This window comes from Streptomyces sp. SD15, assembly GCF_054462255.1.
The window spans coordinates 56,193-168,860 of sequence record NZ_JBTLMO010000014.1 but is presented as its reverse complement, the minus strand read 5'-3'; the positions used below and the strand labels follow the sequence as shown (position 1 = coordinate 168,860).

105 protein-coding genes and 5 pseudogenes (2 of these 110 running past the window's edge) are annotated in these 112,668 nt (G+C 69.6%); 37 read left to right on the top strand and 73 right to left on the bottom strand.

What is annotated here, in order from left to right:
• Positions 1–1,018: the 5' portion of an NCS2 family permease gene (locus ACX28W_RS16665; protein ID WP_458999738.1), read on the bottom strand. The gene continues 431 nt to the left of window position 1, outside the view; the window shows 1,018 of its 1,449 coding nt (coding positions 1–1,018); the start codon lies at positions 1,016–1,018; its stop codon lies beyond the left edge, outside the window.
• Between the two features lie 260 nt (positions 1,019–1,278).
• On the opposite strand from ACX28W_RS16665, the gene ACX28W_RS16660 reads away from it, so the two are divergent.
• The 4 genes and pseudogenes from ACX28W_RS16660 to ACX28W_RS16645 all read left to right on the top strand — a co-directional run.
• The gene (locus ACX28W_RS16660; protein ID WP_458999737.1) at positions 1,279–1,845 is read left to right on the top strand and encodes a SigE family RNA polymerase sigma factor; all 567 of its coding nucleotides are present in this window, start codon (positions 1,279–1,281) and stop codon (positions 1,843–1,845) included.
• On the top strand, positions 1,842–2,711 hold the full coding sequence (locus ACX28W_RS16655) for a hypothetical protein (RefSeq protein WP_458999736.1): 870 nt from the start codon (positions 1,842–1,844) through the stop codon (positions 2,709–2,711). The genes ACX28W_RS16660 and ACX28W_RS16655 overlap by 4 nt, the downstream gene beginning before the upstream one ends.
• Before the next feature lie 102 nt (positions 2,712–2,813).
• Positions 2,814–3,644 (top strand): pectate lyase, encoded by an 831-nt coding sequence (locus ACX28W_RS16650; RefSeq protein WP_458999734.1) that lies wholly within the window; start codon positions 2,814–2,816, stop codon positions 3,642–3,644.
• 11 nt (positions 3,645–3,655) lie between these two features.
• Positions 3,656–3,906, top strand: a pseudogene (locus tag ACX28W_RS16645) (rhamnogalacturonan lyase B N-terminal domain-containing protein); the annotation flags it as partial.
• Positions 3,907–4,130: 224 nt separating this feature from the next.
• Here ACX28W_RS16645 and ACX28W_RS16640 read toward each other — a convergent pair.
• Positions 4,131–5,288 carry a right-handed parallel beta-helix repeat-containing protein gene (locus ACX28W_RS16640; protein WP_458999733.1) on the bottom strand — a complete coding sequence of 386 codons (1,158 nt, stop codon included), beginning with the start codon at positions 5,286–5,288 and terminating at the stop codon, positions 4,131–4,133.
• 245 nt (positions 5,289–5,533) lie between these two features.
• Here ACX28W_RS16640 and ACX28W_RS16635 point away from each other — a divergent pair, with 245 nt between their 5' ends.
• Positions 5,534–7,747 carry a family 43 glycosylhydrolase gene (locus tag ACX28W_RS16635; RefSeq protein WP_458999732.1) on the top strand — a complete coding sequence of 738 codons (2,214 nt, stop codon included), beginning with the start codon at positions 5,534–5,536 and terminating at the stop codon, positions 7,745–7,747.
• Positions 7,748–7,754: 7 nt separating this feature from the next.
• On the opposite strand, the gene ACX28W_RS16630 is transcribed toward ACX28W_RS16635, so the two are convergent.
• From ACX28W_RS16630 to ACX28W_RS16550, 17 genes and pseudogenes are all read right to left on the bottom strand, one after another.
• Positions 7,755–8,867, bottom strand: coding sequence for a right-handed parallel beta-helix repeat-containing protein (locus ACX28W_RS16630; RefSeq protein ID WP_458999731.1), 1,113 nt, complete (start codon positions 8,865–8,867; stop codon positions 7,755–7,757).
• 42 nt (positions 8,868–8,909) lie between these two features.
• Positions 8,910–9,935, bottom strand: coding sequence for a pectinesterase family protein (locus tag ACX28W_RS16625; protein WP_458999730.1), 1,026 nt, complete (start codon positions 9,933–9,935; stop codon positions 8,910–8,912).
• A 1-nt stretch (position 9,936) separates the two neighbouring features.
• Entirely contained in the window at positions 9,937–11,052 is a 1,116-nt protein-coding gene (locus ACX28W_RS16620) for a pectinesterase family protein (RefSeq protein WP_458999729.1), read from the bottom strand.
• A 330-nt stretch (positions 11,053–11,382) separates the two neighbouring features.
• The gene (locus ACX28W_RS16615) at positions 11,383–12,702 is read right to left on the bottom strand and encodes a pectate lyase family protein (RefSeq protein ID WP_458999728.1); all 1,320 of its coding nucleotides are present in this window, start codon (positions 12,700–12,702) and stop codon (positions 11,383–11,385) included.
• A gap of 53 nt (positions 12,703–12,755) precedes the next feature.
• Entirely contained in the window at positions 12,756–13,559 is an 804-nt protein-coding gene (locus tag ACX28W_RS16610) for a rhamnogalacturonan acetylesterase (RefSeq protein ID WP_458999727.1), read from the bottom strand.
• 149 nt (positions 13,560–13,708) lie between these two features.
• A complete protein-coding gene (locus ACX28W_RS16605) occupies positions 13,709–15,067 on the bottom strand; it encodes an ABC transporter substrate-binding protein (RefSeq protein WP_458999726.1) in 1,359 nt (452 codons plus the stop codon).
• Positions 15,068–15,141: 74 nt separating this feature from the next.
• Positions 15,142–15,402, bottom strand: a pseudogene (locus ACX28W_RS16600) (pectinesterase family protein); the annotation flags it as partial.
• 155 nt (positions 15,403–15,557) lie between these two features.
• Positions 15,558–17,129, bottom strand: coding sequence for a glycoside hydrolase family 43 protein (locus ACX28W_RS16595; RefSeq protein ID WP_458999725.1), 1,572 nt, complete (start codon positions 17,127–17,129; stop codon positions 15,558–15,560).
• Positions 17,126–17,980, bottom strand: a complete 855-nt coding sequence (locus ACX28W_RS16590; RefSeq protein ID WP_458999724.1) for a DUF6807 domain-containing protein — start codon at positions 17,978–17,980, stop codon at positions 17,126–17,128. Before ACX28W_RS16590 ends, ACX28W_RS16595 begins: the two co-directional genes overlap by 4 nt.
• A complete protein-coding gene (locus ACX28W_RS16585; RefSeq protein ID WP_458999723.1) occupies positions 17,977–19,155 on the bottom strand; it encodes a Gfo/Idh/MocA family protein in 1,179 nt (392 codons plus the stop codon). The genes ACX28W_RS16590 and ACX28W_RS16585 overlap by 4 nt, the downstream gene beginning before the upstream one ends.
• Positions 19,152–20,444, bottom strand: coding sequence for a pectate lyase family protein (locus ACX28W_RS16580; RefSeq protein ID WP_458999722.1), 1,293 nt, complete (start codon positions 20,442–20,444; stop codon positions 19,152–19,154). The genes ACX28W_RS16585 and ACX28W_RS16580 overlap by 4 nt, the downstream gene beginning before the upstream one ends.
• Entirely contained in the window at positions 20,441–21,295 is an 855-nt protein-coding gene (locus tag ACX28W_RS16575) for a carbohydrate ABC transporter permease (protein WP_458999756.1), read from the bottom strand. Before ACX28W_RS16575 ends, ACX28W_RS16580 begins: the two co-directional genes overlap by 4 nt.
• Positions 21,296–21,339: 44 nt before the next feature.
• Positions 21,340–22,275 carry a carbohydrate ABC transporter permease gene (locus tag ACX28W_RS16570; protein ID WP_458999721.1) on the bottom strand — a complete coding sequence of 312 codons (936 nt, stop codon included), beginning with the start codon at positions 22,273–22,275 and terminating at the stop codon, positions 21,340–21,342.
• Between the two features lie 142 nt (positions 22,276–22,417).
• Positions 22,418–24,172 carry an L-arabinonate dehydratase gene (araD, locus tag ACX28W_RS16565; RefSeq protein WP_458999720.1) on the bottom strand — a complete coding sequence of 585 codons (1,755 nt, stop codon included), beginning with the start codon at positions 24,170–24,172 and terminating at the stop codon, positions 22,418–22,420.
• Positions 24,169–25,077, bottom strand: a complete 909-nt coding sequence (locus ACX28W_RS16560; RefSeq protein ID WP_458999719.1) for a dihydrodipicolinate synthase family protein — start codon at positions 25,075–25,077, stop codon at positions 24,169–24,171. Before ACX28W_RS16560 ends, araD begins: the two co-directional genes overlap by 4 nt.
• Positions 25,074–25,742 carry a GntR family transcriptional regulator gene (locus tag ACX28W_RS16555; RefSeq protein WP_458999718.1) on the bottom strand — a complete coding sequence of 223 codons (669 nt, stop codon included), beginning with the start codon at positions 25,740–25,742 and terminating at the stop codon, positions 25,074–25,076. Before ACX28W_RS16555 ends, ACX28W_RS16560 begins: the two co-directional genes overlap by 4 nt.
• A gap of 324 nt (positions 25,743–26,066) precedes the next feature.
• On the bottom strand, positions 26,067–26,657 hold the full coding sequence (locus ACX28W_RS16550) for a TIGR03086 family metal-binding protein (protein ID WP_458999717.1): 591 nt from the start codon (positions 26,655–26,657) through the stop codon (positions 26,067–26,069).
• A 138-nt stretch (positions 26,658–26,795) separates the two neighbouring features.
• Here ACX28W_RS16550 and ACX28W_RS16545 point away from each other — a divergent pair, with 138 nt between their 5' ends.
• Entirely contained in the window at positions 26,796–27,989 is a 1,194-nt protein-coding gene (locus tag ACX28W_RS16545) for an MFS transporter (RefSeq protein WP_458999716.1), read from the top strand.
• A 422-nt stretch (positions 27,990–28,411) separates the two neighbouring features.
• Here the strand turns inward: ACX28W_RS16545 and ACX28W_RS16540 are convergent, their stop codons facing one another.
• A complete protein-coding gene (locus ACX28W_RS16540) occupies positions 28,412–28,825 on the bottom strand; it encodes a type II toxin-antitoxin system VapC family toxin (RefSeq protein WP_458999715.1) in 414 nt (137 codons plus the stop codon).
• Positions 28,822–29,100: a hypothetical protein gene (locus tag ACX28W_RS16535; protein ID WP_458999714.1), complete on the bottom strand. Its 279-nt coding sequence runs from the start codon at positions 29,098–29,100 to the stop codon at positions 28,822–28,824. The genes ACX28W_RS16540 and ACX28W_RS16535 overlap by 4 nt, the downstream gene beginning before the upstream one ends.
• Positions 29,101–30,267: 1,167 nt before the next feature.
• Between ACX28W_RS16535 and ACX28W_RS16530 the strand changes: the two genes are divergently transcribed.
• The 3 genes and pseudogenes from ACX28W_RS16530 to ACX28W_RS16520 form a co-directional block, all read left to right on the top strand.
• The gene (locus ACX28W_RS16530; protein WP_458999712.1) at positions 30,268–30,606 is read left to right on the top strand and encodes an SCO3933 family regulatory protein; all 339 of its coding nucleotides are present in this window, start codon (positions 30,268–30,270) and stop codon (positions 30,604–30,606) included.
• On the top strand, positions 30,603–30,884 hold the full coding sequence (locus tag ACX28W_RS16525; protein ID WP_458999711.1) for a hypothetical protein: 282 nt from the start codon (positions 30,603–30,605) through the stop codon (positions 30,882–30,884). Before ACX28W_RS16530 ends, ACX28W_RS16525 begins: the two co-directional genes overlap by 4 nt.
• A gap of 53 nt (positions 30,885–30,937) precedes the next feature.
• Positions 30,938–31,477 (top strand): annotated as a pseudogene (locus ACX28W_RS16520) (transcriptional regulator); the annotation flags it as partial.
• Between the two features lie 151 nt (positions 31,478–31,628).
• Here the strand turns inward: ACX28W_RS16520 and ACX28W_RS16515 are convergent.
• Together ACX28W_RS16515 and ACX28W_RS16510 are read right to left on the bottom strand one after the other, a co-directional pair.
• Positions 31,629–32,813: a hypothetical protein gene (locus ACX28W_RS16515; protein WP_458999710.1), complete on the bottom strand. Its 1,185-nt coding sequence runs from the start codon at positions 32,811–32,813 to the stop codon at positions 31,629–31,631.
• A complete protein-coding gene (locus ACX28W_RS16510; RefSeq protein ID WP_458999709.1) occupies positions 32,810–33,775 on the bottom strand; it encodes a 5-dehydro-4-deoxyglucarate dehydratase in 966 nt (321 codons plus the stop codon). The genes ACX28W_RS16515 and ACX28W_RS16510 overlap by 4 nt, the downstream gene beginning before the upstream one ends.
• Positions 33,776–34,040: 265 nt before the next feature.
• Here ACX28W_RS16510 and ACX28W_RS16505 point away from each other — a divergent pair, with 265 nt between their 5' ends.
• The 8 genes from ACX28W_RS16505 (at position 34,041) to ACX28W_RS16470 (ending at position 41,984) form a co-directional block, all read left to right on the top strand.
• Entirely contained in the window at positions 34,041–34,850 is an 810-nt protein-coding gene (locus tag ACX28W_RS16505) for an NAD-dependent epimerase/dehydratase family protein (protein ID WP_458999708.1), read from the top strand.
• Positions 34,851–35,136: 286 nt separating this feature from the next.
• Positions 35,137–35,898, top strand: coding sequence for a DeoR/GlpR family DNA-binding transcription regulator (locus ACX28W_RS16500; RefSeq protein WP_458999707.1), 762 nt, complete (start codon positions 35,137–35,139; stop codon positions 35,896–35,898).
• A 155-nt stretch (positions 35,899–36,053) separates the two neighbouring features.
• A complete protein-coding gene (locus ACX28W_RS16495; protein ID WP_458999706.1) occupies positions 36,054–37,424 on the top strand; it encodes an ABC transporter substrate-binding protein in 1,371 nt (456 codons plus the stop codon).
• Entirely contained in the window at positions 37,421–38,359 is a 939-nt protein-coding gene (locus ACX28W_RS16490) for a carbohydrate ABC transporter permease (RefSeq protein WP_458999705.1), read from the top strand. The genes ACX28W_RS16495 and ACX28W_RS16490 overlap by 4 nt, the downstream gene beginning before the upstream one ends.
• A complete protein-coding gene (locus ACX28W_RS16485; protein ID WP_458999704.1) occupies positions 38,356–39,213 on the top strand; it encodes a carbohydrate ABC transporter permease in 858 nt (285 codons plus the stop codon). Before ACX28W_RS16490 ends, ACX28W_RS16485 begins: the two co-directional genes overlap by 4 nt.
• Positions 39,210–40,199: a zinc-dependent alcohol dehydrogenase family protein gene (locus tag ACX28W_RS16480; RefSeq protein WP_458999703.1), complete on the top strand. Its 990-nt coding sequence runs from the start codon at positions 39,210–39,212 to the stop codon at positions 40,197–40,199. Before ACX28W_RS16485 ends, ACX28W_RS16480 begins: the two co-directional genes overlap by 4 nt.
• Positions 40,200–40,272: 73 nt before the next feature.
• Positions 40,273–41,475, top strand: coding sequence for a TerD family protein (locus ACX28W_RS16475; protein ID WP_458999702.1), 1,203 nt, complete (start codon positions 40,273–40,275; stop codon positions 41,473–41,475).
• A gap of 272 nt (positions 41,476–41,747) precedes the next feature.
• Positions 41,748–41,984 (top strand): helix-turn-helix domain-containing protein, encoded by a 237-nt coding sequence (locus ACX28W_RS16470; RefSeq protein ID WP_458999701.1) that lies wholly within the window; start codon positions 41,748–41,750, stop codon positions 41,982–41,984.
• A gap of 55 nt (positions 41,985–42,039) precedes the next feature.
• Here the strand turns inward: ACX28W_RS16470 and ACX28W_RS16465 are convergent, their stop codons facing one another.
• From ACX28W_RS16465 to ACX28W_RS16440, 6 genes are all read right to left on the bottom strand, one after another.
• Positions 42,040–42,846, bottom strand: a complete 807-nt coding sequence (locus tag ACX28W_RS16465; RefSeq protein WP_458999700.1) for an aminoglycoside phosphotransferase — start codon at positions 42,844–42,846, stop codon at positions 42,040–42,042.
• A gap of 75 nt (positions 42,847–42,921) precedes the next feature.
• Entirely contained in the window at positions 42,922–43,092 is a 171-nt protein-coding gene (locus tag ACX28W_RS16460; protein ID WP_458999699.1) for a hypothetical protein, read from the bottom strand.
• A 4-nt stretch (positions 43,093–43,096) separates the two neighbouring features.
• Entirely contained in the window at positions 43,097–44,236 is a 1,140-nt protein-coding gene (locus ACX28W_RS16455; RefSeq protein ID WP_458999698.1) for a radical SAM protein, read from the bottom strand.
• A 60-nt stretch (positions 44,237–44,296) separates the two neighbouring features.
• On the bottom strand, positions 44,297–44,830 hold the full coding sequence (locus tag ACX28W_RS16450; protein ID WP_458999697.1) for a DUF6415 family natural product biosynthesis protein: 534 nt from the start codon (positions 44,828–44,830) through the stop codon (positions 44,297–44,299).
• A gap of 274 nt (positions 44,831–45,104) precedes the next feature.
• Positions 45,105–46,286: a helix-turn-helix domain-containing protein gene (locus ACX28W_RS16445; protein WP_458999695.1), complete on the bottom strand. Its 1,182-nt coding sequence runs from the start codon at positions 46,284–46,286 to the stop codon at positions 45,105–45,107.
• A gap of 105 nt (positions 46,287–46,391) precedes the next feature.
• On the bottom strand, positions 46,392–47,033 hold the full coding sequence (locus ACX28W_RS16440) for an HAD family hydrolase (RefSeq protein ID WP_458999694.1): 642 nt from the start codon (positions 47,031–47,033) through the stop codon (positions 46,392–46,394).
• 62 nt (positions 47,034–47,095) lie between these two features.
• On the opposite strand from ACX28W_RS16440, the pseudogene ACX28W_RS16435 reads away from it, so the two are divergent.
• Positions 47,096–47,283: pseudogene (locus tag ACX28W_RS16435) on the top strand (hypothetical protein).
• Between the two features lie 80 nt (positions 47,284–47,363).
• Here the strand turns inward: ACX28W_RS16435 and ACX28W_RS16430 are convergent.
• A pseudogene (locus tag ACX28W_RS16430) lies at positions 47,364–47,600 on the bottom strand (haloacid dehalogenase); the annotation flags it as partial.
• Between the two features lie 74 nt (positions 47,601–47,674).
• Here ACX28W_RS16430 and ACX28W_RS16425 point away from each other — a divergent pair.
• Entirely contained in the window at positions 47,675–47,830 is a 156-nt protein-coding gene (locus ACX28W_RS16425) for a hypothetical protein (RefSeq protein ID WP_458999693.1), read from the top strand.
• Positions 47,831–47,921: 91 nt separating this feature from the next.
• Complete coding sequence (locus ACX28W_RS16420; protein WP_458999692.1) at positions 47,922–48,590, top strand: PASTA domain-containing protein; 669 nt, start codon at positions 47,922–47,924, stop codon at positions 48,588–48,590.
• A 120-nt stretch (positions 48,591–48,710) separates the two neighbouring features.
• Here ACX28W_RS16420 and ACX28W_RS16415 read toward each other — a convergent pair whose 3' ends face one another.
• A complete protein-coding gene (locus tag ACX28W_RS16415) occupies positions 48,711–49,277 on the bottom strand; it encodes a TetR/AcrR family transcriptional regulator (RefSeq protein ID WP_458999691.1) in 567 nt (188 codons plus the stop codon).
• A gap of 136 nt (positions 49,278–49,413) precedes the next feature.
• On the opposite strand from ACX28W_RS16415, the gene ACX28W_RS16410 reads away from it, so the two are divergent.
• Entirely contained in the window at positions 49,414–50,880 is a 1,467-nt protein-coding gene (locus ACX28W_RS16410) for an MFS transporter (protein ID WP_458999690.1), read from the top strand.
• On the opposite strand, the gene ACX28W_RS16405 is transcribed toward ACX28W_RS16410, so the two are convergent.
• The 5 genes from ACX28W_RS16405 to ACX28W_RS16385 all read right to left on the bottom strand — a co-directional run bounded on the left by ACX28W_RS16405 (position 50,862) and on the right by ACX28W_RS16385 (position 57,857).
• Positions 50,862–51,878, bottom strand: a complete 1,017-nt coding sequence (locus ACX28W_RS16405) for a 1-aminocyclopropane-1-carboxylate deaminase (RefSeq protein ID WP_458999689.1) — start codon at positions 51,876–51,878, stop codon at positions 50,862–50,864. The two genes, ACX28W_RS16410 and ACX28W_RS16405, sit on opposite strands and share 19 nt — an antisense overlap.
• A gap of 19 nt (positions 51,879–51,897) precedes the next feature.
• Positions 51,898–52,554: a GntR family transcriptional regulator gene (locus ACX28W_RS16400; RefSeq protein ID WP_458999688.1), complete on the bottom strand. Its 657-nt coding sequence runs from the start codon at positions 52,552–52,554 to the stop codon at positions 51,898–51,900.
• 76 nt (positions 52,555–52,630) lie between these two features.
• Positions 52,631–54,214: a TROVE domain-containing protein gene (locus ACX28W_RS16395; RefSeq protein ID WP_458999687.1), complete on the bottom strand. Its 1,584-nt coding sequence runs from the start codon at positions 54,212–54,214 to the stop codon at positions 52,631–52,633.
• 479 nt (positions 54,215–54,693) lie between these two features.
• Positions 54,694–56,142, bottom strand: a complete 1,449-nt coding sequence (locus tag ACX28W_RS16390) for an alkaline phosphatase PhoX (RefSeq protein WP_458999686.1) — start codon at positions 56,140–56,142, stop codon at positions 54,694–54,696.
• A 242-nt stretch (positions 56,143–56,384) separates the two neighbouring features.
• The gene (locus ACX28W_RS16385) at positions 56,385–57,857 is read right to left on the bottom strand and encodes a hypothetical protein (protein ID WP_458999685.1); all 1,473 of its coding nucleotides are present in this window, start codon (positions 57,855–57,857) and stop codon (positions 56,385–56,387) included.
• A 358-nt stretch (positions 57,858–58,215) separates the two neighbouring features.
• On the opposite strand from ACX28W_RS16385, the gene ACX28W_RS16380 reads away from it, so the two are divergent.
• On the top strand, positions 58,216–60,042 hold the full coding sequence (locus ACX28W_RS16380; RefSeq protein ID WP_458999684.1) for an endonuclease/exonuclease/phosphatase family protein: 1,827 nt from the start codon (positions 58,216–58,218) through the stop codon (positions 60,040–60,042).
• Between the two features lie 202 nt (positions 60,043–60,244).
• Here the strand turns inward: ACX28W_RS16380 and ACX28W_RS16375 are convergent, their stop codons facing one another.
• Both ACX28W_RS16375 and ACX28W_RS16370 read right to left on the bottom strand, forming a co-directional pair.
• Positions 60,245–60,907: a hypothetical protein gene (locus ACX28W_RS16375; protein WP_458999683.1), complete on the bottom strand. Its 663-nt coding sequence runs from the start codon at positions 60,905–60,907 to the stop codon at positions 60,245–60,247.
• Entirely contained in the window at positions 60,904–61,038 is a 135-nt protein-coding gene (locus ACX28W_RS16370) for a hypothetical protein (RefSeq protein ID WP_458999682.1), read from the bottom strand. The genes ACX28W_RS16375 and ACX28W_RS16370 overlap by 4 nt, the downstream gene beginning before the upstream one ends.
• Positions 61,039–61,202: 164 nt before the next feature.
• On the opposite strand from ACX28W_RS16370, the gene dapA reads away from it, so the two are divergent.
• Entirely contained in the window at positions 61,203–62,105 is a 903-nt protein-coding gene (gene dapA, locus ACX28W_RS16365; RefSeq protein WP_458999681.1) for a 4-hydroxy-tetrahydrodipicolinate synthase, read from the top strand.
• Here dapA and ACX28W_RS16360 read toward each other — a convergent pair whose 3' ends face one another.
• Complete coding sequence (locus ACX28W_RS16360; RefSeq protein ID WP_458999680.1) at positions 62,106–63,314, bottom strand: WD40 repeat domain-containing protein; 1,209 nt, start codon at positions 63,312–63,314, stop codon at positions 62,106–62,108.
• Positions 63,311–63,871 carry a SigE family RNA polymerase sigma factor gene (locus tag ACX28W_RS16355; protein WP_458999679.1) on the bottom strand — a complete coding sequence of 187 codons (561 nt, stop codon included), beginning with the start codon at positions 63,869–63,871 and terminating at the stop codon, positions 63,311–63,313. Before ACX28W_RS16355 ends, ACX28W_RS16360 begins: the two co-directional genes overlap by 4 nt.
• A gap of 124 nt (positions 63,872–63,995) precedes the next feature.
• On the opposite strand from ACX28W_RS16355, the gene ACX28W_RS16350 reads away from it, so the two are divergent.
• Positions 63,996–64,505, top strand: a complete 510-nt coding sequence (locus ACX28W_RS16350; protein ID WP_458999678.1) for a hypothetical protein — start codon at positions 63,996–63,998, stop codon at positions 64,503–64,505.
• Between the two features lie 56 nt (positions 64,506–64,561).
• On the opposite strand, the gene ACX28W_RS16345 is transcribed toward ACX28W_RS16350, so the two are convergent.
• The 7 genes from ACX28W_RS16345 to ACX28W_RS16315 all read right to left on the bottom strand — a co-directional run bounded on the left by ACX28W_RS16345 (position 64,562) and on the right by ACX28W_RS16315 (position 69,598).
• Positions 64,562–64,786 (bottom strand): hypothetical protein, encoded by a 225-nt coding sequence (locus ACX28W_RS16345; RefSeq protein ID WP_458999677.1) that lies wholly within the window; start codon positions 64,784–64,786, stop codon positions 64,562–64,564.
• A gap of 138 nt (positions 64,787–64,924) precedes the next feature.
• Positions 64,925–65,914 carry a 2,3,4,5-tetrahydropyridine-2,6-dicarboxylate N-succinyltransferase gene (dapD, locus tag ACX28W_RS16340; protein ID WP_458999676.1) on the bottom strand — a complete coding sequence of 330 codons (990 nt, stop codon included), beginning with the start codon at positions 65,912–65,914 and terminating at the stop codon, positions 64,925–64,927.
• A gap of 97 nt (positions 65,915–66,011) precedes the next feature.
• On the bottom strand, positions 66,012–66,923 hold the full coding sequence (locus tag ACX28W_RS16335; protein ID WP_458999675.1) for a CU044_5270 family protein: 912 nt from the start codon (positions 66,921–66,923) through the stop codon (positions 66,012–66,014).
• A gap of 2 nt (positions 66,924–66,925) precedes the next feature.
• Positions 66,926–67,522, bottom strand: a complete 597-nt coding sequence (locus tag ACX28W_RS16330) for an RNA polymerase sigma factor (RefSeq protein ID WP_458999674.1) — start codon at positions 67,520–67,522, stop codon at positions 66,926–66,928.
• 70 nt (positions 67,523–67,592) lie between these two features.
• Positions 67,593–68,138 (bottom strand): TetR/AcrR family transcriptional regulator, encoded by a 546-nt coding sequence (locus tag ACX28W_RS16325; RefSeq protein ID WP_458999673.1) that lies wholly within the window; start codon positions 68,136–68,138, stop codon positions 67,593–67,595.
• Positions 68,138–68,458, bottom strand: coding sequence for a DMT family transporter (locus ACX28W_RS16320; protein WP_458999672.1), 321 nt, complete (start codon positions 68,456–68,458; stop codon positions 68,138–68,140). The genes ACX28W_RS16325 and ACX28W_RS16320 overlap by 1 nt, the downstream gene beginning before the upstream one ends.
• 96 nt (positions 68,459–68,554) lie before the next feature.
• The gene (locus ACX28W_RS16315; protein WP_458999671.1) at positions 68,555–69,598 is read right to left on the bottom strand and encodes a sulfotransferase family protein; all 1,044 of its coding nucleotides are present in this window, start codon (positions 69,596–69,598) and stop codon (positions 68,555–68,557) included.
• A 312-nt stretch (positions 69,599–69,910) separates the two neighbouring features.
• On the opposite strand from ACX28W_RS16315, the gene ACX28W_RS16310 reads away from it, so the two are divergent.
• Positions 69,911–70,942, top strand: a complete 1,032-nt coding sequence (locus ACX28W_RS16310) for an AbfB domain-containing protein (protein WP_458999670.1) — start codon at positions 69,911–69,913, stop codon at positions 70,940–70,942.
• 70 nt (positions 70,943–71,012) lie between these two features.
• On the opposite strand, the gene ACX28W_RS16305 is transcribed toward ACX28W_RS16310, so the two are convergent.
• The 8 genes from ACX28W_RS16305 to ACX28W_RS16270 form a co-directional block, all read right to left on the bottom strand.
• Positions 71,013–71,366, bottom strand: a complete 354-nt coding sequence (locus tag ACX28W_RS16305) for a metal-sulfur cluster assembly factor (protein ID WP_362070620.1) — start codon at positions 71,364–71,366, stop codon at positions 71,013–71,015.
• Entirely contained in the window at positions 71,363–71,827 is a 465-nt protein-coding gene (gene sufU, locus ACX28W_RS16300; RefSeq protein ID WP_458999669.1) for a Fe-S cluster assembly sulfur transfer protein SufU, read from the bottom strand. The genes ACX28W_RS16305 and sufU overlap by 4 nt, the downstream gene beginning before the upstream one ends.
• A 15-nt stretch (positions 71,828–71,842) precedes the next feature.
• Entirely contained in the window at positions 71,843–73,099 is a 1,257-nt protein-coding gene (locus ACX28W_RS16295) for a cysteine desulfurase (protein ID WP_458999668.1), read from the bottom strand.
• Positions 73,096–73,860, bottom strand: coding sequence for a Fe-S cluster assembly ATPase SufC (sufC, locus tag ACX28W_RS16290; RefSeq protein ID WP_458999667.1), 765 nt, complete (start codon positions 73,858–73,860; stop codon positions 73,096–73,098). The genes ACX28W_RS16295 and sufC overlap by 4 nt, the downstream gene beginning before the upstream one ends.
• Before the next feature lie 7 nt (positions 73,861–73,867).
• Entirely contained in the window at positions 73,868–74,188 is a 321-nt protein-coding gene (locus ACX28W_RS16285) for a non-heme iron oxygenase ferredoxin subunit (protein WP_362070612.1), read from the bottom strand.
• On the bottom strand, positions 74,188–75,369 hold the full coding sequence (gene sufD / locus ACX28W_RS16280; RefSeq protein ID WP_458999666.1) for a Fe-S cluster assembly protein SufD: 1,182 nt from the start codon (positions 75,367–75,369) through the stop codon (positions 74,188–74,190). Before sufD ends, ACX28W_RS16285 begins: the two co-directional genes overlap by 1 nt.
• A gap of 62 nt (positions 75,370–75,431) precedes the next feature.
• Positions 75,432–76,856, bottom strand: a complete 1,425-nt coding sequence (gene sufB, locus ACX28W_RS16275; protein ID WP_392878820.1) for a Fe-S cluster assembly protein SufB — start codon at positions 76,854–76,856, stop codon at positions 75,432–75,434.
• A complete protein-coding gene (locus ACX28W_RS16270; RefSeq protein WP_458999665.1) occupies positions 76,853–77,611 on the bottom strand; it encodes a helix-turn-helix transcriptional regulator in 759 nt (252 codons plus the stop codon). Before ACX28W_RS16270 ends, sufB begins: the two co-directional genes overlap by 4 nt.
• A gap of 161 nt (positions 77,612–77,772) precedes the next feature.
• On the opposite strand from ACX28W_RS16270, the gene ACX28W_RS16265 reads away from it, so the two are divergent.
• From ACX28W_RS16265 to ACX28W_RS16250, 4 genes are read left to right on the top strand one after another with little or no spacing between them, the layout of a single operon-like run.
• Entirely contained in the window at positions 77,773–78,609 is an 837-nt protein-coding gene (locus ACX28W_RS16265; RefSeq protein ID WP_458999664.1) for an AAC(3) family N-acetyltransferase, read from the top strand.
• Between the two features lie 11 nt (positions 78,610–78,620).
• Positions 78,621–79,544 carry an ABC transporter ATP-binding protein gene (locus ACX28W_RS16260; protein ID WP_458999663.1) on the top strand — a complete coding sequence of 308 codons (924 nt, stop codon included), beginning with the start codon at positions 78,621–78,623 and terminating at the stop codon, positions 79,542–79,544.
• A gap of 50 nt (positions 79,545–79,594) precedes the next feature.
• The gene (locus tag ACX28W_RS16255; protein WP_458999755.1) at positions 79,595–80,311 is read left to right on the top strand and encodes an ABC transporter permease; all 717 of its coding nucleotides are present in this window, start codon (positions 79,595–79,597) and stop codon (positions 80,309–80,311) included.
• Between the two features lie 54 nt (positions 80,312–80,365).
• Positions 80,366–81,373, top strand: coding sequence for a COX15/CtaA family protein (locus ACX28W_RS16250; protein ID WP_458999662.1), 1,008 nt, complete (start codon positions 80,366–80,368; stop codon positions 81,371–81,373).
• Here the strand turns inward: ACX28W_RS16250 and ACX28W_RS16245 are convergent.
• The 4 genes from ACX28W_RS16245 to ACX28W_RS16230 form a co-directional block, all read right to left on the bottom strand.
• Positions 81,360–82,142 (bottom strand): nucleotidyltransferase domain-containing protein, encoded by a 783-nt coding sequence (locus ACX28W_RS16245; protein WP_458999661.1) that lies wholly within the window; start codon positions 82,140–82,142, stop codon positions 81,360–81,362. The two genes, ACX28W_RS16250 and ACX28W_RS16245, sit on opposite strands and share 14 nt — an antisense overlap.
• A 20-nt stretch (positions 82,143–82,162) precedes the next feature.
• Positions 82,163–83,269: an amidohydrolase family protein gene (locus ACX28W_RS16240; protein ID WP_458999660.1), complete on the bottom strand. Its 1,107-nt coding sequence runs from the start codon at positions 83,267–83,269 to the stop codon at positions 82,163–82,165.
• A gap of 122 nt (positions 83,270–83,391) precedes the next feature.
• Positions 83,392–83,748, bottom strand: a complete 357-nt coding sequence (locus ACX28W_RS16235) for a hypothetical protein (RefSeq protein WP_458999659.1) — start codon at positions 83,746–83,748, stop codon at positions 83,392–83,394.
• Positions 83,749–83,852: 104 nt separating this feature from the next.
• The gene (locus tag ACX28W_RS16230) at positions 83,853–84,806 is read right to left on the bottom strand and encodes a heme o synthase (RefSeq protein WP_458999754.1); all 954 of its coding nucleotides are present in this window, start codon (positions 84,804–84,806) and stop codon (positions 83,853–83,855) included.
• A gap of 378 nt (positions 84,807–85,184) precedes the next feature.
• On the opposite strand from ACX28W_RS16230, the gene tkt reads away from it, so the two are divergent.
• From tkt to pgl, 5 genes are read left to right on the top strand one after another with little or no spacing between them, the layout of a single operon-like run.
• Complete coding sequence (tkt, locus tag ACX28W_RS16225) at positions 85,185–87,272, top strand: transketolase (protein ID WP_458999658.1); 2,088 nt, start codon at positions 85,185–85,187, stop codon at positions 87,270–87,272.
• Positions 87,273–87,306: 34 nt separating this feature from the next.
• Positions 87,307–88,425, top strand: a complete 1,119-nt coding sequence (tal, locus tag ACX28W_RS16220; RefSeq protein WP_458999657.1) for a transaldolase — start codon at positions 87,307–87,309, stop codon at positions 88,423–88,425.
• 1 nt (position 88,426) lies between these two features.
• A complete protein-coding gene (gene zwf, locus ACX28W_RS16215) occupies positions 88,427–89,953 on the top strand; it encodes a glucose-6-phosphate dehydrogenase (RefSeq protein WP_458999753.1) in 1,527 nt (508 codons plus the stop codon).
• Positions 89,950–91,065: a glucose-6-phosphate dehydrogenase assembly protein OpcA gene (gene opcA, locus ACX28W_RS16210; protein WP_458999656.1), complete on the top strand. Its 1,116-nt coding sequence runs from the start codon at positions 89,950–89,952 to the stop codon at positions 91,063–91,065. The genes zwf and opcA overlap by 4 nt, the downstream gene beginning before the upstream one ends.
• Positions 91,062–91,844 (top strand): 6-phosphogluconolactonase, encoded by a 783-nt coding sequence (pgl, locus tag ACX28W_RS16205; RefSeq protein ID WP_458999655.1) that lies wholly within the window; start codon positions 91,062–91,064, stop codon positions 91,842–91,844. Before opcA ends, pgl begins: the two co-directional genes overlap by 4 nt.
• A gap of 309 nt (positions 91,845–92,153) precedes the next feature.
• On the opposite strand, the gene pgi is transcribed toward pgl, so the two are convergent.
• The 12 genes from pgi to uvrC all read right to left on the bottom strand — a co-directional run bounded on the left by pgi (position 92,154) and on the right by uvrC (position 107,811).
• Positions 92,154–93,806: a glucose-6-phosphate isomerase gene (gene pgi, locus ACX28W_RS16200; RefSeq protein ID WP_458999654.1), complete on the bottom strand. Its 1,653-nt coding sequence runs from the start codon at positions 93,804–93,806 to the stop codon at positions 92,154–92,156.
• Positions 93,807–93,887: 81 nt separating this feature from the next.
• A complete protein-coding gene (locus ACX28W_RS16195) occupies positions 93,888–95,156 on the bottom strand; it encodes an MFS transporter (protein ID WP_458999653.1) in 1,269 nt (422 codons plus the stop codon).
• A gap of 121 nt (positions 95,157–95,277) precedes the next feature.
• Positions 95,278–95,613 (bottom strand): RNA polymerase-binding protein RbpA, encoded by a 336-nt coding sequence (locus tag ACX28W_RS16190; RefSeq protein WP_006349936.1) that lies wholly within the window; start codon positions 95,611–95,613, stop codon positions 95,278–95,280.
• A 237-nt stretch (positions 95,614–95,850) separates the two neighbouring features.
• The gene (gene secG / locus ACX28W_RS16185; protein WP_362070579.1) at positions 95,851–96,081 is read right to left on the bottom strand and encodes a preprotein translocase subunit SecG; all 231 of its coding nucleotides are present in this window, start codon (positions 96,079–96,081) and stop codon (positions 95,851–95,853) included.
• 150 nt (positions 96,082–96,231) lie between these two features.
• Positions 96,232–97,008, bottom strand: coding sequence for a triose-phosphate isomerase (gene tpiA / locus ACX28W_RS16180; RefSeq protein ID WP_458999652.1), 777 nt, complete (start codon positions 97,006–97,008; stop codon positions 96,232–96,234).
• A 6-nt stretch (positions 97,009–97,014) separates the two neighbouring features.
• On the bottom strand, positions 97,015–98,226 hold the full coding sequence (locus tag ACX28W_RS16175; RefSeq protein ID WP_458999651.1) for a phosphoglycerate kinase: 1,212 nt from the start codon (positions 98,224–98,226) through the stop codon (positions 97,015–97,017).
• A 128-nt stretch (positions 98,227–98,354) separates the two neighbouring features.
• Positions 98,355–99,365, bottom strand: a complete 1,011-nt coding sequence (gap, locus tag ACX28W_RS16170; protein WP_147962891.1) for a type I glyceraldehyde-3-phosphate dehydrogenase — start codon at positions 99,363–99,365, stop codon at positions 98,355–98,357.
• 190 nt (positions 99,366–99,555) lie between these two features.
• Positions 99,556–102,513 (bottom strand): M14 family metallopeptidase, encoded by a 2,958-nt coding sequence (locus ACX28W_RS16165; protein WP_458999650.1) that lies wholly within the window; start codon positions 102,511–102,513, stop codon positions 99,556–99,558.
• A gap of 162 nt (positions 102,514–102,675) precedes the next feature.
• Positions 102,676–103,665: a DNA-binding protein WhiA gene (gene whiA, locus ACX28W_RS16160; protein WP_266757464.1), complete on the bottom strand. Its 990-nt coding sequence runs from the start codon at positions 103,663–103,665 to the stop codon at positions 102,676–102,678.
• The gene (locus ACX28W_RS16155; protein WP_458999649.1) at positions 103,656–104,726 is read right to left on the bottom strand and encodes a gluconeogenesis factor YvcK family protein; all 1,071 of its coding nucleotides are present in this window, start codon (positions 104,724–104,726) and stop codon (positions 103,656–103,658) included. The genes whiA and ACX28W_RS16155 overlap by 10 nt, the downstream gene beginning before the upstream one ends.
• Positions 104,723–105,778 carry an RNase adapter RapZ gene (rapZ, locus tag ACX28W_RS16150; protein ID WP_458999648.1) on the bottom strand — a complete coding sequence of 352 codons (1,056 nt, stop codon included), beginning with the start codon at positions 105,776–105,778 and terminating at the stop codon, positions 104,723–104,725. The genes ACX28W_RS16155 and rapZ overlap by 4 nt, the downstream gene beginning before the upstream one ends.
• Positions 105,775–107,811: an excinuclease ABC subunit UvrC gene (uvrC, locus tag ACX28W_RS16145; protein WP_458999646.1), complete on the bottom strand. Its 2,037-nt coding sequence runs from the start codon at positions 107,809–107,811 to the stop codon at positions 105,775–105,777. Before uvrC ends, rapZ begins: the two co-directional genes overlap by 4 nt.
• A gap of 270 nt (positions 107,812–108,081) precedes the next feature.
• Here uvrC and ACX28W_RS16140 point away from each other — a divergent pair, with 270 nt between their 5' ends.
• A complete protein-coding gene (locus ACX28W_RS16140; protein ID WP_458999645.1) occupies positions 108,082–109,026 on the top strand; it encodes a hypothetical protein in 945 nt (314 codons plus the stop codon).
• A 44-nt stretch (positions 109,027–109,070) separates the two neighbouring features.
• Here the strand turns inward: ACX28W_RS16140 and ACX28W_RS16135 are convergent, their stop codons facing one another.
• On the bottom strand, positions 109,071–109,481 hold the full coding sequence (locus ACX28W_RS16135; RefSeq protein WP_458999643.1) for a Rieske (2Fe-2S) protein: 411 nt from the start codon (positions 109,479–109,481) through the stop codon (positions 109,071–109,073).
• A gap of 227 nt (positions 109,482–109,708) precedes the next feature.
• Between ACX28W_RS16135 and ACX28W_RS16130 the strand changes: the two genes are divergently transcribed.
• Positions 109,709–110,803: a LacI family DNA-binding transcriptional regulator gene (locus ACX28W_RS16130; RefSeq protein ID WP_458999642.1), complete on the top strand. Its 1,095-nt coding sequence runs from the start codon at positions 109,709–109,711 to the stop codon at positions 110,801–110,803.
• Positions 110,800–111,711 (top strand): carbohydrate kinase family protein, encoded by a 912-nt coding sequence (locus tag ACX28W_RS16125; RefSeq protein ID WP_458999641.1) that lies wholly within the window; start codon positions 110,800–110,802, stop codon positions 111,709–111,711. The genes ACX28W_RS16130 and ACX28W_RS16125 overlap by 4 nt, the downstream gene beginning before the upstream one ends.
• 305 nt (positions 111,712–112,016) lie before the next feature.
• On the opposite strand, the gene uvrA is transcribed toward ACX28W_RS16125, so the two are convergent.
• Positions 112,017–112,668: the 3' end of an excinuclease ABC subunit UvrA gene (uvrA, locus tag ACX28W_RS16120; protein ID WP_458999640.1), read on the bottom strand. 2,405 nt of this gene lie beyond the right edge of the window; 652 of the gene's 3,057 nt are visible here — the last part of the coding sequence; the start codon falls outside the window, past its right edge; its stop codon occupies positions 112,017–112,019.

Here is a 112,668-nt window from a genome sequence, read left to right as displayed (position 1 = left end):
CCGCGCCGCCGGCCACCGCCGCCGCGCCGTCGATGAGCAGCACGCGGCCGAGGTGGGGGACCTTGCCCTCCTCGTCCAGCAGCCCCGCCTCGGCGCTGATGCCGACGACCGTGCCCATGGTGTCGAAGAAGTCCGACAGGATCAGCGTGAAGATCAGCAGGACGACCGTGATCGCGCCGGCCTCGCCGAACGCGCCGAACAGACTGAAGTGACCGAGCAGTCCGAAGTCCGGCGAGGCCACGAGGTCGTCGGGGATCTTCGGCGTGGTCAGGCCCCAGCTCTTGATGTCGGCGATGGAGTTGATGACGATCGCCACGATCGTCATGATCACGATGCTGATCAGGATCGCGCCCTTGACCTTGCGCGCGAGCAGCCCGATGGTCAGCAGCACGCCGAGACAGAAGACGAGCACCGGCCAGCCCGCCAGCGCTCCCGTTCCACCGAGTTGTACCGGTACGGTCGTGTTCGCGATGTCCGGGATGCGGGTGACGAACCCGGCGTCGACGAAGCCGATGAAGGCGATGAACAGGCCGATGCCGACGCTGATCGCCTGCTTCAGCGGCTGCGGTATCGCGTGCATCACCGCTTCCCGCAGGCCCGTCACCACCAACACGCAGATGAGCAGGCCCTCCAGGACGATCAGGCCCATCGCGTCGTCCCAGCTCATCAGCGGGGCGATCTGGAAGGCCACGACCGCGTTGAGGCCGAGGCCCGCGGCGAGGGCGAGCGGGAGGTTGCCGCCGACGCCCATGATGATCGTCATGACCGCGGCCACCAGGGCGGTGGCGGTGGTCAGTTGGACGGCGTCGAGCTGCTGGCCGAACTTGTCCTTGGCGCTGCCGAGAATGATGGGATTCAGGACAAGGATGTAGGCCATCGTGAAGAACGTGGCGAATCCGCCGCGTATCTCCCGGCCGAAGGTGGAGCCCCGTTCGGAGATCTTGAAGAACCGGTCGACGCTGTTCACCGCTGGTGGTGCGGCACTTGGCCGGTCGGCCACCTTCTGGGTTTCGGACATGGCGATACTCCTCGTAACCTGCGTGCAGGGGTGTGCGGATGCTGGCTGGATTGTTCCCGCGTTGAACCGCGTGCAGGTTTTCCCCGTGTTACGGAATCGAGTTCGGCCTGCCATACGTCGTTCGAAGGCCTGTACGGAACGCTGGTACGCTCTCGCATCGCGCCCCACCGGAACACCATTTCTTCACAGGTGACGCATGGGGCCGTATACGCACACATCCGCACCGGTTGCTCAAGAGCCGCAGCAAGGAGAGGTAGCCCGTGGGCACTGTCGTCGACGACGCAGCCTCCGTGGAGTTCCACGCCTTCTTCGAGCGGCACTACGCCGAACTCTCGCGTCTGGCCCACCTGTTGACGGGCGAGGCGGACGCCGCCGACGATCTGGCGGCCGACGCGCTGCTCGCCTTGTGGCACCGCTGGGACCGGGTGCGCGCAGCCGACCACCCGGTGGCGTACGCCCGTGGGGTCGTCGCCAACTTGGCCAAAACCCGGATCCGCAGCGCGGTGCGCGAGCGCCGGCGGATCACGCTGTTCTGGTCGCAGCGCGAGGACAAGATCGAGAACCCCGACATACCGGGCAAGGTCGATGTTCAGGAAGCGCTGCGCAGACTGCCGTTCCGTAAGCGTGCGTGTGTCGTGCTGCGGCATGCTTTCGATCTCTCGGAGAAGGACACGGCTCTCGCCCTCGGTGTGTCCGTGGGTACGGTTAAGTCTCAGACGTCGAAGGGCATGGCCGAACTGAAGCGGCTCCTCGGCACCGAAGAGGCCCCGATGCGGGTGCACGCAGAAGTGCTGCCCACGGGTGGAGCCGGAGGAAGGGACCGATGAGGAAGGCGCAGGACGTGCACGACGAGCTGCGCGCCAGGCTGCACGAGGCGGCCGAGGCGCACGAGCCCGACCGCGCGCGCATCCTGGCCCGGGTCGAGCGCGGGATGTCCGGCGCCACCGAGCGTCGCCCCCGACGTGCGGCGCGTCCGCCGATGCTCGGCTGGGCGCGGGTCGTGGGCGCCACGGCCGCGGTCGCGGGTGTCCTCGCGGTGGGCGGCTACGCGGTCGCCTCGGCGGTCAAGGAGGACCAGCGGCCGCAGCAGACGGTCACGGTGCCGCCGACCCCGCTCGACTCGCCGGACGCGACGAGCCGTGCGCCCGTCCAGCCGCAGCCGACCCGCCCAACGGGTGGGTCGAAGTCGCCGTCCGGGAAGCCGAGTTCGTCCCCCTCGAACACCCCGAATGCCCCCAGTTCCGCGCCCGCCGCACCCCCCCAGGCACCTGCCTCGGGCCATCAGGACGGCTCGCTGTGGTCCGACGGCTCGATCGATCCGCACAGCAACGACTTCTGGGCGCAGTCCAATGTGACCCTCAGGAACACCGAGCAAGTCACCTCGCTCACCGTCGAGTTGAAGATCAAGCAGACCGGTGGGGTCAGCGACACGGGTGCCTGGCGCTCGGCGCCCGAGAGCGACTTCACGACGACGGTCGTCGAGCGGGACGGCTTCCTCGTCTACACCTGGGTGCTCAAGGACGGCCGCACCCTCGCGGCCGGCGAGTGGGTGTTCGCGGGCCAGTACGACCACACGCGCGGCGGCCGGGACGCCAAGGACGACAGCTACTCGGCGAACGCGAGGACGGCGGACGAGCAGCCGAGCGTGGCGGGCAACTTCGCGACCGACACCAGCGACGACGGCGATTCGTAACCACCGGTCACCTCTGTAAAAAATCTTCGGACGCGGCAACCCTTTCCTCACCTGCGGCAACCAACAGACGCACACGTCTCCTCCACGCAAGGAAACCGCGTCATGACTGCACGAGTTGAACAGCGCGTCCGACACCGCCGCCGGGTCACCAAGCGGCGTGCCGTGATCGGCGGCGTCACCGCCCTCGGCCTCACCGGAGCGGCGCTGGTCACCACGTCGATGCTGACCACGGCGGGCGCGAGCTCCGTCTGGCCCACGGCCAAGGGCAGCAAGGCCGTCTCGAAGACGATCTCGGTGTCGGGCACGTACGACGGCAAGCTGACGAAGTTCTACGGCAGCGGCGACCTCGGCACCTCCGGCCAGGACGAGAGCCAGGACCCGGTCTTCGAGCTCGCCGACGGCGCCACCCTCAAGAACGTCATCATCGGAACCCCCGCCGCCGACGGCGTCCACTGCCTGGGCAGTTGCACGCTGCAGAACGTGTGGTGGCTGGACGTCGGCGAGGACGCGGCCAGCTTCAAGGGCAAGTCGTCGTCGGCCGTGTACACGGTCTACGGCGGCGGCGCCAAGGGAGCCGACGACAAGGTGCTCCAGTTCAACGGCGCGGGCAAGCTCGTCGTCAGCAAGTTCCAGGTCGAGAACTCCGGCAAGCTGGTGCGCTCGTGCGGCAACTGCAAGACGCAGTACAAGCGCACGATCATCATCAACGACGTGGATGTGACCGCGCCGATGAAGGCGATCGTCGGCGTCAACGCCAACTACGGCGACACGGCCGCGCTGCGCAACGTCCGCATCCACGGGGACACCAAGAAGAAGATCAAGACGTGCGTCAGCTTCCAGGGCAACAACACCGGTAAGGAGCCGACCGAACTCAGCACCGGCCCGGACGGCAAGACCTGCAAGTTCACGACGTCCGACATCAGCTACGAGTGACGGCGGGCCCAGTCAACGACGGCGTCCTCGTCTGCTTCAAGCTGACCGCGGCGCAGGCCGCCGCCGCGCACACCCTGCGCGTCGGGGTGACGGACGCGTTCGCGGAAACAACCGCACGTTCACTTTCCACGTCCCTACCAGTGCGTGGAAGACGGACGTGAGTCAGTACAACGTGCTGAAGCTCAACATCGTCAGTGGTTCGACCGGCTCGGCCTACCTCAGCCCGGGCACGTCGTTCGACTGCATGGACCTGCTGGCCTGAGCCCCCCTCGGCCGGCAGAGAAACGCCCCGCCGGTGACGACCGGCGGGGCGTTGCGCTCTTTTTTAGGGCTCGGTTCGCCTCCGGGGCGCGGCGAGTGAGCCGAAGGGGCGCGCCGGTGTCGAGGGGTCGAACGCGCGGAGGCCCGAAGGGTCGAGCACGATCGGCCCCTCGACACCGGCACAAGCGCCCCGGAGGCGAACCGAGCCCTATAAAGGGGAGGGCGTCAGTTCATCGTCGAACCGATGGTCGTCGAGCCCGTCGTCAGGAACGTCGTCGCCGGCAGTGAACCGCTCGACGAGCGGACCCCGTACGCCGTCGTCGCGTCCGTCGACTTGAAGGACGGAGTCGAGACGCCGCTGTCCCAGTTGTTGGCCGCGGAGACGGTGGCCGAGCCGAGCTTGTCCAGGCCGCCCTTGTTGCTCACGGCGAGGTTCCGCGCGAGGCGCGCCTTGCCGGTGGCGAAGTAGAAGCCGGCCTCGGCGTTGGCGTACGCGGTGTTGCGGTTGAGCACGATGGCACCGGGGTTGGAGTTCTCGGTGAAGCCGTTGAGGGTGTTGTCCCAGGCCGCGTTGTTGTTGACGACGTGCGCGACCGTGACGCCTCCGCCGCCGAGTTTGTAGCCGTTGCCGTTGCCCTCGAAGGCGCTGTCGTTCCAGCGGTTCTTGCCGTTGCCGTAGGACCAGGAGTGCTCGATGGTCACGGGCGAGGAGAACTGCCAGAGGTCGAGGCCGTCGTCCGAGTTGTTGTACAGGCGGGCGCCGGTGATCTTGTTGCCGGTGCCGGAGCCGAACTTGACGGCGATGCCGTCGGCGTTCTGGCCGTGGCCCGCGGCGTCGTAGTTGCCGTAACTGTCCAGGTTCTGCACGAGGTTGTTCGTCGTGCCGTCGCCGCGCAGGGTGAAGCCGGAGTCGCCGTTGTTCGCGGTGACCAGGTTCTTGAAGACGCCGCCGACGGACGAGGTGACGACGAAGCCCTGGGCCGGAGAGTTCTGCCAGGTGATGTTCTGGACGGTCCAGTAGTCGCCGTAGATCCCGGCCAGCCAGGAGCCGGCGGCCAGCTTGGAGCCGTCGATCTTCACCTTCTCGCTGCCGTATGCGGCGAGCGTGATCCGGGCCGCGCTCGTGCCGTTCGCCGTGGACTTGAGGGTGGCCGTCGGGTAGTACGTGCCGCCGCGCACCTGGATGGTCGTACCGGCGGCGGCGCCCGCCACGGCCGTCTGGAGCTGGGCGGTGGTGGAGACGGTCACCGTGGTGGAGGCGGCCTGCGCCGATCCGTTGTCCGAGAGGCCGAGAAAGACGCCACCCGCCCCCGCGGCGACGGCCACCGCGGCGGCGATCGAAAGCGTGCGGGTCCTGCGGTGGCGTCCGATGCTCTGACGCACGGGGCGTTCCTTTCCTAGGCAAATGGGGTGCTGCTGCAGCGAAGCGGGCCGGAGGGGCCGCCCCGGCCCGCTTCTGCTTCCTGGTCGCCGCCTCGGACGGAAAGGTTGCCGAGGCCCGCACGAAAACGATCGAAATTTTCGATCGCCCGCACCCCGCCCGCAGCAATTGACGCACGGTCCCCCATTGACAACACTCCGGAGGCAGTTCATCCCACAGAATCCACCAGACTCCCACAGGATGTGTCATGCGACCCCGCACCGCCCGCACGCTCCTGATCCCCCTGGTCCCCCTCCTCGCCCTGCTGCTGGGCCTGCTCGCGGCGCCGCCCAGCCCCGCACACTCCGGAGCACCACCCGTGAACAAGCAGAAGTACGCCGGCTATCTCTTCGCCTACTTCACCGGCGAGGGCACCGCCGACGGCGAGCAGATCCGCTACGCCCTCAGCCGCGGCAACGACGCGCTGCACTGGCGTGAGCTGAACGCCGGGCAGCCGGTGCTCACCTCCACCATCGGCGAGAAGGGGCTGCGCGACCCGTTCGTGATCCGCTCCCCCGAAGGAGACAAGTTCTATCTGATCGCCACCGACCTGAAGATGTACCAGAGCTCCAGTGGCAGCTGGGACCACGTCCAGCGGCACGGCAGCAAGTCGATCATGATCTGGGAGTCCACCGACCTGGTCAACTGGACCGACCAGCGCCTGGTGAAGGTCGCTCCCGACACGGCGGGCAACACCTGGGCGCCCGAGGCGTACTGGGACGACACGCTCGGTGAGTACGTCGTCTTCTGGGCCTCCAAGCTCTACGCCGACGACGACCCGGACCACACCGGATCGACGTACAACAAGATGCTGTACGCCACCACGAAGGACTTCCGCACCTTCAGCGAGCCGAAGGTCTGGGACGACCCGGGCTACTCGGTGATCGACTCGACGGTCATCAAGAACAAGGGCAGCTACTACCGCTACACCAAGGACGAACGCGACCCCAGCTCGTCCAGCCCCTGCTCTAAGTTCATCACCGGGGAGAAGTCGACCAGTCTCACCGACACGTCGTACGACTTCGTCTCCGACTGCATCGGCAGCGGCTCGATCGACCGCGGTGAGGGCCCGACGGTCTTCAAGTCCAACACCGAGAACAAGTGGTACCTGTTCATCGACGAGTACGGCGGCCGCGGTTACGTCCCCTTCGAGACGACCGACCTCGACTCCGGCGAGTGGACGATGTCGACCGACTACCAACTGCCGGCCAGCCCGCGGCACGGCACCGTGATGCCGGTGACGCAGGCGGAGTACGACCGCTTGCTCGCCGCGTACCCGGTGAGCGGAACGTCGGTCGTGGACGCGACGGCGAAGGGACAGAAGGGGTACGCGGTCGTCACCGAGTCCGCGTCGAAGGTCGTCCTGCCGATGAAGCCGGACGCGGACCTCAAGCGCCTCGCCCCCGCCCTGGCGGTCGGTGCGGGCGCGACCATCAGCCCGGCCTCGGGCACCCGCCGGGACTTCCGCCGACCGCAGACGTACACGGTGACGGCGGCCGACGGAACCACCCGCACCTGGACGGTCGAGGCGGTGCCCACCCGTAGCCCGGTCCTCCCCGGGCTCAACGCGGACCCCGACATCCAGTACCTCGACGGCCGCTACTGGATCTACCCCACGACGGACGGCTACCCGGGCTGGAGCGGGACGAGCTTCAAGGCGTACTCGTCGAAGGACCTGGTCCACTGGAAGGACCACGGTGTGATCCTGGACCTGGGCCCCGATGTGTCCTGGGCGGACAAGAACGCCTGGGCCCCGGCGATCGCCACCCGGGGCGGCAAGTACTACTTCTACTTCTGCGCCGAGCAGCAGATCGGCGTGGCGGTGGCCGACTCCCCGGCCGGTCCCTTCACGGACGCGCTGGGCGAATCCCTGGTCAGCAAAGGCCAGTTCACGGGCCAGATGATCGACCCGGCGGTCTTCACGGACGACGACGGCCAGTCGTATCTCTACTGGGGCAACGGACGCGGATACGTCGTCCCGCTGAACGACGACATGGTGTCGTTCGACGCGACGAAGGTGAAGGACATCACCCAGGCGGACTTCCGCGAGGGATCCTTCGTGGTCAAGCGGCAGGGCACGTACTACTTCATGTGGTCCGAGGACGACACCCGCAGCGAGAACTACCACGTCGCGTACGCCACGGGACCGTCCCCGCTCGGCCCGTGGACCAAGCGGGGCACGATCCTGTCCAAGCGCCCGGAGTACGGCATCAAGGGCACCGGCCACCACTCCGTGGTGAACGTCCCCGGCACCGACGACTGGTACATCGTCTACCACCGGTTCGCCCTGAACGGCCCCGGAACGGCGGGCGGCGACGGCACCCACCGCGAGACGACCATCGACCGGATGGAGTTCGCGGCCGACGGCTCGATTCTGCCGGTGGTGCCGACGCTGGGGTCGATCAGGCCCGTGCGGGGATAACCTCCGATCAGTTCATCGTGGCGCCGATGGTGCTGCTGCCCGTGGTCAGGAAGGTGGTCACGGGCAGTGCGCCGTTGGACTGGCGGGCGTTGTACGTCGTCGCGGCGTCGGTCGAGACGAAGGACGGGGTGGCAATGCCGGAGTCCCAATTGTTGCCCGCCGAGATGACCGAGGAGCCCTTGCTGACCAGGGCACTGCCGTTGGACACGGCCAGGTTCTTGCCGAGCCGGGCCGCGCCCGTGGCGAAGTAGTAGCCGTACTTGCCGTTGGCGTACGCGGTGGTGCGGTTGATGACGATGGCGCCGGTGTTGCTGTTCTCGGTGAAGCCGTTGCCGGCGTTGTCCCAGGCGGCGGAGTTGTTGACGACGTGCGCGACCACCTCGCCGTCGCCGCCCAGCTTGTAGCCGTTGCCGTCGCCCGCGAAGGCCGAGTCGGACCAGCGGTTCTTGCCGTTGCCGAAGGCCCAGGTGTGCTCGATGGTGACGGGGGACGAGAAGGACCAGAAGTCCAGGCCGTCGTCCGCGTTGTTGTAGAGGCGCGCGCCGGTGATCAGGTTGCCGGTGCCGGAGCCGAACTTCACGGCCACGCCGTCCGCGTTCTCGCCATGAGTGGCGGCGTCGTAGTGGCCGTACGAGTCGATGTTCCTGACCGTGTTGTTGACGGTGCCGTCGCCGGTGAGCGTGAAGCCGGAGTCGCCGCCGTTGATGGTCTTGATGTTGTTCCAGTTCGTGCCGGTGCAGGACTGGCAGACGACGGCGCTGTCCGGGGAGTTCTGGAAGGTGAGGTGGGAGACGTTCCAGTAGTCGGCGGTCAGCTTGAAGATCCAGTCGCCGGCCGGGAGCGACGAGCCGTCGATCTTCACCGTCTCCGAGCCGTACGGCTGGAGGGTGACCGGGCTCGACGAGGTGCCGTTGGCCGTCGACTGGAGCGTGGCCGTCGGGTAGTACGTGCCGCCGCGCACTTGGATGACGGTGCCTGCGGTGGCGTTCCTTAAGGCGCTGGTGAGGTCGGCCGAGGTGCTGACGACGACCGTGGCGGCCTGGGCCTGGGTGGGGAGTGCGGCGAGGCCGGCGCCCAGCGCCAGGGCGGCGCCGAGGGTGAGAGCGGTACGACGAGTCATGGAGTGCGGTCCTTTCGTCGACGGGGAGCTACGGGGGTGGCTTCACGGACACCAGTCGCCGAGGTACGTGGCACGGGTGTGCGACTCGGCCTCCGGGTCCGTGAGTTGGGGACGGTTCTCCGGCACGGTGATCTCCGCGCCGGGGCCCGAGTTGCGGTACTCGCGAAAGCGCATGGTCTGCCAGGGATAGGCCTCCCGCATGTTGATGTACGGCGTCACCGCGTCGATGCCGGGGCCCAGCTCCGTCTCCCGTACGACCAGGGACGGCCAGGCCGTCGTTTCGTACGACGGCACCCACGGCCGCGCGATCTTGTACGCCCCGTTCTCGGCGCCGGAGGTGACCCGGCTCCGGACGGCCAGGAAGCCGTACGGATTCATGCGGGCCGTGGCCGGCGCGAAGACCATCCCCTCGGGCTTGAAGGTGACGTCCCGGTCGAGGGTGTGGAAGTGGCAGCGTTCGAAGACGGCCGTGGCCCGGCCGAAGACGAAGTCGACGTCGCCCTCGATGTAGCAGTCGCGGTAGTACTGGCGGTCGAAGGCCGTGAGCGCCGTCGTGTCCGCGAACAGGGTGTCCTGGTGCGCCAGCAGCCGTACCCGCGAGAAGTGCGAGCGGTCTCCGGTGACGTACGCCGCCACCGCCTGCGTCCCCGTGATCTCCGGGTGGTCCGCGCGCAGCCAGTCGTTGGCGAGCGTCAGCCCGTGGACGGTCAGCCCGGGCGCCGCCGAGGTGAAGGTGGCGGAGCCCGCGGTGCCGTACGTCCCGGAACCGTCCGGCTTCTGCGTGCCGTTGGCACGGTCGTGGACGATGACCGCGTCACGCGGGTCGCGGGTGGCGCCGCGCAGGGTCAAGTCTTCCAAGTCCGCCGGGATGGTGACGACTTCGCGGTACGTGCCCGGGTGCACGACGATCGTCCGGCCCGGGCCGGTCACCGCGTCCACGGCCGCCTGCACGGAGTCGCCGGGGCGGACGTGCGTCACCCGGCGTCCGCCGGCGAAGGCAGGCGTCGCACCGAGAGCCGTCAGTGCGACGCCCGCCGCCCCTGCCGTGAGAAAGGCGCGTCGGCGCATCTCAGCACCCCTTCCACGGAGTCCAGTCCCCGAGGTGGGCCTCGCGGGTGGCCGACCGGGCGTCGGCGTCGGTGAGTTGGGGCCTGTTTTCCGCGACGCTGATCGCCGCTCCCGGTCCGGTGTTGCGGTACTCGGCGAAGCGCTGGGCCTGCCACGGGTAGCTGTCCGACATGTTGGTGTAGGGCGCCACCGCGTCGATCCCTGCGGCGAGGCGGGTGTCGCGGACGGTGAGCATCGGACCGGCGGTGAGGTCCGAGCTGGGCACCCAGGGGCGGGCCAGTTTGTAGTACGCGTCCGGGGCCTCGCTGCTGATCCGGCCGCGGGTGACCAGGTAGCCGCGCGGATTGGCGCCGGCGGTGGACGGCGCGAAGACGAAGCCGTACGGGGCCCCGGCCAGGTCGGTGCGGTTCAGGGTACGGAAGTGGCAGCGCTCGTACACGGCCGTGGCCCGGCCGAAGACGAAGTCCACGTCGCCCTCGACATAGCAGTCGCGGTAGTACTGGCGGGCGAACGTGCCGAGCGCCATCGAGTCGGCGTACAGCGTGTCCTGGTGACCGAGGAACCGGCACTGCACGAAGGCCGAACGGTCGCCCTGGACCTTGATGGCGACGGCCTGGGTGCCGGTGATCTCGGGGTGGTCGGCGCGCAGGAAGTCGTTGGCGAAGGTGATCCAGCGAGCGGTGAAGCCGTCGGCCTGCACGGTCGTGGTGGCCGATCCGGTGGTGCCGTAGGTGCCGCCGCCGGGTTTCGGGGTGCCGTTGGCGTTGTCGTACACGATGACGACGTCACCCGGGTTCTCGGAGGCGCCGATCCAGGTCATCTCGGTGCGGGCGCCGCTGACGGCGACCGTCTCGCGATACGTCCCCGGGGCGATGACCAGCGTGTATCCACTGCCGCTCGCCGCGGTCACGGCGGCCTGGACGGTGGTGTGGTCGCCGAGGCCGTCGGGATGGACGTACAGGCTCTGCTCGTTGAAGCGGGCCGAGGGCGAACCGTAGCGCCCGAAGGGCCTGCGCGCGCCGGCGTGGGCGGGGACGGAGAGCCCGAGCGCAAGGGCGGCTCCCGCGCTCGCGACCAGGAAAGTTCTGCGGTTGGGCGTGGTGGTGCGGGAGAGCATGGCGATACTCCTTCGCTGTGCGGCGGCTCAAGAGCCTCGGGGCTCTGCGGGGCTGGGGGGCTAGGGGGCTTCTGATGGATCTCCGTGGGAGAAGGAGCGGCGTTCGGTGCGTGCTCTCGGCGTGCCGGGCGGAAGCCCTCGTAGCGGAGCTACTAGGGCTTTTGTCCGGTGCGGCGAGAGGGCGTGCCGGGCGTCGCGACGCCGCGGAGATCCATCAGAAGCCCCCTAGGGGCCGGAGCGGCGTGCCCGTGGGTGACGGGCGGGTGCGGAGCCGCTCCGGCCTGACCAGGAAGCGGGCCGGAGGTGGGTCAGAGGCAGGCCGGAGGCGGGTCAGCAGATCTTTCCGGCGCCGGCGCCGCGATCGACGATCCGCGGCACGGCCTTCGGCGAGTCGACCTTCGTCCGCAGGGTCGGCGTCCATCCGGCCCCGGACTGCAGCGTCTCCGCGGGAATGCCCGCGTTGTGGACGGCGATCAGGTCCGTCGGCGCCCCGTTGACGTAGTTGTCGGCGGCGGTGACCGGCGCTTCGTTCCACTTCTTCAGGACCTTCGCGGCGCTGATCCCGTCAGGCAGCGTGAACGCGTTGTGCTCGGCGACGAGTTGGGACTCCTTGCCGATGCCGAAGCTGTAGGCGTAGGTGTCGTCGGCCACGAAGTGGTTGTTGTAGGAGTCGACCTGGCCGAAGCGGACCCGGGGTGCGCGCTCGACGAGGCCCGAGAACAGGTTGTGGTGGAAGGTGACCTTCAGGTGTCCCCGGTCGCCCACGGCCGTCGACTCGCTGTCGCTGTTGCCGATCAGGATCGTCTTGTCGTGCTCGGTGAAGACGTTCCAGGAGGCGGTGACGTAGTCGGCGCCCCGGACGATGTCCAGCTCGCCGTCGTGCTGCTGGTAGAGCATGCCGAAGTAGGTCGGCGCCGCGCTGTCGGGGTGGGTGCCGTCGGTGAACGTGTTGTGGTCCAGCCAGACATGGGTGGAGCCATAGACGACGGCGGTGTCGTACTCGGAGTTCCAGTTGCCGGTGGAGCCGTCGGTGGGGTCCCACTGGGGGAAGCAGTCCACGGGGCTCTCGAAGGTGAGATTGCGGACGATGACGTTGTCGACGCGGGTGATCTGGAGGCTGGCGCCCTTGAACCCGGCGTTCTTGCCGACGCCGATGATGGTGGTGTTGGCGGGGACGTTCGCCTTGATGGACGTGGACTGGTTGGCGGCGGAGACCCGGCGCAGCCCCTCGGGGCTGTCGTCCGGCTCGGCGCTGAGGTCCGTGTCCAGGCCCCAGCTCTCCGGGGAGTACTTGGCCAGGTAGGCGTCGAAGTCGTAGCCGGGCGCCGCCAGGGAGTCGCAGCCCTCGGCGACCGCGTCGATCGTGCCCTTTACCTTGATGATCTTCGGCGCGGTGCCGCCGTCCTCCAACGCGGCCTTGAACTCGGCCCAGGTGGTGACGGTGTAGACGTGCGCGGCGTCGGCGGCCGCACCGCCGGTGGTGCCCGTGCCGTCGGAGGCCCAGCCGTCACCGGCGGCGAGCGTCTGACGGCCGGGGTCGCGGGGCTGTGCCTGAGCGGTGGTACCGGTGACGGCGAGCACGAGCGCGGTGCACCCGATCAGCACCCCCACCTTTTTTATGGCATGCGCATGCCATCTTTGTGTGTCCACTGTGCGGCTCTCCTTCTGCGGAAGCGGGGAAGTGCGGAAGTGCGGAACGGGGGTTACGCGGTGGCGTCCGGCCAGGTGATCCAGGACTCCGGGACCTCCTCGTCGAGCCGGCGCACATCCCGGGGCGCGAGCACCCTCCGGTGCAGCAGCTCGGCCACGACGAGCCGGGCCACGGCGATCGCACCCGGCGGATTGAAGTGCGTGTTGTCCTGCTCGGTCGCCGTCCAGTTGAAGTACGTCTTGGTCTCCTCGACGCCGAGCTTCTGCCACAGCGCGAGCGACAGGGCCTGGATGTCGAGCAGCGCGACGAGCTCGTCCTCGGCCAGGGCGCGCATCGCCGCCGGGTAGTCGCCGTGGGTCGGCAAAGCGTTGCCGACCACGTCGAACTTCCTGCGCTCCACGGCGGTGGCCAGCACCGGCCGCGCGCCCCGGGCCCGCGCCCCGTCGACGTACTGCCGCAGATGGTCCTGGTACGTCGTCCAGGGCTCGGTGTAGCGCGTCGGGTCGGCGGACTTCTCGTCGTTGTGGGCGAACTGGATGAGGAGGAAGTCACCGGGCCGGATCACCTCGAAGATGACGTCGAGGTGCCCCTCGTCGATGAAGCTCTTCGAACTGCGGCCGTTCAGCGCGTGGTTGGAGACCTTCAGGTCCCCCCGGAAGAAGTACGGGAGCGCCATGCCCCAGCCCGTCTCGGGCGCGGCGTCGGCGTACTTCTGGGCGGCGGTGGAGTCACCGGCGATGTAGAGGGTGCGGTGCTTTCCGGGGGCGGGCGCCGCGAACGCGGGAGCCGACGCGGCGACAGCGAGCGGGACGGCGGCAAGCGCCGCCGAGGTGACCTGTCTGCGGGTTAATGACACGACGGTGTGCCTTTCACAAGAGGGGATGGTCCCCCGCGCCCCGTTTTTTAGGGGCGCGGGGCTCTCACATATGCGGCTCCGCCGCGTGGGCGCGACCAGCCACAGCAGGCCCGCAGCCGAATCACAGCCCAACCCCGGACCTACTGCTGCTACTGCTGCTGCTTCCACTCCTCCTGCGCCGTGTTGAGCTGCTCGGCCATCGTGTCCAGGAAGTCCTTCGCGCTCATGTCGCCGAGCAGGACCTTCTGGAAGTTCGGCTCGTTGTCGGTCTTGGAGAGGGTGTTCCAGTCCGGCAGGTAGTACGGCAGCTGGACGATCGTGGTGGAGCCGTCGTTGAGGGCCTCGGCCGCGAGCTTGGTCGGCTCGGCCTTGGTGATCCAGTCGTCCTTGGCGGCCTCGGTGTTGGCCGGGATCTGGCCCGCCGACTCGTTGAACTTGGAGCTCTCCTCGTGCGAGGACGCGAACTCGATGAACTTCCAGGCGGCCTCCTTGTTCTTGGAGCTCTTGAACAGGCCGAGGCCGTCGACCGGGTTGGACACCTGCACGCGCTTGCCGCCGGGGCCGGTGGGCTGCGGAATGCCGCGGAACTTCTCCGGGCCCAGCGCCTTCACGTGGTCCTGGTAGGAGCCCAGGTTGTGGTTGAGCATGCCGATGGTGCCGGAGTCCCACTGGGCGACCATCTTGGTGAAGTCGTTGTTGAGGTCGGCGGACGGAGTGGTCTTCTTGAAGAGGGCCGCGTACTTCTCCAGCGCCGCCACGTTCTTCGGGTCGTTGAGCGTGGTCTTCTCACCGCTCGCGTCCCAGAAGGACGTGATGCCGGACTGCCCGTACGCCGCGTCCAGCGCCTGCGCGATGGAGCCGGCGCCGCCGCGGATCGTGTAGCCGAACTTGTTGTCCCCCGCGTCGGTGAGCTTGTCGGCGGCCTCGTAGAACGCGTCCCAGGTCGTCGGCGCCTCAAGGCCCGCCGCCTCGAACAGGTCGGTGCGGTAGTAGAGGACACCGTTGTTGGCGGAGGTCGGGACCGAGTACATGTGCTCCTCGGAGCCACCGGCCGACTTCACCGACTCGATCATGCTCTCGTTGAGCTTGCCGTTCAGGGAGGACTTGGCGAGGCGGTCCTCCAGCGGCTCCAGCGCGTCCTGGGCGGCGATTCCGGCGAGCATCGCCGCGCCGACGCCGCCGACGTCCGGCAGCCCGCCGCCCTGGATGGACGTGTCGTACTTGGACTGCACCTCGGTGGAGGCGACCCCTACGTACTTCACGTCGATGTCCGGGTTCGCCTTCTCGAAGTCGGCGATGACCTCCTTCCAGATGTCGGTGCGCACACCGCCGTTGTTGTCCCAGAAGACGATCTCTCCCTTGCCGCTGCCCTCGTCGCCCGCGTCACCGCCCGCGCCGCTGCCGTCGTCACCGCAGGCGGTGGCGGTCAGCGCGAGCGCGGCACTCAGGGCGACGGCGACCGGTATGCGGCGCCCGCCTGTGCTGCTCCTGCGAATGCTGATCTTCATTGGTCGGCTCTCTTCTTCTGGATCCAACGAGGTGGTGAAGTTGTGGGGGTCTGTGGACCGCCGAGCGACGGCGCTCAGCGGTGCTGGGCGTGCGGCGCCCAACCGTCCGTACCAGCGAGGTAGTCGGCGACGGTGTACGTGGCCGCGTCCATGTCCGGCAGCTGCGGCCGGTCGACGGTGACGGCGGCGCCGGGCCCGTACGTGCGGTACTCGGCGAAGCGGGCGTCCCGCCACGAGAAGCCGCTCATGTCCGTCCACGGCGAGGACTTGACCGCCGCGGGCAACTCGGTGTCGCGGCACAGGACTTGGGCGATGGCGTCGCTCTCTCCGGCAGGCCACTCTCCTCGCCTCTCCCGCGGCCCCGAGGCACAGGGCGGCGACGAGGCCCACGACGGCGGCCAGGACCCTTCCGTACCCCGGTCTTGGCAAGCGCTTGCTATGGAGGTGCGTCATTGCGGCTCCCAACAGGCGGACGAGTGGATACGGCCCCTCAGCGGGCCGGGTTTGGGGTGATGCGGAACTGCGTGAACGAGGCCGCGCCGGCGTGTCCCCCGCCGACGGGCGCGAGCGCGAAGAGTCCGAGCAGGGCGCCGACCCAGCGCCAGGGGGTGGCGGCGAAGACGGGACCTGAGGGCTGCCGGCCGCCCCCGACGTCGTAGGAGAAGCGGCAGCGCGCCCCAGCGCCGATCTCGATCCACAGCCGCGCCCGCCCGTCGGGTGCCGGCTGCGGATGCGCCGCGTCGCGCTCCTGCTCGGCGACGGACTCGGCGAACCGGTGCACGAGCCGCACCGAGCCGTCGGTCTCGCGCTGGAGCCCGATCCAGCTGAACGCGTCCCCGAGCACGGCGAGCCCCGCCCGTGCGCCCGGCTCCGCGCTGTCGAGTCGCAACTCCACCTCGACGGTGGCGGCGATCCCGGGCAGCCGCTGGGTGAGGACGTGCGGCAGCTTGCGCAGATCGTGCGCGTCCACCGTCCGTACGCAGCTCAGTCGCAGCCCGTCGCCGGAGTGCTGGGTGGCCCAGCCGGCATGGGGGTCCCCCCGCTCGAGCGAAGCCGAGAGTGGGGGAGGGTTGGCGGTCCACTGCCACTGCCGCCCGAACCGGCCGCCGGGGAAGTCGTCGTCGGTGGCCGGTGCCGACAGCGGCTGGCGCGGCAGATCCGGTTTCCCGTGTACGGCGACGGGGGCGCCCTCGTCGCCGAGCACCGGCCAGCCGTCCGGGCCCCAGCGCAGCGGTTGGAGGTGGACGACACGCCCGTACGGGCCGCGCTGCTGGAAGTGCGCGAACCAGTCCTCGCCGGCCGCCGTGCGCACCCAGCCCCCCTGATGCGGGCCGTTCACGTCCGTCTCGCCCTGCTCGAGGACGATCCGCTCCTCGTACGGGCCGAAGAAGCCGCGCGAGCGGAAGGCGCCCTGCCAGCCGGTCTCCACTCCACCGGCGGGCGCGAAGATCCAGAACCAGCCGTCGTGCCGGTAGAGCTTGGGCCCTTCGAGGGTGAACCAGCCGGGAATCCGGTCGGCGTCGACGATGACCTTGCCCTCGTCGAGCAGCCCGGTGCCGTCGGGGCGCATACGGTGCCCGGTGAGCCGGTTCTTCACGCCTGATCGGGACTTGGCCCAGGCGTGCACGAGATAGGCCTCGCCGCTCTCCTCGTCCCACAGCGGGCAGGCGTCGATGAGCCCCTTGCCCTCCTTGACCAGGTGCGGCCGGGTCCAAGGGCCTCTGATCTCGGGGGCGTTGACCTGGAAGATGCCGTGGTCGGGGTCGCCCCAGAAGATCCAGAAGCGGTCGTCGTGGTGGCGCAGGGACGGCGCCCACACCCCGCAGTCGTGCCGGGGCTTCCTGAACTCGCGGGCGGGCTCCAGGCGTTGCAGCGCGTGGCCGACGAGCGTCCAGTTGACCAGGTCGCGGGAGTGCAGCAGCGGCAGGCCGGGGGCGCGGCCGAAGCTGGAGGCGGTGAGGTAGAAGTCGTCGCCCACACGGAGCAGGTCGGGGTCGGACCAGTCGGCGTCGAGGACGGGGTTGCGGTAGGTGCCGTCGCCGAGGTCGGAGGAGGGGATCACGGGCTCACCGCCTTGCGGACCAGGGCCGCGGCTTCGACCCGGTCGAGGCCGCCGTCCGCGACGACGGTGACGACACGGCGTACGACCGTCTCACCGGCCGCGACCGGCAGCCGCTCGTCGTGCGCGAGGGACGAGCCGACGCCCGGGTACTCGGTGGTGCGTACGAACCACGGGTCGCGGCGGGTCGCCTCGGTGGCCCCGGCGAAGACCAGGGTCCAGTTGGCGCCCGCGAGGGCGAGCCAGTCGGCGCGGGTGCCGTGCACCGCCTCCTCCCCCTCGGCGTCGGCGGTGAAGACACGAGGCGCCTCGGCCTCCTTGCGGGCCCGCCAGAAGAAGCCGCCGTAGGCCGCGCCCGGCCTCCCGTTGGTGGCGGGGCTGCCGATGGAGAGCCCGTGGTGTGTGGTGTTGGTGAGGGAGAACGTGAAGTCCAACGCCCATGCGGTGTCGGCCAGTTCGGTCACGGCGACCGTGCGACGCTCACGCAGCAGCTCGCCGCCCGCGGCCACCCAGCGCAGCTCCTCCACGAAGCCGTCCGGGTCGCACAGCTGGAAGCCCGCGTGCCGCTGCGCGCCGTGGTTGACGAGCTCGGTGGGCCCCCGGTCGCGCACATAGGTGCGCCCGCCCCAGAAGTTGTGCCCCTCGACGTCGGGGACGGCGACACCGACGCCGAGGTGGTGTGCGTGGTCGGCGGGGCTGAGCTCGGTGACAGCCGTGCCGGCGAGCGTGGTGACGGGATGGACGTACGGACGCGGCGAGAGCCGGGGCGGCAGTTCGGGCCGGGTGATGTAGCGGCCGACGGGGCGGCCCGCGACCCGCAGGACCAGTGCGTCGTTGCTCATCGTCTGGTTCATCGGGTGCTCACCTCGTTCGAGAGTGCCTCACCGGGTACCGCCCACGAGGCGCCCAGCTCGGAGTAGAGGGCGAGGGTGTCGGCGGCGGCCGCGACGAGTCCGTCGATGCCGTGCACGACGCGGCGGTTCTCCTCGGGGATCAGGTCCCAGGCCTCGGCGGGCAGCGCGACCGGGTCGGGCGCCTGTCGAATCGCTTCCACGACCTTCATGAAGGCGCCCGTCGACTCCGGCGTGACCAGCAGCTCCGCGCCGTCCGTCAGATGCGCGACCAGGTTCTCCAGCAGGTCCGTCCGGCCGTACTCGATCTCCTGCGGGCCGTGCCCGGACCGCTGCACGAGCACGCGGTCCTGCTTGTACCAGAAGGTGATCCGGCCGCTGCTGCCGTGCACCAGGACGTACGGCTCGTCGGGCCGCTCGGCGCAGAGCGTGGCAGCGACGGTGACGCGGCGGCCGTGCGCGGTGGTGACGCGGACGCACGAGGTGTCGTCGGACTCGATGGCGTTGGCGCGCAGCAGTTCGGTCTCGATCGCGGTGATGTCCTCGGCCCGGGTGGCACCGTCCAGCGCGAGGGCGGTGGCGACGGCGTGCGCGAGGGGGTTGGTCAGCGCGCCGTCGACCACGTCCACGCCGTTCAGCCTGCGCTTGCCCGCCCACGGCGCCCGCCGGTAGTACGCCTCGTCGCGCGCCCAGGCCCCTGCCCCGCCGACCCCGACCACCGTGCCGACCACGCCCGCCGTGATCAATTCCCGGATCGCCGGCACGGCGTGCGAGCCGAGCGACTGGAAGCCGATCTGACAGACGATCCCGGCCGCCGCGACCCCGTCGGCCATGCGCCGGAACTCGGCGTACGACGGCGCGGGCGGCTTCTCCAGCAGCAGGTGTACGCCCTGGTCGGCGGCGATCAGCGCCAGGTCGGTGTGGGTCGGGATGGGCGTGCAGATCACGGCGATCGCGGCGCCCGTGGAGTCGAGGAGGGAGGCGAAGTCGGCGGACTGTTCGGGTGACCCCGGTCCGTCGAGTTCCTCGTCCGTGAGCGGCGTCAGCTCGCAGATACCCGCCAGTCGCACCAGTCCTTTGTCCTGGAGTCGGCGGATGTTCTGCAGATGCCAGCGGCCGTGTCCTCGCGCGCCCGCGAGAACGACGGGCAGGGGCAAGTCCAGTGCTCGGGTGCTCATCGGATCCTCCCCGCGCCCGCGCCGCGCGCCACGTCGCGGTCGGCCTGCCGGGCGCTGTCGATGGTCCCGTGCAGCGTGGGCGTCCAGCCCCCATCGGCCGTCAGGTCCCGCTCGCTGCCGGAGTTGTACGCGTTGTAGATGGCCAGTAGATCGACGGGGAAGCCGTTGAAGAGCGTCCCGGTCTGGTGCAGGGCGGTGCCGTTCCAGCTCTTCACGAGGTCGGCGGCCTCGACGTGGCCGGGGGTGGTGAAGGCGTTGTTCTCGGCGTAGAGCGCCGACTCGGTGGAGACACCGAGCGAGTAGCGGTACTCGGCGTCGGCGGGGACCAGGTACCGGTTGTTGTAGGCGTGCACCTGTCCGAAGCGGACGCGCGGCGCGCGCTGGACCACGGAGTCGAACTCGTTGTGGTGCAGGGTGACGCGAAGTCTGCCTCGGTCTCCGGTGGCCGAGTCGCTGTTGCCGATGAGCATCGCCTTGTCGTGGCCGGCGAACCGGCTCCAGGAGACGGTGACCAGGTCGGAGCCGCTCGTGATGTCCAACAGGCCGTCGTGGCGCAGGTAGTTGCGGGCGAAGTAGGTGGGCTCCTTCGCGTCGGGGTGGCCCTCGTCGCTCGCCGTGATGTGGTCGACCCAGACGTGGGTGGCGCCGTTCAGCCAGAGGGTGTCGTACGCCGTCTTCCAGTCGCCCAGGCCGCCGGTGTTGGGCTGCCAGACGGGGAAGCAGTCGTAGGCGTCGAGGAGTTCGAGGTTGCGGACGATGACGTTGTCCGCGTTCTTGACCTGGAGGCTCGCGCCCTTGAGCACGGCGCCGGAGCCGAGGCCGACGAGCGTGGTGTTCGATCCGACGGGAAGCACGATCCGCTCGGCCTGCGCGGCGGCGGAGGCCTGGCGGGCGTCCTCCTGTGCGCCGCTCGGCTTCGCCGCGCCCCAGGTGCGGGGGTTGTACGCGGCGAGGTACCTCTTCAGGTCGTAGCCGTCCCGCTGGTAGTCGTCGCAGTCCAGATGACGGCCGGCGTCGTCGGTGTTGGCGTCGATCGTCCCGGCGACCTTGATGATCTTCGGGGTGGCGCTGCCGCGGTCGAGGGCGCGGGCCAGTTCGGCACGGGTGCGTACGGTGAACACATGGGCGTCGTCCGCGGCGGCGCCGCCCGTGGTACCGCCGTCGGCGGCGGCCCAGCCGTCGTCGGTCGCGAGGGTGTCGCGGCTGATGTCACGGACCTCGGCGTGCGCACCCGGTGCGCCGAGCAGGACCGACAGGACCACCACAGGCACGAATCGACGGATTCTCATCCCTTTACCGCCCCCGCGCTGAAGCCGGTGATCAGCCACTTCTGGATGAAGGCGAAGACGATGACGACGGGGACCGCGGCGATGATGCCACCGGCGGCGAGCGCGCCCAGGTCGACGCTGTCGGAGCTCATCAGGGTGTTGAGGCCGACGGGGATCGTCTGCTTGCTCTGGTCGCTGAGGAACATCAGGGCGAACAGGAAGTGGTTCCAGGCGTGCACGAAGGCGAAGGAGCCGACGGCGATCAGCCCGGGCCGCAGCAGCGGGAGTACGACGATCCTGAAGCCGGTGAAGCGGTTGCAGCCGTCCACCCAGGCGGCCTCTTCGAGGGAGTACGGGACGTTCCTGATGAACCCGCTGATGAGGATCATCGACAGCGGCAGCTGGAAGACCGTCTCGGCGATGATGACGCTGCCCAGCGAGTTGATCATCTGAAGCTCGGCGAAGATCTGGAAGAGCGGGACGAGGAGCAGCGCGCCCGGTACGAACTGCGAGCAGAGCAGCGCCAGCATGAAGCCGCGCTTGATCTTGAAGTCGAAGCGGGCGAGGGCGTAGCCGCCGGCGAGGGCGACGACGGTGGTCATCACCAGCGTGGCGAGGGCGATGAGCACGCTGTTCTGGAAGTAGGTCCCGAAGCTTCGCTCGGTCCACACCTTGTCGAAGTGCTCGAAGGTCATGGGCCACGGCACCAGCGAGGTCGAGCCGGCCGGACGCAGGGCGAAGAGCAGGATCCAGTAGAAGGGGATCAGGGTGAAGAGCAGATAGATGCCGAGCGGGAGGTAGATCTGCCAGCGCGGGACCTCGTCCCAGGCGCGGCGCTTCTTGCGCGGGCGCGGCCGGGGCTCGTCGGCCATCGGGGCGGGCGCCGCCGGGGCGCTGATCGTGGCGTCCTCGGTGATCACTTGTCCCCGCCTCCGAACTTGCTCAGTCGCAGATAGACCATCGAGAAGAACAGCAGAATCACGAAGGCGACCGTGGTCAGTGCGGACGCGTAGCCGAAGTTGTGCGCGTCGACGCTGGTGTTGGCGATGTAGAGCGGGAGTGTCGTCGTCTCGCCCGCGGGACCACCGCCCGTCAACGTGTAGAGCAGGTCGACGTTGTTGAACTCCCACACCGCGCGCAGCAGCGTGGACAGGATGATGGCGTCCTTCAGGTGCGGCAGCGTGATGTGCAGGAACTGCTGGAAGCGGCTGGCGCCGTCGACCTCGGCGGCCTCGTAGAGGTCCTTGGAGACGGACTGGAGGTCGGCGAGGATCAGGATCGCGAAGAAGGGGACACCGCGCCACAGGTCGGCGACCACGGCCGCCGGGAAGACGGTGGAGGTGTCCGACAGCCAGCTGGTGCCGTACTGCCCGATCCCCGCGTCCGCGAGGTAACGGGTGATGCCGGTCTGGGAGTTGTAGAGCAACACCCAGATCGCGGAGGTCAGCACACCGGAGACGGCCCACGGCGAGAAGACCAGCGCGCGGCCGACCGCCCTGCCGACGAAGGTCTGGTTGACGATGAGTGCGAGCGCCAGCCCGAAGAGGAGCTGCAACCCGACTTCCACGACGACCCACTTGGCGCTGAAGGTCAGCGTGTCCCAGAACTGCGGGTCGTCGGTGAAGGCGTGCACGAAGTTGTCGAAGCCCGCGAAGCCGTTGCGCCACGGCTTGGTCGGGTTGTAGTTCTGCAAGCTGTAGTAGAAGACGCTGATGACCGGGTAGGCGATGAAACCCAGCATCAGCAGCCCCGCGGGGGCGATCAGCAGATACGGGAGCCTGCGGGGCGTCGCCGAGCCACGGCGCCGCCGGGGTGGCGCGGGCTGTTTCGCCACGACTGCGGCTTGGGCCATGACAGTTCTCCGTTCTGGCGGGTGCCGTGGAACGCTTGCTGTGGTGCTCCAGAAAGCGCTTGCTCGGTACAGTTGGTTGAAGCGCTTCGCATACGGTGTTCGAAATATCGGCCGACGTAGGCGTGGCCGTACGTACGTGCCGTCAGCCCGCGTACGGGTCCTGCACCTTGCCCGGCCGGGCCAGAAACGCGAAGTCGCAGCCGGTGTCCGCCTGGGTGATCTGCTCGTTGTAGAGCGCTCCGTAGCCGCGCTCGTACCGTTCGGGCGGCGCCGTCCACTCCGCCCTGCGCCGCTCCAACTCCACGTCGTCCACGTTGAGTTGGAGCGACCGCGCCTCGACGTCGAGGGTGATCGTGTCCCCGCCGCGCACCAGGGCGAGCGGTCCGCCGACGTAGGACTCGGGTGCCACGTGCAGCACACAGGCGCCGTAACTCGTCCCGCTCATACGGGCGTCGGAGATCCGCACCATGTCCCGTACACCCTGCTTCAGCAGGTGGTCGGGGATGGGCAGCATCCCGTACTCGGGCATGCCCGGACCGCCCTTGGGTCCGGAGTTCCGCAGCACCAGCACGCTGTCCGCGGTGATGCCGAGGGACGGGTCGTTGATGGTCCGTTGCATGGTCTTGTAGTCGTCGAAGACGACCGCGGACCCGGTGTGCTTGAGCAGCTGCGGTTCGGCGGCGATGTGCTTGATGACCGCGCCGTCGGGGCAGAGGTTGCCGCGCAGGACGGCGACTCCGCCCTCGGCCGCGACGGGGTTCTCCCTGGTCCGGATGACGTCGTCGTCGTGCACCAGGGCGCCCGCCAGCTGCTCGCGCATGCTGTCGTACGACACCGTCGGCCGGTCCAGGTGCAGCAGATCGGTGATCCGCGACAGGAACCCGGGCAGGCCGCCCGCGAAGTGGAAGTCCTCCATGAGGTACTTCCGGCCACCGGGCCGGACGTTGGCGAGCACGGGTACGGTCCGCGCGATCCGGTCGAAGTCGTCGAGCGTGAGCGTGACGCCGACCCGTCCGGCCATGGCGATCAGGTGGATCACGGCGTTGGTGGAGCCGCCGAGTCCGAGCACCGTCGTCACCGCGTCCGCGAAGGCGTCCTCGGTGAGGATGTCGGACAACTTCCGGTCCTGGCGGACGAGTTCGACGATCCTGAGGCCGGCCGCGGCCGCCATCCGGTCATGGCCGGAGTCGACGGCGGGGATGCTGGACGCGCCGGGAACCGTCACCCCGAGCGCCTCGGCGGCGGCCGTGAGCGTGGACGCCGTACCCATGGTCATGCAGTGACCGGGCGAGCGGGCGAGTCCGCTCTCCAGTTCGGTCATCTCGCAGTCACCGATGAGCCCGGCGCGCTTGTCGTCCCAGTACTTCCACATGTCCGTGCCGGAGCCGAGGACCTCATTGCGCCAGTGGCCGGGCAGCATGGGCCCGGCGGGCACGAACACGGCCGGCAGGTCGACGGAGGCGGCGCCCATCAGCAGCGCGGGCGTGGACTTGTCGCACCCGCCCATCAGCACGGCACCGTCCACGGGGTACGACCGGAGCAGCTCCTCGGTCTCCATGGCGAGCAGGTTGCGATACAGCATCGGGGTCGGCTTCTGGAAGGTCTCGCTGAGCGTGGAGACCGGGAACTCCAGCGGGAAGCCCCCCGCCTGCCACACCCCCCGCTTCACGGCCTGCGCGCGGTCCCGCAGGTGCACATGGCACGGGTTGATGTCGGACCAGGTGTTCAGGATGGCGATGACCGGCTTGCCCAGGTGCTCCTCGGGCAGATAGCCGAGCTGGCGCGTGCGGGCCCGGTGGCTGAAGGAGCGCAGACCCGACGAGACGCCGCTGCCGTACCACTGGTGGCTGCGGAGTTCCTCCGGACGTTTCGGCTCACCTCTTCTAGGGGCGCTCATATGGACCACCCCGCGGCGATGGCGGCGACTTCCGCGCGCTCGGACTCGGGCAGTTCCTTGCTCGGGGGCCGTACCTCGCGGCGGCACAGGCCGAGCGAGGCGAGGGCTTCCTTGACCACGGTGACGTTGTTGGCGGAGGCGTCGGCCGCGCGCAGCTCCTCGAAGCGGCGGATCTGCTCCCAGACCTTCATGGCGGCCGGGAAGTCACCGGATCGAAGCGCTTCGATCATGTTCAGCGAAACGGACGGGGCGACGTTCACGAGCCCGGAGGTGAAGCCGGTGGCGCCCGCGGAGAAGTACGAGGGGGCGTACGGCTCGGCGAGCCCCGCGACCCACACGAACCGTTCGAGTCCCGCGTCCCGGGCAAAGGCGGCGAAGCGGGCGGCGTCCGGGACCGCGTACTTCACGCCGACGACGTTCGGGCAGGTGTCGGCGAGCTCGGCGAGGCGCATGCCGGGAAGCAGGGGATTGCGGATGTACGGGACGACGCCCAGCTCGGGCACGGACTCGGCGATCGCCCGGTGGTAGTCGACCCAGCCGCCCTCCGAGACGTACGGGTGCACGGGCTGATGGACCATCACCAACTGTGCCCCGAGCCCACGGGCGTGCCGTGCGGCCGCGACGGCGGTCGGCACGTCGTGTCCGACCCCGACCAGGACGGTGGCCCGCTCGCCCGCCTCGTCGATCGTCAACTCCGTGACGAGCTGCCGCTCTTCGGGGGTCAGGGCGTAGAACTCACCGGTGTTGCCATTGGGGGTCAGGGTGCGGACGCCACCGTCGAGCAGCCGACGCAGCAAAGCCCGGTGAGTGTCGCGATCGATCGTCCCGTCCTCCGCGAAGGGAGTCACGGGAATCGCCACGACCTCGGCGAGCGCCGCCCGCTGGGTCTCGTACGTCGCTGTCATTCCTGTCCATCCTCTTCCTGGGCCTCGTCCCGGGGCTGGGGGAAGGCACGGTGCACGAACGACGCGATGTGGGCGTGCAGCGCGCGGGCCGCGCCGTCGGCATCACCGTCGAGGGCGAGGCGCAGAATCTCCCGGTGCTCGCTCGCCTCCCGCTCCCAGGACGGGTCGGCGGCCCAGGCGACGGCCGACACGAGAGCGGCCTGATCGCGGACCTCGTCGAGCATCCGGCCAAGCAGCGGATTGCCGCAGGGCACGTACAGGGCGCGGTGGAACTCCCGGTTGGCCAGGGAGCGTTCGGCGGTGTCGGAGGCGTCGTCGGCGCGGGTCAGCGCGTCCTGCGCGGCGGTGAGCGAGGCCCCGCGCCGGACGGACCGGCGCAGCGCCTCCGGCTCGAGGAGCAACCGCACGTCGTACACCTCGCGCGCCATGTCCGCGTCCACCATGCGCACCGTGACGCCCTTGTACTGGCTCATCATGACGAGTCCGGTACCGGCCAGGGTCTTGAGCGCCTCGCGCACCGGCGTCTTCGACACCCCGAACTGCGCGGCGAGCTCGGTCTCGACCAGAGCCTGTCCGGGGGTCAACTGCCCGGTGAGGATGCGGTGTTTGATCCCCTCCAGCACGAACTGCGTGCGGGACGGGATCGGAATGGGCACAGAGGTCATGCGCGCCTCTCGGATCTCACGGATCGGATCTCACGTAGGAGATCTCGCGTATCGCGTCTCATATATGACGTACGAAGTACGACGCGATGAAAGTAGGAGCGCGCCTGTGTTTCGTCAACGCTTCTGACAAAAGAAGTTGGGATGACTTGCGGGGCGGGCCCGGTCCGGGGACCTCGAGCGTGCGGTGTTCCCCGCGTTCACCATCGCGATGTTGATCGGTGTACCCGCTGCCCCAGCCGCACCGCAGCCATGTGCCTCCGCAACGCGAAGAGGCCGATGCCGGACCCGGCATCGGCCTCGTTCCCATCCGCCCCCGCGGTCGCGTTACGGCTTCCAGCCGGGGTCGCGGCCACTGAGCCCGATCACCCGATCCAGCAGCGGCGCGCCGTCCGGCACCGCCACGACAGGCCCGAAAATCCCCCCTCCCCGGCTGGGATCCTCGGCCGCGGCGACGAGGAAGCCGTACGCCGCCCGCAGCGCGGCCCCGTCGGGCTCGTACTCCTGGCCGGTGGCCCGGGCCAAGTCCCAGCCGTGCACCACCAGCTCGTCGGCGGCGACGGCCCCGGCGACCGCGCCCGGCAGGGGCACGCCGCCCGCACGGGTCTCCCCGGTCCAGGCGGCCGGATCGCGCCAGGCCTCGTCGAGCTCGTCGAGCACCCTCGGCAGCGTCTCGCGCCAGCCGGGCCCGATGTCCGGCACGGCGGCATTCGGGCTGGTGTCGGTCGTGGCCCCCAGGTCCTTGCGCCCGGCGTCGCGGAAGGCGACGGCCAGCCCGCTCAGATGCCCGAGCAGGTGGTGCACCGCGTACTCGGGACAAGGCGTGGCACCGTCGAGCCGCCCCTCCGTGACCCCCGCCGCGAGGCGCGCCACGATCAGGGCCTGCGGCCCGAGGTCGAGAGTCCGGTCCGTCGTCATGCGCTTCTCCTCAGCTCCTCGAAAACTCCGCTCGAGGGGTAGACCGAGGAGGCGGCCGGAACTCATCGCTCCGCGCGGCGCCGTCTAAGGCACTTGCCCGATCCCACGACCGCCGCCTTAGAACCACGATCACCTCCCATGACAGGGACAGTGGCGCGTGTTCTCCGTGACCGCAACGCGGGTTTGTACCTGGCCGCGGTGATGGTCTCCGGCTTCGGAACGTCGGCGATGTGGCTGGTGTCGGGCATCTGGGTCAAGGACCTGACGGGCTCGAACGGCCTGGCGGCCCTGTGCGTGTTCGCCCTCTGGGCGCCCACGCTCATCGGCCCTCTCCTGGGCACGCTGGCGGACCGCACCCGCCGCCGACCGCTCCTGATCGGCACGAACCTCATGCTGGCCGCGCTCCTGCCGCTCCTCTGCACCGTGAACACCTCGGCCCGCCTCTGGATCCTGTTCACCGTGCTCCTGATCTACGGCGCGGCAGGCGTCGTCCACGACGCGGCCGAGTCCGCCCTGATGGCCACGGCGGTCGACAGGACCCTCCTCGGGGACTTCAACGGCCTGCGCATGACGGCCAACGAGGGCATGAAACTGCTGGCTCCGCTCGCCGGGGCGGGCCTCTACGCGGCGTACGGCGGCGCCCTGGTCGCACTCCTCGACGCGATGACGTTCGCACTGGCGGCCGGGATGTGCGCGCTGCTGCGGGTCCGCGAGGCCCCGCCCGCCCGGGATGCCTCGGACTGGCGGGCCCGGACGGCCGAGGGCGCCCGCTACCTCTGGCGTCACCCGCGGCTCCGGCCGCTCGTCCTGGCCGGCGGCACGACCATGCTCTTCGCGGGCCTCAACGGCGCCACGATCTACGCCGTCGCCGAGGGGCTGGGCCACTCCCCCACGTACGTCGGCCTCCTCTACGTCGTCCAGGGCGCCGGCTCGGTACTGATCGGCCCGGCCTCGGGCCACCTCCTGCGGCGCCTCGGCGAACGCCGCTTCGCCATGTACGGCATCGCCCTCACCGCAGTCGCAGTCGCCCTCCGCGCGATCCCGTCCGACTCGGTGGCCCTGACCTGCAGCGCGGCGATCGGCGTCGGCCTCCCCTGCGTCCTGATCGCCGCCTGCACCGCCGTCCAGCGCGAAACCCCGGCACCGCTCCTCGGCCGCACCACCGCCACCGCGAACACCCTCATGTACGCCCCGAACGCCCTCGGCCTCGCCATCGGCGCGGGCCTGGTGGAACTGGTGGATTATCGGCTGCTGTTGGTCGCCCTGGGCCTGACTCGCCTACTGACCTTGACTCCTCTACGCCACAGCCACCCAGAACCGACGCCACACTAACGAGCGCGAGAGGTACGGAAAGAGGCGTCTCCGCGTACGGCCACTGGGACCGATGGCGACGGGGGCCTTGCCCCAAGGCCCCAGAAATCCTGGCTGCGGTTGGCGCAGCGCAATTCAGCTGGCGAGCGTGCGCTATGAGGCGAGAAGGATCTCGGGAGCCCCAGACGCGCCCACCCACTTCTTGCAGGGTGCCGCCTTCAAGCTTCGGGACGCGACCCTACCGCCAGGATTGGTGCGATCGGTCGCACAATTGCTGTTGTGAATGAGGACCGGTGTCTCGCCCGCCAGCACATAGTACGTGTGGACGCGGGGGCTGCGTCACCTGCAATTACGCTGGTCAGGCTGCGAGTTGACAGCAAATCGGTGTTCGTGCTTGTCCGCCGGAATCCGTGGTTGTCACCGTCAGCGTTGCCGTCAATTCCCTACGGCAAGAGCGTCAGAGCGGGTACGTGCTTCGGTTTGACGACGGTGAAGTGACGGCGGTCGAGGGTGGCGATGTGGTCCACGCCGAGGCGTTCGGCGACAGCGATCACTGAGGCGTCGACCGCACCGAGGGGGAAGTCGGCGTACTGCAGGACCAGTTCGCTCACGCGGCGGAGGTCGTCCTTGGTCAGCTCGACGAGTTCGAATGTGCCCAGGATGACCTCGTTGACGAAGGCAGCTTCGACCTGGGGCCATCGTTCAAGGTTCCAGCTGACCTCGGCGAAGACCGGGCTTGGGAGGATCTTGCGCCCTCGGTGCCGGGTGAAGAAGTCCACGCATCGAGTGTGGTGCTTGTCGTCGGCGTTGAAGGCGGACAGGAGCGGCCCGGTGTCGAGCACGGTCGTTGTGATCACTCGGCGAGGCCCAGGCGTCGTTCCATGCGCTCACGCGTGTAGTGGTCGTGGTTCTCGCCGAAGTCGGACGGTGCGTGGATGCTGCCGAACAGGGCGCGCAGCCCTGGCGAGACCTCGCTGCTCTCCGCCTCTTCGTCCGTCTCGTCCTCTCGGACAGGGAGTGCTTCGGCGAGTTCTTCGTCCTGGCTGATGATCAGGCGCAGGCGTCGGGCCTGCTGCGGGCTGAGGTGCTCCAGCGCATATCGCAGGTCTTCGAAGTCGTGTGCTGCCGTCATGACTCAAGTCTGGCACGCCTGCGGATGCCCTGTCCTGGCTCTTTGACCTCCCGTTCCGGGTCCTGTCAGGTGTGCTCGCGGGGGTTGGGGGGGACCTTGGGTCGGGGTCCTGTCCGGTGTGGGGCCGGTCGTGTTCCGGGGGCCATACGCTCGCCCGCGAACGGGGTGGGGCTTGTCCCCTGACCGTGGTTTCACTCCGTGGCCCCCGGAATGCGGCCGGCGCGGGTCCCGCGCCGGGCGGGTGGCTCGAGGTGCCCTCGGCCCCCGCCCCGGCCCACACGTCGCCCCTTCTCGGGTACGCCGCCGGACTCGGTTTCGGTGATCCACCGGAGGCTTCCGTACGAGGATCAGGGTCATGGCCTGGTCGGTGTGTGGGTGCGGGCGCGTGTGGATGGTCGGGCGGTGGGAGGGACGCTGGTCCGACGCGCGAGGCCCCGGGCAGGCCCCACCAGCATTCACCCAGGGGCCGGGGACCGCGCGCGGCGGATCAGCGGCACCTCACCGCCCGATCAGCCCGCGCCCGCAACCCGGCCCGCCAAGGGCGGGCCGGGCCCTTGATACAAGTAAGGAAACTCTGAGCACGATCACCCGAATCCCAGGACTAACGTCGGTCTCCGCGCCCGGGAAGAGCTGCCGGATCGGGCCTGGTGGCGAGGGCCAGAGGCGCCGTGAGCCAGCCGTCTGGGGTGGGGCCGCGGATCGGTTACGGCGAGGTAACGATCCCGGCCGGGATGTCAATCCAGCCTGGTCAATCCTCCTATTACAGGTGAGAGGACTCCTCTCCCCCGCTCCTCCGCTGCCACCGAGGCGGACCCGGATCGGTCACGTGGTGGTCACGACTCCCGCCGCGATGGCACTCCCAGCATGATCAATTCTCCTTAGATAGTGAGGGGAGTTTTCCCGGCCTCCCGGTCCAGCCCGCTCACCCGGCCACCCTTCGTCTCGCTCGCCGCTCCGGACCGCACCGGACTCGGCCATCGTGTCCACCCCATCGCCCCTACCCGACCAGCACGGACGACGTCCCTGGTCACGAGTTGTACGACTATCCGCGAGCCCCTTGCGGACACCTCCACACGGAGCGAACCTCGACGACCAGCAACCGACCCGGCTCCGGCCGGATCGCGCTTCCCCACCCCAGCCATGCCTTCCGCCAGGAGGTACTCCGTCATGCCCGCAACCATCATCCGCGTCCGCACCGAGGGCGCCGTCTACCTGGTCATCACCCCGCCCGCCCCCAAGGTCCGCAACACAGAGACCGGCGAGATCGCCAAACACCGCGAGTCCGGCCAGCTGCTGTTCACCGTCTCCCTCGCAGAGACCGCCGACGGCCGCGCCCAGATCCTCAAGCTCACGGTCCCCGAGAACGGCCTGTCCAAGAACCTCACCGTCGGCCAGCCCGTCACCCCGGTCAACCTCACCGCCACCCCCTGGGCCCGGATGTTCACCGCCGACCAGCTCTCCGAAGGCGTCGTCTACCGCGCCGACGCCCTGGAGGCTGTGAAATGACCGCCGATGACACCCCTCCCGCATCCGGCGCCAGCGAGCCTGCCGCCAGCTTCGCGGCCGGGCTCGGCCTGCCTGTGACGGACACGGCCGTACAACGGGCCCTGCGAGCCGGCGCCTACCCGCTGCCGGATGAGGGGACTGACTCCCGGCTCTGCTTCGGGTTGATCGCCGACCTCGCCGACGTACTGGTCGAGCACGACTACCCGCCGCCCGAACCAGCCGACTTCGTCCGCCTCATGCAGCTCTGCTTCCGCTTCCTCTACCGGCCCGAAACCTGACCAACTCCCACGCCAGGGCCCGGCAGTCGCCTCCCGCAGCGGTACGGCTGCCGGACCTGGCCGACGCCACTTCCGCCGCCTCGCCACAGGCCGGGCCTCGGATGCGGGCCTTCCTCGCCGGTCAGCAGGCGCATGCCGCCGCGCAGACCGGCGACCGCACTGGCGCCCTGCGCTACATCCGGGAGGCCGAGGCGGCCATGGACCGCGCCGAGTCACGCGGAAAGGCATTTGGCTCGTACGACCCCTCGTCGCTCAACTACCACGTCAGCCAGGTACGTTACGAACTCGGTGACAGGGCCGGAGCCGTCGAAGCTATGCAATAAGCGGACCGGCTCCGCCCCACCATGTACCAGCGCACACGAGTACACCGCCGTGGCCTGTTGGCTGAGCGGCAGCTGGAACTCGGCCACCTGGAAGCGGCGTGCGCCACCTGGCACCAGGCCCTCGACGACTACCCGAAGGTGCAATCCGCCCACGCCGACGACCGTGTGAAGGCGATGTTCGGCCTCTTGCGCCCCCATCTGAAGAACGCGACGGCGCTCGACCTTTACGACCGAGCACGGACGATCGCGCCACCGTCGCTGGCCGCCTGATCCCTGTCGCACCTTCAAGCTCAGTCACAGACAGCCAGCTGCGACGCAGCGTAGAGGGGTATCGCGATGCGGTCCTACCGCTGTGCCGCGATGCAGTCGGCGTCTGCCAAGTTCCCGACGCCGCGTAGACCGCGCCCTACCAAAACGGCGCTCAACTCACCCCCGCCAACACCCCCCGCACCACCTCAAGATCCCCGTCCGAAGCCAACCCCGCGTGATACAGCCGCAGTTCATTCGCCCCCAGGGAAGCCGCCCGAGCCACGTCGTCAGCCAGCGTGCCCGGACTACCCCCCATCCCCGACACAACCGTGAAGTTGGCGGCAAGGACAGCACCGGCGTCAACGCCGGCCCTCACCTGTTCCGCGAACGGCGTCAACACCCCCGCCCCACCCGTACACGGCACCACCACCCCGTCCACCACGGACAGAATGTGCCCGGGATCGACCCCGGCGTTCGCGCCGCAGTGGTACGACACGGGATCGGCGTGCAGCAGCACCTGGAACCCGGCCGGCGCGGCCGCTCGTACCGCCGCGACGGTCGCCTCCTGGAGCGAACGGGCCACGCCCTCACGCCACGCGCGCGTGGCGCCCGCGACCTCGCTTCCGAGCAGCTTCTCGATCTCCGGCCAGCCGCCGTCCGAGGGCACCGCACCCCGCCACACCGGTTCCAGCGCCTCCCGGACCGCCGACGCCAAGTCGTCCGCGTCGAGCCCGTACCCTCCGTACCCGTCCCCGCAGGTCACGCAGAAGCACAACGACATCAGGTACTGCCCGGCATCCCCGAGCCCCACCCCGCCGATCTTGTCGTGGGCGTGCAGATGCGAAACCCCGTACCAGCCGAGCGACTCCAGCTCCGTACCCCGGGCCCCGGGGCGCACCGCCGCCTCCACCGCCAGGTCGATCAGATACGCCCGCGTATCGGCCTGGGCGATGCACGGCGCCCACTCGTACCGGTCCCCGTACGCATTGACGACGGACGTGGCCGGATGCTCCGCCCCCAGCCGGGAGTTGTGCGCGAGGACCACCCAGGTGTGGACGTCCAGCCCGGCTTCGGCGAGCGCGGCGGCGGCCTCCCCGTACGCGTCGCCGGGCGCCCAGTCCCCGGCGGCGTACGGCCGCAGCGCGCGTCCCTCCCACCGCGCGTCGTCCACCGGGTACAGGACGGCCGCGTGCGACGCCGTCACGATCCGGTGCCGGGGGTGGCGAGGGGTCAACGCGCGCGTGGAGTGGTACGCGGACGCGAGCGTCACCTGCTGCACGCCGAGCCCGGCGATCCACTCGGCCGCCCCCGGATCCCCGACGACGTCCCACGGATAGACGAATGCCGACGCCTTCACGCGCCCTCCCCCGCCCCTTCGGCTCCCGCCGACTCCAGCAACGCATACCCGCGCTCGATCAGCTGTGCGAGCTGCTTGACGTGGTCCTCGCTCGGCTCGCGCAGCGGCGGCCGCACCTCGCCCACGTCCAGTCCCCGCATCCGCACCCCCGCCTTGACGAGCGACACGGCGTAGCCGCGCCCCTGCGAGCGCAGATCCACGAACGGCCGGTAGAACCCGTCCAGCAACCGGTTCACGACAGCGTCGTCCCCGTCGTTCAGCGCGCGGTGGAACGCCGACGCGATCTCGGGCGCGAAGCAGAAGACCGCGGACGAGTACAGCGTGATCCCGATCCCCCGATACGCGAGCCCCGTCAGCTCGGCGGTCGGCAGCCCGTTGAAGTACAGGAATTCTCCCGGCACTTCACTGCGCACCGCGCTCACGATCCGCTGCATCAGCTCCAGATCGCCCTGCCCGTCCTTGAGGCCGATGATCCGCTCCGTGCGAGCCAGCTCGACCACGGTCTCGGGCGTGAACACGGCGTTGTCGCGCTGGTACACGATGACGTCCAGCGAGGTGGCGGCGGCGAGCTCCCGGTAGTGCCGCAGCAGCCCCTCCTGATCCGCGACCACCAGGTACGGCGGCATGGCGAGCAGTCCGTCGGCCCCGGCCTCCTCGGCGAGCCGCGCGAACCGTACGGCGAGCGCGGTCCCGTACCCCGCGCCCGCGACGACCGGCACCCGACCGGCCGTCTCCGCCACGGCCGCCCGTACACAGTCCTGGAACTCCTCGGGGGTGAGCGCGTGGAACTCCCCGGTGCCGCAGCAGGCGAACACGGCGGCGGCACCGGCCTCGACCCCGCGCCGGACGTGCGCGCGGTAGACGTCGAGATCGAGGGCGCCGTCGGGGCCGTACGCCGTCACGGGGAAGAACAGTGGCCCGCTGGGAATGCCGAGCCGGGCGGCAAGGGGGGCTGACGTCACGGACTCTCCCTAAAGCAGGTGCTCACGCACACCACAGTGGTGCATGTTTCTGATCCACGTCTATATTTCTGAACGCGCCCACGCTAAAGCGCGACCTTAGGGCCGGTCAAGCGCACAAACCCGCAACACGGCAGCGGATTCACCGCCTCCGCGCGACACTTGACGCGGCAGGTCAACGCTCCCTAGCGTGTCCACAGATGTGAATTCTGTACACGAATATGTCCCGCCGGACGCGGCACGTCGACCCGCACGAGGAGACACCCGCATGCCCGCTCCCCGCACCGTTCTGCTCACCGGCGCCGCCGGCGGACTCGGCACCCTGATGCGCGGGCTGCTGCCGGACTACGGCTATGAGCTGCGCCTCCTCGACCTGCTCCCCGTCGAGGGCGCGCCGGACGCGATCACCGCAGACCTCGCCGACCGGGCGGCGCTGCGCGAGGCGGTACGCGGTGTCGACGCGATCATCCACCTCGCGGGCATCTCCCTGGAAGCCCCGTTCGACAAGATCCTCAAGGCCAACATCGAGGGAACGTACAACCTGTACGAGGCGGCACTGGAGGAGGGCGTACGACGCATCGTCTTCGCCTCCTCCAACCACGCCGTCGGCTTCACGCCACGCCCGCAGGGCGACGACCCCTTGATCCCGATCGACACCCCGCGCCGCCCGGACACCTTCTACGGCCTCTCCAAGTCCTTCGGTGAGGATCTGGCCCAGTTGTACTGGGACAAGCACGGCCTGGAGACGGTCTCGGTCCGCATCGGCTCCTGCTTCGCGGAGCCCACCAGCGTCCGCATGCTCTCCGTCTGGATGAGCCCCGAGGACGGCGCCCGCCTCTTCCACGCGGCTCTGACCGCCGAGGACGTACGGCACACCGTCGTCTACGGCTCGTCCGCCAACACCCGCCTGTGGTGGGACCTGTCCACGGCCAGGGCACTGGGGTACGAGCCCCAGGACGACTCCGAGCCGTACGCCGAGAAGCTCATCGCCGAACAGGGCAACCTCGACCCGGACAACCCGGACCACGCCCACCTGGGCGGCCACTTCACCACGCACCCGCCGATCTGGCCGTACTGACCACCCAGCAGGGGCACAAGAAGAGCGGGCGGGCACCGAACGGGCCCGCCCGCTCCCCTGTTCGGGCACGAACCCTGCCCGATCCCACCTCCCCACCCGCTCCGCCCCAGGTCCGGCACGGGCACCCGCGCCGCCGAACGGGCCCAGCCGGGCATCATCGGGCATGCAACAGGCCTGGTCAGTGCCGCACACCCGCTGTAGAACTTCCTCCAAGGCCCCCAACGAGCCCCATCGGGCCCGAACGGGCAGCGTGTACAGAACGCAGCGCAGGAAGCAGGTGTCGGCCATGACCGCGGAAGAACGTCAGCGGGAGATCGTCCGGGCGGCCCGCCGTACAGGCTCGGTCGACGTGACCGCGCTCGCCGCCGAACTGGGCGTCGCCAAGGAGACCGTACGGCGCGATCTGCGCGCCCTGGAGGATCACGGCCTGGTACGCCGCACCCACGGCGGCGCCTATCCCGTGGAGAGCGCCGGCTTCGAGACGACGCTCGCCTTCCGTGCCACCAGTCACGTGCCCGAGAAGCGCCGGATCGCGAGCGCCGCGGCCGAGCTCCTCGGGGACGCCGAGACCGTCTTCATCGACGAGGGATTCACTCCGCAGCTCATCGCCGAGGCACTGCCCGGGGACCGGCCGCTGACCGTGGTCACCGCCTCGCTGGCCACGGCGGGTGCGCTCGCCGAGGCGGACAACACGAGCGTCCTGCTGCTCGGCGGCCGGGTCCGCCCCGGCACGCTCGCGACCGTGGACCACTGGACGACGAAGATGCTCGCCGGCTTCGTCATCGACCTGGCGTACATCGGCGCCAACGGCATCTCCCGCGAACACGGCCTCACCACCCCCGACCCGGCGGTCAGCGAGGTCAAGGCCCAGGCGATCAGGGCCTCCCGGCGCACGGTCTTCGCGGGCGTGCACACCAAGTTCGGAGCGGTCAGCTTCTGCCGCTTCGCGGAGATCACCGCCCTGGAAACGATCGTCACGAGCACACTGCTCCCGGCGTCCGAGGCGCACCGATACTCCCTGCAGGGCCCTCAGGTCATTCGGGTCTGATCCGCATCTGATCTGAGTCCGATCCGAATCTGTTCCGAATCTGATCCGAATCTGATCCGAATCTGATACGGGTCTGAAAACCAAACTGACCCACTACATGGGCATCGCATTACCCACACCCACCCCATATACACCGATACGTCCAGGAGCGATCCATGCGAACCCAGAGCCGACGGAGGCCGCGAGCCACGCTCGCCATGGCCGCCGCAGGGACGCTGCTCGCCCCGCTGCTCTCCGGCTGTTGGGTCGGAGCGGGCGGGTCCGGTTCCGGCGGCAACTCCATCAACGTCCTCATGGTGAACAACCCGCAGATGGTGGAGCTGCAGAAGCTCACCAAAGCCCACTTCACCAAAGAGACCGGCATCAAGGTGAACTTCACCGTCCTGCCCGAGAACGACGTCCGCGACAAGATCAGCCAGGACTTCGCCAATCAGGCCGGCCAGTACGACGTCGCCACCCTCTCCAACTACGAGATACCGATCTACGCCCGCAACGGCTGGCTGCACGAGATGGACTCGTACGTCGCCCAGGACAGCGCGTACGACGAACAGGACGTCCTCACACCGATGCGCCAGTCCCTCACCGGCGACGACGACAAGCTCTACGGCCAGCCCTTCTACGGCGAGTCGTCCTTCCTGATGTACCGCAAGGACGTGTTCGAGGAGAAGGGCCTCACCATGCCCGAGCACCCGACCTGGACGCAGGTGGCCGACCTCGCCGCCGAGGCCGACGGCGCCGAGTCGGGCATGAAGGGCATCTGTCTGCGCGGCCTGCCCGGCTGGGGCGAGGTCATGGCGCCGCTCACCACGGTCGTGAACACCTTCGGCGGCACCTGGTTCGACAAGGACTGGAAGGCCCGTCTCGACTCCCCCGAGTGGGAGGCGGCGACCAAGTTCTACGTGGACCTGGTCCGCGAGCACGGTGAGTCCGGCGCGGCCCAGTCCGGCTTCGCCGAGTGCCTCAACAACATGACCCAGGGCAAGACGGCCATGTGGTACGACGCCACCTCCGCCGCCGGTTCCCTGGAGTCGGCCAACTCCCCGGTCAAGGGCAAGATCGGCTACGTACCGGCGCCCGTCGAGAAGACCGAATCCGCCGGCTGGCTCTACACCTGGGCCTGGGGCATCCAGGACGCGTCCCGCAACCCGGACAAGGCCTGGAAGTTCGTCTCCTGGGCGTCCGGCAAGCAGTACGAGCAGCTGGTCGGCGACGAGATCGGCTGGTCCGACGTCCCGGCCGGCAAGCGCGCCTCGACCTACACGAACCCCGCGTACGTCAAGAAGGCCGCCGCCTTCCAGGAGATGACGAAGGACGCCATCGAGGGCGCCCGGCCCACCGACCCGGGGGTGCAGCCGCGCCCCGCGCCCGGCATCCAGTTCGTCGGCATCCCCGAGTTCACCGACCTCGGCACCAAGGTCTCCCAGGAGATCAGCGCGGCCATCGCCGGACGCCAGTCCGTCGAGTCGGCCCTGAAGAAGTCCCAGCAACTGGCCGAGGAGATCTCCGAGGAGTACGAGGGACGATGACAGCGACCACGACAGCCCCGATAGCCGCACCATCCGTACGCGCCGAGAAGCCCCCCTCCGGCCGACTGCGCGCCTGGGCCACCCGCGCCCCGCTCCTCCCGGCCCTGATCTTCATGATCGCCGTGACCCAACTCCCGTTCGTGGCCACGCTGGTGATCTCGTTCTTCGACTGGAACTCCCTGTACCCGGACGCCCGCCGTTTCACGGGCTTCGCCAACTACTCGGAGGTCCTGACCGACGCGGACCTGCGCCACTCGGTGTGGACGACCGTCCTGCTGACGGTGGCCGTGGTCCTGGCCAGCCTGGTCCTCGGCCTGGTCCTGGCCCTGCTCCTGGACCGCAGGTTTCGCGGCCGCGGCATCGTCCGCACCCTCCTGATCGCCCCCTTCCTGGTGGTCCCGGTCGCCGCGGCCCTGCTCTGGAAACATGTGCTCTACAACCCTGAATACGGCCTGCTCAATGGGCTGTTGCAGTATGTGGGCGGCCCACAGCCGGACTGGATCTCCAACACCCCGCTGCTCGCGGTCGAGGCATCACTCGTCTGGCAGTGGACGCCCTTCATGATGCTGATCCTGCTGGCGGGCCTGCAGAGCCGTGACCAGCAGCAGATCGAGGCGGCCCGGGTGGACGGCGCGAGCGACTGGCAGATCTTCCGCCACCTCACCCTCCCCCACCTGCGCCGCTACCTCGAACTCGGTGCCCTGCTCGGCTCGATCTACATCGTGCAGAACTTCGACGCGGTCTTCACGATCACGTCCGGCGGCCTCGGCACCGCCAACCTCCCCTACACCGTCTACCAGAGCTTCTACCAGGCCCACGAGAACGGCCTCGCCTCGGCCGCGGGCGTCCTGGTCGTCATCGGTTCGATCATCATCGCGACGTTCGCGCTGCGTGTGGTGTCGTCCCTGTTCCGCGAGGAGGTGTCCCGCGTATGAGTGCCACCGCTGTACGTGTACGTCCCCGCCGCACCCGCGGCCGCGGAGCGGGCCTGGGCCTGGCCGCCTGGCTGCTCGGCATCCTGTTCTTCCTGCCCATCGCCTGGATGGCCCTGACGTCCTTCCACTCGGAGGAGGACGCGGCGACCAACCCGCCGTCCTTCGGCGCCGCCCTCACCCTCGACGGCTACCGCGAGTTCTTCGGCACAGGCGGCGGCGCGAGCCCGTGGCCGGCGCTGCTCAACTCCACGGTGGCGTCGGTGGTCTCCACGCTCTGCGTCCTGCTCCTGGCCTTCCCGGCGGCGTACGCGCTCTCCATCCGCCCGGTGAAGAAGTGGACGGACGTCCTGTTCTTCTTCCTGTCGACGAAGATGCTGCCGGTGGTGGCGGGCCTCCTGCCGATCTACCTCTTCGCGAAGAACACCGGGATGCTGGACAACATCTGGCTGCTGGTCATCCTCTACACCTCCATGAACCTGCCGATCGCGGTGTGGATGATGCAGTCGTTCCTCGCCGAGGTCCCGGTGGCGGTGATCGAGGCGGCACAGATAGACGGCGCGAGGCTGCCGACGATCCTGGCCCGCGTGGTAGCCCCGATAGCCCTCCCCGGCATCGCCGCGACAGCCCTCATCTGCTTCATCTTCAGCTGGAACGAACTGCTGTTCGCCCGAGTCCTCACCGGCGTGGTGGCCGAGACAGCCCCCGTCTTCCTCACCGGCTTCATCACCAGCCAGGGCCTGTTCCTGGCCAAGGTGTGCGCCGCGTCGCTCGTCATCTCCCTGCCGGTGCTCGCCGCGGGGTTCGCCGCCCAGGACAAACTGGTCCAGGGCCTGTCACTGGGAGCCGTGAAATGAAGGCCGCCGTCATCGAGTCCGTGGGCCGCGCCGTCGTCACCGAGGTCCCGGACCCGACGCCAGGCCCCCGCGAGGTCGTCGTCGAGGTCGCGGCGTGCGGCCTGTGCGGCACGGACCTGCACATCCTCCAGGGCGAGTTCGCCCCCAAGCTGCCGATCGTGCCGGGGCACGAGTTCGCGGGCGAGGTGGTCGGGGTGGGCACCCAGGTCACGGAAGTCTCGGTCGGCGACCGAGTGGCGGTGGACCCCTCCCTCTACTGCTACGAGTGCCGGTACTGCCGTACGGGCCACAACAACCTCTGCGAGCGCTGGGCAGCGATCGGTGTGACGACGGCGGGCGGAGCGGCCCAGTACGCGGTGGCTCCGGTGGCCAACTGCGTACGGCTGCCCGAGCACGTCCGCACCCAGGACGCGGCGCTGGTGGAGCCGCTGTCGTGCGCGGTCCGGGGCTACGACGTCCTGCAGTCCCGCCTGGGCGCCCACGTCCTGATCTACGGCTCCGGGACGATGGGCCTGATGATGCTGGAGCTGGCCAAGCGGACGGGTGCCGCGAGCGTGGACATCGTGGACGTGAACCCGGCCCGGCTGGAGACGGCCCGCGGCCTCGGTGTCTCCGCGTCCGCCGCGAACCCCGACGAGCTGGACCGGCCGCAGGGCTGGGACCTGGTCGTCGACGCGACGGGCAACGCGGCGGCGATCCAGGACGGCCTGGACCGGGTGGCGAAGGCGGGGACGTTCCTGCAGTTCGGGGTGGCCGACTACGCGACGCGCGTGACGATCGACCCGTACCGCATCTACAACCAGGAGATCACCATCACCGGCTCCATGGCGGTCCTGCACAGCTTCGAACGCGCGGCTGAACTCTTCGCCGGAGGCGTCCTCGATCCGGAGGTCTTCATCAGCGACCGCATCCCCCTGACCAGCTATCCCCAGGCACTGGACCAGTTTGCTTCCGGGGTCGGCAGGAAGATCGTGGTGGTGCCGTAGCCCTTGCGAGCCAAATGATCCTTGGTAAGGGAACGGTAAAGCGCTCCCGGTCGTTACCTCAGGCATGACAGCTATGACCCCTGGCTCGAACATCCCTCTCCCCGTCACCCGCGTGACGGTGGACGTCGCCGCCCCGGTGCGGCTCGACGTATCGGGCCTGCTGCTCACCGCCGACGGCAAGGTGCGCTCCGACGACGACTTCATCTTCTACAACCAGCCGGCCGGCCCGGGCGTGACGTACCGCTCGGGCGGCGGCACGGCCCCGGACGCGATCACGGTCGACACCACCGCGGTCCCTCCGGGCATCGAGAAGATTGTCGTCACCGCCAGCCCGGACGCGGCGGGCCAGACCTTCCAGGGCATCGAACCCACGGCCACGATCCGCAACGCGGACGACAACTCCGTCCTGGCCTCCTTCACCCCTCCGCAGTTGGGCACGGAGACGGCCCTGGTGATCGTGGAGGTCTACCTGCGCAACGGCGCGTGGAAGGCCCGCGCGGTCGGCCAGGGGTACGCGAACGGCCTGGCGGGCATCGCCACGGACTTCGGCGTCACCGTGGAGGAGCCGGCGCCGGCCGCCCCGCCCGCGGCGCCCCCGATGCAGGCCCCGGTGGCACCGCCGGCCCCGTCGATCGACCCGCGCGTCGCCGCGCCCCCGGCCCCGGCGGCTCCCCCGGCACCCCCCGCCCCGCCCTCCGGGAAGATCAACCTCGACAAGGGCCGGGTAAGCCTCCAGAAGAACCAGACCGTGTCCCTGGTCAAGGGCGGCCGCCCGCTGCTCTCGCAGGTCAAGATGGGCCTCGGCTGGGAGCCGGCGTACCGCGGCAAGGACATCGACCTGGACGCCTCGGTCATCGCCTACGGCCCGCAGCGCAACCACATCGACAGCTGCTACTTCGGCAAGCTCTCCATCGTGAACGGCGCGATCAAGCACTCCGGCGACAACCTCACCGGCGAGGGCGGAGGCGACGACGAGGTGATCGTCGTGGACCTCGGCCGCCTCCCCCAGGACGTCACCGGTCTGGTCTTCACGGTCAACTCCTTCTCCGGCCAGAAGTTCACCGAGGTCGCCAAGGCCTACTGCCGCCTCCTCGACGCCGCCACCGGCGAGGAACTGGTCCGCTTCGACCTCACCAGCGCCGAACCCCAGACCGGCGTCATGATGGCCAAGCTGATCAAGCAGTTCTCCGGCGAGTGGGAGATGACCGCGTTGGGCGACTTCGTCAAGTCCCGCACGGTCCGCGGCATGGTGAAGCCGTCGGCCCAGGCGCTGTAGAAAATCGCTGGTCAGCAACTCAGTGCACCTTCTGTGCGCGCCGGGGGCGTGGTAAATCCCTTGGCGCGCGCCGGAGGTGCTTCTGTCTGCCCTGACGTGGGCTGATGCGGGTCCGGGATGCTGGAGGGGTTCGTTCCGGCCGAAACCGAGGCTTCTGTGATGCCGGTGAGCTCGCAGGTCAGCATGGTGCTGGGGACCGTCCACGGCCTTCAAGATCACACAAATTAGGGTTTCTATAATATATTTGATCACGCGGTCGGGAGCGTGGACACGTGTCCCGCCCCACACCGCCCGACGACCGGGTACTCACCCGACGCCGCGAGGTGGGAGAGCAGATCCGCCGCGTACGCGAGCAGCACAACCTGACCCAGCCCGATGCATGCGGACGATCAGGAATCGACGTCGCCACGTACAGCCGGATCGAGCAAGGCCACTCCTCCCCTAAGCTCGACACCTTGATCCGCATCGCCGACGCGATCGGCGTTCCGCTCGCCGACCTCGTCAGGTGACGCAGACGATCAGGACATGAAGCGGCCCAGACCGGTGGCGTCCACCTCCAGCGCTCTAGGCGCAGGCTCGCCAGTAGATCACCCAGTCGTGGGCGTGGCGGGCCATGTTCTTCTTCCAGTCCTGCCGGTCGTTACGCGCGATCTCGTCCCACGCGGCGGCGTTGGCGTCGGCGAAGACCGCCACCGCGGTGTGCGGCGCGGACACCCAGGACGCGAAGGACGCTCGGGCCCAGGCGTCGGCGCCCGCTGCGCTGTGCCCTGCTTCCATGAGGCGGAGGATGAGCACCGCGGGGTCGATCCATGCCGCGCCGCGAGTGGGCCACGCCCAGTCGATCAGGTGGGCGCGGTCGGTCATGAGCACGTTGTGCGGCGCAAGGTCTGTGTGCAGCAGCGTGTCGCCGACGAGCTGCTCAACGCCAGCGGGGCCTGCGTAGCCGCCCCATCGGTCCTCGGCACACTTGAGCTCGATGTCAGGACATGGGGTGTTCTGAAGCTCGACCACGGCGCGGGCGACGGGTGGCAGATCGGGGGAGCCGGGGGTGTAGTCGGTGTGGCGGCCGACGAGGTGCTCGTATCCGATCAGGTCCCATCCGGCGGCCTGGACGTGCCACAACAGTCGGGGACACGACGGCGGTAGGTGCGGGTTGATCGCGGCCTCGCGCTGTTGTGTCCGGGCCTGGGGGTGGTCGGTGGGTACGCCCTTGACGAACAGGATCGCGCCGGCGGTGCGGACGGTGGCGGCGATCCCGGAGTTCGCTCCGGCCTGCGCGGTCTCCGCGCTGAGGATGGCCCCGGTGTGGGCTTCGACGGCAGCGCGGGCCGCGGGCGGGAGGTCGGTCCAGTGGATGCGGGCGACAGGCATGCGGTTCCTGGGATGGGATGGTGGCCGCCCCCGACCCTACTGCGGGCCGGGGGCGGCGCGTGGCTTGTGTGCGGTCTAGTACGGCTGGTCGTCGTCGGCCTGGCAGGAGCAGCCGAGGCTCTCCGAGAACGTGCCGATCTCCTTCGTGATCCGGAACTCGTCGTCGGCGATCGGCCGGGACGTGATCGCGACCGGGAGCGGGCCTGCGGCCTGCGCGGTGGGACGGGGCGTGATGGCTGTTGCCATTGATTCACCTCACTGGGTCGGGATGCTGGCAGTACATGTTTCGTGGTGCCTTCGCCTCCTGGTAGAGCTTGGCCATGGGGCGGCAGGTGGTGCAGCCGCCCGGGTTGCCGTCGGCATCCTTCTGACCGAACGTGCAACCGGCGCAGCCCCCGGTGCGAAGCTGTAGGCCATCGGCGATGCCGCCGAGGCGTTTGAGTCCCTCGATGCCGTCCTGCATCAGCGGGATGTGCGGGTCGCGGCCGATCTTGCAGATGGACGCGTGGCCGAACGGGTCGGCGTGGAAGAAGGTGTGTCCGGCGTTGCAGCCGGTGAACGGCTTCCGCTTGCGCAGGTACTTGGTGGCCTGCTCGGGGACCGGCGTCGCGGCACCTTGGATGGTCGGCGACATGTTGGTGAACACAAACACCTCGCCGTAGCGCTCGCCGAGCGCTTCCATGGCGGTGAACTCGTCGGCGTTGTCCTTCGTGATGACGACGTTCAACTGCAAGCGCAGGCCGGCCTCGCGGGCCGCGTCGAGTCCACGGATGAAGCGGCCGAACGCGCCTCGGTTGCGAGTGAATCCGTCGTAGGTCTCTTCGGTCGCGCCGTAGACGCTGAGCGACAGGTGGTGGGGCGGGCGTTCGGTGAGAGTCTCCAGGATCCTCGGCTTGTGGAGCTGTGACCCGTTGGTGGAGATCGTCAGCATGATGCCGAGGTCAAAGGCGTACGAGTACGCCTCGGGGAACTCGCGGTCGATCAGCGGCTCACCGCCCGTGACCTGAAGCCACAGCACGCCGGCGTCGCGCATGATGTCGAGCAGCCCGACCTTGTCGGCCCAAGGCATCCCCTCGAACCGCTTCAATCCGAGGTAGCAGTGCGGGCAGTCGTAGTCACAACCCTTGTTGATCTCGTACGACGCTCGGGCCATGCCGTACGTGGAGGGGGCGCGCACGAGGATGGAGTCGCGCAGGGGCCGGTGTTCGGGAAGGTTGAGCCCCCATGCCTGGCGGGCGCCGTCGACGAGCCACTGTGGAGCCTCGGCGCCAGTGCTCGCGGCGTTGCTCAGTTCGAGGTAGCGGGCGAGTGGGATCTGCACCCCGTTGTCGTCGCCGGGGCGTACGACGAGGTACTCGTCGAGGAACGGGCTTGCGATCAGGTCATGCATCGAGCCTCCAGCAGATGGCCGGTCGTCGGCCGGGGGGGGCGGGGGTCTGGGTGGCGCTCGTCAGTGACGGCGCACGGTGTTGGCGCAGCGGGCGTGGATGCGGCCTGCTCTGGCCGTGCCGCTGGACGGGCTGGCGTGGTCGTACTGCCGCGAGTCTTCGCCGTCCCGGATCGGCTGGTCGCAGGCCAGGCACATCGTCACGCCGGTCAGGGCCTCGTAGTGGTCACAGAGGGCGTTCAGTGAACGGGCGAGGCGCCGGGCGTGCGCGATGGCTCCGCCTGGTACGGGACTCGGCTGTGCCCTGAGTCTCCCGCGGGCCTCGCCCACGCAGGCAAGCGCGCAGTAGCGGGGGATGTCGTTCTTGGGCAGCACCGCGGTAGCCGTGTCGATTTCCGGGATGAGCAGTTCCATATGGCCGCGCAACAAGCTGGTCAGCGTGACCAGTTCGGCGCCAGCCAATGCCTCCCCCTCAGGCGGGAGCAGGCGACCGATGCTCTCGCGCATCATCGCGACGTCTACCGGCGCGGTGCCGCTCTCCGTTTCCACGGTGCCGGTCTCTGCAGCAATCACGACGCCACCGCCATGGAGCGGCATCCGCAGGACACGATTGGCCAGACACACCCGTTGCCGACGAGCCTAATGTGCCCGTCCGCGTACATCGTCTTGGTGACCGCGCCGCAGTGGAAGCAGGCCTCACCGTGTAGACGCGCAATGCTCACCGGCCCCTGTATCGGGGTCGACTGTGGTGATGGCTCCTTGCTCATCGCGTTCCCATCTGCTGTTTCCTGCGGACGGGACAGATGATGGGCGCCTGCAAGGGCCGCAAGTGACACAGCTTGTGTCACCTGGTGCCATCTGGGATGGAGGGTCAGAGGGCGCCGATCCACTCGGCGAAGCTGGTGAGAGTCTCCGAATCGGCGCGCTTGAGACGGCGCAGCGTTGCCGTGTCCTCGCGAGCCCACCGGTGTTCTCGCGTGTGCTGGGGCGCGATGTGCCGGGCCACCTTCAGCGATTCGAAGGAGTCGTCGAACAGGCCGGCCCATAGCTGGGCGCGCGCGAGCTCGATGTAGAAGCCGCTGCGCCTCTCGGCTGGCAGATCCGTGGGCGGTTTCCACTCGCTGGCGACGTCGAGGGCGCGCTGCACGTGGTCATGGCCGAGGCTGACCGCGACGGAGACCTCGTGGGCCCGGACGGAATCGGACCCGAATGCGGTCCCTTGATAGGTGGCCTCCGGGACGCGGTCGCCGAATTTGCGGGCTTCGGCGAGGTGGGTGTCGGCTGCGGCTGCGTTCCCTGCGCGCCCGGCAATGACGGCGGCCCGCATGTGGAGAGCGCCCCGGGCTGCCATCGCGTTGGCGTCACGCGGTGGCGGGACGAGGTCGACGGCGCGTTCGAGGGCGGTGAGGCCCGGGCCGTGGGCGCGGGCAGCGAAGAACGTCTCGGTGCGGATGTAGGCCACGGTGGCTTCGAGGCGGGGGCTTTCGGCTGCGGGTGCTGCCCAGCGCATGAGTTCGATGAGGCGGGCGGAGAGGTCAAGGGCGCCGAACTTGTAGGCGACGGCGTCAGCGGACCGGTAGGAGGTGACGAGGAGTTCGGCTACTTCGGCGTGTTCGCGTCCGGTGCTGGCGTGGAATGCGCGGGCGAGTTCTGTCAGCAGGTCGGGGAGCGAGCGGGTGATCTTTACGTACTGGGATGCGAGGCGCCACGTGGTGGCTTCATCAACCGCGGCGCGCAGCTCGACGAGGGGGCGTATGGGGCCGTCGTCCGGGATGTCGTAGGCGGCGATTGCCGCAGAGATCGCGGGCAGTGCGTCACGGACGCGGCCGTCAGCGCGGGCATGGCCGGTGAGGAGCCGTGAGGCGTCGGTGCATAGGGCTTCGGCGATCGCGTCGAGGGTGTCGTCGCCGGGGAACCTGCTGCCTTGCTCGATCTTGCGGAGCATGCTGAGGGAGAGGAAGGCGGCGCGGGCGAGGTCGTCTTGCGTCATGCGGCGGGCACGGCGGGCTGTCGCGATGCGCTTGCCTACCTCCCGCATGGTGTCGGCGGGCATACCGGCTCCGTTCGGGGCGTCACTCCGAACCGTACCCGCGCGGTCACGCGCTGGATGCGCTAACGGCCCCACCTGTAACTCGCAGGTGGGGCCGATTCGTTCCGCTCAGTCCGCGATGATGGAGGTGAGCTGGGTGAGGCTGTCGATCCGCCAGTCCGCGGCGGCCGCCACGTCGGGGTGGTCAGCCCACAGGTGTCCCCACGGTCCGCGCCGGATGTGCGCCACACGGAGCCCGGCGACCTTCGCGGGGAACACGTCGTTGGCGGGGTGGTCGCCGACGTACACCGTCTCGTGAGGCGCTGCCTGCGCCACTTCCAGGACCCGCGTGAAGAATGCGGGCTGCGGCTTGGCGACACCCCACTCCCCTGAGGTGACAACCAGGTCGGCGGGGAGGGCCAGGCCGCGCAGCAGTTCGCCGACGCGGGAGGTCTGGTTCCCGGCGATGATGACGCGGATGCCCAGCTTCCGGAGCCCGGAGAGGGCCGGTCGGACGTCGTCGTACAGGTCGCTCTCGTCGAGGAACTCGCCATGGCCGGCGGCTTCGCGGGCCTGATATTCCGCGGCGACGTCGAGGCCTGGGCGGGCGAGGCGGAGCGAGTCGGCGTTGTCGCGGCCTTGGGCGACAACGGCGCCGACGAGGGCGGAGAGGGTGTGGCGGGGGATGCCGAGCCAGTCGGCCCAGGCGGCCCAGTAGCGGTCGTCTCGGGTGATCGTCTCGCCGACGTCGAACACGATGGTCTCAATCACGCGGGGAGCCTACGGCGTTTCTCCGGTCTCCTCGATGTCGGCCAGGCCCATAGGATTGTGGCATGTCCCCGACCGCTGAGCGCCTTGGTTCTGCGCGGTCTGCTGCCGAGTTGAACGACCAGATCCGCGCCCTGTGGCAGCGGGCTGGCGGGACGCTGTCGGAGGAGCAGCGGCGGGAGTATGAGGTCCCTGCGTCGAGTGGGCGGCCGCTGTACAGGCCGAGCGTGCCGGGATTGCCGAAGCGGCCTGACCCCGGACACGACGAAAGGCCCCCTCCCGCCCCCGTCAGCGCCGTCCAACGGGCAGTCGAGCAGCGAGGAGTACACCGCCCTCGCCGAACGTTTCGGGCTGGCCGGCCGCAGCGCGGGCCTCGCGCTCATCGTGCAGATCGAAGCCGGGACGGAACTCCAGGAACGTCTCACGGTAGTCGCGGCCGTGAGCGACGACGGCACCGAACATGGCATGGAAGGTGTGGCGGGGTACGCCGAGCCAGTCAGCCCATGTGCCGTACTCCCGCGTCTCATCGACCAGGCACTCACCGACGTCGAAGACCACTCCGCGAATCATGACGGCGATCCTATTGGCCACGGTTATTCGGCCGCACGAGGCCCGTTGTCAGTGCCGCCCCCTAGCCTGTTCGTATGTCCCCCGATCCCGAGGTCTCTGGTTCCGTGCGGTCTGCCGAGACGGTGAATGAGCAGATCCGCGCGTTGATGCTGCGCTGTAGCGGGTGGCTGCAACCAGAGGACCGGGCGGAGTACGAGCGGCTGCGCGCCGAGTGGGTCGAGGCTGCCTGAACCACGGTCACGAACGCGTCACCGCGATTACTTCTTCTTCACAAGTGGCCTACCATAATCCGCCTGTACCTGCACCACTCGGGGGGAATCCATGCGTACCCACATCATCAGTGCTGTCCTGCTCTGCGCCGCCACCAGCGTCCTGGTCGGCTGCGACCCGGACACCAGCGCCACGGGCACCAGCACTACGAGCACCAGCAGTTCGGCGACGGTAGAGGTGCCCAAGGCGTCGGCCACGACGGACGACAAGCCCGCCGACGACAAGCCCTCCTCGGCGGAGAAGAAGAAGGTGCCGTCGTTGGTCGGCATGGGACTGCAGTCCGCGCAGGACACCGCCCAGAGCGAGGGCTTCTATTCGCTCAAGTCGCACGACTCCCAGGGCCGGGACCGTATGCAGGCGTTCGACCGGAACTGGAAGGTGTGCAGCCAGAACGTGAAGGCCGGCACGTCCGTGTCCACGGATACGACGCTCGACTTCGGTGCGGTGAAGCTCGAAGAGACGTGCCCCGCGAAGGATGAGGCAGAGCCGTCGGCCGCGGGCGACAAGATGCCGGACTTCACAGGGAAGTCGGTGAAGGCAGCCAGGGCCGCGCTCGACTCCAGCACGTCGATCACCGTCAACGACGCGTCCGGCGACGACCGTTGGGTGCTCGTCGAAAGCAACTGGCAGGTGTGCACCCAGACACCTGCGGCCGGTACGGCGCTGAATGGGCAGCCGGTCACGCTCACCGCGGTCAAGTTCGAAGAGTCCTGCCCGTAAGGAGTCCAGGGGCTTGCATGACGGCGCAAGGGAGCGCCAAAGGCACACAAGAAGCAGACGGCGGTGGGGACTTGAGGTCATCACCGCCCCGCCTCATGTTCCGCGACGTCCCGCGCGACCCTAGGGACGCAACCCCTCGGTCAGCAGCGACAGGTACCGGCGGATGTACTTCCCCTCGCCGTTCGCCAGTTCCGACGCGGTCGCCACGCCGTGCGCCAGCCGCAGCACCTCGATCGGCTCCACGTCCGCCCGCAGCGTCCCCTCCCGCTGAGCCGCCTCGACCAACCGCGTGGCCGCCCCCTTCATCGAGATCCCGCACGCGGTCAGTACAGCGGAGCTGCCGTCCGCGACGGCCGACCCCAGCAGCGCCTTCAGACCGCGGACCTGGATCATCCCCTCGCTCAGCTCGTTGAGCCACTCCACCAGCGCCTCGCCGGGCGGCAACTCCGCCGCGATCTCGTCCGCGCGGGCGGCGATCGCCTCGATGCTGTCGACGTACACGGCCTCCAACAGCGCGTGCCGGGTGGGAAAGTGCCGGTACAGCGTCCCGGAGCCCACCCCGGCGCGCTTGGCGATGTCGTCGAGCGACGCACCCTCCCCGTGCTCGGCGAAGGCGACCGCCGCCTCCTTGAGCAGCCGCTCATAGTTCCGCCGCGCATCCGCCCGCATCGGCTTGGCCTGCGTCATTCAGATACTCCTTGCCAACCGGGGACGCTCTCCGTATCTTATCGAGCACTAAACGGAGACAGTCCCCGCTTATCGTTGCGGGCAGTCGGCGCTGCCCGCACACCGCTCGTCGGGGACACGAGACAGGGAGCATCCCATGTCCACCCCGTCCGCATCGTCCACCAGCACCGGCCCACCCCAAGCCGCGCCCGAGCAGCCGGCCAGGCTCGGCACCGTCCTGTCGGTCATCGTCACCGCCTATCTGATGGTCGGCGTGGACTCCACTGTCGTCAACGTCGCTCTGCCGGACATCCAGCGGGACCTGGACTTCACCCCCACCGGCCTCTCCTGGGTACTCAACTCCTACACGCTCGCCTTCGGCGGCCTACTGCTGCTCGGCGGTCGCGTCGGCGACATCGCGGGGCGCCGCCGCACCCTCACCATCGGCGTCCTTCTCTTCGCCCTCTCCTCGCTCCTCGGCGGTCTGGCCACCGAAAACGGCTGGCTGCTGGCGGCCCGCGCACTCCAGGGCGTGGGAGCCGCGCTCACCGCCCCCAGCACCCTCGCCCTGATCACCACCAACTTCCCGGAGGGCCCGCGCCGCCACCACGCCCTCGGCATCTACACCTCGATGGCGAGCATCGGCGCCTCCATCGGCCTGGTCCTCGGCGGCATGCTCACCTCCTGGGCATCCTGGCGCTGGGCCCTGCTGATCAACGTACCGATCGGTATCGCGGTGGCCCTGGCGCTGTCCCGCTTCGTGACCGAGACCCCACGCCATGCGGGCCGGTTCGACGCGGCGGGCGCGCTCACCGGCACGGCGGGGACGACCTCGCTGGTCTACGCGTTCATCCGGGTCTCGGAGGCGGGCTGGACCGACACCCGGTCCCTGCTCGGCTTCACCACGGCGGCCGCGTTCCTCGCGGGCTTCGCGCTGATCGAGTCCCGCGCCGAGCAGCCGATCATGCCGCTGCGCCTGCTGCGCGACCGCAACCGGGCGGGCGGCTACGCGGGCGTGCTCCTGCTGCCCGCGGGGATGTTCGGCGCCTTCTACTTCCTCACGCTGATCACCCAGCAAGTGCTGGGCTACAGCCCGTTGCGCGCCGGACTCGCTTTCCTCCCGATGACCGTGGCGGTCTTCCTGCCGCTGCGCTTCGTGCCCCGGCTCGTACAGCGCGTCGGCGCCAAGCCGCCCCTGCTCATCGGCATGTCGCTGATCGTCGTGGGAGGCGGCTGGCTCTGGCGACTCGACCCCGGCGACGGCTACGCCACCGGTCTGCTCGGGCCGATGATCCTGATCGGACTCGGCGTCGGCCTGAGCTTCCTGCCGCTCAACGCGACGATCCTGGCGGCCGTCGTACCGCGCGACGCGGGCGCCGCCTCCGGACTGCTGCAGACCCTCCAGTGGCTCGGCGGCACGCTCGGCCTGTCGATCCTCGTCACGGTCTACGGCACGGCGACCCGGCACGCGACCGGCTCCCCGTCCGATGTCCTGACCGAGGGCGCGGCCCGGGCGTTCGGCGTCGGCGCGCTGATCGCGGTGACGGCGCTTTTGGTCGCGGCGCTGGTCATCACCGGGCGCCGGCCGCTGGGGCGGCAGCCGGATCAGAAAAGCGCGCTGTAGGCGTTCAGCGCGGGCTGGCCGCCGAGATGGGCGTAGAGCACGGTCGAGTCGCGCCCGATCTCACCCCGCGCCACCAGATCGACCATCCCGGCCATCGACTTGCCCTCGTAGACGGGGTCGGTGACCATCCCCTCGGTGCGCGCCGCGAGCCGCATCGCGTCCAGCGTGGCCTCGTCCGGAATTCCGTACGTGCCCGCGTGGTACCGCTCGTCCAGCTCCACGTCCGCCTCCGTCAACTCCTTCTGTACGCCGATGAGCTGCCCGGTGCCGTGAGCGATCCGCGCGATCTGCTCACGGGTGCGGGCGGGCGCCGCCGACGCGTCGATGCCGACGACGCGCCGCGGCCGCCCGCCCGCCTCCTCCAGAGCGGCGAACCCGGCGACCATGCCCGCCTGGGTCGACCCGGTCACCGAGCACACCACGACGGTGTCGAAGAAGACTCCCAGCTCCTGCTCCTGATCGGCGACTTCGTACGCCCAACCGGCGAAGCCCAGGCCACCCAGCGGATGGTCGGAGGCGCCGGCCGGAATGGCGTACGGCTTGCCACCGCCCTCCTCCACCTCCCGCAGCGCCTGCTCCCAGCTCTCCTTGAAGCCGATCCCGAACCCGGCCCGCACGAGCCGTACGTCGGCGCCGGCGAGGCGGCTGATGAGGATGTTGCCGACCTTGTCGTACACGGAGTCCGGCCACTCCACCCAACTCTCCTGCACCAGCACACACTTGAGCCCGGCGCGGGCGGCGACGGCCGCGACCTGGCGGGTGTGGTTGGACTGCACTCCGCCGATCGAGACCAGCGTGTCGCAGCCCTGGGCGAGCGCGTCGGCGACGAGGTACTCCAGCTTGCGCGTCTTGTTCCCGCCGTACGCGACACCGGAGTTGCAGTCCTCCCGCTTGGCCCAGAGCGCGGCACCGCCGAGGTGTTCGGTCAGCCGCTCCAGCGGGTGCACGGGCGAGGGCCCGAAGAGCAGCGGGTAACGGGCGTACGAGGAAAGGGACATGGGTTCTCCCGGAGGAACGTCAGTCGGAGTCTGCAAGGTCCGCGAGGTCTTCAAGGGCACGCCAGATCTCCGCGGTGACACGGACGGCGGCGTCCACGTCCCCTTCGGCGCAGGCGTCGATCAACTCGTCGTGCAGCCCGGCCGAACGACAGTTGCCGCCCTCACCGAAGCGGCGCCGCTCCAGGCGGCGGATCAACGGGGTGTAGCGGGCGACGGTCGCGGCGGCCGCGCGATTGCCGCTCACCCGCACCAGTACGTCGTGCAGCTCGTCGTCGGCGCGCAGGGCGGCGTCCACGTCGCCGTCCCGTACGGCGTCCGCGAACCTCGTGTTGGCCTCGCGCATCACCTCGATGTGGGGCGCGTCGAGCCCGGGCACAGCGGCCCGCGTCACCAGCTCGTGCATGGCGCCGACCACGGCCGCGGCGTCCCGCACCTCGGCGGCCACCACGGGCGTCACCCGGGTGTAGCTCTGCGGCTTGGACTCCAGGAGCCCCTCGTCGACCAGCCGGGAGAAGGCCTCGCGCACCGGCGCCCGCGACAGCCCGAGCAGCTCGGCGAGCTCGGCGTCCCGCACCACCGCGCCCGGCGCGATGTCACCGGCCACGATGGCGTCCCGTATCGCGCCGTACGCGCGGTCCCTGAGCAGGGTCCGGCGCACAGGTCGTATCGCCTCCATGAAGTGAAATGTTAGATATCAGTGGCCGACCAGCACAAGAGTGCGACCCGCACGGAAGTGCGGGTCACGTCTCGGCTCAGGCAACCCAGGGCCAGTCGGCGTCCCGTGCCCCCTCCAACAGCGGGACCATCCGGAACGCCGCGTCCGAGAGCCCGCCGAACGTGTGCCGGTCGGCCTTCCCGGACGGGCCGTGGCCCGCCCGGTACCCGGCCAGGTTCCAGGTGTAGACCGGGATCCGCGCCGGGACCTGCTCGGTCGGGTCGCCGTGGTGGCTGTACGTGGCCTGCTCGTCGGTGACGATCAGCACCCGGTCGTGCTTCTTGTAGTGCGCGCGCACCGCCTCGCTCGTGTCGGTGCCGCCGAGGTCGCCGAAGCGCTCGAGGATCTTGAGTACCGACTCGCCGCGGCGGAACTGCACGCGGTTGCTGCTCGTCCCGAACTCGACGAGATCCGCGTCCGCCGCCCGCAGCGCGAGCGCCGTGCCGAAGATCGCCGCCGCGTCCGCCCTGGTGAGCTCGGAGCGGTCGGACAGCCGCGAGTAGAACATCGAGCCGGAACGGTCGACGAGGACCAGCGTCCGTCCGGGCAGCGCGGGCACATTGGCCAGCGAGTGACCGAGCGCCTGCTCCAGCGGGTACGACCAGCGCAGCGAGGGCGCGTGCTGGTACGCGGCGAGATAGCGGAACGGGAACTGGCGCGAGCGCGCCACCTCGGCCGGGTCGCTGATCTTGGCGGCGATCCGCGCCGCCACCTCGTCACTGACCCCCGCCTCGTCAAAATTCCGCAGGTTACGGACCAACGCCATCGCGCTCATGGACGGGATCACGGCCTCCCAGGCCGCCTTGTCCATCGGGCCCTGCAGCCAGCCGGCCAGCGCCTCCCAGGTCATGCCCGCGTCCGCCAGGCGCTGCGCGCCGTGCGCCCCGGTCACGACCTTGCGCCGCTTGGCGGGCCGCAGTGCCATCAGGTCACGGTGAGCGGCGAGCACGGGCAGCGACTTGGGGACCACTGCCGTGTCCGGGTGGTGCCGCCGGTCCAGCGCGTACTGGAACAGGTCTCCCTGCCACGGCTTGTCGGGATCCGGCGCCGCGTGCACCAGATTGAGGATGTCGCCGAAGCGGTACCCCTTGGACGCGGTGTCGTACTTCAGCAGCGACTTGCCGCTGTAGAGACGTCGTACGGCGTCGGCGATGCCCCGCTTGACGGGCTTGGGCACGTTGCGGCCGTACCGGGAGGTCCAGTACGCGAGCAGCTCGCCGGGCTCGTCCGGGCGTCGGAGCACGGAGTCGATGACCTGGCGGTTGGCCGGGCCGTCGGTGGCGCCCGCGTCGAGGCGTGCCTTCACGTACTCGGCGGAGCCCACGATGGAGGCCGTACGCAGATTGCCCTCGCCGCGCAGCCAGCCGAGCAGGCCGGCCGTCCAGGACGGGTCGGCGACGGCGAGCTCGCGCACGAGCGCGGCGAACCGGTCGTCGCGGTCCTGACCGGACTCGTAGAAGGTGTTCTGCGAAACGAAGTTCGCCATCGACAGCAGGAAGAGCTCGGAGCGTGCGTCGCGCTCCTGGCCTCGGCCGCCCTGGTGCGTCCGCAGGACGCGGCCGGTCGAGGTGACGCGCGAAGTGCCCTGCGTCTTCGTGGCCTTGGTGTTGAATCGCGCCATGGTGAATTCCCCCGAATTCATGGGTGTTTCGGAGGGAGGCGCAGCAAATGGAGGGTGCCCGAGTTCAGGGGTCGGCGACGGACTTTGCCAGATGCTCTACCGAATTGAGCTACACCGACCCGAAGTCGATGACGGGACTCGAACCCGCAACCGTCCGATCCAATGAAGTAACCGTTGCCTGCGCACCGGGCACCCACCATGAGCTGCGCCTCCCGAGATCAAGTCGGCGGCGGCGTGGATTCTTTGAGAGAGAAGTAGCCGCAGCCTGCGCACCGGGAGGTGCATGAAGTTGTGGTGTCCAGAGTTCAGGTCGGCGGAACCGACGTAGGTGCTCTAACCCCTGAGCTACACCGGCGCGTTGTACCGGTGGCGGGACTCGAACCCGCGGCCGCCCCATTATCAGTGGAAGTAGGTCCTGCCTTCGCACCTGGACATGCATCACTTTAGGAGGGCGGGCGCGGGTCGAGCCATCGAATTAATCAGCCGCGCTTCTGGCGCTTCCAGGGCCCGGTGATCGCGAGCATGATGCCCGGCACCTGGATGTTGGCGAAGAGGGTTTTTCCGTCGGGCGAGAAGGTGACACCGGTGAACTCGCTGTACTCCGGCTCCGCTTCGGTGCCGATGTTCAGTTCGTTGCGGGCGATCGGGTACGTGCGGCCGCTGTCGGTGGCGCCGAACAGGTGCTGGATGCCCTCGCCGTCCTCGGCGATGACGAGACCGCCGTACGGGGAGACGGTGATGTTGTCGGGGCCGTCGTAAGGGCCGTCGACGGACGGATCGGGGTTCACGCCGATCAGGACCTTCAGCGTCAGGGTGCGGCGCTTGGGGTCGTAGAACCAGACGGCACCGTCGTGCGCCTGCCCGGGGCTCTCCGTTCGGGCGTACGAGGAGACGATGTACGTGCCGCCGTCGCCCCACCACATGCCTTCGAGCTTGCGGGCGCGGGTGACCTCACCGTCGGCGAACTGCTTGCGCACCGGCGTGGTCTTGGCGTCCCGGTCGGGGACGTCCACCCAGTCGACGCCGTACACCGTGCCGATCTTGGTGGCGCGGGAGAGGTCGTCGACGAACTTGCCGCCGGAGTCGAAGCACTTGAAGGCCTGCAACGCGCCCGCGTCGTCGGCGAGGGTGTCGAGCTGACCATGGCCGTGCTCGAAGCCCTGCGGCGGGGTCCAGCGGTACAGCAGCCCGTTCGGGCCCGAAGCGTCCTCGGTGAGGTAAGCCCGGCCGCGCTTGGGGTCGATGACGACGGCCTCGTGGGCGTACCGGCCCAGCGCCTTGATGGGCTTGGGGTTCCTGTTGGCGCGGCGGTCCTTGGGGTCGACCTCGAAGACGTAGCCGTGGTCCTTGGTCATGCCGTTCTGGCCGGCCTTGTCCTCGGTCTCCTCGCAGGTCAGCCAGGTGTCCCAAGGGGTGCTGCCGCCCGCGCAGTTGGTCGACGTGCCCGCGATGCCGACCCATTCCGCGACGTGGCCGTGGCGCACCTCGACGACCGTGCAGCCGCCGGACGCGGCGGGGTCGTAGACGAGGCCCTCGGTGAGCGGCACGGGGTAGGGCCACTTGGAGCGGGCGCCGCTGAGCTCGTGGTTGTTGACGAGCAGCGTCGCGCCGCGCGGGCCGTCGAAGGTGGCCGTGCCGTCGTGGTTGGACGGCGTGAATTCGCCGGACTCCAGCTTGGTCTTGCCGCTGTAGGTGATGACGCGGTAGGAGAATCCGGCGGGCAGCGCGAGCAGGCCCTTCGGGTCGGGGATCAGCGGTCCGTAGCCGACCCCGCCGTGCCGGTCCGCCGACTCGTCGCCCACGCTCTCGGTGTCGGTGGAGGCGAGGGCGTTCGGGGCGGTGGCCAGGGCGCCGACACTTCCGGCCAGGGCGACACCGGCACCGGTGAGCGCGGTTCGACTGGCGAAGTCCCTGCGGGTGAGCGACATGCATGTCTCCCGTGACGGTGGAGGATGACCGTGGAGGGTTGCGGACGGCGTTGCGGCCACACGCTCCCGCCCGCGCCTGAACGAGAGTTGAACGTCGGCCGACTTCGGGAGACAGCGTTCCATGAATCCGCCACGACGGCGCCGAAGCTCCGCCGTTCGCGGTCACGTCGGCGCCCCTACCCCTCCTCCAGATCCGGCCCCGCCCTGACCCCGCAGCTGATGCCTGGGCCCGGGCCCCGGATTCACCCCCCTTGCTGCGAGCGTGCCTTGAACGCCGCCTTACGGGCCTCCTTGGCGACCTTCTTGTCGGGATGCAGTCGCCCCATCGCCTCGAGGACGTCCGGCGTGGCCGGGTGGTCGACCCGCCACGCCCTGGCGAAGAAACCGCTGTGCTGCTGGGCCAGGCCCTCCACGAGCCCCTGCAACTCCTCGGAGTTGCCCTCGGCGGCGAGCTGCGCGGCGAGTGTGTCGATGGTGAGCCAGAAGACCATCGCCTCGGACGGCGGGGGCACGTCGGCGGCACCGTGCTCGGAGAGCCAGACTCGGGCGAGTCCGCCCAGCTCGGCGTCGTCGAGGACGTCGCGGAGCGCGGGCTCGGCCTCCATGCCGACGAGGTTGAGCGCCTGCTGACAGCTGAGGCGCCGAAGGGGTGCCCCGGCGTCGCCACCACGGGCCGCGGCGAGCAACTCCCGTGCTGCGGCGAGGGGTTCGCGCCGGGCGAGCCACTCCTCCGTCTCGGCCCGTGCCGCGGTGGGCGGGTAGGTGAAGGTGCGGTCCAGCAGCGCGTCCGCGCCCTTGTCCGCCAGATCTCCCACCGCGGGAGCGGTAAGGCCGGCTTCCAGCAGCCGCGCCCGCAGCCCGTACTGGCCGAGCGGTGTCAGCCGTACCATCCCGTACCGCGACACGTCCATGTCGTCGGGGGAAGCCGTCGGCTCCTCGTCGGTGTCCGCCATCAACGCCTCGTCGACCGGCTGGAAGTCGACGAGCCCGACGGGTTCCAGCAGCCGGAACTGGTCGTCGAGCCGCATCATCGCGTCCGACACCTGCTCGAGCACGTCGTTCGTGGGCTCCCCCATGCCATCGGGCACGATCATCGACGCGGCCAGAGCGGGCAGCGGCACCGGCCCTTCACCCGCCCCGCCCTCGCTCACCGTCAGCAGATACAGGTTGCCGAGCACCCCGTCGAGGAACTCGGCCTCGGCCTCGGGGTCCCAGTCCAGCGAGGAGAAGTCGATCTCCCCACCGTGATCCATCCCGCCGTCACCCGTCCCGCCATCGACCGTCCCGCCCTCGCTCATCGCACCGACGAGATCATCGAGATCGGGCACGCTCGCATCGGCCAGCACCGTCTCCAGCGCGCTGAGCCACACCCCGAGGACGTCCCGCGGCCCTCCGGAGGTGAGCAGCGCGAGGTCCGGGCCCGCGGCGACCGTGCCCTCCTCCTCGTCCACGATCTCGACGAGCCGGGTGTCGACGGCCACCAGCCAGGCCTCACTGGCGAAGGCCGCCGCGTCGTCGCCCGTGAGCCCGAGTTCGAGAGCCGCCCCGGCCAGCTGTTCCTCGACGAGTTCGCCCCCCGGACCGACCCGTGTGTCCGGGCCGGCCCAGCGGGCCAGTCGCGCGGCGCGGGACAGCAGCGGCGTGGCGAGCGCGTCCCGCGCCAGCTCCGCTTCGGAGTGCAGCCGCACCGGCGGAAAGGGGGAGCTGTCTGACATCGGCTGGGTTCTCCTCCGAACAAACGCGACAAAAACAGCAAAAACAGCAAACGCAACAAGCACAAGCCCGAAGACCGCTCCCGGACCCGAAGATCCGGACGCCGCCCCGGAAAACCGCGTCGGCGACTCAGCCTAGACGGATTTCCACCCATGCCGCCCGGTTCATGTCCCTGTCAGGTTCCGTACGTCACTGAAACCTTGACAACTCCCCTGCCCACACACGAGATTGACGCGCGTAGAAGTCGAATCGGCACACGCCCCCTCAGCCTCTACGCGCGTCACCGGCCCGCACACAGGTCGCGCCCCCCACTGCTCCACCCTCGTCCCGGCGCTCATGTACGTCCCCGGAGGGATTCCCTTGCCGAGCAAGAGAACCGCGCGCATCGGCGCGCTGACCGTAGCCGCGGTCTGTTCCACCGTCTCCGCCGTGGTGCTCACCACACCCGCCCACGCGGACACCGTCCACATCCATGACATCCAGGGCACCACCCGGACGTCCCCGCTCGCGGGCCAGGCGGTCGCGGACGTGGCGGGCATCGTCACGGGCGTGCGCACCTACGGATCGTCCAGGGGCTTCTGGATCCAGGACCTCGCCCCGGACGACAACCCGGCCACCAGTGAGGGCGTCTTCGTCTTCACCAGCTCCGCGCCGAAGGTCGCCGTCGGTGACTCGGTCACCGTCTCCGGCACGGTCTCGGAGTATGTGCCGGGCGGTGCCTCCAGCGGCAACCAGGCGCTGACGGAGATCGTCAGGCCGACGGTGACGGTGCTGTCGTCCGGCAACACGGTCCCCGCGGCCACCGTCGTCAACAGCCGCTCCGTGCCGAGCACCTACACCCCGGCCGGTGACACCGCCGCGAACGGCTCGATCAACGGTCTCACCCTGGAGCCGAAGAAGTACGCCCTGGACTACTACGAGTCCCTGGAGGGCATGAACGTCCAGGTCGCCGACACCCGCGTGGTCGGCGCCACCGACCCGTACACCGAGCTGTGGGTCACGGTGAAGCCGCATGAGAACACCAACCGCCGCGGCGGCACGGTGTACGGCTCGTACACCTCGCAGAACACCGGCCGGCTGCAGATCCAGTCCCTCGGCGCGGTCGCGGACTTCCCGACCGCGAACGTCGGCGACGAGCTCAAGGGCGCCACGGCCGGCCCGCTGGACTACAACCAGTTCGGCGGCTACACGCTCGTCGCGAACCAGATCGGCACCCTGGAGAAGGGCGGTCTGGAGCGCGAGACGACCCGCAAGCAGGCGCGCGGCGAGCTGGCCGTGGCGACGTACAACGTCGAGAACCTGGACCCGGGCGACGCCACCTTTGCCGCCCACGCGTCCGCGATCGTGAACAACCTTCAGTCGCCCGACATCCTGTCCTTGGAGGAGATCCAGGACAACAACGGCGCGACGAACAACGGCACGATCGCCGCCGACCAGACGGTGCAGGAGCTGATCGACGCGATCGTGGCCGCGGGCGGACCGACGTACGACTGGCGCTCCATCGACCCGGTCAACAACGCCGACGGCGGCGAGCCCGGCGGCAACATCCGTCAGGTGTTCCTCTTCAACCCGGAGCGGGTCTCGTTCACCGACCGCGCGGGCGGCGACGCGACGACCGCCGTCGGTGTCACCAAGGTGCGCGGCAAGGCGGCGCTGACGGCCTCGCCGGGCCGGATCGACCCGGCGAACACCGCGTGGGCCAACAGCCGCAAGCCGCTGGCCGGCGAGTTCGTCTTCCGCGGCAAGACGGTCTTCGTGATCGCCAACCACCTCAACTCGAAGGGCGGCGACCAGGGACTGACGGCGCAGTACCAGCCCCCGTCGCGCAGCTCGGAGACCCAGCGTCACCTGCAGGCGACGGCGATCAACTCCTTCGTCGACGACATCCTGAAGACGCAGAAGAACGCCGACGTCATCACCCTCGGCGACATCAACGACTTCGAGTTCTCGGACACCACCAAGGTCCTCGAAGGTGACGGCGAGCTCTGGCCGGCGATCAAGTCGCTGCCGAAGAGTGAGCGGTACACGTACGACTACCAGGGCAACAGCCAGGTTCTCGACCAGATCCTGATCAGCCCGTCGATTCGCAAGGACTGCGACTTCGACTACGACAGCGTGCACATCAACTCGGAGTTCTCCGACCAGATCAGCGACCACGACCCGCAGGTGCTGCGGTTCAGGCCGTAGCCCTGTAGCGGGAAGAGCCCGGCCCCGTCGTCCGGGGGGCCGGGCTCTTCGCCTGCCTGCGTACGGGGATCGGCGAGTTCGGGGTGGGTGGCGGTACAACGGGTCATGGCGGTCTCCGCCAGCCGGCACGGCACGCACTGCGCGCACCGCCGCCCTCCGACCTCAACCATGCGTCCACGGACGGACGGGGAATCCGACCCGGCTACCCCGGCCCCCCGTGCCCGTCCAGGCGTGCCAACCGGGTCTGGAACCAGTCGAGCCGGGCCTGCAACAAGGCGGCCTCGGCAACCAGTTCGGACACCCCGAGGTCGACCGGCGGGGTGATGACACCGCTCCCGGCACGTGCTCGCAGCCCCTCCCCCGCCAGCCGCGCGAAGGAGGCGAGCGACAAGGACGTACGACCGCGTACGCATCCCGCGCAGGCCGCCGCCAGGCCGCGCCAGCCGGGCCGCCCCCAGCCCGCGTCCGCGAGCGCGGCAGCGACGGCGCCGCACTCGCACGGGCCGAACGTCGCGGTCCGCACGCGCTGGCGGGCGTACCGGAAGCCCTGCTCGAAACGGATGTACGCGCCGAGGACGGAGACCTCCAGGAGGGCGGCCGCCCGGTACTCGGCGGTACACAGCATCGCCTCCGCCGTGGCGCGCTCGTGCACGCAGTGGAAGCCGCAGTCGCAGCGGCGGTGCGGCACCCGGTGCCGCAGCCCGTAGACACAGCGGGCCTCGTCCAGCACTCCGTACGGCTGCGCGCCGCCCAGCGAAACGCCGGTGAACCCGGCCCGGGTGCCGTCCTGGGACAGCACCGGGTGGGCGATCTTGTATCCGGTCGGCGGCTCCGTCGGGCGTTCCTCGGGGAGCCGCAGTCTCATCGGGCGACCGGGACCTCTTCGGGCACGGACGCTTCCCACTCCTCCGCTTCCTCGGGCAGTTGGAGATCCTCTTCGTACGCGTGAGCCTGCTCTTCCGCGACTCCGGTGGCGAGTGCCTTACCCAGCCTCATGACGCCTCCCGCGATCTGCCGACGACTCCGTCCTCGCCATGGTGACGCATGAGGGGCCCTCTTGGCACCAGGGCCTCCGCAGGCCTCACCTCGTAGCATCCCTACTCTTAACCTCGTAGAAGAATTAAGTGGAGCTTCACAGTGAAGGTGTCGACACTACTCGTATGACGACCTCAGACACCGGTACCCCGCCCTTCGGCCGCGCCCTCTGCGCGATGGTCACGCCCTTCACCGAGGAGGGCGTGCTGGACCTCGACGCCGCGCAGCGGCTCGCCGACCGGCTGGTGTCCGAGGGCTGCGACGGGCTGGTGCTGTCCGGGACGACGGGCGAGTCGCCGACCACCACGGACGCCGAGAAGTCGGCGCTCGTCCGGGCCGTGCGCGAGGCCGTCGGGGAGCGGGCGTCGATCGTGGCGGGCGTGGGCACCTTCGACACCCGGCACACGGTCGAGCTGGCCCTGGAGGCCGAAAAGGCAGGCGCGGACGGCGTGTTGGTGGTCACGCCGTACTACAGCAAGCCCCCGCAGGACGCGCTGGAGGCACACTTCCGGGAGGTCGCCGACACCTCCGGGCTGCCGCTCGCGCTGTACGACATCCCGGGCCGCACCGGCACGCGCATCGAGCCGGAGACCATGATCCGGCTCGCCGAGCATCCCAGGATCGTGGCGGTCAAGGACTGCTCCTATGACCTCCTCGGCACCCAGAAGGTCCTCTCCCGCACGGACTTGGCTTACTACGCGGGCTGCGACGAGCACATTCTCGCGCTGTACGCGGTGGGCGCCGCCGGTTACGTCAGCACGGTCGCGAACGTGGTCCCGGCTCAACTCCGGGCGATCCTGGATGCGTTCGAGGCGGGCGACACGGCCGAGGCGGCCCGCCGGCAGCAACGGACCATCCCGCTGATCGAATTGATGATGTCGGCGGGCCTGCCCGGCACGGTCACGGCGAAGGGGCTGCTCGGCCGGCTGGGCCTGCCCGCGGGCCCGGTCCGCGCGCCGCTGCGGCCCGCCGACCGCCGGACGGTCGACGGGCTGCTGGCCGCGTACGAGCAGCTGACGGCCGCCTGATCAGCGCCCGGCGAAGACCGGCGTCCAGCGCCCGGCGGCGCCGTCCTCGCCGCCGCGGAAGCCGCTCAGCGGCACCTTCTTGTCGCTGCCCAGGGTGACGACCACGAGCCGGTTGTGGAACTCGTTCGAGCCCGGCGTGATGTCCCAGGCGATCAGGCGCTTGTTGTCGACCCAGGCGAGCAGCTTCTGCCCGTGCACGGTGGTGATCCGCTTGCCGGTGGCGGGGTCCAGGATCTCGGAGGCGGTGGTCTTCTTCCCGCCCGCGAAGTCGCCCGCGGCGAGCCTGCCGTCCGGGGACAGCCGTGCGTCGACGTACCAGAGCAGGTGCTTCTCGTTGTCGGGCGTCGCGACCTCGTTGCCCTGGAAGTCGTAGAAGCGCTGGCCGGGTTCCATGGTGAGCCCGGTGTAGACCGCCCTGCCGTCGCGGCTGAAGCCGAAGTCCTGGCGGTCATTGAGGCCACTGCCGTCGCCGGACGGAACCTTGCTCCACGACATCGTGCCGGATGCGACGTCCACGACGTAGAAGCCGGTCCGGCCCGGCTCCTGGTAGTTCGGCCAGCGGCTGGACTGGTTGCCCGACAGCGTGACATGCAGGTCGGGGTTCTTCTTGTAGGTCGTCGCGACGAGTTTGCGGCCGTCGGGCGAGAACGCGACCGCTCCGACGGTGTGATCGACCGGAATCCAGCGCTCCACCTTGCCGGTGAGCAGGTTGAGCAGGCCGATCCGCTGGGCGGGCAGGCTCCGCTCCAGGACGGCGGCGGTCCGCAGGCCGGGGGCGACCGCGACGAAGGACCACTTCGTCGTCTTCTCGTACGTGTGCGTCCGCGCGTCGAGGAGCCAGTACGTGCGGACGTCGATGCGACGGTTGGCCGACTGCTTGACGCTCGTGGTGGTGTAGTACGCGGCCAGCGCGACCGGCCCGGCCGCAATCAGGTCGCGCGGTGGGGTCTGGCCGGGGTGGGCAGTGATGTCGTTCTCGTTCAGGACGTTCGCCGGGCGCACATCGTCCTTGCCGGTGTCCAGCAGGGGCACCGCCACGGCGACGGCGACGGCGACGGCGGTGGCGGTGGCCACAGCGACGGAGGCGATCGTACGGGTCCGGCGGCGCCGTCGGACGGCCAGCACGCGGTCGGCAAAGTCCACGGGCGGCGGCGCCAGATCCGCGACCTGCTCGTGGAAGGAGTTACGGACGAGGTCGTCGACGTTCACGGGCGGACCTCCAGGGGGGAGAAGTCACGGGAAGACTGCTGCTCGTCGTCGCCCCGGCCGAGCGCGGCCAGTTCGGGAGCGAGGGCGCGCAGCCGGGCGAGCGAGCGGTGGGTGGTGGACCGTACGGTGCCGACGGAGCAGCCGAGGAACCGGGCCACGTCGGCCTCCGGCAGATCCTCGAAGTAGCGCAGGACGAGCACGGTGCGCTGCCGGGCGGTGAGCCGGGCGAGCGCCCCGCGCATCACCACGCGCAACTCGGCGGCGGACGAGGCGTCCGCGTCGTGGAACGCGCCCTCTGGCGGCTCGGCGACGGTCAGCTCCCGTCGGGGCCACTTCAGCCGCCAGCGGCTCACCTGCTGCCGGTACAGGATCTGTCGTACGTACGCCTCGGGTTCGTCGATCCGGTGCCACCGTCCCGCGGCCTTGATCAGGGCGTTCTGCAGCAGGTCCTCGGCGGCGTGCCGGTCCCCTCCGCTGAGCAGCACGGCCGTCTTCAGCAGCGCGGACGACCGGTTCGCGACGAACTCCCGGAAGTTCTCCTGCGCTTGGGCATCCATCGTCACCTTCTCTTCCCCGGCGGCCCCTGTGATCCGCCCCTGTGCCCTTGGTGACGCGCGCGCCGACCCCCCGCTATGCCCCCGGGCCTGAAATTCTTCCGCCCTCCTGCCTTACCGTGGCCGTGTGAGCAGACCCCTGCTGTTCCTCGACGTCGACGGCCCCCTCAACCCGTACGCGGCCCAGCCGGAGCGCCGGCCCGAGGGCTACACGACGATCCGGGTGGCCGTGGACCCCGGCAGGCCCCTGCGCGTCTGGCTCCACCCCGACCACGGCCGGGCCCTCCTCGAACTCGGCTACGACCTGTGCTGGGCCAGCACCTGGATGGACGCCGCGAACGTCCATATCGCCCCCGTCATCGGCCTCCCCGAGCTGCCGTACGTCGACTTCACGGGCGCCCTGTTCGCCGACCGGCCCGACGGGGTGCACTGGAAGACGGAGCGGATCGTGGCATACGCGCGGAACCGCCCCTTCGCCTGGGTGGACGACGAGCTGAGCCCGGCCGACTACGCGTACGTGGCCGCTCGCCATCCCACGCCCGCCCTGCTCCATTTCGTCAGTCCCCGGCTGGGCCTGCGCGAGGGCGACTTCACACGGCTGGCGGATTTCGCCGCGGCTGTGGTGGCGGAGCGGTAGCACGGCCAAAGCCGAACGCCCTCCCGCGGGAGGCGGGAGGGCGTCGAAGCGGCGGGTCAGTCCCAGAGGTACCCGTCACCGAACAGCAGGAAGTGCTCCAGCACGTCCTCCATCGGGTCGTCGACCTGGCCGGTGTTGATCAGCCCGACCCGGGGGCCGTTGTGCGAGGCCGTGTTGGTCTCGTCGGCGTGCGCGGTCGCGGCGGGGAGCCCGCACACCACCGCCGCGGTGACCGCCCCGGTCAGCCAACGCGCCCCGATCCTCGCCCGCTTGTTCGTCATTGCTCAGCCCCTCGTCTCACGGTTCGGCATCTGATCGGACGCTGTGTCCACCCGTTCATCTGCCTAACCCGCGCGCAGGTCACGGCGAGTAACCCGTACGTGATCTTCGGGGCCGTCGTACGTACCCGTACGGGTGCGTCAGTTGTGGCTGTGCAGCACCTCGTTCAGCCCACCCCACACCGCATTGTTCGGACGCGCCTCCACCGTTCCGGTGACCGAGTTGCGGCGGAAGAGGATGTTGGACGCGCCGGACAGCTCGCGGGCCTTGACGATCTGGCCGTCGGGCATGGTCACGCGGGTGCCCGCGGTGACGTACAGGCCCGCCTCGACCACGCATTCGTCGCCGAGGGCGATGCCGACGCCGGCCTCGGCGCCGATGAGGCAGCGCTCGCCGATGGTGATGCGGACGTTGCCGCCGCCGGACAGCGTGCCCATGGTGGAGGCGCCGCCGCCGATGTCGGAGCCGTCGCCGACCACGACACCGGCCGAGATCCGGCCCTCGACCATGGACGTGCCGAGGGTGCCCGCGTTGAAGTTCACGAAGCCCTCGTGCATGACGGTGGTGCCCTCGGCGAGGTGCGCACCGAGCCGGACGCGGTCGGCGTCGGCGATCCGGACGCCCTTGGGAGCGACGTAGTCCGTCATGCGCGGGAACTTGTCGATGGACGTCACCTGGAGGTGCAGCCCCTCGGCGCGGGCGTTCAGCCGCACCGTCTCGACATCGTCGACGGCGACCGGGCCGAGCGAGGTCCAGGCGACGTTGGCGAGGTGGCCGAAGATGCCGTCCAGGCTCTGGCCGTGCGGCTTGACCAGGCGGTGCGAGAGCAGGTGCAGACGCAGGTAGGCGTCGTGCGCGTCGAGCGGCTTGTCGTCCAGCGAGGCGATGACCGTACGAACCGCGACCACTTCGACGCCACGACGTGCGTCCGGGCCGATGGCCTTCGCCGCGCCCTCGCCGAGCAGCTCGACGGCCCGCTCGGCGGACAGCCGCTCGGTGCCGGCCGGGCCGGGCTCGGCGGACAGCTCGGGAGCGGGGAACCAGGTGTCGAGGACGGTGCCGTCGGCCGTGAGGGTGGCGAGGCCGGCGGCGACGGCGCCGGTGGTGCGAGTAGCAGTCGTGTCGGTCATGAGGAAAACCTAACTTGGCACAGGCCGCGCGGGCGAACCGGTGCGCCCGGCATCTCACGTGCCGGGCGCCTCGCACGTGCCGGGCGCACCGGACGGCTCAGGGCCGCTCGCCCTTCTTGTCCACCACCGCCAGGGCCAGCTGGGCACCGCTGATGACGACGTCGCCCTTCTTCTGGTCGGGACCGTCGCTCCGGGCCACGAACCGGAACCCGCTGTAGAGGTAGGTGCTCGGGTCGAGGAGCAGTTCCTGCCGGTCCGCGGTCGGGTCGTCGCCCTTCAGGTACAGCGCGATGGCGTCCCGCCCGGCCACGTCCTGGACCTGCGCGGCCCGCACGCCGGGGATGGTGGCCAGGGCCCGGTAGATCTTGGCGAGCCCTTGTGGGTCGTACGCGTAGGCGCGGCTGAGAACCACGGTGAGGGCCCGGTACTCGTGTTCCGTACGGGCCTCGGAGACGTCGGTGGCGTAGAAGAAGGCGCGTGCCTTCGCCCGTACCTTCGCCGGGTCCTCCGGCAGGCTCTTGAGGAACTCGTACTCCTCCCTGGGCGAGTGGTCGTCGCCCGCCTGGCCGTTCTCCATGGCCGGATGCGCATATTTCGTCCAGTCCTCGCTGGTCTGCGGTCCCGGCCGCTCCTCATCCGTCATGTTCGTCTCGACGGTCTTCTCGTAGATCCACTGTCCGTCGTGCGCGGTGACCGCGGGGCGGGCGGCGATCGCGTCCGCGGCGTCGTTCAGCAGGGTCTTGGCGCTGCCCAGCTCGAGGGTGTAGCCCGGTCCGGCTCCCGGCTGCGCACCGTCGGGTCCGCCCATCACCTGCGTACCGATCAGTGCGGCCGCCGTGACCGCGGCCGCCGCCCCCACCACGGCGAGCCGTCGGCTTGCCCACGGCCTGCGGATGCGGGTGCCGCGGACCGCCTCCCGCAGCAGCCGTTCCCGTCCGGTCACCAGTTCCGCGCGCCCCGCGGCCGGGGCCTCGGCGCGCAGCTCACGGACCGCCGTCATCTCGTCCATGGTCAGACCACCTCCGTGGCGTCCAGTGTGAATGCGGGGTCGGCGCCGAGCGCCGAACGGACCTTGCGGCGGGCGCGGTTGAGCCGGGAGCGGACGGTGCCGACGGGGATGCCGAGCGCCTCGGCGACCTCGACGTACGTCAGGTCCGCCCAGGCCACCAGCAGCAGGACGTGCCGGTCGCCCGTGGACAGGGCGGCCAGCGCACCGGCCAGCGGGGCGTGCGCCGTCTGCGCGGTGACCCGGTCGTCGGCACGCTCGGACCAGGACTCGGCGACCGGGTCGTGACCGGTTCGGGCCAGCGCCCGCAGGGCCCGCACCTCGGCGCGGCGCTGCTTGCCGATGAGGTTGCCCGCGATGCCGTAGAGCCACGGGCGGGCATGGGGGCGGTCCGTGTCGTAGCGGGCGCGGGTGCGGAAGGCGATGAGGAAGGTCTCCGCGGTGATGTCGTCGGCGGCACCCGTCCCGAGGCGGCGCGCGGCGTAGCGGTGGATGTCCGGGGCGTAGCGGTCGTAGAGGCTCGCGAAGCGTTCCGGTTCGTCCAGCGATCGGGCGACGACCTCGGCGTCCTGGGACACCTCGGGGTCTGGCGGTCCGGTCACGTGGGTGGCCTCCGTGGGCGTGGTCGGGGTGAGCATGTCACCCGCTGTTCCCCGATGTCGCGAAGAGGGTTCACGCCCCTCGGCCGACGACCCGCGCCAGCACCTCCCGCGCATACTCCTCGTCGTACGGCACATCCGTCAGCAGCACCTGCAAGCAGATCCCGTCCATCAGCGCCACCAACGCCCGCGCCGTGACCGGGTCCGTTCGCCGGGACAGCAGGGTGGCGAGGTCCTGGGCCCATTCGGCGGCGACGGGGCGCAGGGCGGGGCGGCGCAGGGCGGCGAGGTAGAGCTCGTACTCCAACTCGACGCCGGTGCGGTCACCGGCGAGCCACTCGCCCATCCAGCCGGCCAGCTCCCCGGCCAGGTCGCCGTGCGGATCCTCCAGGCCGCCACGCGCCGCGATCACCTTGGCGAAGCCCTCGTTCGCCTGGCGCAACGCGGCGACCATCAGCTCGTCGAGGGTCTTGAAGTGGTACGTGGTGGAACCGAGCGGCACATCGGCCTCGGCGGCGACGGAGCGGTGGCTCAGCCCGGCGATGCCCTTCTCCCCGACGACCCGGATCGCGGCGTCGATGATCCGCCGGCGCCGCTCGGGGTCGTAGCGGCGGGCCATCAGTGCGCGCCTCCGAGGTTGAGCACCACCACGCCGCCGACGATGAGCAGGATCCCGGCGACCTTCGTGAGGGTCAGCGCCTCCCCGAACAGGGCGAGTCCGATGACGGCGATGGTCGCGGTGCCGACACCGGCCCAGATCGCGTAGGCCGTGCCTATGCCCACGGTCTTCAGGGTCTGGGCGAGCAGGGCGAAGGAGACGACGTAGCCGAGGGCCGTCAGCAGTGAGGGCCAGAGCCTGCTGAAGCCGTCGCTGTACTTCATGGCGGTGGTCGCGGCCACCTCGGCGGCTATGGCTCCGGCGAGCAGTGCGTATCCCATGTGAAGGAGCCTACCCACCGATGCGTACACCCGTACACAAGTCTCCCCCGCACCGATCCTCCCCGCCCGACGCACGCGGCCACCGTCATGCCCTCCCTAGGCCCTGAACTCCGACGTGGTCGTCAACTGGTAGGCCACGGGCCCCGGTTCACGCACCCGCGCCAGACGGTCGAGCATCCGCCGCTTGGCGTGGGCGGCCCGGCGCAGCACCTCCACCCGCCGGTAGCGCAGGAGCTCGGCGGGGTCGGGCCGGACGGCTCCGGCGAGCTCGTAGCCGTACGAGACCAGTCGCTCGCCCAATACGGCGTCGCACAGCCGGATCTGGGCGGGCGTCAGCCGGGTCGTCCAGCTGCCCGCCCGTGAGGTGTCCAGGGCGCCGTGGGTGCGTCGGTGCCAGGTCTTGCGGGCGGGTACGGCCACCCCGGCGACGCGGTACGGCTCGCGCATCTCAGGAGCGTACTCCTCGCCCAGGAACCCGCACACGCCGCGCAGTTGGGCCTCGGGCTCGGCCACCAGGTCCTCGAAGCGCAGCTCGTGCCAGCTGCCGGCGCCCAGCTCGCGCGCGTACGTGCGGGTGGTGTCCATGACCTGCGCCCAGGTGGCCACGGCCTCGTGGAACCCGCGGTGCCACCAGGGCATCCCCAGCAGCGAGGCGACGCAGTCCCGCCCGTCCCGTACGAGGTGGATGAACTGCGCGTCGGGGAACAGCCGCAGTATCTCCGCCACATACAGGGCGTACGCGGGCCGCTTGTCGCCCCAGCGCGCCTTCCCGTGCTCCTCGGCGTACGCCCTGAGCGCGATCCCGAGCGCCGATCCGAGGGTGGGCGGCCCGTCGGTGATCCGCTCGGCCACGCGCCCGGCGTCCACTCCGAGCTCGTGGAAGCGCGTCTCCTTCCGGCCGGTGATCCACTGTGCGAGCCCGGCCCGGTTGCCGCGCTCGTTCAGATCCCCGAAACCCAGCCGGCCCTCGTAGGCGGGCAGCACGAAGCGCGTTTCGGGCGGCAGGGCAATCCGCGGATGCGCGTGCAACATCAGCTGCAGCAGGGTGGTTCCGGAGCGGGGACAGCCGAGAACGAAGACAGGCCGGGCGGAGGGCGCAGCTGCCACGGAGGACGGCGCGGCGTGCGGGGAGGAAGACACGGCTCGTACGGAGAAGGGCACGGATTCACGCTGTCGTGCGCGGATGAGCCCGGACTTGGATCCCACTGAGAATGGCATGTGAACCGCAAGGCACCGCAAAAGCCTCTCCACGCACCGCGCGAGCCGTTAATTCGCCAGGATCACTGGGGGAAACGGCTGCTCGGAGGTCACTTGGTCCACTACTGTTTCACCAGTCGCGCACCCGGTCTCCTCGGCTACCGCCGCTCAACCGTGTGCTTGCGCCTCCCCCCTCTTGTGCTGAGACCAGTAGACGAATCCGCGTGCGCCATGGGCGACGCTGGAGGAACGCGCATGCCAGAAATACCACCCGAGTCCGAGTCCGAGTCCGAGCCCGAGTCCGGACCGGGGTCCGACCAGTCCGCCTCCTCCCCGGAGGGTTCCGGCGCCTCATCAGCGTCAGACGGTCCGGCCGCCTCCCCGGAGGAACCGGCCTGGCGCCCCACCCCCCACGGCGTTCCCTATCCGGCGGAACTGCCCCCCTTCGTGGAACAGCCCCCGGTGCCCTGGGAGTCCGGTGAGCTCCCGGACGAGGGACGGCTGCCCGGAACCCGGCGGCTGTGGCTGGCCGGTGCGCTCGCCGTGACCGTGCTCATCGCCAGCGCGACCGCGGTCGCCGTACTGGACAGCAATGCTGACAACCCGTCGGAGAACCGGACCGCCTCCGACACGGACGCCCCGCTCCTGCCCGGTTTCACCGCATCGGGCACGGCCATCGCCCCGGCCGGCAAGACCGCCTTGGCCTCCCCACGGCAATCCGACTCCGCCTCCGCCTCGGCCTCCACCTCGCAGAGTTCCGCCTCGGCCAAACCGTCGGAGCAGGGGACCGACGTCGAGCCCGTCCCCGGGCCGTCGAAGACCTCCCCGTCGAGCAAGCCTCCCACGGCCGAGCCCGCCTCCTCGCGGACCTCGATCCAGTCGGTCAACTACCCCGACCGTTACTGGCATGTGAGCTACGACGTCGTCCGGCTCGACCCGGTGGGATCGAGCAGCTCGACCTCGACCAAGCAGGACGCGAGCTTCAAGCTGGTCGAGGGGCTGGCGGTGTCCTCCTGCTACTCCTTCACCACGGCCGACGGCGCCTACCTCCGCCACCGCAACTTCTCCCTCCGTGCGGACCGCGACGACGGCTCCGACCTGTTCGAGAAGGACGCCACCTTCTGCCCCCGGACTTCGTCGTACGCCGGCGCGGTCAGGCTGGAGTCGGTCAACTACCCGGGCCGCTTCCTGCGCCACCGCAACTTCCAGCTCCGCCTGGAGGGGCACGACCACGACCGGAGCTACGGGGCCGACTCGGCGTTCCGTGTGGTGAAGGGCTGGAGCTGAGCCCGCAGACGAGAAAAGACTGTGGCCCCCGGCGCGTTGCCGGGGGCCACAGCCCTGTACGAGAGGGGTCTCAGACGTTGAACCCGAGCGCCCTGAGCTGCTCGCGCCCGTCATCCGTGATCTTGTCCGGGCCCCACGGCGGCATCCAGACCCAGTTGATGCGCAGCTCGTTGACGATGCCGTCCGTGGCGGACTTGGCCTGGTCCTCGATGACGTCGGTGAGCGGGCAGGCCGCGGACGTCAGGGTCATGTCGATCGTCGCGATGTTCGCGTCGTCGATGTGGATCCCGTAGATCAGGCCGAGGTTGACGACGTCGATGCCCAGCTCGGGGTCGACGACGTCGTACAGCGCCTCGCGGACTTCCTCTTCGGAGGCCGGCTTCGTCGTCAAGCCCTCTCCCGATGTCACAGTGTTCTCGCTCATGCCGTCTTCCTCTCGGCGCCGTCGCCCAGAACCTGGGCGGTCGCGTCCTTCCACGCCATCCAGCTCAGGAGAGCGCACTTCACCCGGGCCGGGTACTTGGAGACACCGGCGAACGCGACCGCGTCCTCCAGCACCTCCTCCATCGCGTCGTCGGGCTCGACCCGGCCCTTGGACTGCATCAGCTCCAGGAAGGTCTCCTGGATCTTCTGCGCCTCGGACACGTCCTTGCCGACGAGGAGTTCGTTCAGCACGGAGGCCGAGGCCTGGCTGATCGAGCAGCCCTGGCCCTCGTAAGAGATGTCCGCGATCTGCTCGCCGTCGTACTTCACGCGCAGCGTGATCTCGTCGCCGCACGTCGGGTTGACGTGGTGCACCTCGGCATCGCCATCCCGCAAGCCCCGCCCGTGCGGGTGCTTGTAGTGGTCCAGGATGACTTCCTGGTACATCGAATCAAGCTTCACGTCTCAGCCAGCCCCTCAGCCGAAGAAGTTCCGGACGTGCTCCAGGCCGTCGATCAGCGCGTCGATCTCCGCCGGCGTGGAGTACAGATAGAAAGACGCTCGCGTGGTCGCAGGAATTCCGTAGCGCAGGCAGACCGGGCGGGCGCAGTGGTGGCCGACCCGGACCGCGATGCCCTGCTCGTCGAGGACCTGGCCCACGTCGTGCGGGTGGATGTCACCCAGCGTGAACGAGATCGCGGCGCCGCGGTCCTCGGCCGTGGTCGGGCCGATGATCCGGAGGTCGGGGACCTCCGTGAGCCGCTTCACCGCGTACTCGGTGAGCGCGTGCTCGTGGGCGAGGATCTTGTCCATGCCGATCGAGTTCAGATAGTCGATGGCCGCGCCCAGACCGACCGCCTGCGCGATCGGGGGCGTACCCGCCTCGAACTTGTGGGGCGCCGGGGCGTAGGTCGACGAGTGCATCGACACCGTCTCGATCATCTCGCCGCCGCCGAGGAACGGCGGGAGGTCCTCCAGGAGCTCCTGCCGGCCCCAGAGGACGCCGATGCCCGTCGGACCGCACATCTTGTGGCCGGTGAAGGCCACGAAGTCGGCCTGGAGGGCCTGGACGTCCAGCGGCATGTGCGGAGCGGCCTGCGAGGCGTCGATGCAGACCAGCGCGCCGACCTCCTGGGCGCGGCGCACTATCGCCTCGACCGGGTTCACGGTGCCCAGGATGTTCGACACCAGCACAAAGGAGACGATCTTCGTCTTCTCGGTGATGATCTCGTTGATGTTCGACAGGTCGAGACGGCCGTCGTCGGTGAGACCGAACCACTTCAGCTTCGCGCCCGTGCGCTGCGCCAGCAGCTGCCACGGCACGATGTTGGAGTGATGCTCCATCTCCGTGATGACGATCTCGGTCTCGTGGTCGACCCGGTAGGGCTCGTCGGCCCAGCCGAGCATGTTGGCCACGAGGTTGAGCGACTCCGAGGCGTTCTTGGTGAAGATCACCTCGTCGCGGCTCGGCGCGTTGATGAACGCGGCGACCTTGTCGCGCGCGCCCTCGTACAGCGCCGTGGCCTCCTCGGCGAGCACATGCACACCGCGGTGGACGTTGGCGTTGTACCGCTCGTAGTACTCGTTGAGGGCGTCCAGTACCTGGCGCGGCTTCTGCGAGGTCGCCGCGTTGTCCAGGTACACAAGCTTCTTACCGTCGTGGACCTGACGGTCCAGGATGGGGAAGTCCTTGCGGATCGCCTCGGTGTCGAGGAGGCCCGGCAGCTGTGTCACGCGGATGCGCCACCCTTCGTGTAACCCTCGTAGCCCTCGTTCTCCAGCTTGTCGGCGAGCTCGGCGCCGCCGGACTCCACGATCCGGCCCGCGGAGAAGACGTGGACGAAGTCGGGCTTGATGTAGCGCAGGATGCGCGTGTAGTGGGTGATCAGCATGGTGCCGACCTCGCCGGTCTCGCGGACGCGGTTGACGCCCTCGGAGACGATGCGCAGGGCGTCGACGTCCAGGCCGGAGTCGGTCTCGTCGAGGATCGCGACCTTCGGCTTGAGCAGCTCCAGCTGAAGGATCTCGTGGCGCTTCTTCTCACCGCCGGAGAAGCCCTCGTTCACGTTGCGCTCGGCGAAGGCGGGGTCCATGTGGAGGCGCTCCATGGTCTCCTTGACCTCCTTCACCCAGGTACGCAGCTTGGGGGCCTCGCCACGGATCGCCGTGGCGGAGGTGCGCAGGAAGTTGGAGACCGAGACGCCGGGGACCTCGACCGGGTACTGCATCGCCAGGAACAGGCCCGCGCGGGCGCGCTCGTCGACGGACATCTCCAGGACGTCCTCGCCGTCGAGGGTGACGGTGCCGCCGGTGACCGTGTACTTCGGGTGGCCCGCGAGCGAGTAGGCGAGGGTGGACTTGCCGGAGCCGTTGGGGCCCATGATGGCGTGCGTCTCGCCCTGCTTCACGGTCAGGTCGACGCCCTTGAGGATCTCCTTCGTGGCGTTGTCGGCCTCGACGGTGACGTGCAGGTCGTGGATTTCAAGCGTTGCCATGGGTTCCTCAGGACTCCTGGGTGAGGGAGACGAGCACGTCGTCCCCTTCGATCTTTACGGGGTATACGGGGACGGGGCGCGTCGCGGGAAGGCCGGACGGCTTGCCGGTGCGGAGGTCGAACGCGGAGCCGTGCAGCCAGCACTCGATCTGGCAGTCCTCCACCTCGCCCTCGGAGAGCGAGACGTTCGCGTGCGAGCAGATGTCGTTGATCGCGAACACCTCCCCCTCGGTCTTCACGACCGAGACCGGCGTGCCATCGAGTTCCACCCGCTTCGGGGTGTCCTCCTCCAGCTCGCTCAGCCCACAGGCGCGTACGAAAGCGGGCATCAGACCGACGCCTCCAGCTCCTCGTCGATCTTCGCGAGGAGGCGCTCTTCGATGTCGTCCACGCCGATCTGCTGGACCAGCTCGGCGAAGAAGCCGCGGACCACCAGACGGCGGGCCTCGTCGGCGGGGATGCCGCGGGCCATCAGGTAGAAGAGCTGCTCGTCGTCGAAGCGGCCGGTGGCGGAGGCGTGACCGGCGCCGACGATCTCGCCGGTCTCGATCTCCAGGTTCGGGACCGAGTCGACCCGCGCGCCGTCCGTCAGGACGAGGTTGCGGTTCATCTCGTACGTGTCCGTGCCCTCGGCCTTGGCCTCGATGAGGACGTCGCCGATCCACACCGCGTGCGCGCCGTCGCCCTGGAGCGCGCCCTTGTAGGCGACGTTCGACTTGCAGTGCGGGGTGTTGTGGTCGACGAGGAGGCGGTGCTCCTGGTGCTGACCCGCGTCCGTGAAGTAGAGACCGAAGAGCTCGGCCTCGCCGCCGGTGCCGGCGTAGGCGACGCGCGGGTGGAGGCGTACGAGGTCGCCGCCGAAGGTGACCACGAACGACTTGAAGGTGGCGTCCCGGCCGATGAGGGCGTTGTGCTGGCCCACGTGCACGGCCTTGTCGTCCCAGTCCTGGACGGAGACGACGGTGAGCTTGGCGCCGTCGCCCAGGATGTAGTCGACGTTGGCCGCGAGGACCGCGTCACCGGTGTGGTCGATGACGACGACGGCCTCGGCGAAGGCTCCCAGCTCGATGACCTGGTGGCCGTAGGCGACCCCGCCCTCGCCGTGCACGGCGATGCGGATCGGCTCGGTGAGGACCGCCTCCTTGGGGACGGTGACGACACCGGCCTTCTCGAACGCCGAGTACGCCTGGGCGGCGACGCGGTCCACCGGGGTGCCGGCCTTGCCGATCCGGGCGTCGTCACGGCCGACGGTCTCGACCGTGACGCCCTCGGGTGCCTCGATGTCGACCTTCACGCCGTCGCCGGTCGCGACCGCGGTGCCGTCGTGCAGCCCGCGCAGCCGCTCCAGCGGGGTGAACCGCCATTCCTCCTCGCGGCCGTGGGGGACCGGGAAGTCCGCCACGTCGAAGGACGGGGGCGCACTCATGCGCGTGGCGACGGTCGACTCGGCGGCCACCGCGATCTGGCCGGCGGTGGTGGACCCCACCGGGATGTTCTGAGCCTCAGCCATGGCTGTCGGTCTGCTCGCTTTCTTACGTCAGAAATTCGCTGGCTGTGTCCGGAAGGCAGGTCTTAACCGACCGCGCCCTCCATCTGCAGCTCGATCAGCCGGTTGAGCTCGAGGGCGTACTCCATGGGCAGCTCCTTGGCGATCGGCTCGACGAAGCCGCGCACGATCATCGCCATCGCCTCGAACTCGGTCAGACCACGGCTCATCAGGTAGAAGAGCTGGTCCTCGGAGACCTTGGAGACGGTCGCCTCGTGGCCCATGGACACGTCGTCCTCGCGGACGTCCACATAGGGGTACGTGTCGGAGCGGGAGATGGTGTCGACGAGCAGTGCGTCGCACAGCACGTTCGACTTCGAGCCGTGGGCGCCCTCGCCGATCTCGACGAGACCGCGGTACGACGTACGACCGCCACCGCGTGCCACGGACTTCGACACGATGTTGGAGGAGGTGTTCGGCGCCATGTGGACCATCTTGGAGCCGGCGTCCTGGTGCTGCCCCTCGCCCGCGAAGGCGATGGAGAGGGTCTCGCCCTTGGCGTGCTCGCCCATCAGGTAGACGGCCGGGTACTTCATGGTGACCTTGGAGCCGATGTTGCCGTCGATCCACTCCATGGTCGCGCCCTCGTACGCCACGGCGCGCTTGGTGACCAGGTTGTAGACGTTGTTCGACCAGTTCTGGATGGTCGTGTAACGGCAGCGGGCGCCCTTCTTCACGATGATCTCGACCACCGCGGAGTGCAGGGAGTCCGACTTGTAGATCGGGGCCGTACAACCCTCGACGTAGTGGACGTAGGCGTCCTCGTCGACGATGATCAGCGTCCGCTCGAACTGGCCCATGTTCTCCGTGTTGATACGGAAGTAGGCCTGGAGCGGGATCTCGACGTGCACGCCCTTCGGCACGTAGATGAAGGAGCCACCGGACCACACGGCGGTGTTCAGCGACGCGAACTTGTTGTCGCCGACCGGGATGACGGTGCCGAAGTACTCCTTGAAGAGCTCCGGGTGCTCCTTCAGGGCGGTGTCGGTGTCCAGGAAGATGACGCCCTGCTCCTCCAGGTCCTCGCGGATCTGGTGGTAGACGACCTCGGACTCGTACTGGGCCGCGACACCGGCGACGAGGCGCTGCTTCTCCGCCTCCGGGATGCCGAGCTTGTCGTACGTGTTCTTGATGTCCTCGGGCAGGTCCTCCCAGGACTCCGCCTGCTTCTCCGTGGAGCGCACGAAGTACTTGATGTTGTCGAAGTCGATGCCCGACAGGTCCGAGCCCCAGTTCGGCATGGGCTTCTTCTCAAAGAGGCGCAGGCCCTTGAGGCGGAGCTTGGTCATCCACTCCGGCTCGCTCTTCTTGCCGGAGATGTCTCGGACGACGTCCTCGTTGATGCCGCGCTTGGCAGAGGCACCGGCCACGTCGGAGTCGGCCCAGCCGTATTCGTACGTGCCCAGACCCTCGAGTTCGGGGTGGGCAGTCTCCTCGATGGGGAGCGTCATGCGGGGTTCCTCCCGGCGGTGCTTGCAGATGCGTTATCGATAGTTGCGTTATCGACGGTCTTGGAAATCTTGGGGATGAAGGTGGTGCATACGCCATCGCCGTGGGCGATGGTGGCCAGCCGCTGCACATGCGTGCCGAGCAACTGGGAGAAGAACTCGGTCTCCGCCTCGCACAGCTGCGGGAACTTCTCGGCGACATGGGCGACCGGGCAGTGGTGCTGGCAGAGCTGCTCGCCGACCGGTGCGCTGCGCGCCGTAGCAGCGTACCCGTCCGTGCTCAAGGCCTTGGCCAGGGCTTCGGTGCGCTCCTCGGGGGCGGCGGTCTCCACGGCCTTGCGGTATGCCTGGCCTTGGGCGGCGATCCTGGCGCGGGCGAAGGCGACGACGGCCTCGTCCCCGCCCTCTCGGTCCGCGATCCAGCGCAGGGCGTCCGCGGCGAGCGTGTCGTAGGACTGGTCGAAGGCGTCCCGGCCGCAGTCGGTCAGGGCGAACACCTTGGCGGGACGGCCACGCGTCCGCGCGCCGTAGACCCGCTGCTCGCGTGCTGCCACGACATCGTCGGCGACGAGTGCGTCGAGGTGACGGCGGACGGCGGCCTGAGTGAGGCCGAGGCGCCCGGCGAGCTCGGCGACGGTCGACGGGCCGTGGTCCAGGATGGACCGCGCGACCCGGTTGCGCGTCGAGCGCTCTCCGGTCGCGAGCTCCTCCTGCGGGGCCCCCGTGGGGGTCTCCCGAGCCTCGCCAGCGTTTTTCACAACGCCATTGTTGCGTAATTCCTCAGAGCCTGACAAGCCGCGTCCTGATGGGTGGACGGTGCCGTGCATCACTTAGGTATACCTAACATGACCTGCGGAAACGATCTTTGATCGATCAAATGGGTAGCGCCCCGCGAGGCTCTCCGGGAGACTCCCGAACCATGTCGACACCCCCTCCCACCGGCCCACTCGTCACCCGGGACACCCTCGCGGCACAGCTTCTCTCGATGGGCGTCCAGCCCGGCGAAACGCTTCTCGCACACTCCTCCCTCAGTTCCCTCGGCTGGGTCAACGGCGGTGCGGTCGCCGTCGTCCAGGGACTGCTCGACGCGCTCGGCCCCGACGGCACGCTGGTGGTCCCCACCCAGTCCGGCGACCTCTCCGATCCGGCGCTGTGGGCCAATCCCCCGGTCCCCGAGGAATGGTGGTCCACCATCCGGGCGACCATGCCCGCGTACGACCCGCTTCTCACGCCCACCCGTGGGGTCGGCGTGATCCCGGAGACCGTCCGCGGCTGGCCCGGTGCCTTGCGCAGCGCGCACCCGCAGACCTCGTTCGCGGCCGTCGGCCCCCGCGCGGCGGAGATCGTCGAGGGCCACGCGCCCGACTGCCGGCTCGGCGAGCGAAGCCCGCTGGCCCGCCTGGAGACCATCGGCGCCCGGGTCCTGCTGCTCGGCGCCGGCTACGACGCCTGCACCAGCTTCCATCTCGCCGAGTACCGCATACCGTCGCCGCGCGTCGAGGTGGGACGGCCCGCCGCGGGCGGCTGGGAGGTGGTCACGGAGGTCTCCATCGACTCCGACCGCTTCGACGAGCTGGGCTCCGACTTCGAGCGGGACCGTCCGGTCGTACGGGGCCGGGTGGGCGCGGCCGACGTACGCCTGTTCCCGGTGGCCGACGCGGTGGCCTACGCCGAGCGCTGGCTGGCACTGCACCGGCCACGTGATCACTACGTGGATGCGGCCCCCGGCGCCTCTCGGCCCCGGCGACGTCCTTAGACTTGCGCCTCATGCGAAGCGACCCCGTGGTCCAGGTCCAGGCCCTGGTGAAGCGGTACGGAACGAAGACCGCGGTGGACGGCCTCGACCTGGAGGCCAAGGCGGGCATCACCGCCGTACTCGGCCCCAATGGCGCGGGCAAGACGACCACGGTCGAGACCTGCGAGGGGTACCGGAAGCCGGACTCCGGCACGGTGCGCGTCCTGGGCCTCGACCCGGTGAAAGAGGCCTCCGCGCTGTACTCCCGGATAGGTGTGATGCTCCAGTCCGGCGGCGTCTACTCGGGCAGTCGCGCCGACGAGATGCTCCGGCACGTGGCGAAACTCCACGCCCACCCGCTGGACGTGGACGCGCTCATCGAGCGGCTCGGCCTCGACAGCTGCGGCCGGACGACCTACCGGCGTCTGTCGGGCGGCCAGCAGCAGCGCCTCGCGCTGGCCATGGCCGTGGTCGGCCGCCCCGAGCTGGTCTTCCTCGACGAGCCGACCGCCGGCCTCGACCCGCAGGCCCGCCGTGCCACCTGGGACCTGGTCCGCGATCTGCGCGCCGACGGCGTCTCCGTCATCCTCACCACGCACTACATGGACGAGGCCGAGCAGCTCGCCGACGACGTCGCGATCATCGACGCGGGCAAGGTCATCGCGCAGGGCTCGCCCGAGGAGCTGTGCCGCGGCGGCGCCGAGAACACACTGCGCTTCACCGGCCGTCCCGGGCTCGACGTGGGCTCCCTGCTGAAGGCCCTCCCGGCGGACTGCACGGCGGCCGAGCTCACGCCCGGCTCCTACCGGGTGGGCGGCAAGGTCGACCCGCAGCTGCTGGCGACGGTCACCTCCTGGTGCGCGCAGCACGGGGTGATGCCGGAGAAGATCTCCGTCGAGCGGCACACTCTTGAAGACGTCTTTTTGGAGCTGACCGGCAAGGAGCTGCGTTCGTGACCACCGCCGGTACATACACGCCGAAGGCGGGGGCAGCCCCCCTCCCCCGCATGATCGGCGCGCAGGCCGCCCTCGAGACGAAGATGCTGCTGCGCAACGGCGAGCAGCTGCTGCTGACGGTCGTGATCCCGACCCTCCTGCTGGTCCTGTTCAGCTCGGTCGACATCGTCGACACGGGCGAGGGGAAGGCCGTCGACTTCCTGACCCCCGGTGTCCTCGCGCTCGCCGTGATGTCGACCGCGTTCACCGGCCAGGCCATCGCGACGGGCTTCGAGCGGCGCTACGGGGTCCTGAAGCGGCTCGCCGCGTCCCCGCTCCCGCGCTGGGGCCTGATGACCGCGAAGACGGCGTCCGTGCTGGTCACGGAGATCCTGCAGGTGCTCCTGCTGACGGTCATCGCCTACGCCCTGGGCTGGTCACCGCAGGGCAACCCGCCGGCCGTACTGCTCCTGCTGATCCTCGGCACGGCCGCCTTCTCGGGTCTCGGCCTGCTGATGGCCGGCACCCTGAAGGCGGAGGCCACGCTGGCCGCCGCCAACCTGGTCTTCCTGCTGCTCCTCGTCGGCGGCGGTGTGATCGTCCCGATGGACAAGTTCCCGTCGGGTGCCCAGGACGTGCTCGGCCTGTTGCCGATCTCGGCGCTCTCGGACGGGCTGCGGGACGTGCTCCAGCACGGGGCGGGCATGCCGTGGGGCGACCTCGGGATCCTCACTGTGTGGGCGGTCGTGGGGCTCGGGGCCGCGGCGCGATTCTTCCGCTGGGAGTAGAGACCCTCCGCCGGGAACCCCCCTCGTGAAAGCGTGCACAAGCGGCCGCCTACGATGGGACGCGTGCCAAACGTGACCCGAGCCGACGCCGTAGCCTTCGCGCGCAACCCGCTCGCCTTCATCGCCGAACGCTGGACCCCGACACCTCGGACCGTGCGGCGTGCGGCTCTCGCCGCGCTCGTCATGGCGGTGGTCATCGTGGTCACCGGCGGCGCCGTCCGCCTGACCGGGTCGGGCCTCGGCTGCCCGACCTGGCCCAAGTGCACCGACGACTCGCTCACCACCACGAGCGCGATGGGCTTCCACGGAGTCATCGAGTTCGGCAACCGCATGCTGACCTATGTGCTGTGCGCGGCGGTCGGCTGGGCGATCATCGCCGCACGCTCGCAGAAGCCGTGGCGGCGGAGCCTGACCCGGCTGGGCTGGGCGCAGTTCTGGGTCGTCATGAGCAACGCGGTGCTCGGCGGCATCGTGGTGCTGGTGGGCCTCAACCCGTATACGGTCGCGGCCCACTTCCTCCTCTCCACCGCGCTGATCGCCGTCGCCACGGTGATGTGGCAGCGCACCCACGAGGGCGACGCCGCGCCGCGTCCCCTCGTCGGCAAGCCGGTACGGCAGATGGTGTGGATCCTTGTCGCCGTGACCGTCCTGCTGATCGCGGTCGGCACGGTCGTCACCGGCGCGGGCCCGCACGCCGGCGACTCCAGCGAAGTCGAACGCATCCCGCTGAACTGGGAGAACGTCACCAAGCTGCACGCCGTGCTGGCCTGGATCGTGGTCACGCTGACCTTCGCCCTGTGGTTCGTCCTCAAGGCGGTCGACGCCCCCAAGGGCCCGCTGGACCGCACCCGCGACCTGTTCCTGATCCTTCTCGGCCAGGGCGTCATCGGCTACGCCCAGTACTTCACCGACCTCCCCGAGGTCCTGGTCGGCCTCCACATGTTCGGCTCCTGCGTGGTGTGGATCGGCGTCCTGCGCGTCCTGCTGTCGCTGCGCGAGCGGCCGGAGGCCATGGCGGACCTGCCGGCCGCCGCGACGGAATCGACGCTCACACGCGCGTGAGTGGTTCATACGTGGTCACGAGGTCGTCGATCGCGGGGCCGAGGTAGTTTCGCGTCAGCTCTCTCCGGCGCGCCGTCCACTCCTCGGTGGGCGGCGCGGGGTCCTCGTACCGCCGTCGCCTGATGTCGTCGACCACCTCGACCGGGGCACCCAGTTCGGGGAGCAGTTCGAGTGCCTCCCGTTTGGAGATCAGCCGCCCGTCCCGCAGGGTCGTGCTCGCCCTCGCGAAGGTGAGCATGCCGAGGTCGACCCAGATGTCCTGATTCCAGAGCCGCGCCTTGCGTAGCGCGCCCCGCCAGAACTCCTTCTGGTCCCGTACGACGAAGGCGTTGAGCTCACGGTCCGGAGTGGGCGGCAGTAAACCCTCCGGCGGCCTGCCGTGCAGGACCAAGCCGAAGGCGTGCAGTTCGCGGCGGGTGACGGGAGTCACCGGACGCTTCAGCGCATGGTTGTGGGCCCAGGTGGGATACGACCTGTCCGCGCCGGCCATGGTGTCGGGCGTCAGGTAACTGCAGTGCAGCTTCTCGGCGAGCGGTTCGTCGGCGCGTAGCCGTCGGTGCAGCCGGACAGTCCTGCGCAGTGTGCCCAGCGGGATGGGACTCTCCAGGACGGCGATCAGGTCGAGATCGCTGCGCCCCTCCTGATAGTCGCCCCCCGCGAGCGAACCGTGCGCCCAGACGGCGACCGGGTGGAGGGCACGCAGATCGGCGAGGAACCGGTCCAGTAGGCGCGCAGTGGCGCCATCGGTCATGGGATCAGGTGCGGTCATGGGATCGGAGTCTGGCGTGCTCACTCCACCCCGTACACCCGCCGCGCGTTTCCCGCCGCGATCAGCCCCGCCACCCGCTGCGCGTCCGCCAGCGACCAGGCGCCCTCGGCGACCCAGGTGCCGAGCACCCGGGCGAGGGCCTCGCGGAACAGGCGTGCGCCGACCACATGAAGTTCGGGCAGGCCGTGTGCCCCGCTGGAGAAGAGCAGTTTTCCGAAGGGGGCCAGTTCCAGCATCTCGGAGAGGACGGCCGCCGCCCGCGCGCCCGTACGCACCAGTGCGGCGCCCAGGTCGGCGTACACATGCGGGAAGATCCCGGCGAGGTGGGCGGTGTGGCGGTGGTACGGGTAGCCGTGCAGCAGGACGAGGTCGGTGCCGAGACCGGCCGTGGCACGGGCGAAGTCGGTGAGCAGGACCGGGTCGGTGCGGTCGATGCGCAGACCGGGTTCGCCCAGGCCCGCGTGCAGTTGGAGGGGCAGGCCCGAGGCCACGGCGATCCACAGCAGATGGCGCAGCAGGACGGGATCGCTGAGCGCCCCGCCCACCCGGCGGCCCGCGAGCCAGCGCCCCGCCGCGCCCCGCACCTCTCCCGGTCCGGGTGGCTCGGGCGCGAGCGCCAGGCCGTGTCGTCCGCCCGCGACGGACGTGAAGGCGACGGCGTTCGCGGCGGCTCCGTGGATGGACTCGGCGAGATTGGCGAGAAAGGACTCGACGGTGCCGGAGGTGTCCGCGACCTGTTCGGCCAGCAGTTCGAGGCGGATGATCTCGTGCGCGTGGGCGTCGCCCGTGGAGGCCATCTCGCTCGGCCCGGTCAGATCGCCGGGCAGCCCGGTGTCGACCAGATACGTGGTGATGCCGCTGCCGCGCAGCAGCCTGCGGCCCGACTCCAGTACGCCGAGTTCACGGCGCCGGGCCAGGTAGCGGGCCGGCGGGCAGTGCGGTTCCAGCCCGAGCAGGGGCGGACACCAGCGACGTACCGCGAAGCCGGTCTGGGTGTCGAAGAGGGTCGTACCCGCGGCCGGTGGGCCCTCGGTCCTGGCGAGGTGGGCCTCGAAGGTGCCGAGGCCCAGCTCCGTCCGCAGTACGCCGTGGCAGTACTGGTCCACGAGGGACGGCATTTCGATCATCCGGACTCCCGCGACTGGACCGAGCTTTCTCAGTCCTAACGGGTGAACCGGGCGTCGGGTGTTGGTTGCACACACCCCGTGCGAACGGCCGACGGTTGTCGGCCGCCCTGCGGTACTCGGTCTCAGCCGTTGCTGGGTCCGCCGACCTGGATCCCCGCCATCCGCGTCCACTCGTACGGGCCGGTCTTCACCTTGGCGGCGAACTCCCCGTCGAACGCTTCATGAACAGTGATCCCGGCCTTCTTCACGGCCTGCTCGGCGATGGCGTAGGTGGGTGCCACCAGGTCGCCCCAGCCGCCGTCCGCGCCGACGAGCACGACACGGGCGCCCATCTGCCCGATGTACTCCACATGCCCCTCGGCGCCGCCGTGCTCCTTGGTGAAGGCGCCGATCCGCTGGGCGAGTTTGGCCGCCTTGCGCTCGGCCTTGGCGTCCTGGGCGGCGCCGGTGGTCTCGTCAACCTGCTGGGTGTCTGCCATGGTCAGGATGCTACCGACGGGTAGATCAAACGGCGACGGGCGGGGGGCGTGGCCTTGACCACGCACCCCGCCCGTTCTCTGTCCGGGTCGTACCAACGGCCGTACTAACGCAGGAAGGGATCCACCGCAACAGCCACGAACAGAATCGAAACGTAGGTGATCGACCAGTGGAACAGCCGCATCTCCTTCAGCTTCCCACCCGTCACCTCGGCCTTGGCACGGTTCTGCAACCCGTGCGCCTCCCACAGCCAGAAGCCACCCGCGGCGAGCGCGACGGCCGTGTAGAACCAGCCGGTGTAGCCCAGCGGGGTGAGGAGCAGTGAGACCGCGACCATCACCCAGCTGTAGATGACGATCTGGCGGGCGACGACCTTGTTGGAGGCGACGACCGGCAGCATCGGCACGCCCACGCGCGCGTAGTCGTCCCTCACCTTCATGGACAGCGGCCAGTAGTGCGGCGGCGTCCAGAAGAACATGACGAGGAAGAGGATGACCGGCGCCCACGACAGCGAGTTCGTGACCGCCGACCAGCCGATGAGCACCGGGAGACAGCCCGCGATGCCGCCCCACACGATGTTCTGCGACGTGCGGCGCTTGAGGATCATCGTGTAGACGACGACGTAGAAGAGGAGCGCTCCGAGCGACAGCCACGCCGACAGCCAGTTGACCGTCAGACCGAACAGCAGCGTCGAGACGACCGCCAGGGAGATACCGAAGGCCAGGCACTCGCGCGGACTGACCATGCCGGTGACCAGCGGACGCTGCGAGGTCCGCTCCATGAGGGCGTCGATGTCACGGTCGATGTACATGTTGAGCGCGTTGGCGCCGCCCGCCGACAGATAGCCGCCGAGGCAGGTGAGCAGGACCAGCTTCAGGTCGGGCACACCCTGCTCGGCCAGAAACATCACCGGCACGGTGGTGATCAGCAGCAGTTCGATGATTCGTGGCTTGGTCAGCGCCACAAATGCCTTGACACGGGCCCCGAACGGCCGGTGGCTTGGGCTGCTGCTCGTCCCGAGCACCCCCGCTGGACGGGATTCGACGGCCGTCACGCACACCCCTGACAGAGACATCCCAGCAAGCCCCGGGTGTGAACTCCCGGTAAAGGCTCGCGCGTACCACGCCACTGTAGACGTTGCCCAGACCTCGACCTTCGCGGGGGTGGGGTCGTGTTGACGGTGGTCGCAACAGGGGTGCGGAGAGGCGCACGCAACGGGCGTACTGAAGCTCGATTGAGCACTCTTACGAGCGGCTCCGTATTCACTTGCCGAACACGGATCGGACCAGTCAAGAGGCGGATCCCGAAGACTCCCGGCAGTCTGGAATGACTCGAAAAAACGCACGTACTTACGGGGGTAGGCTCGACAACGGCCGGTGGGCGCCCGAGTGCACCGGCACTGACATGTGGAACATGTGGAGAGGAGCCCTGACCCAGGGTGAGCACCAAGCCGACCACCACAGACCTCGAGTGGACCGAGTTGGACCAGCGGGCAGTCGACACCGCCCGCGTCCTGGCCGCCGATGCCGTACAGAAGGTCGGAAACGGCCATCCCGGTACGGCGATGAGCCTGGCCCCTGCTGCGTACACCCTCTTCCAGAAGGTGATGCGGCACGACCCGGCGGACCCCGACTGGACCGGACGCGACCGCTTCGTGCTGTCCGCGGGCCACTCGTCGCTGACCCTCTACACCCAGCTCTACCTGGCCGGGTTCGGCCTGGAGCTGGACGATCTGGAGTCCTTCCGGACGTGGGGCTCCCGCACCCCGGGCCACCCCGAGTACGGGCACACCCCCGGCGTGGAGACCACGACCGGCCCGCTGGGCCAGGGTGTCGCCAACGCGGTGGGCATGGCGATGGCCTCCCGCTACGAGCGCGGCCTGTTCGACCCGGACGCGGAGCCCGGTACCTCCCCGTTCGACCACTTCATCTACGCGATCGCCGGTGACGGCTGCCTCCAGGAGGGCATCTCCGCCGAGGCGTCCTCGCTGGCCGGCCACCAGAAGCTCGGCAACCTGATCCTGCTGTGGGACGACAACCACATCTCGATCGAGGGCGACACCGAGACCGCGGTCTCCGAGGACACCGTCAAGCGCTACGAGGCGTACGGCTGGCATGTGCAGCGCGTGGCCCCGAAGCCGGACGGCGACCTGGACCCGCACGCGATCTACAACGCGATCGAGGCCGCGAAGAAGGTGACGGACAAGCCGTCGTTCATCGCGATGCGCTCGATCATCGCCTGGCCCGCCCCGAACGCGCAGAACACCGAGGCCGCCCACGGCTCGGCGCTCGGCGACGACGAGGTCGCGGCCACCAAGCGCGTCCTCGGCTTCGACCCGGAGAAGTCCTTCGACGTCGCGGACGAGGTCCTCGCGCACACCCGTGAGGCCCTGGACCGCGGCCGCGAGGCGAAGGCCGAGTGGGAGAAGGGCTTCCAGGAGTGGCGCACCGCCAGCCCGGAACGCGCCGCCGAGTTCGACCGGATCGCCGCGGGCGAGCTGCCCGAGGGCTGGGAGTCCGAGCTGCCGGTGTTCGAGGCGGGCAAGGGTGTCGCCACCCGTGCCGCGTCCGGCAAGGTGCTGCAGGCGCTCGGCGCGGTCATCCCCGAGCTGTGGGGCGGCTCCGCCGACCTCGCCGGCTCGAACAACACGACCATCGACAAGACGAGCTCCTTCCTGCCGGCGGACAACCCGCTGCCGGAGGCGAGCCCGTACGGCCGCACGATCCACTTCGGTATCCGCGAGCACTCCATGGCCGCGGAGATGAACGGCATCGCGCTGCACGGCAACACCCGTATCTACGGCGGCACCTTCCTGGTGTTCTCCGACTACATGCGCAACGCCGTGCGCCTGTCCGCGCTGATGCACGCGCCGGTGACGTACGTGTGGACGCACGACTCGATCGGCCTGGGCGAGGACGGCCCGACGCACCAGCCGGTCGAGCACCTCGCCTCGCTGCGCGCCATCCCCGGCCTCAGCGTGGTCCGTCCCGCGGACGCCAACGAGACCGCGATCGCCTGGCGCGAGATCCTCAAGCGCTTCACGAAGGTGTTCGGCAAGGGCGGCCCGCACGGCCTCGCGCTGACCCGCCAGGGCGTGCCGACGTACGAGGCGAACGAGGACGCCGCGAAGGGTGGTTACGTACTCTTCGAGGCCGAGGGCGGCACGCCCGAGGTCATCCTCATCGGCACCGGCTCCGAGGTGCACGTGGCCGTCGAGGCGCGTGAGCAGCTCCAGGCCGCGGGCATCCCGACGCGGGTCGTGTCCATGCCGTGCGTGGAGTGGTTCGAGGAGCAGGACCAGGGGTACCGGGACAGCGTTCTGCCGCCGTCGGTGAAGGCGCGCGTCTCGGTGGAGGCCGGTATCGGTCTGACGTGGCACCGGTTCGTCGGGGACGCGGGACGCATTGTTTCGCTGGAGCACTTCGGTGCTTCGGCCGACGGCAAGGTGCTCTTCCGCGAATTCGGTTTCACGGCCGAGAACGTCGCCAATGCCGCCCGGGAATCGATCGCCGCAGCCCAGCGCTGACGCTGGTATACGACACGTAGGAGATGCAATTTCCATGACAGACGCACTCAAGCGCCTCTCCGAAGAAGGCGTCGCGATCTGGCTGGACGACCTGTCGCGCAAGCGGATCACGTCCGGCAATCTCGCCGAACTGATCGACCAGCAGCACGTCGTGGGCGTCACCACCAACCCGTCGATCTTCCAGAAGGCGATCAGCAGCGGCGACGGCTACGAGCAGCAGGTCACCGACCTCGCCGCCCGCAAGGTCACCGTCGACGAGGCCATCCGCATGATCACGACGGCGGACGTCCGTGACGCCGCCGACATCCTGCGCCCGGTGTTCGACGCGACGCAGGGTCAGGACGGCCGGGTCTCCATCGAGGTCGACCCGCGCCTGGCCCACAACACCACCGCGACCATCGCCGAGGCCAAGCAGCTGGCCTGGCTGGTGGACCGCCCCAACACGCTCATCAAGATCCCGGCGACCAAGGCGGGCCTGCCCGCGATCACCGAGGTCATCGGCAGGGGCATCAGCGTCAACGTCACGCTGATCTTCTCGCTGGAGCGCTACCGCGAGGTCATGGACGCCTACCTGGCGGGCCTGGAGAAGGCCAAGGCCGCGGGCATCGACCTCTCCGGGATCCACTCGGTGGCGTCCTTCTTCGTGTCCCGCGTGGACACCGAGATCGACAAGCGGCTCGACGCCCTGGGCACCCCCGAGGCCAAGGCCGCCCGCGGCAAGGCGGGTCTCGCCAACGCCCGGCTCGCCTACCAGGCGTACGAGGAGGTCTTCTCCTCCGACCGCTGGGCCGCCCTCGACAAGGCGCAGGCCAACAAGCAGCGCCCGCTGTGGGCCTCGACCGGCGTCAAGGACCCGGCGTACAAGGACACCCTGTACGTCGACGACCTGGTCGCGCCGAACACCGTCAACACCATGCCGGAGGCCACCCTGCAGGCCGCCGAGGACCACGGCGACATCACCGGAAACACCATCGCCGGTACGTACGAGCAGTCCCGCGCCGAACTCGACGCCGTCGAGAAGCTCGGGATCTCCTACGACGACGTGGTCCAGCTCCTGGAGGACGAGGGCGTCGAGAAGTTCGCGGCGTCCTGGAACGACCTGCTCAAGTCCACAGAGGCAGAGCTCGAGCGCCTCGCCCCCTCGGAGGGCTGAAATCTTGTCAAGCAGCAACCCGCTGCGTGACCCCGCAGACCGACGGCTCCCGCGTATCGCGGGGCCGTCGGGCCTGGTCATCTTCGGCGTCACGGGCGATTTGTCACGCAAAAAGCTGATGCCCGCCGTGTACGACCTCGCCAACCGCGGGCTGCTGCCGCCGGGCTTCTCGCTCGTCGGCTTCGCCCGCCGCGAGTGGCAGAACGAGGACTTCGCCCAGGAAGTCCACGACGCCGTCAAGGAACACGCCCGTACGGAGTTCCGCGAAGAGGTCTGGCAGCAGCTCATCCAGGGGATGCGCTTCGTCCAGGGCACCTTCGACGACGACGACGCGTTCGAGCGGCTGCGCTCCACGATCGAGGAGCTGGACAAGGCACAGGGCACGGGCGGCAACTTCGCCTTCTACCTGTCCGTGCCGCCGTCCGCCTTCCCGGTGGTCATCCAGCAGCTGAAGAAGCACCGTCTGGCCGATCAGTCGAGCGGCTCCTGGCGGCGCGCGGTCATCGAGAAGCCCTTCGGCCACGACCTGAAGTCGGCCGAGGAACTCAACGCGATCGTGCACGAGGTCTTCTCCTCGGACCAGGTCTTCCGCATCGACCACTACCTCGGCAAGGAGACCGTCCAGAACATCCTGGCGCTCCGCTTCGCCAACCAGATGTTCGAGCCGATCTGGAACCGGTCGTACGTCGACCACGTGCAGATCACCATGGCCGAGGACATCGGTATCGGCGGCCGCGCCGGCTACTACGACGGCATCGGCGCCGCCCGCGACGTCATCCAGAACCACCTGCTCCAGCTGATGGCTCTGACGGCCATGGAGGAGCCCTCGTCCTTCGACGCGGACGCACTCGCCGCCGAGAAGACCAAGGTGCTCGGCGCGGTGCGGATCCCGAAGGACCTGGGGCGCGACACCGTGCGCGGGCAGTACGCGGCGGGCTGGCAGGGGGGCGAGAAGGCCGTCGGCTACCTCCAGGAAGACGGTATCGACCCCAAGTCGAAGACCGACACCTATGCGGCCATCAAGGTGGAGGTCGACAACCGCCGCTGGGCGGGCGTCCCCTTCTACCTCCGCACCGGCAAGCGCCTCGGCCGCCGTGTCACCGAGATCGCCGTCGTCTTCCAGCGCGCCCCGCACTCCCCCTTCGACCACACGGCGACGGAGGAGCTGGGCCAGAACGCGATCGTCATCCGCGTCCAGCCCGACGAGGGCATCACGGTCCGCTTCGGCTCCAAGGTGCCCGGCACCTCCATGGAGATCCGGGACGTCTCGATGGACTTCGCGTACGGCGAGTCGTTCACGGAGTCGAGCCCGGAGGCGTACGAGCGTCTGATCCTGGACGTCCTGTTGGGCGACTCGAACCTCTTCCCGCGCACCGAGGAGGTCGAGCTGTCCTGGAAGATCCTCGACCCGATCGAGGAGCACTGGGACAAGCACGGCACGCCCGCGCAGTACCCCTCGGGCACGTGGGGCCCCGTCGAGGCGGACGAAATGCTCGAACGAGACGGACGGAGCTGGCGTCGCCCATGAAGATAGACCTCACGGACACCACGGCCAGCAAGATCAACAAGGCGCTCGTGAAGGGCCGCCGGGCCATCGGCACCCCCGCCGTCGGCATGGTCCTCACCCTCGTCATCGTCACCGACGAGGAGAACGCCTACGACGCCCTGAAGGCCGCCAACGAGGCGTCCCGCGAGCACCCCTCGCGCACCCTCGTGGTCATCAAGCGCGTCTCCCGCTCGCCCCGCGACCGCACGAAGTCCCGCCTCGACGCCGAGGTGCGGGTCGGCGCGGACGCGGGCACCGGCGAGACGGTCGTCCTGCGGCTCTACGGCGAGGTCGCGGACCACGCCCAGTCCGTCGCGCTCCCCCTGCTCCTGCCGGACGCCCCGGTCGTGGTCTGGTGGCCGGTGGGCTCCCCGCGTGATCCGGCCAATGACCCACTGGGGGCCCTGGGCCAGCGCCGGGTCACCGACAGCTACTCGGCGGAGAAGCCCGTCAACGAACTGCGTGCCCGCGCGGAGAACTACGAGCTCGGCGACACCGACCTGGCGTGGGCCCGGATCACTCCGTGGCGCTCGATGCTGGCCGCTGCCCTCGACCAGATCAGCTGCGAGGTCATCTCCGCCGAAGTGGCGGGCCAGGAGTTCAACCCGAGCGTCGAGCTGCTCGCCATGTGGCTCGCCGACCGGCTCCACGTACACGTCCGGCGGGCGATCTCCGCCGGTCCCGGCCTGACCCAGGTGCGGATGGAGACGACCGGTGGCCCCATCACGCTGCACCGGTCGGACGGAGCGATGGCCACGCTGGCGCTGCCGGGCCAGCCGGACCGCGCGGTGGCGCTGAAACGCCGCGAGACGTCCGAGTTGCTCGCGGAGGAGCTGCGGAGGCTCGATCCGGACGACACGTACGCGTCCGCCCTGCGGTTCGGGGTGGACCGGCTGGGAGGGATTCCGTCCGCCACGCAGAGGGCAGAGGCGCTCACTCAGGCCACGGCGCCCCTCCCGGTCCGGACGGTGCCGGACTCGGCAGCCCCGGGCCGGACGTCCGCGCAGGCTCTGCCGCCCGCCTCCCCGTCGGGCGACAGCGACCGGCCCTCTCCGGCACAGATGCCCCCGGTCAAGAAGGCGGACTCGCCGTGAGCGCTCCACAGCTCGTCGTGCACCGCGACAAGGAGCTGATGGCCCAGGCCGCCGCGGCCCGCCTGATCACGAAGGTGGTGGACGCGCAGGCCTCGCGCGGCTACGCCTCGGTCGTGCTCACCGGCGGCCGCAACGGCAACGGGCTGCTCGCCGCGCTCGCGGCGGCACCCGCCCGGGACGCCATCGACTGGGGCCACATCGACCTGTGGTGGGGTGACGAGCGGTTCCTGCCCGAGGGCGACCCGGACCGCAATGACACCCAGGCCCGCGCGGCACTGCTGGACTCGGTGCCACTGGACCCGAAGCGCGTGCACGCCATGCCCGCGTCGGACGGCCCGTACGGTGCCGACGTGGGCGCGGCGGCCGAGGTCTACGCCGCCGAGCTCGCCCGGGCCGCGGGACCCGAGAATCACGGCTCGGTCCCGACCTTCGACGTCCTCATGCTGGGCGTCGGCCCGGACACCCATGTGGCGTCGCTCTTCCCGGAGCTGCCCGCGGTACGGGAGACGGAGCTGACGGTGGTCGGTGTGACCGGCGCGCCGAAGCCCCCGCCGACCCGGATCACGCTCACGCTCCCCGCGATCCGCTCGGCGCGTGAGGTGTGGTTGCTGGCGGCCGGCGAGGACAAGGCGCAGGCCGCGGCCATCGCCCTGTCGGGCGCGGGTGAGGTGCAGGCCCCCGCGGCCGGTGCCTACGGTCGTTCACGAACGTTGTGGCTCCTGGACGCGGCAGCGGCATCGCAGCTCCCGCGCTCGCTGTATCCGCCGGCTTCGGCCTGACGGAGGGGCGGCGGGGGTTTGATTCGCCCCCGCCGCCCTTACCCGTCCCATCCGTTCCTGGCTGGGGGCTGCCGCCCCCAGACCCCGCTTCGGCCTGAACAGCCTCGTCCTCAAACGCCGGACGGGCTGGGTATGTCAGCCTGTCCGGCGTTTGAGGACGAGGCCTTCGGGCGAAGGCGGGGGCCCAGGGGCGCAGCGCCCCTGGCGGGGTCTGGGGCGGAGCCCCAGAAGACGGGACGGGTAGGGGAGGCGGGGGCGAATCAAACCCCCACCACGCCACCTACCCGGCACCCGGCTCACACCCGGGCTCTACCGGCCCCGCAACTCCCGGTACTTGGCGACCAACGCCGTCGTGGACTCGTCCAGCCCCGGCACCTCCGCCCCCTCCGTCAACGCGGGCTCGACACGCTTGGCAAGCACCTTGCCGAGCTCGACGCCCCACTGGTCGAAGGAGTCGATGTTCCAGACGGCGCCCTGGACGAACACCTTGTGCTCGTAGAGGGCGATGAGCTGCCCCAGAACCGACGGAGTCAGCTCGCGCGCGAGGATCGTCGTCGTCGGATGATTGCCCTTGAACGTCTTGTGCGGCACCAACTCCTCCGGCACCCCTTCGGCCCGCACCTCGTCCGGCGTCTTACCGAAGGCCAGCGCCTGCGTCTGCGCGAAGAAGTTCGCCATCAGCAGGTCGTGCTGCGCGACCAGACCAGGCAGCAGATCGGCGACCGGCTCGGCGAAGCCGATGAAGTCCGCCGGGATCAACTTGGTGCCCTGGTGGATGAGTTGGTAGTACGCGTGCTGCCCGTTCGTGCCCGGCGTGCCCCACACCACCGGGCCGGTCCCCCACTCCACGGGGCGGCCGTCCCGGTCCACGGATTTGCCGTTGGACTCCATGTCCAGCTGCTGCAAGTACGCGGTGAACTTGGACAGATAGTGCGAGTACGGAAGCACCGCATGCGCCTGCGCGTCATGGAAGTTGCCGTACCAGATGCCCAACAGACCCAACAGCAATGGCATGTTGGACTCCGCGGGAGCGGTGCGGAAGTGCTCGTCGACGAGATGGAACCCGTCGAGCATCTCGCGGAACCGGTCCGGGCCGATCGCGATCATCAGGGACAGCCCGATCGCCGAGTCGTACGAGTAGCGCCCGCCGACCCAGTCCCAGAACTCGAACATGTTGGCCGTGTCGATGCCGAAGTCGGACACCTTCTCGGCATTGGTCGACAGCGCCACGAAGTGCTTGGCGACGGCCTCCTGACCTGCCTTCAGCTCGGTCAGCAGCCAGTCACGCGCGGAGGTCGCGTTGGTGATCGTCTCGATGGTGGTGAACGTCTTGGAGGCGATGATGAACAGCGTCTCGGCCGCGTCGAGGTCCCGCACGGCCTCGTGCAGATCCGCACCGTCCACGTTCGACACGAACCGCACGGTCAGCGAACGGTCGGTGAAGGCACGCAGCACCTCGTAGGCCATCGCCGGGCCGAGGTCGGAGCCGCCGATGCCGATGTTCACCACGTTCTTGATGCGCTTGCCGGTGTGGCCGGTCCACTCGCCCGAACGGACCCGCTCGGCAAATCCCGCCATCTTGTCGAGCACGGCGTGCACCGCCGGAACGACGTTCTCGCCATCGACCTCGATCACCGCGTCACGCGGGGCGCGCAGCGCGGTGTGCAGCACCGCGCGGTCCTCGGTGACATTGATCTTCTCGCCGCGGAACATGGCGTCCCGCAGCCCGAAGACGTCGGTCGCCGCGGCCAGCTCGTGCAGCAGCCGCAGCGTCTCGTCGGTGATCAGGTGCTTGGAGTAGTCGACGTGCAGATCGCCGACCTGGAGTGTGTACCCCGATCCGCGTCCGGGGTCGGTCGCGAACAGGTCCCGCAGATGGGTGTCCGCGAGTTCCTCGCGGTGCTTGGCCAGAGCGGTCCACTCGGGCGTCCGGTTGAGCCTGGCACGGCTGTCTGCGTTCATCTCTGACTTCCGCCTTCTTCCTGCGTGTGCTGCTGCGTACCTCTGCGTACCTCGCCCCGCTGCCGGTCCCAACCTAATTGATCAGGGCTTGACGTGAGCTGTCGTCGCGCCGTCGTCCGGCTCAACAACAGATACGTCCGGCTTGAGCGCGGGTATCAGCGAGATGACGGCGAGTGCGAAGAGCACGGCCGCGAACAGCGCGGGCCCGTTCAGCCCGTACGCGCCGGCCACGACGCCGCCCAGCAGGGCGCCGAGCGGGGCTCCGGAGGTCGAGGCGGTGCGGAACGCGGAGCTGATGCGGCCCACCATGGATTCCGGGCTGCGCTGCTGCATCAGCGTGACCTGGTTGACGTTCCACACCATGTTCATCAGTCCGAGCAGCGCCATGCCCACGAGGAGGGCGCCCAGGTGGCGGAGGGTGCCGATGAGCACCAGGGAGGCCGCCTGGACGCTTCCGCACAGCAGCAGGCTGCGGACTCGCCCGATCCGGCGCGCGATGCGCTGTGCCAGCACTCCCCCGGCCAGGCTCCCGGCGGAGTAGGCCGTCATCGCGGCCGCGAAACCGGCGTTTCCCGCGTGCAGCCAGCGGGTCACGTGCAGCACCAATGTGGCGATGAGGGCGCCCATGCCGATGTTGCACAGCAGCGTGGCCAGGCAGATCGGGCGCAGTGCCCCGTCGCGCCACAGGGCGCGCAGGCCCTCGGCCACCTCCGCCCGCAGGGTGCTCCCGGCCGGGCGGCGCTCCCGCTCGGGCGCCTGGATCCGCAGGGAGGCCACGAGTGCGGCGGCCAGCAGATAGGTGGCCGCGTCGGCCGCGAACGGCATGGCGGCCCCGACGGCGAGGAGCAGCGGTACGAAGGGGCTGGCCAGGAAGCCGCCGGCGAGTTGCTGGCCGGTCATCAGCTTGGCATTGGCACTGCCGAGGCCTTCTCGGTCCACCAGGGACGGCAGCAGGGCCGTGGACGCGTTGTCGAACAGCGTCTGGAGGGTGGTCAGCGCGAAGGCGAGCGCGATCAGCAGGCCGATCGACGCCTGTCCGAGCCCGACGGCGAGGGCGAAACAGACCATCAGCGTGCCGCGTACGGTGTCGACGGCCCACATCGCCCGCCGCTGGTCCACCCGGTCCGCGACCGCGCCGCCCACCAACCCGAAGAGGAGCCAGGGGAGATAGCCGCAGGCCGTGACGGACGCGATGACGAGCGGATCGTCCGTGAGCTGCACGGCGAGCAGCGGCAGCGCGGCGTTGCGCAGCGCGTCCCCGAACCGCGATACCACCGCCGCTGTCCAGAGCCGCCCGAACCCCCCGCGCCACGCGGGTGCTCGCACGCCCGCCACGTCCGCCGTCGCCACAACGCCCCCTCCGATTGCGCCACTTCAACAACCGTAGAGGGCACCACTGACAATCGGTCCCGGCGCTAGGGCGAAACAGCTCCGGCCAGGCGCCCTCAGGCGCCTGGCCGGTTGTCAACTCCTAGATCTCGCCCCGCAGTTTGGCGAGCGCCTCGGCGAGGATCGCCTCGCCGTCCGCGTCGCTGCGTCGCTCCCGTACGTACGCGAGGTGCGTCTTGTACGGCTCGGTGCGCGGCGGGTCCGGCGGGTTGTCCTGGTCCTGTCCGGCGGGAAAGCCGCAGCGCGGGCAGTCCCAGGTGTCGGGAACCTGCGCGTCGCTGGCGAAGCTGGGCTGCGTCTCGTGCCCGTTGGAGCACCAGAAGGAGATGCGCAGCCGGGGCGCGGACTCGCCACGCTCGGCCTCGCCCATCGGCCCCGCCCCGACCCGGCTTCCTCGGATCGCGTTGCCACTTGCCACGGTCGTAACTCCCTGCGTGATGGTGCCGCGAAGCGAGTCGGCGTTTTCGCTTCGTTGCGAGCGCCTCAGTCTACGTAAGGCCCAACGCGCGTCCAGTGATTGGAGTTACCCCCCCGCCCCTAGACGCAAGCCCCATGATAGGCCGCGCCTGCGGGCGCGTACCGGACATGGGGCCTTACGTGTGGAATGTGCTTGCGGAATGCGCAGTTGTGCTGCCGTACCGATATCGGTCGGCGGTCAGTTGTTGACCTTCATCAGGATGCCGAGCACGACAATGCACGCGAACCAGAGCAGACCGATCACCACGGTGATGCGGTCGAGGTTGCGCTCGGCGACCGAGGAGCCGCCGACGGACGACTGCATGCCGCCACCGAACATGTCGGAGAGGCCGCCGCCCTTGCCCTTGTGCATCAGCACCAGCAGCATCAACAGCCCGCTGAAGACGATCAGGGCGATCGAGAACCCCATAACCACGGCTGGACCAACTTCCTCGGATCTGGATCGACGACGGGGGCCCAGTGGCCACGCGGCCGAACCGCACATGGACTGCACCGGACCCCCGCAAGGGTACGACGGATCGCCGCTACCGCATACTCACTGCTCGACTCGCTGGTCGACTCACTGGTCGCGGAAGCGGACGATCTTGACGAACTCGTCGGCGTCCAGCGAGGCGCCGCCGACCAGAGCACCGTCGATGTCGGGCTTCGCCATGATCTCGGCGACGTTGCCGGACTTCACCGAGCCGCCGTACTGGATGCGGACCTTGTCGGCCAGCTCCTGGGAGTACAGCTCGGTCAGGCGCCCGCGGATCGCCGCGCAGACCTCCTGGGCGTCGTCGGAGCCGCAGACCTTGCCGGTGCCGATCGCCCAGACCGGCTCGTACGCGATCACGATCGTCTCGGCCTGCTCGGCGGGGATGTCCTTGAGGCCGCCGTCGACCTGGGAGAGCGTGTGCGTGACGTGGTTGCCCGCCTCACGGACGTCCAGCTCCTCGCCGACGCACAGGATCGGGGTGAGGCCGTGCTTGAACGCGGCCTTGACCTTGGCGTTGACGACGTCGTCGGTCTCGTTGTGGTACTGCCGGCGCTCGGAGTGTCCGATCGCCACGTACGTGCACTTCAGCTTGGACAGCATCGAGCCCGAGATCTCGCCGGTGTAGGCACCGGAGTCGTGCGCCGAGAGGTCCTGGGCGCCGTACTTGATCTTGAGCTTGTCGCCGTCGACCAGGGTCTGCACGGAGCGCAGGTCGGTGAAGGGCGGCAGGACGGCGACCTCACAGGCGTCGTAGTCCTTGTCGGCCAGGGCGAAGGCGAGCTTCTGGACGTGGGCGATGGCCTCGAGGTGGTTGAGGTTCATCTTCCAGTTGCCCGCCATCAGCGGCGTGCGAGTGGTCATACGGGGTCAGTCCTCCAGTGCGGCGAGGCCGGGGAGCGTCTTGCCCTCGAGGTATTCGAGGGAGGCGCCGCCACCGGTCGAGATGTGGCCGAATGCCGTCTCGTCGAAGCCCAGGATGCGGACGGCCGCGGCGGAGTCGCCGCCGCCGACGACCGTGAAGGCCGGGGAGTCGAGAAGGGCCTGGGCGACCGCCTTGGTGCCCTCGGCGTAGTCGGGGTGCTCGAAAACGCCCATCGGGCCGTTCCAGAAGACGGTGGCGGCGTCGGCGAGCTTCGATGCGTACAGCTTGCGGGTCTCGGGACCGATGTCCAGACCCTCCTGGTCGGCCGGGATGGCGTCCGCGGCGACGGTGGTGGGGTTGGCCGGGGCCTTGGTCTTCAGGTCCGGGAACTCCGGGGCGACCAGAACGTCGACGGGGAGGACCAGCTCGACGCCGTTCTTCTCCGCGCGCTCGATGTACTCCTGGACGGCCGGAACCTGGTCCTCCTGGAGGAGGGAGATGCCGACCTCGTACCCCTTCGCCTTGAGGAAGGTGTACGCCATGCCGCCACCGATGAGGAGACGGTCGGCCTTGCCGAGGAGCTGGTCGATGACGGCGAGCTTGTCGGAGACCTTGGCGCCGCCGAGCGCGACCACGTAGGGGCGCTTCACGTCCTCGGTGAGCTTCTTCAGGACGCCGACCTCGGTGGCGATGAGGTAGCCCGCGTAGTGCGGCAGGCGTGCCGGGAGGTCGTACACGGAGGCGTGCTTGCGGTGCACGGCACCGAAACCGTCGCCCACGTAGACATCGGCCAGGGCGGCGAGCTGGTCGGCGAACTCGCCGCGCTCGGTGTCGTCCTTGGACGTCTCGCCGGCGTTGAAGCGCAGGTTCTCGATGACCGCGACCTGGCCGGGCTCCAGCCCGTTCACGGCGTCGTGGGCGGCGGGGCCGACGGTGTCCTGCGCGAACGCGACGGGGGCACCGAGGAGTTCACCGAGGCGCTCGGCGGGCTGCAGCAGGGAGAAAGCCGGGTCCGGGGCACCCTTGGGGCGGCCCAGGTGCGAGGCCACGACCACCTTGGCGCCCGCGTCCGCGAGGGCCTTGACGGTCGGCAGCACGGCGCGGATGCGGCCGTCGTCGGTGATGAGGCCGTCGGCCAGCGGCACGTTCAGGTCGGCACGGACGAAGACCCGCTTGCCGTCCACGCCTTCGGCGAGAAGTTCGTCGATCGTCTTCATAAGGGGACTCCTAGGAAGGCTCTTTTGATCCGAGAGGGCTGATCGATCAGTACGCGAGTCAGGGCTCGGGCAGCGCGTCCGTGCGCTGCCCGAGCCCTGTGCTCACATCGAGGTGCCTGCTCCGGGTACTAGAGCTGGCCGCCGACGAAGACCGTGAGGTCGACGAGGCGGTTGGAGTAGCCCCACTCGTTGTCGTACCAGCCGAGGATCTTCACCGAGTTGCCCTCCTGGACCATGGTCAGGGAGGAGTCGAAGGTGCAGGAGGCCGGGTCGCTGACGATGTCCGAGGAGACGATCGGGTCCTCGGTGTAGGCCAGGTAGCCCTTGAGGTCGCCGTCCTCGGAGGCCTTCTTGAACGCGGCGTTGACCTCGTCCTTGGTGACCTCGCGCTGCAGCGTCACGACCAGGTCGGTGGCCGAGCCGGTCGGGACCGGGACGCGCATGGCGATGCCGTCCAGCTTGCCCTTGAGCTGCGGGAGGACCAGGGCGGTGGCCTTGGCGGCGCCCGTCGTGGTCGGGATGATGTTCTCGGCGGCGGCGCGGGCGCGGCGCAGGTCCGAGTGCGGGAAGTCCAGGATGCGCTGGTCGTTCGTGTACGCGTGGACCGTCGTCATCAGGCCCTTGACGATGCCGAAGTTCTCGTCGAGAACCTTGGCCATCGGCGCCACACAGTTGGTGGTGCAGGAGGCGTTGGAGATGACGTGGTGGTTGGCCGCGTCGTACTTGTCCTGGTTGACGCCCATCACGATGGTGATGTCCTCGTCCTTGGCCGGAGCCGAGATGAGGACCTTCTTGGCGCCGCCGGCGATGTGCTTCTCGGCGTCGGCCTTCTTGGTGAAGATGCCGGTCGACTCGATGACGATGTCGACGCCCAGCTCGCCCCACGGGATGTCGGCGGGGTTGCGCTCGGAGAGCACCTTGATGGTGTGGCCGTCGACGGTGATCGTGTCGGCGGTGTGCGACACCTCGGCCTTGAGGCGGCCCAGGATGGTGTCGTACTTGAGCAGGTGAGCGGTGGTCGCGGTGTCACCCAGGTCGTTGACAGCCACGATCTCGATGTCAGCACCCTGCTCCAGCAGCGCGCGGAAGTAGTTACGACCGATGCGGCCAAAGCCGTTGATGCCTACGCGGATCGTCACGAACCGATCTCCTCGTTGGTACGCCGGCTCAAGTGCCGGCGAGTTGTATGGGATGTCCCCGACCGCCTACGACCCTACCTCCCTGAGGGCCCTGTGGTGACATCGAGATGCCCCATACACGGCAGGGCGTTCCGTACCCACCAGTAGAGGTACGGAACGCCCTCGATGTTGACGAGACCGTCACACGAGGTCAGCGCGTCAGTGCCGTGAGCGCCTTCCCGATCAGGGCCGTACGGTCGGCCGCCGCGGTGACGTGCTCCAGGCCGAAGCCCAGCAGCACGGTGTCGCCCGTGGTGACCCCTCCGTAGGTCTTGAACAGCTCTCCATAGCGCGCCCAGTCCTTGAGGACGGCCGGGCTGCCCGGGGGCGGTCCGGCGACGCTCCAGGCGCCGAGGGAGCTCTCGAAGCCCTCGGTCTCGGTGGCCGTGCCGCCGATGACGAGGGAGGTGTCGTCGACGAGGAGGCCGTGGCCGGCCGCGCTCGGGTCGGAGATGTAGCTGAACGAGACCTCGACCGACTTACCGGCGTACGCGCTCAGGTCGAAGTTGACCTGCTGCCAGCCGGTGGACGCGCCGGTGAAGCTGTTCCACGCCCCGGTGGTGCCGGTGTTGGTGCAGTCGGCGGAGTTCACGGTCAGATACCGCTTGAGGAAGGGGTGCTCCCTGACCAGGAATCCGGCCTCGCACTCCTCGGGGACCGTGGTGCTGGTGGCGCCGCCCGCCTCGGGAAGCGTCGTCCAGTCGTCGGCCCCGGTGGTGTGGGCCTCGAGCACCGCGTGGTCGTAGCCGGGCTCGGCGTCCCACAGGAGCTGGGCGCGCAGCGTCGGCGTGTCCGCCGCGCTGACACCTGTGAGGTCGATGGTGCGGGTGAGGCGCTTGTAGGCGTCGTCGGTGTGGACCGCGGCGGCCATGTACGAGCCCGCGTAGGGCCCGTACGGGTTGACGGTCCCGGCGAACTGACCCGCTCCCGCGCTCGTCGAGAACTGCGGGTACTGCGCGGCGGGCAGCGAGTCCGAGGTGACGCCGTAGGTGCCCGCGGCGTTCAGCGGGTTGCCGGGCGTGTCGCCGAGCGCCCCCGTGAAGCCGGTGAGCTTCCCGGAGCCGTTGAAGCCGGTGGCGCCCGGAGTGGACGTACGGGAGTACGCGCCCAGGTAGTACTGGCTGAAGTCGTTCGAAAGGGTGCCGCCGCCCAGGTCGACGCTGCCGCCGGCCTGCTCGCCCGACTCGATCAGCTTGCCGCCCTCGTTGAGGTAGGCGCGCAGTTGGAGCTGGGTGGCGTTGCCCGGCCGCGGGGCGCCGGTGTAGTGGACGACCGTCTTGAAGTGGTCGAGCACGCCGAGCGCGTCGGGCGCGCCCAGGGTCGCGACGTCCCAGACGAGGGCCTTCTTGCCGTTGGCCTTGAGGGCGTCGACGTACGTCTGGGCCTGCGTGGCGGTCGCGCCCTCCTCGGCGACGACGAGGGTGTCGGCCTTCGGCCGTTCGGCCACGGTGTAGGTGAAGTGTGGGCTGGAGGTGGGCTTTCCGCTCCTGGTCTCGCCGGTGAACCAGACCTCGACCGTGTCGCCCGGTTCGCCGTCCTGGACCTTGGCCCGGTACTCGTCGAAGTAGAGGTTGTCCTTGCCGCCGTAGGTCTCGCCGCCCTTCCAGGCCTTGAGCGCCATGTCCCACGTACGGCCGCCGTTGACGCGGTACTTGAGCTCCTTGTCGCGTACGGACTTGCGTACGACGACGGAGACCTCCTGGTCGGCGCCGCGTGAGTACGACGTCGTGAAGGGGGCCGGGGTGAAGTCGGGGGCGTCGATGCCGACCGAGGAGGAGGGCCGGTCGGGGTGGGCCGCGGTCTCGGCGACGGAGAGCGCGAACGGGATGTTCTTCTCGAACTCCTGCGCGATCAGCTTCTCGTCGTCCGGGAAGGTGAAGACCGAGGCGCAGTCGGCCGCGTTCCAGGTGTCGTTCGGGTCGATGTTCGAGACGGTCTGGCAGGTCGACATCTCGGGGGTGAACATCGCGATGCCGTTGACGTTGCCCGCGTGGCCGTCCGCCTCGCCGTTGGTGGTGTAGAGCTCCGAGGAGACCTGCGGGCGGTAGCCCTCGATCGCCGGGTTCTCGGGGGTTCCGGCGAGCGCCTTGTAGAGCACGTCGTCCGGGGACGGCGTCGCGACCTGCCAGCCCACCCCGTAGAGGATCAGCTCGGCGGCGGAGTGGTAGTTGATGCCGTACGTGAAGCCGATCCGCTTCTCGAAGGCGTCGAGTGCCCGGGTCTCGGGCTCGGAGCCGGGGCTCGCGCCGCGGTAGGTCTCACTGGTGGGGTTGGGGGACGAACCCTCGTCGTCGTAGCCCCACTTGAAGGGGAAGTTGCGGTTGAGGTCGACGCCGTCTCCGGTGGAGATGGCACCGTCGCCGTTCACGTCCAGCAGGTTCTTGCGCCACTGGCGCGTGTCCTCGCCCTGGAACGTGTAGTCGTAGCCGTCGGGGTTGGCCGACAGGACGAACCACAGCTCGGTCGAGTCGACGATCTTCTTGATGCGCTTGTCCGTGGCGTAGTTGTCCAAGTAGTAGTGCATCAGACGCCGCGTCATCTCGGGCGTGATCCACTCGCGCGCGTGCTGGTTGGACACGTACAGCACGGACGGCTTAGCGCCGTCCTTGGTCTTCTTGGCGCCCTTGGTCAGTTTGAGCGCCAGGATGTCCTGGCCGTTCCGGGTCTTGCCGATGGAGACGACCTTGGTGAGGTCGGGGTGCGCCGCCCCGGTCTTGACGATCTCCTCCTGGAGATTGCCCGCTCCGCTGTACGGGCGGAACACACCCTCGGCCGCGGCTTCTACGCGGGCCTCCGCCCTGGCCGTCAGCGTGTGCTCGGTGAGCTCGACGCCCTGCTTCTCCAGCTTCTCGGCCTGCTGGTCGGTGACGTAGACCTCGACCGTGCTCTTGCCGTTCTTCCAGTTCTGGTCGCCGAGTTCATGGCCGTCCTGCCCGGCCGCGAGCAGCAGGGGTACCTGCTGCTTCGTGATCTCCGCGTGGAACACCTTGACGGCGTCCGCGTCGGGCGCGGGTGAACTACCGCTCTGCGCCTGGGCGATGGGCGCCAAACCCGCACCGCCCAGCAGGAGCGCGCCCGTAGCGAGGATCGCTCTCGCTCTTCGTCTCATGAGCCCCCCTTGCATCAGTCCGCCACAGCAGCGAACAGATGCCAGGCTCATGACACTTCATGGTCAAGTCAAGGGCGCCTCACCGTCAGGCAAACACGGATGCCGATGTCCCAAATGGGCATCGGCACCGGCGTGTTGAGCTCGGGTGCTCCATCTGGGCGATCAACCTGCGAGGTTGTCCGCCATCTCCTCGGAGAGGTTCGACTCCGTCCCGGGGATGCCCAGATCCTGGGCCCGCTTGTCGGCCATCGCCAGCAGCCGGCGGATCCGGCCGGCGACGGCGTCCTTGGTCAGCGGCGGGTCGGCGAGCGCGCCCAGCTCCTCCAGGGAGGCCTGCTTGTGCTCCATGCGCAGCCGTCCGGCCGCGGCGAGGTGCTCCGGCACCTCATCGGCGAGGATCTCCAGCGCGCGCTGCACGCGGGCCCCGGCGGCGACGGCGGCGCGGGCCGAGCGGCGCAGATTGGCGTCGTCGAAGTTGGCCAGACGGTTCGCCGTGGCGCGGACCTCGCGGCGCATCCGCCGCTCCTCCCAGGCCAGCACCGACTCGTGCGCGCCGAGCCGGGTCAGCAGCGCCCCGATCGCGTCTCCGTCCCGCACCACCACACGGTCCACACCGCGCACCTCGCGGGCCTTCGCGGCGATCGACAGCCGCCGGGCGGCGCCGACCAGCGCGAGCGCGGCCTCCGGGCCCGGGCAGGTCACCTCGAGCGAGGAGGAACGGCCGGGCTCGGTGAGCGAGCCGTGCGCCAGGAAGGCCCCGCGCCAGGCCGCCTCGGCGTCGCAGGTGGCCCCCGAGACCACCTGCGGCGGGAGGCCCCGGATCGGGCGTCCACGGCCGTCCACGAGCCCCGTCTGGCGGGCCAGCTGGTCGCCGCCCGCGACAACGCGTACGACGTAACGCGAGCCGCGGCGCAGTCCGCCGGGCGCCATCACGATCAGTTCGGAGCTGTGGCCGAAGATCTCCAGGATGTCCCGCTTCAGCCGGCGCGCCGCCATCGCGGTGTCCAGCTCCGCCTCGATCACGATCCGGCCGCTCACCAGGTGAAGGCCGCCGGCGAACCGCAGAATGGCGGAGACCTCCGCCTTTCTGCAGCAGGTCCGGGTGACGGGGAGCCGGGAGATCTCGTCCTTCACCGCTGCCGTCATCGCCATGGGCCGATCCTTCCATGCATCCGAAAAATACGGTCGTACGCGGCGGCCAACAGCTCCGGGTCGTGCCTCGGGCTACCGTCGGTCCGGGCCACCGGCGCCAGCTCGACCGCGGCGCCGAACCGCTGGGCGGCGTCGGTGAGTGAGTCGCGGTCGGGCACGGCGGCCTCGTCGGCCAGCACCACGTCCAGGGCGAGTTTAGGGGCGTGTCGTCCCAAAACCTCCAAATGACGCTGCGGGGAGAAGCCCTCGGTTTCTCCGGGCTGCGGGGCGAGGTTCAGGGAGAGTACCCGGCGGGCCTTCGTCTGGGTGAGGGCGTCCAGCAACTCGGGCACCAGCAGGTGCGGGATCACCGAGGAGAACCAGGAGCCGGGGCCGAGCACCACCCAGTCCGCGTCGAGGACCGCCGCGACGGCCTCGGGGACGGCGGGCGGGTCGTGCGGCACGACGTGCACGGACTGCACCTCGCCGGGCGTGAGCGCCACGGTGGCCTGGCCCCGTACCGTCTCGACGCCCTCGGGCCGCTCCGGGTCGTGCCCCTTGACCAGGGCCTGGAGCTCCAGGGGTACGGCGGACATGGGCAGCACGCGACCGTGCGCGCCCAGCAGCTTGCCGACCAGGTCCAGGGCCTGGACGTGGTCGCCCAGCTGCTCCCACAGGGCGACGATCAGCAGATTGCCGACCGCGTGCTCGTGCAGGTCGCCCTTGGACTCGAAACGGTGCTGGATGACGCGGGCCCAGGTCTGGCCCCAGTCGTCGTCGCCGCACAGGGCGGCCAGGGCCTTGCGCAGGTCACCGGGCGGGAGCACGCCCAGCTCGTCGCGCAGGCGCCCGCTGGAACCGCCGTCGTCGGCCACGGTGACGACGGCGGTGAGGTCGCCGGTGATCCGGCGCAGCGCGGCGAGCGAGGCGGACAGCCCCATGCCGCCGCCCAGGGCGACGACCTTGGGCTGGGCGCCACGGCGACGCGGCTTCCCGCCGCGTGCCTCGACGGGCTTGGTGCCGCGTCCCTCGGGGGACAGCCCGCGCAGCCTGCTCAGCCGCAGGGCGGCTCGTCCGGTCACTCGCGCCCCATGTCCCGGTGTACGACCACGGTCTCCACGCCCTGCGAGGCGAGGCGTGCGGCCAGCTTCTCGGACGTGGCGACCGAGCGGTGCTTGCCACCGGTGCAGCCGACCGCGATGGTCACATAGCGCTTGCCCTCGCGGCGGTATCCGGCCGCGATGAGCTGGAGCAGCTCGGCGTAGCGGTCGAGGAACTCCTTGGCACCGGGCTGGTTGAAGACGTAGGCCGCGACCTCCTCGTTGAGGCCGCTGTAGGGGCGCAGCTCCGGGACCCAGTGCGGATTGGGCAGGAAGCGCATGTCCACGACCAGGTCGGCGTCGACCGGGAGGCCGTACTTGAACCCGAAGGACATGACCGTGGCCCGCAGCTCGGGCTCCTCCTCGCCCGCGAACTGGGCGTCCATCTTGGCGCGCAGCTCGTGCACGTTCAGGCTGGAGGTGTCGATGACCAGGTCCGCGTCGCCGCGCAGCTCGCGCAGCAGCTCCCGCTCGGCGTCGATGCCGTCGACGATACGGCCGTCGCCCTGGAGGGGGTGCGGGCGGCGCACGGACTCGAAGCGGCGCACCAGGGCGTCGTCGGAGGACTCCAGGAAGACGATCCGCCGGGTGACGTTCTTCGACTCCAGATCGGCGAGGGACTCGCGGAGGTTGTCGAAGAAGCGGCGGCCGCGTACGTCGACGACGACCGCGATCCTGGCGACGTTGCCCTGGGAGCGGGCACCGAGCTCCACCATGGTGGGGATCAGTGCGGGCGGCAGGTTGTCGACGACGAACCAGCCGAGGTCCTCCAGACACTTGGCGGCCGTCGACCGGCCCGCTCCGGACATCCCGGAGATGATCACCAGCTCGGGGATGGCGGCATCGGGCACTCCGGCCGTCTCCATCGTCGTATTCCCCTGCGTTCCTTCGGCGGACTGTTGTTCGGTCCGCTCTTCGGCCTGTTGTTCGGTCTGCTCTTCGGCCGGTGCCTCAGCCTGCTGTTCGGCCTGTTGTTCGGTCTGTTCTGGGTTTTCTGGCTGTTCTGGGTTTTGTGGTCGTCCGTTGTCGCTCATGTCTCCTGCCCCCGTCGCTCGTCCGAGGCGCCCGCGGACGCGAGCTCCTCTCGAGAGCCCGTGGTCGTCCCGGGCTCCTCGTCTTCCATGATCTCTCCAGTCGCCGTGTTTACGGCGGGTGCGGCCGGAGCCGCCTGGGCGAGAGCCACGGCGATGGCCTCGGCCGTCTTGCGGCCTATGCCGGGAACCTCGCAGATCTGGTCGATCGTCGCGGATCGCAGCCTCTTAACTGAGCCGAAATGCTTGATCAACGCCTGCTTACGGGTCTCACCGAGGCCCGGTACCTCGTCCAGCGGGCTCGTCTTGAAGCGCTTGGCCCGCTTGGTGCGCTGGTAGGTGATGGCGAAGCGGTGGGCCTCGTCCCGGACCCGCTGGAGCAGGTACAGCCCCTCGCTGGTGCGGGGCAGGACCACCGGGTCGTCGTCGTCCGGCAGCCAGACCTCTTCCAGCCGCTTGGCGAGGCCGCAGACGGCGATGTCGTCGATACCCAGCTCGTCGAGGGCCTTCTTGGCTGCCGCGACCTGGGGCTGACCGCCGTCGACGACGACGAGCTGCGGAGGGTACGCGAAGCGCTTGGGGCGGCCGTCGTCCTCAGTGAGGGCGTTCTCGCCGTCCGTCCACTCGCCCGTCTTCTCCTTCTCGGCGAGGTAGCGCTTGAAGCGGCGGGCGATCACCTCGTGCATGGACCGGACGTCGTCCTGGCCTTCGAAGCTCTTGATCTGGAAGCGCCGATATTCGCTCTTGCGCTGGAGGCCGTCCTCGAAGACGACCATCGACGCCACGACGTCGTCGCCCTGGAGGTGCGAGATGTCGTAGCACTCGATCCTGAGCGGGGCGCTGTCCAGGTCGAGGGCCTCGGCGATCTCCTCCAGGGCGCGCGAGCGGGTGGTCAGGTCGGAGGCGCGCTTGGTCTTGTGCAGGGCGAGCGACTGGAGCGCGTTGCGCCGCACGGTCTCCATGAGCGCCTTCTTGTCGCCGCGCTGCGGGATACGGAGGGAAACATTCGACCCACGGCGCTCGGTCAGCCACTCCTGGACCGGCTCCACGGGCTCGGGCAGCGCCGGGACGAGCACCTCCTTGGGAACGGAGTCGCCCTTCTCCTCCCCGTAGAGCTGCTGGAGCGCGTGCTCGACGAGGTCACCGGTGGTGACGGCCTCGACCTTGTCGGTGACCCAGCCGCGCTGGCCGCGCACCCGGCCACCGCGCACGTGGAAGATCTGGACGGCGGCTTCCAGCTCGTCCTCGGCGACGGCGATCAGGTCGGCGTCGGTCGCGTCGGCGAGCACGACCGCATTCTTCTCCATGGCCTTCTTCAGGGCCTCTATGTCGTCGCGCAGACGGGCGGCCCGCTCGTACTCCATCTCCTCGGCCGCTTCCGTCATCTGCTTCTCCAGACGGCGGATGTACGTCCCCGTACGGCCGGCCATGAAGTCGCAGAACTCCTCGGCCAGTTCACGGTGTTCCTCGTCGGAGACACGTCCGACGCACGGGGCCGAGCACTTGCCGATGTAGCCGAGGAGGCAGGGGCGGCCGGTACGGGCGGCGTTCTTGAACACGCCGGCCGAGCAGGTGCGGACGGGGAAGACCCGCAGCAGCAGATCCACGGTGTCGCGGATCGCCCACGCGTGCCCGTACGGACCGAAATAGCGCACGCCCTTGCGCTTGTGGCCGCGCATCACCTGCACACGCGGGAACTCCTCGTTCATCGTCACCGCGAGATACGGATAGCTCTTGTCGTCGCGGTACTTGACGTTGAACCGGGGGTCGTACTCCTTGATCCAGGAGTATTCCAGCTGAAGGGCCTCGACCTCCGTGGACACCACCGTCCACTCCACGGACGCGGCAGTGGTGACCATGGTGCGGGTGCGCGGGTGGAGGTTCGTCAGGTCCTGGAAGTAGCTCGCCAGGCGCTGGCGCAGGCTTTTCGCCTTTCCGACGTAGATCACCCGGCGGTGCTCGTCGCGGAACCTGTACACCCCGGGAGAGTCCGGGATCTGTCCCGGCTTGGGGCGGTAGCTGGAGGGGTCGGCCATGTCTCACACCCTACTGGCGAGGGCTGACACCGCGACGGCCTCCCGGCCCGCCTGTGGATACCGGCTCCCGCACCCGCGAGAGGCGGCGACTGCGCGTTACGGATGTTGCAGTCGAGCAGGTTGAGCATCAGGTGTTGTCGGGGCTTGGTCAACACGCTTCAATGCGGGGGACTCGGGCCGGGCACCCCCGCGCGCCGACCATGCGCCCCCGACGAGCCGCAACCCGACGGTCTGACCAGCCGTTGCGAACATCCATAGAAAGGGCCCCGCATGCGTCACGGCACACAGCACGCGGACATCGCCACGGCGGAACTGGAGACGGCCCTGGCGGGCGGCCCCTTCCATGTCGCGCTGCGCGCCGCGATCGCCGCACGCGGTCTGCCCCTCCAGCGGGTACAGCACCATCTGTCGCGGCACGGGGTCAAGGTCGGGGTGACGAGCCTGAGCTACTGGCAGCAGGGCGCCCGGCGCCCACAGCGCCCCGAGTCGCTGCGCGCCGTACGCGCCCTGGAGGAGATCCTCCAGCTCCCGGACGAGTCGCTGATCCGGCTGCTCGCCAAGGCGGACGAACGCTCCGACCCGCAGCACCCGGGCCGCTCGTACCGCTCGTTCGTGGAGGCCTCCGGCGTCCTGGAACAGCTCCTGGCCGAGCTGGAGTCATCACTCGACGGCGGGCTGCACACCCTCGGCCATCACGAGCTCGTACGGATCGGCGCGCATCGCGAGTTGCTGGCGCGTGAGTCGCACCACATCGTGCGCGCCCACACGGACGGCGTGGACCGCTATGTGGCCATCCACCACGGCGACCCCGGATGCGCTCCGGAGCGGACAGAGGTCCGCGCCATGGAGAACTGCCGCACGGGGCGGACGCGTTGGCACCACGACACCGGACTGCTGGTGGCCGAGTTGCTCTTCGACACGCGGCTGCGCGCGGGCGACACCTTCCTCTTCCGCTACGGCTTCGAGGACGGCACGGCCGGTGCGTCCAGCGAGTACGTACGCGGGTTCGGCTTCGCGGGCGGGCAGTACGCGCTCCAGGTGCGGTTCGCCGAGGAGATGCTGCCCCTGCGCTGCCACCGGTTCACCCAGCACTCGGCGGCGGCACCACGCAGCGGCCGCCAGGAGCTGACGCTGAGCGGGAGCCATCGTTCGGTGCATCTCGTCGAACCGCGGGTCCGGTCGGGCATGGTGGGGATCGGCTGGGACTGGGACTGACCGCTTCCGGTCACCGTCGCGTCACCGTCGCGCCGGCGGCCCGGTCAGGCGCCCGGACCCGCGATGATCTTCCCGCCCTTCGCCTCCACGGACAGCTCCTCCAGCGGGACGGTGGCCGGCGCCTGCAGCACCTTTCCCGTGGCCGCGTCGAACTCGCTGCCGTGGCACGGGCAGCTCAGCGTGGTGCCCTGAAGCTTGTTGATGGCGCAGCCTGCGTGCGTGCAGATCGAGCTGAATGCTTTGAGGGAACCGTTCTCGGCGCGGCTGACCACGACGTTCTGCTCCCGGTACAGCTTGGCACCGCCCTTGGCGATCTCACTCTCCGCGCCCAGCTCGACGGGCGCGGTCGGCCTCGCCGGAGTCCCGCCACCGCCGGCTCCGGCGCACGCGGTGAGGGCGATCCCGGCGATCGGGGTGAGCGCCGCTCCTCGCAGGACGGTACGACGGCCAGGCATGGTGTCTCCACGGGTTGACGCCGGGTGCACGTCGACGATACCGGTACCGATCATTCCGCCTTGAGTGGGTGTGTCGGGTAAGAGGACGGGTGAGGGGGCGGGCAAGGGGGCCGGGTGGAGGAGGGGCGCAGGGGGGCAGTCGACGTAAACGTTTGCGCAAGCGTTTACGTCCGTCGCCTCATGCGATAGGTTCCCGCCCGAGAAGGGCCCCGGGGAGAGGCGGAGCGATGGCAACGATGGTCGATGTGGCGGCGCGCGCGGGGGTGTCCGTGGCGACCGTCTCGCACGTGCTCAACGACACGCGCCCCGTGCTGCCCCACACGCGCCAGGCCGTCCTCGACGCCATCGACGCGCTCGGCTACACACCCAACGCCCTGGCCCGTTCGCTGGTCACCGCACGCACCCGGTCCATCGGGCTCGCGGTGTCGGCGATCAGCAACCCGTACTTCACGGAGATCTTGCAGGGCGTCGAGGCCGGCGCTCTGGAGCGCGCCTACGGCCTGCTCATCGCCGACCCGCACGACGACCCGCAGCACGAGCGGAAGGTCGTCCAACTGCTGCACGAGCGACGCGTCGACGGCATGATCGTCGCGCCCTCGGCCGATCCGGAGGCGCTCCTGAACTACCTCGGGCAGCACGCCGTACCGACCGTGGTCCTGGACCGACTGGTCGACGCCCCGGCCGATCATCCCTTCCGCTTCGACCAGATCTGCGCCGAGAACGCCGAGGCCATGGCGCAGCTCGTCACACACCTCGCCGAACAGGGCCACCAGCGCATCGGACTGATCGCGGGCCGGCCCGGGCTCAGCACCACGACCGAGCGGATCTCCGGCTACCGCCACGGCCTCGCGAGCGCCGGACTCCCCTACGACGAACGGCTCGTGGCACACGGCGACTCCGAGGCGGAGGCCGCCGAGCGTGCCACCGCCGGCCTGCTCTCCCTCGCGGTGCCCCCCACCGCACTCGTCACCGCGAACAACGTGATGACCATCGGCACGCTGCGTGCCCTGCGCGAGGGCGGTCTGTCCGTGCCGGACGACCTGGCGCTGTGCTGCTTCGACGACTTCGCCTGGGCGGACCTGTTCACACCCCGGCTGACCGCGATCTGCCAGCCCGGCAAGGAGATCGGGGCGCAGGCGGTACGACTGCTCCTGGAACGGCTGGCCGCTCCGCACCGCCCCGCCCGAACTGTGCGGCTCTCCTGCACCTTCGTCCACCGCACCTCGTGCGGCTGCGCCGACACCCCCCGGGACGCCCAGGCCCCCGAGACTCTCCGGAACGCTCAGAACATCCAGAGCCCCACGAAAGGACCCGTGTCGTGATCGTCGTCGCCGGTGAGGCCCTGATCGACCTGGTACCGCAGGGCGCAGGCGCGCTCGTGAGTCTGCGGCCCGCGCGCGGTGGCGGACCGTACAACACGGCTGTGGCATTGGGCCGACTCGGCTCCCCCACCGCCTTCTGCTCCCGGGTCTCGTACGACGCCTTTGGCGAGGCGCTCCTGGGCGGGCTGCGCGAGGCGGGCGTCGATGTGTCCGCCGTGCAGCGCGGTACGGAGCCGACGACCCTCGCGGTCGCCTCCATCGGCGCGGACGGCTCGGCCGCGTACTCCTTCTACGTCGAGGGCACGGCGGACCGCCTGTTCGCGACGCCGGACCGCCTCCCGGACGACACCAGGGCGGTGTCCTTCGGTACCTGTTCGCTTGTCCTGGAGCCCGGCGCGAGCGCGTATGAGGAGCTGATGCGGACCGCCGCCGCGCGCGGCGTGTTCACCGCGCTCGACCCGAACATCCGGGCCGGGCTGATCCCCGACGCGGACGCCTACCGGGCCCGCTTCAAGAGCTGGTTGCCGTCGGTGTCACTGCTCAAGCTCTCCGAGGAGGACGCTCAGTGGCTGGGCGGCACCCCGCGTGAGTGGCTGGCGTCCGGTCCCGCGGCCGTCGTGATCACTCAGGGCGGCGACGGCCTGACGGTGTTCACCCGCGACGGCGCCGTCCACCCCGTGCCCGGCGAACCGGTCGAGGTCGTGGACACGATCGGCGCCGGCGACACGGTGAACGCGGCACTGCTGCACGGCCTGGCCGCGCGGGACGCACTGTCTCCGGAGGCACTGGCCGGCCTGGGCCCCGAGGGCTGGACCGACTTGCTGCGGTTCGCGGCCCGCGCGGCGGCGATCACCTGTTCACGAGCGGGCGCGGAACCACCGTACGCCGCTGAACTCGGCGCCCTCTGAGGCCCGTTCAGCCTGTTGGATCAACCGCTGACGGCCCGCGGCGCCCCGGGCAAGTCGCCAGCACGCCGGGGTCGAGGCGACGGGCGAGTTCCGGCGCATCGACTTCGGTAGGGACTTCGGGACCGGGTTGCTCGGTGATGTTGTCAAGGTGCAGTTGGACAGGCAGTTCGTCGCGACGCAGGGGCAGGGCGGCTGACTGTGCAACGGACGGTGCCCCACGGGGAGTTCCCGTGGGGCACCGTATTTCTTGGGACTTGTCAGGCCATGTACGCGTGACCTGGTTCGACCCGGCGCGTCCGGCCGGTTCAGGCTTTGGCGGCCCGTGTGGTCTTCTTCGCGGGGGTTGCCTTCTTGGTGGCCGTAGTCTTGGTGGCCGTCTTCTTCGTGGCCGCTGCCGCCTTCGTCGTGGCCGTGTTGTTGACGGCCTTCGTGGCCGTCCGCTTGGCCGTCGACCTGGCCGCCACCGCCTTCTTGGCCGCGGTCTTGGGCGGGGCCTTCACAGGCTCGGCGTCGCTGATCCGGTCGGCGCCCAGGACCTCGCGCAGGAACTTGCCCGTGTGGCTGGCCGGAACCCCGGCGACCTCCTCGGGCGTGCCCTCCGCGACGACGAGACCGCCGCCGTTGCCACCCTCCGGGCCCATGTCGACGACCCAGTCGGCGGTCTTGATGACGTCGAGGTTGTGCTCGATGACGATAACGGTGTTGCCCTTGTCGACCAGCCCGGAGAGCACCGTGATGAGTTTGCTGATGTCCTCGAAGTGCAGACCGGTGGTCGGCTCGTCCAGCACGTACACCGTGCGGCCCGTGGAGCGCTTCTGCAGCTCGCTCGCGAGCTTGACGCGCTGGGCCTCACCGCCGGACAGCGTCGGCGCGGACTGGCCGAGCCGGACGTAGCCGAGACCGACGTCGTTGAGCGTCCTCAGGTGACGGGCGATGGCCGGGACGGCCTCGAAGAAA

What these genes read in the sequence shown, in the direction of transcription:
- ACX28W_RS16655 (WP_458999736.1), top strand. Translation starts at nt 1,842, where the DNA reads ATGAGGAAGGCGCAGGACGTGCACGACGAGCTGCGCGCCAGGCTGCAC.
- ACX28W_RS16650 (WP_458999734.1), top strand. Translation starts at nt 2,814, where the DNA reads ATGACTGCACGAGTTGAACAGCGCGTCCGACACCGCCGCCGGGTCACC.
- ACX28W_RS16635 (WP_458999732.1), top strand. Translation starts at nt 5,534, where the DNA reads ATGCGACCCCGCACCGCCCGCACGCTCCTGATCCCCCTGGTCCCCCTC.
- ACX28W_RS16630 (WP_458999731.1), bottom strand. Translation starts at nt 8,867, where the DNA reads ATGACTCGTCGTACCGCTCTCACCCTCGGCGCCGCCCTGGCGCTGGGC.
- ACX28W_RS16625 (WP_458999730.1), bottom strand. Translation starts at nt 9,935, where the DNA reads ATGCGCCGACGCGCCTTTCTCACGGCAGGGGCGGCGGGCGTCGCACTG.
- ACX28W_RS16620 (WP_458999729.1), bottom strand. Translation starts at nt 11,052, where the DNA reads ATGCTCTCCCGCACCACCACGCCCAACCGCAGAACTTTCCTGGTCGCG.
- ACX28W_RS16605 (WP_458999726.1), bottom strand. Translation starts at nt 15,067, where the DNA reads ATGAAGATCAGCATTCGCAGGAGCAGCACAGGCGGGCGCCGCATACCG.
- ACX28W_RS16590 (WP_458999724.1), bottom strand. Translation starts at nt 17,980, where the DNA reads ATGAACCAGACGATGAGCAACGACGCACTGGTCCTGCGGGTCGCGGGC.
- ACX28W_RS16585 (WP_458999723.1), bottom strand. Translation starts at nt 19,155, where the DNA reads ATGAGCACCCGAGCACTGGACTTGCCCCTGCCCGTCGTTCTCGCGGGC.
- ACX28W_RS16580 (WP_458999722.1), bottom strand. Translation starts at nt 20,444, where the DNA reads ATGAGAATCCGTCGATTCGTGCCTGTGGTGGTCCTGTCGGTCCTGCTC.
- ACX28W_RS16575 (WP_458999756.1), bottom strand. Translation starts at nt 21,295, where the DNA reads ATGGCCGACGAGCCCCGGCCGCGCCCGCGCAAGAAGCGCCGCGCCTGG.
- ACX28W_RS16570 (WP_458999721.1), bottom strand. Translation starts at nt 22,275, where the DNA reads ATGGCCCAAGCCGCAGTCGTGGCGAAACAGCCCGCGCCACCCCGGCGG.
- araD (WP_458999720.1), bottom strand. Translation starts at nt 24,172, where the DNA reads ATGAGCGCCCCTAGAAGAGGTGAGCCGAAACGTCCGGAGGAACTCCGC.
- ACX28W_RS16560 (WP_458999719.1), bottom strand. Translation starts at nt 25,077, where the DNA reads ATGACAGCGACGTACGAGACCCAGCGGGCGGCGCTCGCCGAGGTCGTG.
- ACX28W_RS16555 (WP_458999718.1), bottom strand. Translation starts at nt 25,742, where the DNA reads ATGACCTCTGTGCCCATTCCGATCCCGTCCCGCACGCAGTTCGTGCTG.
- ACX28W_RS16550 (WP_458999717.1), bottom strand. Translation starts at nt 26,657, where the DNA reads ATGACGACGGACCGGACTCTCGACCTCGGGCCGCAGGCCCTGATCGTG.
- ACX28W_RS16545 (WP_458999716.1), top strand. Translation starts at nt 26,796, where the DNA reads ATGACAGGGACAGTGGCGCGTGTTCTCCGTGACCGCAACGCGGGTTTG.
- ACX28W_RS16535 (WP_458999714.1), bottom strand. Translation starts at nt 29,100, where the DNA reads ATGACGGCAGCACACGACTTCGAAGACCTGCGATATGCGCTGGAGCAC.
- ACX28W_RS16530 (WP_458999712.1), top strand. Translation starts at nt 30,268, where the DNA reads ATGCCCGCAACCATCATCCGCGTCCGCACCGAGGGCGCCGTCTACCTG.
- ACX28W_RS16525 (WP_458999711.1), top strand. Translation starts at nt 30,603, where the DNA reads ATGACCGCCGATGACACCCCTCCCGCATCCGGCGCCAGCGAGCCTGCC.
- ACX28W_RS16505 (WP_458999708.1), top strand. Translation starts at nt 34,041, where the DNA reads ATGCCCGCTCCCCGCACCGTTCTGCTCACCGGCGCCGCCGGCGGACTC.
- ACX28W_RS16500 (WP_458999707.1), top strand. Translation starts at nt 35,137, where the DNA reads ATGACCGCGGAAGAACGTCAGCGGGAGATCGTCCGGGCGGCCCGCCGT.
- ACX28W_RS16495 (WP_458999706.1), top strand. Translation starts at nt 36,054, where the DNA reads ATGCGAACCCAGAGCCGACGGAGGCCGCGAGCCACGCTCGCCATGGCC.
- ACX28W_RS16490 (WP_458999705.1), top strand. Translation starts at nt 37,421, where the DNA reads ATGACAGCGACCACGACAGCCCCGATAGCCGCACCATCCGTACGCGCC.
- ACX28W_RS16485 (WP_458999704.1), top strand. Translation starts at nt 38,356, where the DNA reads ATGAGTGCCACCGCTGTACGTGTACGTCCCCGCCGCACCCGCGGCCGC.
- ACX28W_RS16480 (WP_458999703.1), top strand. Translation starts at nt 39,210, where the DNA reads ATGAAGGCCGCCGTCATCGAGTCCGTGGGCCGCGCCGTCGTCACCGAG.
- ACX28W_RS16475 (WP_458999702.1), top strand. Translation starts at nt 40,273, where the DNA reads ATGACCCCTGGCTCGAACATCCCTCTCCCCGTCACCCGCGTGACGGTG.
- ACX28W_RS16465 (WP_458999700.1), bottom strand. Translation starts at nt 42,846, where the DNA reads ATGCCTGTCGCCCGCATCCACTGGACCGACCTCCCGCCCGCGGCCCGC.
- ACX28W_RS16460 (WP_458999699.1), bottom strand. Translation starts at nt 43,092, where the DNA reads ATGGCAACAGCCATCACGCCCCGTCCCACCGCGCAGGCCGCAGGCCCG.
- ACX28W_RS16455 (WP_458999698.1), bottom strand. Translation starts at nt 44,236, where the DNA reads ATGCATGACCTGATCGCAAGCCCGTTCCTCGACGAGTACCTCGTCGTA.
- ACX28W_RS16450 (WP_458999697.1), bottom strand. Translation starts at nt 44,830, where the DNA reads ATGCCGCTCCATGGCGGTGGCGTCGTGATTGCTGCAGAGACCGGCACC.
- ACX28W_RS16445 (WP_458999695.1), bottom strand. Translation starts at nt 46,286, where the DNA reads ATGCCCGCCGACACCATGCGGGAGGTAGGCAAGCGCATCGCGACAGCC.
- ACX28W_RS16425 (WP_458999693.1), top strand. Translation starts at nt 47,675, where the DNA reads ATGTCCCCCGATCCCGAGGTCTCTGGTTCCGTGCGGTCTGCCGAGACG.
- ACX28W_RS16420 (WP_458999692.1), top strand. Translation starts at nt 47,922, where the DNA reads ATGCGTACCCACATCATCAGTGCTGTCCTGCTCTGCGCCGCCACCAGC.
- ACX28W_RS16415 (WP_458999691.1), bottom strand. Translation starts at nt 49,277, where the DNA reads ATGACGCAGGCCAAGCCGATGCGGGCGGATGCGCGGCGGAACTATGAG.
- ACX28W_RS16410 (WP_458999690.1), top strand. Translation starts at nt 49,414, where the DNA reads ATGTCCACCCCGTCCGCATCGTCCACCAGCACCGGCCCACCCCAAGCC.
- ACX28W_RS16405 (WP_458999689.1), bottom strand. Translation starts at nt 51,878, where the DNA reads ATGTCCCTTTCCTCGTACGCCCGTTACCCGCTGCTCTTCGGGCCCTCG.
- ACX28W_RS16400 (WP_458999688.1), bottom strand. Translation starts at nt 52,554, where the DNA reads ATGGAGGCGATACGACCTGTGCGCCGGACCCTGCTCAGGGACCGCGCG.
- ACX28W_RS16395 (WP_458999687.1), bottom strand. Translation starts at nt 54,214, where the DNA reads ATGGCGCGATTCAACACCAAGGCCACGAAGACGCAGGGCACTTCGCGC.
- ACX28W_RS16390 (WP_458999686.1), bottom strand. Translation starts at nt 56,142, where the DNA reads ATGTCGCTCACCCGCAGGGACTTCGCCAGTCGAACCGCGCTCACCGGT.
- ACX28W_RS16385 (WP_458999685.1), bottom strand. Translation starts at nt 57,857, where the DNA reads ATGTCAGACAGCTCCCCCTTTCCGCCGGTGCGGCTGCACTCCGAAGCG.
- ACX28W_RS16375 (WP_458999683.1), bottom strand. Translation starts at nt 60,907, where the DNA reads ATGAGACTGCGGCTCCCCGAGGAACGCCCGACGGAGCCGCCGACCGGA.
- ACX28W_RS16370 (WP_458999682.1), bottom strand. Translation starts at nt 61,038, where the DNA reads ATGAGGCTGGGTAAGGCACTCGCCACCGGAGTCGCGGAAGAGCAGGCT.
- dapA (WP_458999681.1), top strand. Translation starts at nt 61,203, where the DNA reads ATGACGACCTCAGACACCGGTACCCCGCCCTTCGGCCGCGCCCTCTGC.
- ACX28W_RS16355 (WP_458999679.1), bottom strand. Translation starts at nt 63,871, where the DNA reads ATGGATGCCCAAGCGCAGGAGAACTTCCGGGAGTTCGTCGCGAACCGG.
- ACX28W_RS16345 (WP_458999677.1), bottom strand. Translation starts at nt 64,786, where the DNA reads ATGACGAACAAGCGGGCGAGGATCGGGGCGCGTTGGCTGACCGGGGCG.
- dapD (WP_458999676.1), bottom strand. Translation starts at nt 65,914, where the DNA reads ATGACCGACACGACTGCTACTCGCACCACCGGCGCCGTCGCCGCCGGC.
- ACX28W_RS16335 (WP_458999675.1), bottom strand. Translation starts at nt 66,923, where the DNA reads ATGGACGAGATGACGGCGGTCCGTGAGCTGCGCGCCGAGGCCCCGGCC.
- ACX28W_RS16325 (WP_458999673.1), bottom strand. Translation starts at nt 68,138, where the DNA reads ATGGCCCGCCGCTACGACCCCGAGCGGCGCCGGCGGATCATCGACGCC.
- ACX28W_RS16320 (WP_458999672.1), bottom strand. Translation starts at nt 68,458, where the DNA reads ATGGGATACGCACTGCTCGCCGGAGCCATAGCCGCCGAGGTGGCCGCG.
- ACX28W_RS16310 (WP_458999670.1), top strand. Translation starts at nt 69,911, where the DNA reads ATGCCAGAAATACCACCCGAGTCCGAGTCCGAGTCCGAGCCCGAGTCC.
- ACX28W_RS16305 (WP_362070620.1), bottom strand. Translation starts at nt 71,366, where the DNA reads ATGAGCGAGAACACTGTGACATCGGGAGAGGGCTTGACGACGAAGCCG.
- sufC (WP_458999667.1), bottom strand. Translation starts at nt 73,860, where the DNA reads ATGGCAACGCTTGAAATCCACGACCTGCACGTCACCGTCGAGGCCGAC.
- ACX28W_RS16285 (WP_362070612.1), bottom strand. Translation starts at nt 74,188, where the DNA reads ATGCCCGCTTTCGTACGCGCCTGTGGGCTGAGCGAGCTGGAGGAGGAC.
- sufD (WP_458999666.1), bottom strand. Translation starts at nt 75,369, where the DNA reads ATGGCTGAGGCTCAGAACATCCCGGTGGGGTCCACCACCGCCGGCCAG.
- sufB (WP_392878820.1), bottom strand. Translation starts at nt 76,856, where the DNA reads ATGACGCTCCCCATCGAGGAGACTGCCCACCCCGAACTCGAGGGTCTG.
- ACX28W_RS16265 (WP_458999664.1), top strand. Translation starts at nt 77,773, where the DNA reads ATGTCGACACCCCCTCCCACCGGCCCACTCGTCACCCGGGACACCCTC.
- ACX28W_RS16260 (WP_458999663.1), top strand. Translation starts at nt 78,621, where the DNA reads ATGCGAAGCGACCCCGTGGTCCAGGTCCAGGCCCTGGTGAAGCGGTAC.
- ACX28W_RS16255 (WP_458999755.1), top strand. Translation starts at nt 79,595, where the DNA reads ATGATCGGCGCGCAGGCCGCCCTCGAGACGAAGATGCTGCTGCGCAAC.
- ACX28W_RS16250 (WP_458999662.1), top strand. Translation starts at nt 80,366, where the DNA reads ATGGGACGCGTGCCAAACGTGACCCGAGCCGACGCCGTAGCCTTCGCG.
- ACX28W_RS16245 (WP_458999661.1), bottom strand. Translation starts at nt 82,142, where the DNA reads ATGACCGCACCTGATCCCATGACCGATGGCGCCACTGCGCGCCTACTG.
- ACX28W_RS16240 (WP_458999660.1), bottom strand. Translation starts at nt 83,269, where the DNA reads ATGATCGAAATGCCGTCCCTCGTGGACCAGTACTGCCACGGCGTACTG.
- ACX28W_RS16235 (WP_458999659.1), bottom strand. Translation starts at nt 83,748, where the DNA reads ATGGCAGACACCCAGCAGGTTGACGAGACCACCGGCGCCGCCCAGGAC.
- tal (WP_458999657.1), top strand. Translation starts at nt 87,307, where the DNA reads ATGACAGACGCACTCAAGCGCCTCTCCGAAGAAGGCGTCGCGATCTGG.
- opcA (WP_458999656.1), top strand. Translation starts at nt 89,950, where the DNA reads ATGAAGATAGACCTCACGGACACCACGGCCAGCAAGATCAACAAGGCG.
- pgi (WP_458999654.1), bottom strand. Translation starts at nt 93,806, where the DNA reads ATGAACGCAGACAGCCGTGCCAGGCTCAACCGGACGCCCGAGTGGACC.
- secG (WP_362070579.1), bottom strand. Translation starts at nt 96,081, where the DNA reads ATGGGGTTCTCGATCGCCCTGATCGTCTTCAGCGGGCTGTTGATGCTG.
- tpiA (WP_458999652.1), bottom strand. Translation starts at nt 97,008, where the DNA reads ATGACCACTCGCACGCCGCTGATGGCGGGCAACTGGAAGATGAACCTC.
- ACX28W_RS16175 (WP_458999651.1), bottom strand. Translation starts at nt 98,226, where the DNA reads ATGAAGACGATCGACGAACTTCTCGCCGAAGGCGTGGACGGCAAGCGG.
- ACX28W_RS16165 (WP_458999650.1), bottom strand. Translation starts at nt 102,513, where the DNA reads ATGAGACGAAGAGCGAGAGCGATCCTCGCTACGGGCGCGCTCCTGCTG.
- whiA (WP_266757464.1), bottom strand. Translation starts at nt 103,665, where the DNA reads ATGGCGATGACGGCAGCGGTGAAGGACGAGATCTCCCGGCTCCCCGTC.
- rapZ (WP_458999648.1), bottom strand. Translation starts at nt 105,778, where the DNA reads ATGAGCGACAACGGACGACCACAAAACCCAGAACAGCCAGAAAACCCA.
- uvrC (WP_458999646.1), bottom strand. Translation starts at nt 107,811, where the DNA reads ATGGCCGACCCCTCCAGCTACCGCCCCAAGCCGGGACAGATCCCGGAC.
- ACX28W_RS16140 (WP_458999645.1), top strand. Translation starts at nt 108,082, where the DNA reads ATGCGTCACGGCACACAGCACGCGGACATCGCCACGGCGGAACTGGAG.
- ACX28W_RS16135 (WP_458999643.1), bottom strand. Translation starts at nt 109,481, where the DNA reads ATGCCTGGCCGTCGTACCGTCCTGCGAGGAGCGGCGCTCACCCCGATC.
- ACX28W_RS16130 (WP_458999642.1), top strand. Translation starts at nt 109,709, where the DNA reads ATGGCAACGATGGTCGATGTGGCGGCGCGCGCGGGGGTGTCCGTGGCG.